This window comes from Paenibacillus sp. L3-i20, assembly GCF_022180385.2.
Lineage (GTDB): Bacteria > Bacillota > Bacilli > Paenibacillales > Paenibacillaceae > Pristimantibacillus.
The window spans coordinates 922,743-1,038,085 of sequence record NZ_BQME02000002.1 but is presented as its reverse complement, the minus strand read 5'-3'; the positions used below and the strand labels follow the sequence as shown (position 1 = coordinate 1,038,085).

116 protein-coding genes, 4 pseudogenes and 1 riboswitch (2 of these 121 cut by a window edge) are annotated in these 115,343 nt (G+C 39.0%); of the genes and pseudogenes, 100 read left to right on the top strand and 20 right to left on the bottom strand.

Annotation, left to right across the window (positions count from 1 at the left end; translation table 11 throughout):
• A protein-coding gene (locus MFF31_RS18170) for a polysaccharide deacetylase family protein (RefSeq protein ID WP_238189782.1) crosses the window boundary here: on the top strand, positions 1 to 1,526 show its 3' portion. Its footprint begins 316 nt before the window's first position; only the last 1,526 of its 1,842 coding nucleotides appear in the window; its start codon lies off the left edge, out of view; its stop codon occupies positions 1,524 to 1,526.
• Between the two features lie 68 nt (positions 1,527 to 1,594).
• On the opposite strand, the gene MFF31_RS18165 is transcribed toward MFF31_RS18170, so the two are convergent.
• Entirely contained in the window at positions 1,595 to 1,741 is a 147-nt protein-coding gene (locus MFF31_RS18165; RefSeq protein ID WP_238189780.1) for a hypothetical protein, read from the bottom strand.
• Between the two features lie 185 nt (positions 1,742 to 1,926).
• Between MFF31_RS18165 and MFF31_RS18160 the strand changes: the two genes are divergently transcribed.
• Both MFF31_RS18160 and MFF31_RS18155 read left to right on the top strand, forming a co-directional pair.
• The gene (locus MFF31_RS18160) at positions 1,927 to 3,108 is read left to right on the top strand and encodes a substrate-binding domain-containing protein (protein WP_238189778.1); all 1,182 of its coding nucleotides are present in this window, start codon (positions 1,927 to 1,929) and stop codon (positions 3,106 to 3,108) included.
• Positions 3,109 to 3,124: 16 nt separating this feature from the next.
• A complete protein-coding gene (locus tag MFF31_RS18155; RefSeq protein ID WP_238189777.1) occupies positions 3,125 to 4,096 on the top strand; it encodes a 2-hydroxyacid dehydrogenase in 972 nt (323 codons plus the stop codon).
• Positions 4,097 to 4,185: 89 nt separating this feature from the next.
• On the opposite strand, the gene MFF31_RS18150 is transcribed toward MFF31_RS18155, so the two are convergent.
• Together MFF31_RS18150 and MFF31_RS18145 are read right to left on the bottom strand one after the other, a co-directional pair.
• Positions 4,186 to 6,231: a molybdopterin oxidoreductase family protein gene (locus MFF31_RS18150; protein WP_238189775.1), complete on the bottom strand. Its 2,046-nt coding sequence runs from the start codon at positions 6,229 to 6,231 to the stop codon at positions 4,186 to 4,188.
• 178 nt (positions 6,232 to 6,409) lie between these two features.
• Positions 6,410 to 7,186 carry a helix-turn-helix transcriptional regulator gene (locus MFF31_RS18145; RefSeq protein WP_238189773.1) on the bottom strand — a complete coding sequence of 259 codons (777 nt, stop codon included), beginning with the start codon at positions 7,184 to 7,186 and terminating at the stop codon, positions 6,410 to 6,412.
• A gap of 105 nt (positions 7,187 to 7,291) precedes the next feature.
• Between MFF31_RS18145 and pyk the strand changes: the two genes are divergently transcribed.
• From pyk to MFF31_RS18130, 3 genes are all read left to right on the top strand, one after another.
• On the top strand, positions 7,292 to 8,710 hold the full coding sequence (gene pyk / locus MFF31_RS18140) for a pyruvate kinase (protein WP_238189772.1): 1,419 nt from the start codon (positions 7,292 to 7,294) through the stop codon (positions 8,708 to 8,710).
• Positions 8,711 to 9,084: 374 nt separating this feature from the next.
• Complete coding sequence (locus MFF31_RS18135; RefSeq protein ID WP_238189770.1) at positions 9,085 to 10,056, top strand: EamA family transporter; 972 nt, start codon at positions 9,085 to 9,087, stop codon at positions 10,054 to 10,056.
• A gap of 431 nt (positions 10,057 to 10,487) precedes the next feature.
• Positions 10,488 to 10,754, top strand: coding sequence for a CD3324 family protein (locus MFF31_RS18130; RefSeq protein ID WP_238189769.1), 267 nt, complete (start codon positions 10,488 to 10,490; stop codon positions 10,752 to 10,754).
• A gap of 98 nt (positions 10,755 to 10,852) precedes the next feature.
• Here the strand turns inward: MFF31_RS18130 and MFF31_RS18125 are convergent, their stop codons facing one another.
• On the bottom strand, positions 10,853 to 11,143 hold the full coding sequence (locus tag MFF31_RS18125; RefSeq protein WP_238189768.1) for a hypothetical protein: 291 nt from the start codon (positions 11,141 to 11,143) through the stop codon (positions 10,853 to 10,855).
• 277 nt (positions 11,144 to 11,420) lie between these two features.
• Here MFF31_RS18125 and MFF31_RS18120 point away from each other — a divergent pair, with 277 nt between their 5' ends.
• The 5 genes from MFF31_RS18120 to MFF31_RS18100 all read left to right on the top strand — a co-directional run bounded on the left by MFF31_RS18120 (position 11,421) and on the right by MFF31_RS18100 (position 17,894).
• On the top strand, positions 11,421 to 11,852 hold the full coding sequence (locus tag MFF31_RS18120) for a MarR family winged helix-turn-helix transcriptional regulator (RefSeq protein ID WP_238189766.1): 432 nt from the start codon (positions 11,421 to 11,423) through the stop codon (positions 11,850 to 11,852).
• A 72-nt stretch (positions 11,853 to 11,924) separates the two neighbouring features.
• A complete protein-coding gene (locus MFF31_RS18115; protein WP_238189764.1) occupies positions 11,925 to 13,517 on the top strand; it encodes an MDR family MFS transporter in 1,593 nt (530 codons plus the stop codon).
• Between the two features lie 212 nt (positions 13,518 to 13,729).
• Positions 13,730 to 14,530 carry a helix-turn-helix domain-containing protein gene (locus MFF31_RS18110; protein ID WP_238189763.1) on the top strand — a complete coding sequence of 267 codons (801 nt, stop codon included), beginning with the start codon at positions 13,730 to 13,732 and terminating at the stop codon, positions 14,528 to 14,530.
• 110 nt (positions 14,531 to 14,640) lie between these two features.
• Entirely contained in the window at positions 14,641 to 16,197 is a 1,557-nt protein-coding gene (locus MFF31_RS18105) for an ABC-F family ATP-binding cassette domain-containing protein (protein ID WP_238189761.1), read from the top strand.
• 137 nt (positions 16,198 to 16,334) lie between these two features.
• Positions 16,335 to 17,894: an IS1182 family transposase gene (locus tag MFF31_RS18100; RefSeq protein WP_238187063.1), complete on the top strand. Its 1,560-nt coding sequence runs from the start codon at positions 16,335 to 16,337 to the stop codon at positions 17,892 to 17,894.
• Between the two features lie 114 nt (positions 17,895 to 18,008).
• On the opposite strand, the gene MFF31_RS18095 is transcribed toward MFF31_RS18100, so the two are convergent.
• On the bottom strand, positions 18,009 to 18,884 hold the full coding sequence (locus tag MFF31_RS18095) for a phosphotransferase (protein WP_238189759.1): 876 nt from the start codon (positions 18,882 to 18,884) through the stop codon (positions 18,009 to 18,011).
• A gap of 385 nt (positions 18,885 to 19,269) precedes the next feature.
• Here MFF31_RS18095 and MFF31_RS18090 point away from each other — a divergent pair, with 385 nt between their 5' ends.
• From MFF31_RS18090 to MFF31_RS17915, 36 genes are all read left to right on the top strand, one after another.
• Positions 19,270 to 19,497: a hypothetical protein gene (locus MFF31_RS18090; protein ID WP_238189757.1), complete on the top strand. Its 228-nt coding sequence runs from the start codon at positions 19,270 to 19,272 to the stop codon at positions 19,495 to 19,497.
• A 135-nt stretch (positions 19,498 to 19,632) separates the two neighbouring features.
• Positions 19,633 to 19,800 carry a hypothetical protein gene (locus MFF31_RS18085; RefSeq protein ID WP_238189756.1) on the top strand — a complete coding sequence of 56 codons (168 nt, stop codon included), beginning with the start codon at positions 19,633 to 19,635 and terminating at the stop codon, positions 19,798 to 19,800.
• 86 nt (positions 19,801 to 19,886) lie between these two features.
• Positions 19,887 to 20,165: a hypothetical protein gene (locus MFF31_RS18080; protein WP_238189754.1), complete on the top strand. Its 279-nt coding sequence runs from the start codon at positions 19,887 to 19,889 to the stop codon at positions 20,163 to 20,165.
• Positions 20,166 to 20,233: 68 nt separating this feature from the next.
• Positions 20,234 to 20,758 carry a hypothetical protein gene (locus MFF31_RS18075; RefSeq protein WP_238189752.1) on the top strand — a complete coding sequence of 175 codons (525 nt, stop codon included), beginning with the start codon at positions 20,234 to 20,236 and terminating at the stop codon, positions 20,756 to 20,758.
• Between the two features lie 214 nt (positions 20,759 to 20,972).
• Complete coding sequence (locus tag MFF31_RS18070; protein WP_238189750.1) at positions 20,973 to 21,563, top strand: hypothetical protein; 591 nt, start codon at positions 20,973 to 20,975, stop codon at positions 21,561 to 21,563.
• A 107-nt stretch (positions 21,564 to 21,670) separates the two neighbouring features.
• Positions 21,671 to 22,213 carry a hypothetical protein gene (locus MFF31_RS18065; RefSeq protein WP_238189748.1) on the top strand — a complete coding sequence of 181 codons (543 nt, stop codon included), beginning with the start codon at positions 21,671 to 21,673 and terminating at the stop codon, positions 22,211 to 22,213.
• Positions 22,214 to 22,299: 86 nt separating this feature from the next.
• Positions 22,300 to 22,869 carry a histidine phosphatase family protein gene (locus MFF31_RS18060; RefSeq protein WP_238192132.1) on the top strand — a complete coding sequence of 190 codons (570 nt, stop codon included), beginning with the start codon at positions 22,300 to 22,302 and terminating at the stop codon, positions 22,867 to 22,869.
• 334 nt (positions 22,870 to 23,203) lie between these two features.
• Positions 23,204 to 23,818, top strand: coding sequence for a lysozyme inhibitor LprI family protein (locus MFF31_RS18055; RefSeq protein WP_238189746.1), 615 nt, complete (start codon positions 23,204 to 23,206; stop codon positions 23,816 to 23,818).
• A gap of 35 nt (positions 23,819 to 23,853) precedes the next feature.
• Complete coding sequence (locus MFF31_RS18050; protein ID WP_238189744.1) at positions 23,854 to 24,192, top strand: cupin domain-containing protein; 339 nt, start codon at positions 23,854 to 23,856, stop codon at positions 24,190 to 24,192.
• A 97-nt stretch (positions 24,193 to 24,289) separates the two neighbouring features.
• Positions 24,290 to 24,697 (top strand): GNAT family N-acetyltransferase, encoded by a 408-nt coding sequence (locus tag MFF31_RS18045; protein ID WP_248565526.1) that lies wholly within the window; start codon positions 24,290 to 24,292, stop codon positions 24,695 to 24,697.
• Between the two features lie 184 nt (positions 24,698 to 24,881).
• Complete coding sequence (locus MFF31_RS18040) at positions 24,882 to 25,442, top strand: GNAT family N-acetyltransferase (protein ID WP_238189741.1); 561 nt, start codon at positions 24,882 to 24,884, stop codon at positions 25,440 to 25,442.
• Between the two features lie 276 nt (positions 25,443 to 25,718).
• Positions 25,719 to 26,216 (top strand): GNAT family N-acetyltransferase, encoded by a 498-nt coding sequence (locus tag MFF31_RS18035; RefSeq protein ID WP_238189739.1) that lies wholly within the window; start codon positions 25,719 to 25,721, stop codon positions 26,214 to 26,216.
• A 225-nt stretch (positions 26,217 to 26,441) separates the two neighbouring features.
• Positions 26,442 to 27,005: a hypothetical protein gene (locus tag MFF31_RS18030; RefSeq protein WP_238189737.1), complete on the top strand. Its 564-nt coding sequence runs from the start codon at positions 26,442 to 26,444 to the stop codon at positions 27,003 to 27,005.
• Between the two features lie 38 nt (positions 27,006 to 27,043).
• Complete coding sequence (locus tag MFF31_RS18025) at positions 27,044 to 27,916, top strand: PhzF family phenazine biosynthesis isomerase (RefSeq protein WP_238189735.1); 873 nt, start codon at positions 27,044 to 27,046, stop codon at positions 27,914 to 27,916.
• A gap of 130 nt (positions 27,917 to 28,046) precedes the next feature.
• Positions 28,047 to 28,490, top strand: a complete 444-nt coding sequence (locus MFF31_RS18020; RefSeq protein ID WP_248565525.1) for a hypothetical protein — start codon at positions 28,047 to 28,049, stop codon at positions 28,488 to 28,490.
• Positions 28,491 to 28,924: 434 nt separating this feature from the next.
• Positions 28,925 to 29,533: an FMN-binding negative transcriptional regulator gene (locus MFF31_RS18015; RefSeq protein ID WP_238189731.1), complete on the top strand. Its 609-nt coding sequence runs from the start codon at positions 28,925 to 28,927 to the stop codon at positions 29,531 to 29,533.
• Between the two features lie 64 nt (positions 29,534 to 29,597).
• Complete coding sequence (locus MFF31_RS18010; RefSeq protein ID WP_238189729.1) at positions 29,598 to 29,954, top strand: avidin-fold protein; 357 nt, start codon at positions 29,598 to 29,600, stop codon at positions 29,952 to 29,954.
• Positions 29,955 to 29,979: 25 nt separating this feature from the next.
• Complete coding sequence (locus MFF31_RS18005; RefSeq protein WP_238189727.1) at positions 29,980 to 30,453, top strand: VOC family protein; 474 nt, start codon at positions 29,980 to 29,982, stop codon at positions 30,451 to 30,453.
• A 76-nt stretch (positions 30,454 to 30,529) separates the two neighbouring features.
• Complete coding sequence (locus tag MFF31_RS18000) at positions 30,530 to 30,919, top strand: cupin (RefSeq protein ID WP_238189724.1); 390 nt, start codon at positions 30,530 to 30,532, stop codon at positions 30,917 to 30,919.
• Between the two features lie 21 nt (positions 30,920 to 30,940).
• Positions 30,941 to 31,462, top strand: a complete 522-nt coding sequence (locus MFF31_RS17995) for an SMI1/KNR4 family protein (RefSeq protein WP_238189722.1) — start codon at positions 30,941 to 30,943, stop codon at positions 31,460 to 31,462.
• A 4-nt stretch (positions 31,463 to 31,466) separates the two neighbouring features.
• The gene (locus tag MFF31_RS17990) at positions 31,467 to 32,000 is read left to right on the top strand and encodes an HXXEE domain-containing protein (RefSeq protein ID WP_238189720.1); all 534 of its coding nucleotides are present in this window, start codon (positions 31,467 to 31,469) and stop codon (positions 31,998 to 32,000) included.
• Positions 32,001 to 32,070: 70 nt separating this feature from the next.
• Complete coding sequence (locus tag MFF31_RS17985) at positions 32,071 to 32,379, top strand: hypothetical protein (RefSeq protein ID WP_238189718.1); 309 nt, start codon at positions 32,071 to 32,073, stop codon at positions 32,377 to 32,379.
• Between the two features lie 15 nt (positions 32,380 to 32,394).
• Positions 32,395 to 32,859, top strand: a complete 465-nt coding sequence (locus tag MFF31_RS17980) for a hypothetical protein (protein WP_238189717.1) — start codon at positions 32,395 to 32,397, stop codon at positions 32,857 to 32,859.
• 71 nt (positions 32,860 to 32,930) lie between these two features.
• Positions 32,931 to 33,464 (top strand): nucleotidyltransferase family protein, encoded by a 534-nt coding sequence (locus MFF31_RS17975; protein WP_248565524.1) that lies wholly within the window; start codon positions 32,931 to 32,933, stop codon positions 33,462 to 33,464.
• Positions 33,465 to 33,592: 128 nt separating this feature from the next.
• The gene (locus MFF31_RS17970; RefSeq protein ID WP_248565523.1) at positions 33,593 to 34,048 is read left to right on the top strand and encodes a hypothetical protein; all 456 of its coding nucleotides are present in this window, start codon (positions 33,593 to 33,595) and stop codon (positions 34,046 to 34,048) included.
• A 77-nt stretch (positions 34,049 to 34,125) separates the two neighbouring features.
• Positions 34,126 to 34,677 carry a YfiT family bacillithiol transferase gene (locus MFF31_RS17965; protein ID WP_238189711.1) on the top strand — a complete coding sequence of 184 codons (552 nt, stop codon included), beginning with the start codon at positions 34,126 to 34,128 and terminating at the stop codon, positions 34,675 to 34,677.
• A 107-nt stretch (positions 34,678 to 34,784) separates the two neighbouring features.
• Positions 34,785 to 35,291 (top strand): GNAT family N-acetyltransferase, encoded by a 507-nt coding sequence (locus MFF31_RS17960; protein WP_238189709.1) that lies wholly within the window; start codon positions 34,785 to 34,787, stop codon positions 35,289 to 35,291.
• A gap of 324 nt (positions 35,292 to 35,615) precedes the next feature.
• Positions 35,616 to 35,984 (top strand): VOC family protein, encoded by a 369-nt coding sequence (locus MFF31_RS17955; RefSeq protein ID WP_248565522.1) that lies wholly within the window; start codon positions 35,616 to 35,618, stop codon positions 35,982 to 35,984.
• A 693-nt stretch (positions 35,985 to 36,677) separates the two neighbouring features.
• A complete protein-coding gene (locus tag MFF31_RS17950; RefSeq protein WP_238189707.1) occupies positions 36,678 to 37,340 on the top strand; it encodes an HAD family hydrolase in 663 nt (220 codons plus the stop codon).
• A gap of 82 nt (positions 37,341 to 37,422) precedes the next feature.
• Positions 37,423 to 38,400 carry a GNAT family N-acetyltransferase gene (locus MFF31_RS17945; RefSeq protein WP_238189706.1) on the top strand — a complete coding sequence of 326 codons (978 nt, stop codon included), beginning with the start codon at positions 37,423 to 37,425 and terminating at the stop codon, positions 38,398 to 38,400.
• Between the two features lie 42 nt (positions 38,401 to 38,442).
• Positions 38,443 to 39,150, top strand: a complete 708-nt coding sequence (locus MFF31_RS17940) for a class I SAM-dependent methyltransferase (RefSeq protein ID WP_238189705.1) — start codon at positions 38,443 to 38,445, stop codon at positions 39,148 to 39,150.
• A 52-nt stretch (positions 39,151 to 39,202) separates the two neighbouring features.
• Positions 39,203 to 39,862, top strand: coding sequence for a DNA alkylation repair protein (locus MFF31_RS17935; RefSeq protein WP_238189704.1), 660 nt, complete (start codon positions 39,203 to 39,205; stop codon positions 39,860 to 39,862).
• 97 nt (positions 39,863 to 39,959) lie between these two features.
• Positions 39,960 to 40,679, top strand: coding sequence for a YebC/PmpR family DNA-binding transcriptional regulator (locus tag MFF31_RS17930; RefSeq protein WP_238192131.1), 720 nt, complete (start codon positions 39,960 to 39,962; stop codon positions 40,677 to 40,679).
• A 161-nt stretch (positions 40,680 to 40,840) separates the two neighbouring features.
• On the top strand, positions 40,841 to 41,779 hold the full coding sequence (locus tag MFF31_RS17925; protein WP_238189703.1) for a helix-turn-helix transcriptional regulator: 939 nt from the start codon (positions 40,841 to 40,843) through the stop codon (positions 41,777 to 41,779).
• A gap of 37 nt (positions 41,780 to 41,816) precedes the next feature.
• Positions 41,817 to 42,704 (top strand): hypothetical protein, encoded by an 888-nt coding sequence (locus tag MFF31_RS17920; RefSeq protein WP_309296687.1) that lies wholly within the window; start codon positions 41,817 to 41,819, stop codon positions 42,702 to 42,704.
• Positions 42,705 to 42,837: 133 nt separating this feature from the next.
• Entirely contained in the window at positions 42,838 to 43,362 is a 525-nt protein-coding gene (locus tag MFF31_RS17915; protein ID WP_238189702.1) for a YfiT family bacillithiol transferase, read from the top strand.
• 143 nt (positions 43,363 to 43,505) lie between these two features.
• On the opposite strand, the gene MFF31_RS17910 is transcribed toward MFF31_RS17915, so the two are convergent.
• Positions 43,506 to 43,865, bottom strand: a complete 360-nt coding sequence (locus MFF31_RS17910; RefSeq protein ID WP_238189701.1) for a c-type cytochrome — start codon at positions 43,863 to 43,865, stop codon at positions 43,506 to 43,508.
• A 332-nt stretch (positions 43,866 to 44,197) separates the two neighbouring features.
• Between MFF31_RS17910 and MFF31_RS17905 the strand changes: the two genes are divergently transcribed.
• From MFF31_RS17905 to thrS, 5 genes are all read left to right on the top strand, one after another.
• Positions 44,198 to 45,343 carry a serine hydrolase domain-containing protein gene (locus tag MFF31_RS17905; protein WP_238189700.1) on the top strand — a complete coding sequence of 382 codons (1,146 nt, stop codon included), beginning with the start codon at positions 44,198 to 44,200 and terminating at the stop codon, positions 45,341 to 45,343.
• Positions 45,344 to 45,580: 237 nt separating this feature from the next.
• Positions 45,581 to 46,024 carry a DUF6376 family protein gene (locus tag MFF31_RS17900; protein WP_238189699.1) on the top strand — a complete coding sequence of 148 codons (444 nt, stop codon included), beginning with the start codon at positions 45,581 to 45,583 and terminating at the stop codon, positions 46,022 to 46,024.
• 81 nt (positions 46,025 to 46,105) lie between these two features.
• A complete protein-coding gene (locus tag MFF31_RS17895) occupies positions 46,106 to 46,393 on the top strand; it encodes a hypothetical protein (RefSeq protein WP_238189697.1) in 288 nt (95 codons plus the stop codon).
• A gap of 66 nt (positions 46,394 to 46,459) precedes the next feature.
• Entirely contained in the window at positions 46,460 to 47,644 is a 1,185-nt protein-coding gene (locus tag MFF31_RS17890) for an MFS transporter (RefSeq protein ID WP_238189696.1), read from the top strand.
• Positions 47,645 to 48,017: 373 nt separating this feature from the next.
• The gene (thrS, locus tag MFF31_RS17885) at positions 48,018 to 49,934 is read left to right on the top strand and encodes a threonine--tRNA ligase (RefSeq protein ID WP_238189694.1); all 1,917 of its coding nucleotides are present in this window, start codon (positions 48,018 to 48,020) and stop codon (positions 49,932 to 49,934) included.
• Positions 49,935 to 49,972: 38 nt separating this feature from the next.
• Here thrS and MFF31_RS17880 read toward each other — a convergent pair whose 3' ends face one another.
• Entirely contained in the window at positions 49,973 to 50,683 is a 711-nt protein-coding gene (locus tag MFF31_RS17880; RefSeq protein WP_238189692.1) for a TioE family transcriptional regulator, read from the bottom strand.
• A 258-nt stretch (positions 50,684 to 50,941) separates the two neighbouring features.
• On the opposite strand from MFF31_RS17880, the gene MFF31_RS17875 reads away from it, so the two are divergent.
• Positions 50,942 to 51,565, top strand: a complete 624-nt coding sequence (locus MFF31_RS17875; protein WP_238189691.1) for an FMN-dependent NADH-azoreductase — start codon at positions 50,942 to 50,944, stop codon at positions 51,563 to 51,565.
• A 116-nt stretch (positions 51,566 to 51,681) separates the two neighbouring features.
• Here the strand turns inward: MFF31_RS17875 and MFF31_RS17870 are convergent, their stop codons facing one another.
• Positions 51,682 to 52,119, bottom strand: coding sequence for a GNAT family N-acetyltransferase (locus MFF31_RS17870; RefSeq protein ID WP_238189690.1), 438 nt, complete (start codon positions 52,117 to 52,119; stop codon positions 51,682 to 51,684).
• Between the two features lie 76 nt (positions 52,120 to 52,195).
• A complete protein-coding gene (locus MFF31_RS17865) occupies positions 52,196 to 52,651 on the bottom strand; it encodes an NUDIX hydrolase (RefSeq protein ID WP_238189688.1) in 456 nt (151 codons plus the stop codon).
• 752 nt (positions 52,652 to 53,403) lie between these two features.
• On the opposite strand from MFF31_RS17865, the gene MFF31_RS17860 reads away from it, so the two are divergent.
• The 28 genes from MFF31_RS17860 (at position 53,404) to MFF31_RS17725 (ending at position 82,143) form a co-directional block, all read left to right on the top strand.
• Positions 53,404 to 54,750 carry a lytic polysaccharide monooxygenase gene (locus MFF31_RS17860; RefSeq protein WP_238189686.1) on the top strand — a complete coding sequence of 449 codons (1,347 nt, stop codon included), beginning with the start codon at positions 53,404 to 53,406 and terminating at the stop codon, positions 54,748 to 54,750.
• Positions 54,751 to 55,331: 581 nt separating this feature from the next.
• Positions 55,332 to 56,219 (top strand): hypothetical protein, encoded by an 888-nt coding sequence (locus MFF31_RS17855; protein WP_238189684.1) that lies wholly within the window; start codon positions 55,332 to 55,334, stop codon positions 56,217 to 56,219.
• Between the two features lie 294 nt (positions 56,220 to 56,513).
• Entirely contained in the window at positions 56,514 to 57,407 is an 894-nt protein-coding gene (locus MFF31_RS17850) for a LysR family transcriptional regulator (protein WP_238189682.1), read from the top strand.
• Between the two features lie 147 nt (positions 57,408 to 57,554).
• Positions 57,555 to 58,373 (top strand): transporter substrate-binding domain-containing protein, encoded by an 819-nt coding sequence (locus MFF31_RS17845; protein ID WP_238189680.1) that lies wholly within the window; start codon positions 57,555 to 57,557, stop codon positions 58,371 to 58,373.
• 50 nt (positions 58,374 to 58,423) lie between these two features.
• Positions 58,424 to 59,209, top strand: a complete 786-nt coding sequence (locus MFF31_RS17840; RefSeq protein ID WP_238189678.1) for an amino acid ABC transporter permease — start codon at positions 58,424 to 58,426, stop codon at positions 59,207 to 59,209.
• Entirely contained in the window at positions 59,206 to 59,916 is a 711-nt protein-coding gene (locus MFF31_RS17835; RefSeq protein ID WP_238189676.1) for an amino acid ABC transporter permease, read from the top strand. Before MFF31_RS17840 ends, MFF31_RS17835 begins: the two co-directional genes overlap by 4 nt.
• The gene (locus MFF31_RS17830; RefSeq protein ID WP_238189674.1) at positions 59,913 to 60,665 is read left to right on the top strand and encodes an amino acid ABC transporter ATP-binding protein; all 753 of its coding nucleotides are present in this window, start codon (positions 59,913 to 59,915) and stop codon (positions 60,663 to 60,665) included. Before MFF31_RS17835 ends, MFF31_RS17830 begins: the two co-directional genes overlap by 4 nt.
• A 19-nt stretch (positions 60,666 to 60,684) precedes the next feature.
• A complete protein-coding gene (locus MFF31_RS17825; protein WP_238189672.1) occupies positions 60,685 to 61,689 on the top strand; it encodes an LLM class flavin-dependent oxidoreductase in 1,005 nt (334 codons plus the stop codon).
• Positions 61,690 to 61,722: 33 nt separating this feature from the next.
• Positions 61,723 to 62,910, top strand: a complete 1,188-nt coding sequence (locus tag MFF31_RS17820; RefSeq protein WP_238189671.1) for an amidohydrolase — start codon at positions 61,723 to 61,725, stop codon at positions 62,908 to 62,910.
• On the top strand, positions 62,907 to 63,413 hold the full coding sequence (locus tag MFF31_RS17815; protein ID WP_238189670.1) for a DinB family protein: 507 nt from the start codon (positions 62,907 to 62,909) through the stop codon (positions 63,411 to 63,413). The genes MFF31_RS17820 and MFF31_RS17815 overlap by 4 nt, the downstream gene beginning before the upstream one ends.
• 23 nt (positions 63,414 to 63,436) lie before the next feature.
• A complete protein-coding gene (locus tag MFF31_RS17810; protein WP_238189669.1) occupies positions 63,437 to 63,976 on the top strand; it encodes a GNAT family N-acetyltransferase in 540 nt (179 codons plus the stop codon).
• A gap of 34 nt (positions 63,977 to 64,010) precedes the next feature.
• The gene (locus MFF31_RS17805) at positions 64,011 to 65,339 is read left to right on the top strand and encodes an LLM class flavin-dependent oxidoreductase (protein WP_238189668.1); all 1,329 of its coding nucleotides are present in this window, start codon (positions 64,011 to 64,013) and stop codon (positions 65,337 to 65,339) included.
• Between the two features lie 254 nt (positions 65,340 to 65,593).
• A complete protein-coding gene (locus MFF31_RS17800) occupies positions 65,594 to 66,604 on the top strand; it encodes an ABC transporter ATP-binding protein (protein WP_238189667.1) in 1,011 nt (336 codons plus the stop codon).
• Positions 66,601 to 67,602, top strand: a complete 1,002-nt coding sequence (locus MFF31_RS17795) for an ABC transporter ATP-binding protein (RefSeq protein WP_238189666.1) — start codon at positions 66,601 to 66,603, stop codon at positions 67,600 to 67,602. The genes MFF31_RS17800 and MFF31_RS17795 overlap by 4 nt, the downstream gene beginning before the upstream one ends.
• A 28-nt stretch (positions 67,603 to 67,630) precedes the next feature.
• Positions 67,631 to 68,581 carry an ABC transporter permease gene (locus MFF31_RS17790; RefSeq protein ID WP_238189665.1) on the top strand — a complete coding sequence of 317 codons (951 nt, stop codon included), beginning with the start codon at positions 67,631 to 67,633 and terminating at the stop codon, positions 68,579 to 68,581.
• A gap of 15 nt (positions 68,582 to 68,596) precedes the next feature.
• A complete protein-coding gene (gene opp4C, locus MFF31_RS17785) occupies positions 68,597 to 69,520 on the top strand; it encodes an oligopeptide ABC transporter permease (protein ID WP_238189664.1) in 924 nt (307 codons plus the stop codon).
• Positions 69,521 to 69,573: 53 nt separating this feature from the next.
• Positions 69,574 to 71,238 carry an ABC transporter substrate-binding protein gene (locus MFF31_RS17780; RefSeq protein WP_238189662.1) on the top strand — a complete coding sequence of 555 codons (1,665 nt, stop codon included), beginning with the start codon at positions 69,574 to 69,576 and terminating at the stop codon, positions 71,236 to 71,238.
• A 62-nt stretch (positions 71,239 to 71,300) separates the two neighbouring features.
• Positions 71,301 to 71,474 (top strand): lysine biosynthesis protein LysW, encoded by a 174-nt coding sequence (locus MFF31_RS17775; protein WP_238189660.1) that lies wholly within the window; start codon positions 71,301 to 71,303, stop codon positions 71,472 to 71,474.
• Between the two features lie 9 nt (positions 71,475 to 71,483).
• Positions 71,484 to 72,380: a RimK family alpha-L-glutamate ligase gene (locus MFF31_RS17770; RefSeq protein WP_238189658.1), complete on the top strand. Its 897-nt coding sequence runs from the start codon at positions 71,484 to 71,486 to the stop codon at positions 72,378 to 72,380.
• A 20-nt stretch (positions 72,381 to 72,400) separates the two neighbouring features.
• Positions 72,401 to 73,060 (top strand): degT/DnrJ/EryC1/StrS aminotransferase, encoded by a 660-nt coding sequence (locus tag MFF31_RS17765; protein WP_238189656.1) that lies wholly within the window; start codon positions 72,401 to 72,403, stop codon positions 73,058 to 73,060.
• Positions 73,060 to 74,382: a DegT/DnrJ/EryC1/StrS aminotransferase family protein gene (locus MFF31_RS17760; RefSeq protein ID WP_238189655.1), complete on the top strand. Its 1,323-nt coding sequence runs from the start codon at positions 73,060 to 73,062 to the stop codon at positions 74,380 to 74,382. The genes MFF31_RS17765 and MFF31_RS17760 overlap by 1 nt, the downstream gene beginning before the upstream one ends.
• A complete protein-coding gene (argC, locus tag MFF31_RS17755) occupies positions 74,379 to 75,428 on the top strand; it encodes an N-acetyl-gamma-glutamyl-phosphate reductase (RefSeq protein WP_238189654.1) in 1,050 nt (349 codons plus the stop codon). Before MFF31_RS17760 ends, argC begins: the two co-directional genes overlap by 4 nt.
• On the top strand, positions 75,428 to 77,275 hold the full coding sequence (locus tag MFF31_RS17750) for a M20/M25/M40 family metallo-hydrolase (RefSeq protein ID WP_238189653.1): 1,848 nt from the start codon (positions 75,428 to 75,430) through the stop codon (positions 77,273 to 77,275). Before argC ends, MFF31_RS17750 begins: the two co-directional genes overlap by 1 nt.
• A complete protein-coding gene (locus tag MFF31_RS17745) occupies positions 77,276 to 78,085 on the top strand; it encodes a 1-deoxy-D-xylulose-5-phosphate synthase N-terminal domain-containing protein (RefSeq protein ID WP_238189652.1) in 810 nt (269 codons plus the stop codon).
• The gene (locus tag MFF31_RS17740; protein ID WP_238189651.1) at positions 78,082 to 79,020 is read left to right on the top strand and encodes a transketolase family protein; all 939 of its coding nucleotides are present in this window, start codon (positions 78,082 to 78,084) and stop codon (positions 79,018 to 79,020) included. The genes MFF31_RS17745 and MFF31_RS17740 overlap by 4 nt, the downstream gene beginning before the upstream one ends.
• On the top strand, positions 79,010 to 80,224 hold the full coding sequence (locus MFF31_RS17735; protein WP_238189650.1) for an MFS transporter: 1,215 nt from the start codon (positions 79,010 to 79,012) through the stop codon (positions 80,222 to 80,224). The genes MFF31_RS17740 and MFF31_RS17735 overlap by 11 nt, the downstream gene beginning before the upstream one ends.
• Positions 80,225 to 80,301: 77 nt before the next feature.
• Positions 80,302 to 81,558 (top strand): ATP-grasp domain-containing protein, encoded by a 1,257-nt coding sequence (locus MFF31_RS17730; protein WP_238189649.1) that lies wholly within the window; start codon positions 80,302 to 80,304, stop codon positions 81,556 to 81,558.
• Positions 81,559 to 81,600: 42 nt separating this feature from the next.
• Positions 81,601 to 82,143 (top strand): flavodoxin family protein, encoded by a 543-nt coding sequence (locus MFF31_RS17725; protein WP_238189647.1) that lies wholly within the window; start codon positions 81,601 to 81,603, stop codon positions 82,141 to 82,143.
• A gap of 264 nt (positions 82,144 to 82,407) precedes the next feature.
• Here MFF31_RS17725 and MFF31_RS17720 read toward each other — a convergent pair whose 3' ends face one another.
• Together MFF31_RS17720 and MFF31_RS17715 are read right to left on the bottom strand one after the other, a co-directional pair.
• Positions 82,408 to 82,812, bottom strand: a complete 405-nt coding sequence (locus MFF31_RS17720) for a DUF4830 domain-containing protein (protein WP_238189645.1) — start codon at positions 82,810 to 82,812, stop codon at positions 82,408 to 82,410.
• 69 nt (positions 82,813 to 82,881) lie between these two features.
• Positions 82,882 to 83,013: pseudogene (locus MFF31_RS17715) on the bottom strand (IS1595 family transposase); the annotation flags it as partial.
• 333 nt (positions 83,014 to 83,346) lie between these two features.
• On the opposite strand from MFF31_RS17715, the pseudogene MFF31_RS17710 reads away from it, so the two are divergent.
• The 4 genes and pseudogenes from MFF31_RS17710 to MFF31_RS17695 form a co-directional block, all read left to right on the top strand.
• Positions 83,347 to 83,787 (top strand): annotated as a pseudogene (locus tag MFF31_RS17710) (radical SAM protein); the annotation flags it as partial.
• A 52-nt stretch (positions 83,788 to 83,839) separates the two neighbouring features.
• Positions 83,840 to 85,081: an MFS transporter gene (locus MFF31_RS17705; RefSeq protein ID WP_375541365.1), complete on the top strand. Its 1,242-nt coding sequence runs from the start codon at positions 83,840 to 83,842 to the stop codon at positions 85,079 to 85,081.
• A gap of 14 nt (positions 85,082 to 85,095) precedes the next feature.
• Positions 85,096 to 86,355, top strand: coding sequence for an ATP-grasp domain-containing protein (locus MFF31_RS17700; protein WP_238189641.1), 1,260 nt, complete (start codon positions 85,096 to 85,098; stop codon positions 86,353 to 86,355).
• A gap of 932 nt (positions 86,356 to 87,287) precedes the next feature.
• Positions 87,288 to 87,425: pseudogene (locus MFF31_RS17695) on the top strand (ATP-binding cassette domain-containing protein); the annotation flags it as partial.
• A gap of 146 nt (positions 87,426 to 87,571) precedes the next feature.
• On the opposite strand, the gene MFF31_RS17690 reads toward MFF31_RS17695, so the two are convergent.
• Entirely contained in the window at positions 87,572 to 87,964 is a 393-nt protein-coding gene (locus tag MFF31_RS17690; RefSeq protein WP_238189639.1) for a MerR family transcriptional regulator, read from the bottom strand.
• Positions 87,965 to 88,232: 268 nt separating this feature from the next.
• On the opposite strand from MFF31_RS17690, the gene MFF31_RS17685 reads away from it, so the two are divergent.
• Positions 88,233 to 88,913 (top strand): type 1 glutamine amidotransferase domain-containing protein, encoded by a 681-nt coding sequence (locus tag MFF31_RS17685; protein ID WP_238189638.1) that lies wholly within the window; start codon positions 88,233 to 88,235, stop codon positions 88,911 to 88,913.
• Positions 88,914 to 89,176: 263 nt separating this feature from the next.
• On the opposite strand, the gene MFF31_RS17680 is transcribed toward MFF31_RS17685, so the two are convergent.
• Both MFF31_RS17680 and MFF31_RS17675 read right to left on the bottom strand, forming a co-directional pair.
• Entirely contained in the window at positions 89,177 to 89,701 is a 525-nt protein-coding gene (locus MFF31_RS17680) for a hypothetical protein (RefSeq protein ID WP_238189637.1), read from the bottom strand.
• Positions 89,702 to 90,121: 420 nt separating this feature from the next.
• Positions 90,122 to 91,057: a tyrosine-type recombinase/integrase gene (locus tag MFF31_RS17675; RefSeq protein ID WP_248565521.1), complete on the bottom strand. Its 936-nt coding sequence runs from the start codon at positions 91,055 to 91,057 to the stop codon at positions 90,122 to 90,124.
• 185 nt (positions 91,058 to 91,242) lie between these two features.
• Here MFF31_RS17675 and MFF31_RS17670 point away from each other — a divergent pair, with 185 nt between their 5' ends.
• Entirely contained in the window at positions 91,243 to 92,397 is a 1,155-nt protein-coding gene (locus MFF31_RS17670) for a benzoate/H(+) symporter BenE family transporter (protein WP_248565520.1), read from the top strand.
• A gap of 61 nt (positions 92,398 to 92,458) precedes the next feature.
• On the opposite strand, the gene pdxR is transcribed toward MFF31_RS17670, so the two are convergent.
• Entirely contained in the window at positions 92,459 to 93,904 is a 1,446-nt protein-coding gene (pdxR, locus tag MFF31_RS17665) for a MocR-like pyridoxine biosynthesis transcription factor PdxR (RefSeq protein ID WP_238189634.1), read from the bottom strand.
• Between the two features lie 542 nt (positions 93,905 to 94,446).
• Between pdxR and solA the strand changes: the two genes are divergently transcribed.
• The 3 genes from solA (at position 94,447) to MFF31_RS17650 (ending at position 97,430) form a co-directional block, all read left to right on the top strand.
• A complete protein-coding gene (gene solA / locus MFF31_RS17660) occupies positions 94,447 to 95,580 on the top strand; it encodes an N-methyl-L-tryptophan oxidase (RefSeq protein ID WP_238189633.1) in 1,134 nt (377 codons plus the stop codon).
• Between the two features lie 142 nt (positions 95,581 to 95,722).
• The gene (locus MFF31_RS17655) at positions 95,723 to 96,328 is read left to right on the top strand and encodes a pentapeptide repeat-containing protein (RefSeq protein ID WP_238189632.1); all 606 of its coding nucleotides are present in this window, start codon (positions 95,723 to 95,725) and stop codon (positions 96,326 to 96,328) included.
• Positions 96,329 to 96,359: 31 nt separating this feature from the next.
• Positions 96,360 to 97,430, top strand: a complete 1,071-nt coding sequence (locus tag MFF31_RS17650; protein WP_238189631.1) for a DUF1835 domain-containing protein — start codon at positions 96,360 to 96,362, stop codon at positions 97,428 to 97,430.
• A gap of 127 nt (positions 97,431 to 97,557) precedes the next feature.
• On the opposite strand, the gene MFF31_RS17645 is transcribed toward MFF31_RS17650, so the two are convergent.
• The 3 genes from MFF31_RS17645 to MFF31_RS17635 all read right to left on the bottom strand — a co-directional run bounded on the left by MFF31_RS17645 (position 97,558) and on the right by MFF31_RS17635 (position 101,894).
• Complete coding sequence (locus MFF31_RS17645; protein ID WP_238189630.1) at positions 97,558 to 98,907, bottom strand: lytic polysaccharide monooxygenase; 1,350 nt, start codon at positions 98,905 to 98,907, stop codon at positions 97,558 to 97,560.
• A 548-nt stretch (positions 98,908 to 99,455) separates the two neighbouring features.
• Complete coding sequence (locus MFF31_RS17640) at positions 99,456 to 101,243, bottom strand: helix-turn-helix transcriptional regulator (protein WP_238189629.1); 1,788 nt, start codon at positions 101,241 to 101,243, stop codon at positions 99,456 to 99,458.
• 63 nt (positions 101,244 to 101,306) lie between these two features.
• Positions 101,307 to 101,894, bottom strand: a complete 588-nt coding sequence (locus MFF31_RS17635; RefSeq protein ID WP_238189628.1) for a sensor domain-containing protein — start codon at positions 101,892 to 101,894, stop codon at positions 101,307 to 101,309.
• 208 nt (positions 101,895 to 102,102) lie between these two features.
• On the opposite strand from MFF31_RS17635, the gene MFF31_RS17630 reads away from it, so the two are divergent.
• Positions 102,103 to 104,088: a serine hydrolase domain-containing protein gene (locus MFF31_RS17630; protein WP_238189627.1), complete on the top strand. Its 1,986-nt coding sequence runs from the start codon at positions 102,103 to 102,105 to the stop codon at positions 104,086 to 104,088.
• Positions 104,089 to 104,290: 202 nt separating this feature from the next.
• On the opposite strand, the gene MFF31_RS17625 is transcribed toward MFF31_RS17630, so the two are convergent.
• Positions 104,291 to 104,632: a hypothetical protein gene (locus MFF31_RS17625; protein WP_238189626.1), complete on the bottom strand. Its 342-nt coding sequence runs from the start codon at positions 104,630 to 104,632 to the stop codon at positions 104,291 to 104,293.
• Positions 104,633 to 104,781: 149 nt separating this feature from the next.
• On the opposite strand from MFF31_RS17625, the gene MFF31_RS17620 reads away from it, so the two are divergent.
• From MFF31_RS17620 to MFF31_RS17600, 5 genes are all read left to right on the top strand, one after another.
• Positions 104,782 to 105,708, top strand: a complete 927-nt coding sequence (locus tag MFF31_RS17620) for a DUF2268 domain-containing putative Zn-dependent protease (protein WP_238189625.1) — start codon at positions 104,782 to 104,784, stop codon at positions 105,706 to 105,708.
• Positions 105,683 to 106,453: a MerR family transcriptional regulator gene (locus MFF31_RS17615; protein WP_238189624.1), complete on the top strand. Its 771-nt coding sequence runs from the start codon at positions 105,683 to 105,685 to the stop codon at positions 106,451 to 106,453. The genes MFF31_RS17620 and MFF31_RS17615 overlap by 26 nt, the downstream gene beginning before the upstream one ends.
• Before the next feature lie 224 nt (positions 106,454 to 106,677).
• The gene (locus MFF31_RS17610; RefSeq protein ID WP_238189623.1) at positions 106,678 to 107,355 is read left to right on the top strand and encodes a DUF6273 domain-containing protein; all 678 of its coding nucleotides are present in this window, start codon (positions 106,678 to 106,680) and stop codon (positions 107,353 to 107,355) included.
• A gap of 131 nt (positions 107,356 to 107,486) precedes the next feature.
• Positions 107,487 to 108,038, top strand: coding sequence for a DinB family protein (locus tag MFF31_RS17605; RefSeq protein WP_238189622.1), 552 nt, complete (start codon positions 107,487 to 107,489; stop codon positions 108,036 to 108,038).
• 97 nt (positions 108,039 to 108,135) lie between these two features.
• Positions 108,136 to 108,639, top strand: coding sequence for a DinB family protein (locus tag MFF31_RS17600; RefSeq protein WP_238189621.1), 504 nt, complete (start codon positions 108,136 to 108,138; stop codon positions 108,637 to 108,639).
• Between the two features lie 102 nt (positions 108,640 to 108,741).
• Here the strand turns inward: MFF31_RS17600 and MFF31_RS17595 are convergent, their stop codons facing one another.
• A complete protein-coding gene (locus MFF31_RS17595) occupies positions 108,742 to 109,158 on the bottom strand; it encodes a hypothetical protein (RefSeq protein ID WP_238189620.1) in 417 nt (138 codons plus the stop codon).
• Positions 109,159 to 109,162: 4 nt separating this feature from the next.
• Positions 109,163 to 109,326: riboswitch (cyclic di-AMP (ydaO/yuaA leader) on the bottom strand.
• Between the two features lie 774 nt (positions 109,327 to 110,100).
• On the opposite strand from MFF31_RS17595, the gene ggt reads away from it, so the two are divergent.
• From ggt to MFF31_RS17575, 4 genes and pseudogenes are all read left to right on the top strand, one after another.
• Positions 110,101 to 111,819: a gamma-glutamyltransferase gene (gene ggt, locus MFF31_RS17590; RefSeq protein WP_238189619.1), complete on the top strand. Its 1,719-nt coding sequence runs from the start codon at positions 110,101 to 110,103 to the stop codon at positions 111,817 to 111,819.
• A gap of 177 nt (positions 111,820 to 111,996) precedes the next feature.
• Positions 111,997 to 114,045 (top strand): methyl-accepting chemotaxis protein, encoded by a 2,049-nt coding sequence (locus tag MFF31_RS17585; RefSeq protein WP_238189618.1) that lies wholly within the window; start codon positions 111,997 to 111,999, stop codon positions 114,043 to 114,045.
• Between the two features lie 264 nt (positions 114,046 to 114,309).
• Positions 114,310 to 114,691, top strand: a pseudogene (locus tag MFF31_RS17580) (transposase); the annotation flags it as partial.
• A 183-nt stretch (positions 114,692 to 114,874) separates the two neighbouring features.
• Positions 114,875 to 115,343: the 5' portion of a GntR family transcriptional regulator gene (locus MFF31_RS17575; RefSeq protein ID WP_238189617.1), read on the top strand. Its footprint extends 158 nt past the window's final position; only the first 469 of its 627 coding nucleotides appear in the window; its start codon is at positions 114,875 to 114,877; its stop codon lies off the right edge, out of view.

Here is a 115,343-nt window from a genome sequence, read left to right as displayed (position 1 = left end):
ATGAAAAGACATTGACCTATATTATGGATGAATATAAGCCCAAAAATATTGTGCTTCATATGAGCTTGCAGGAAATTAGCCACTTCAATGAGAAAGCGACGGATTTCAAACAAACTCTACATGCTAAAGTTTCCGGTGAATCTAAATTGAAATTTTATTTGGACTATTTAAAGTTAAATCCTTCTTATGGTTATTCAAAGCTTGAAGGGTATTTTAAAAGAGCGGCTGATCCGTTTCAATATTCTCAGTTCATTCCTGAAACTGGCGTTTACAACAAAGTAAAACGCGATGCAGAGAAAGTGGATGACTTAGAGGCTTATATGGCGGCCAACAAAACTGCTTTCGCACCGTTTGGCAAGCTTGATGCAGACGCATTGGACAAAAATGTAGAAGCATTAAAGCGAATGAAAGCCTACACTGAGGCTAACGGGGCTACCTTCCGGTTAGTGACAGGAGCGACTTCAGATCAAGAGTTGCTAAGTTATGATATGGAGTCGTTAAAACAATATTGGACTAAACTAGCTGGCGTGACTGACTTCTGGGATTTCTCTGGTTACAGCCCGATTAGCGGTGATCCTCGTTATTTCTATGATACGATGCATTACCGGAACTCAGTAGGGAAGATGATGCTCGGTTATATGTTCCAAGATCCTGCAGTTTATGTACCAAATGGGTTTGGTCATTTAACGACAAGTGAAAATGTAAAGGCACGTGCAGATCAAGTATTTACACGTCCAGCTTCTGCTTCTGCTTCATCAGAAACAAAGGAAATTCCGATTCTTGTCTATCATCACATTGATGATGACCCTTTTGAGCCAAATTCTCTCATAACACCGCCTGCTAAGTTCAAAAGCGATATGGATGCAGTAAAAGCAGCGGGCTTCAATGCAGTGTTGATCAGCGATCTCATTGATTATGTAGATGGGAAGAAGGAACTGCCGGAAAATCCAGTAGCGATTACATTTGATGACGGATACTTAAGCAACTATGAATATGCATTCCCAGTACTCAAGGAGCTGAATATGAATGCAACGATATCGATAATTGGCTGGTCAGTAGGACGCAATGAGCATCGTCTGCCTGGCAAGCAGTTTTATCCTCATTTTACGTGGGAACAGGCTAGAGAGATGGAGAAGGCAGGCGTTATCGATATTCAAAATCACAGCTTTGATATGCACGAGTCATTACCAGACGATCCAACAGTACGCAGCGGAGTGTTGCAGAAGAATGCAGAGTCTAATGGTGATTATGGCAGAGCATTCATATCGGATGTAAATAAGATGGCTGGGCAGATCGAAGAGCAGCTAAGCGGTGACGTAAATATATTCACTTATCCGTTTGGCTATTATTCCCTGCAATCAGAGCAAATGCTTAAAGATTTAGGTTACCGATCAACTTTATCAACGAAGATTGGTATTAGCGTCATTGAAAAAGGTAATCCTGAGAGCTTGTTCGCACTCAAACGAATTAATGGCGGACCAGAAGTACCTAGTGATGTGTTGGTTAAACGACTGCAAGGCAAATAACAATACATTTAAAGGCTATCAACAACCCTAATTGAAAGGGGAGGTTGATAGCCTTTTTTGTGATTCAGTTAGCCGGTAGAAGGGCTATTCGGAATGTTGCCTTTTTGATTTTTATGATTGGATGTGGATGCAGCGACATTATTTTCAGCAATTTTGTCATTTGCTCGGTAGGCAAAGTTTTTGCCTGCTGGTGTTCCATGCTTGTGACGTCCCATGTCTTACCTCCATTCAATAATGGTCGTTCGATTTTGAAGCAAGTTTAGTTTCTCCTTTTGGGGAAGGGTTTATGGTGGGAAAGTAAACCACTGTTAGGCTGCGGTACTACACTAAAATGGTACTATTAAAATTCGATTATTTTCCTTAGTATGGAAATTAATGAGTAAGTGGAGGTTGTTACATAATGAAAAGTAATGTTTGGGGACGTATCATACTTGGCGTTGTTTCAATACTTTTGCTGAGTTTTTTCGGATTTTTTGCTATGTTAATCACTTCACTTAATGGTGCAGATTCATTTTATACTTGGTTAGTTATGTGGGTGTTTATTGGCATAATGGTCGTACTCGTAATTGGACTAGGCGGATGGTTTAATAAAAGGAATTATTGGTGTGGAGTAGGGGCTTTAATGCTTATTTTGCTTATTGTTATTAGCGGCTATGAAATCAATCAGGCTTATCAAGAGAGATTTACAAGGATTGGTGAGGCTGAAGTAAGGTTGTATGAATATGAGCCATTTATTGAAGGTTCCAAAGCAGTGAAGTTGAATGAACCTTCTACTTTTTCAATTAAGGACGATTTGCCCATTTTGGATGGTGCGACTGCATTGTATCCATTGTATGCTGCATTTGTTCAGGCCGTATACCCAGAGAAGGAATATAGTACATACAGCAGCATGAGTGAAGTGATGGTAACAAAAACGATTCAAGCTTATGAAAATCTTATGACTGGTAAAGCGGACATTATCTTTGCTGCAGCTCCATCAGAGCATCAGTTAGCCAGAGCTAAAAGCATGGGAATAGAACTCAAGCTTACTCCGATTGGCAGCGAGGCGTTCGTCTTCTTCGTTCAGGCGAAAAATCCAGTGCAAGGTGTAACGAAGGAGCAACTGACAGACATTTATTCTGGAGAAATAACGAATTGGTTGCAGCTTGGCGGTGATGATGCAAACATTAGAGCGTTCCAAAGACCAGAAGGAAGCGGCAGTCAATCTGCTCTACAGCGGCTTATGGAGCACAAAACGTTAATGTCACCCCCAAAAGAGGATGTAGCAGGTGCGATGGGAGGCATAATAGAACAAACATCAGATTATCGCAATTATCCAAACGCAATCGGATATTCATTTCTCTTTTATTCCACGCAGATGGTTAAGAACGGTAAGATTCGATTGTTAGAAATTGATGGGGTTGCACCAAATAGGGACAATATCTCGAATGAGAGTTATCCGCTTTCCAGCCCTTTTTATGCAGTGACGGCAGGTACGGACAATCCGAATGTCGAACCTTTTATTGAATGGATAATTTCGAAGCAGGGACAGGAGCTTGTTGAAAAAACCGGCTACACGCCATTATCCATACCTAACAACTAGATGAGGTGTCTTTCACTTGAAACCACATGTTTTCATTGACCGGACAATTCCAGATGAAGTTAAGACTTATTTAATCGAACATTGCACGTTAGATCTTTGGGAAGAGGAAGATACGATTCCTAGAGACCAATTGTACAAACGATTAAATACTGCTGATGGTTACATAACATCTGGACGCAGAATTGACGCTGCACTGCTAGCGGAAGCTCCGAAGCTTAAAGGTGTTAGTACAATTACAGTAGGTTATAATCACTTCGACATTGAGGCGATGAAGGAGCGAGGCGTATTAGGTACTCACACACCTGAGGTGCTCGATGAAACAGTTGCAGACCTTGTTTTTTCGCTTATGCTTGGAAGTGCAAGACGTGTAGCTGAACTTGATCAGTATATAAGAGCTGGACAATGGAAACGCAGTGATGGAGAAAACTTGTATGGTGTCGATGTACATCATGCAAAGCTCGGAATAATCGGTATGGGTAGAATTGGTGAATCTGTTGCACGTCGTGCAATATTCGGATTTGAAATGGAAGTCCAATATCACAATCGTTCACGTAAAATAGAAGCAGAACAAAAATATGGTGTTACCTATGCTGAACTTGATGAGTTACTGGCACATAACGATTTTGTCGTCATGCTAACCCCTTTAACAGATGCAACAAAAGGAATGATAGGGAAACGAGAACTCGGATTAATGAAGTCGTCAGCTATTTTTATTAACGTTTCACGTGGTGCTACTATTGACGAAGCTGCATTAATCGATGCACTTCGAGAAGGGTCCATTGGAGGAGCTGGACTCGATGTGTTCCTACAAGAGCCACTACCTAAAGATCATCCATTGCTTGCTCTGCCCAATGTGCTTCTTCTCCCGCATATCGGGTCTGCAACTGTAAAAACTCGTGATGAGATGGCAATGGTAGCTGCTCGTAATTTAGTTGCAGTACTACAAGGTAAACAGCCACGATATCTTGTCCCTGAATTTGCAATATAATAACGAGAGCCACATAAGAAGATAAGCTTCTTATGTGGCTCTTTTACTTTGCAAGTCGTTAATATCAATCGCACCGAATGTGCTTTTTATCAACTACCTTTAAGTACCTCAACACGATTAGAGAAGAAGGTAGCTCCTCCCCCCATATCAGCAAGTCTCTGAGGGGTCAATGCATTAACGGGGTTCCTTACGCCTTCTTGATCGTCCCACCATAAACCTTGTGTAGCAAGAACGCCAGGTAATACATCACTGCCGAGCTTAAGAGTAAGCTCAGCTTCTCCACGATCATTCCGAACACGCACAAGCTCTCCATCAGTAAGATTTAAATCTATAGCATCTAGCTCATTCATATGCAGGATTGGTCCTTTTTCTAGCTTCTGCAGACGTGCCTGATTAGCGAACGTTGAGTTAATAAAACTATGATTTGGTCCTGTCATAAGTAAAAACGGATAAGTAAGCGGCTCCTGCAGCGGCGTATATTTGGGAACAGGAGGCAAGCCAGCTTTGCTCATTGAATCTGAATAAAGCTCTATTTTCCCACTAGGAGTTGGAATTCGCTCCATGATGGGGGGCAGGTTTCCACCGCCAGCTTTCATATATTTATTTTCTTTTAACGCATCGTAAGTAATACCTTCAAGTAGTGGATTATTGACGGAGTCGAGTGCTACTCCGATCATTTCTTCTTCTGTTAGATCAAACAACTCTTTTTCAAAGCCCATGCGGAGAGCAAGTTCTTTAAATAAGGTGAAATTAGATTTACATTCACCAACAGTTTCTATAATAGGTTCGTTCAACTGCATATAAAGATGCCAGTAAGAGGAGTACAAATCAATATTTTCAAAATGTGACGTAGCAGGGAGCACAATATCCGAATATTTGCATGTATCCGTTAAGAAAAGATCATGAGTCACCGTAAACAAGTCTTCTCGTAATAATCCTGCGCGTACTTTTTGTTGATCGGGCGCAACGATAGCAGGATTACTGTTATAAACGAACAACATACGCACGGATGGGGTCAAATCCATTAATGCATCGCCGAGTTGGTTCATATTGATCGTTCGAACGTCTGGATCAGGCAATAAGTCTTTACGTTCAAGTGCAGCGTTGTTCAGCCTTGAATACCAGCTATTTCCCTTCATCGCACCGCCGCCTTGAACGGCCCATTGCCCAGTTAATGCAGGAAGACATGAAATTGTACGAATGATCATACCGCCATTGTCGTGATGCTGAAGGCCATTGCCAATTCGAATAAAGGAAGGGGTGGTTGTTCCATAAAGTTTACCCAGCTCTTCTATTTGTTCCACCGAAACACCGGTTATTTCAGAGACGATGGATGGCGGATAATGAGCTGCTTGTTCCTTAAGCTCCTCATAACCAACGGTATAGTTGCGAATAAATTGCTCGTCCACATAATTGTCACGTATTACGATATGCATAATACCAAGCGCAAGTGCAGCATCACTGCCAGGTCTTAGATGAATAAATTCATCTGCCCAAGCGGAGGTGCGATTGCGATGTACATCTATATGAATTATTTTTGCACCGTTTCTGCGTGCTTCTGTTGCGAGCATCGTCTGATGCATATTTGTAGATACTAGATTACAACCCCAGATTAAAAATAATTTTGTATGAACAGTATCCTCTGGATCAATGCCTACTGATCCACCCATCGTGTAGCTGTAACCCTTTGATCCAGCTGCATTACATATTGTACGATCAAGCTGACTTGCGCCAAGCCGATGGAAGAAACGTCGATCCATGCCTTCCGCATTCAATACGCCCATATTACCGTAGAAGCTATAGGGAAGAATGGAAGCAGCTCCATGTTCGACGATAAGACTCTTCATCTTTGACGTAATTTCTTCGTACGCTTCTACCCAGCTAATTCTCTCGAATGCCAAAGTTCCTTTGGGCCCATTACGTCGCATCGGATAGAGAAGACGATCTGGATGATAGATCCGCTCAGGTAAATGTCTTACTTTATTACAAATAGCACCTTTTGTAATGGGATGATCGGAATCTCCAGTAATCGTCTTAATTTTACCTTCGGAAATCGTAACATGAAGACCACAAGTGTCAGGACAGTCGAACGGACAAACTGAGCGAACGACCCCATCGGTTTCAAAAGTATTCATATTTCACTCACTCCATTTTGTATGTTTCGAAGATGCGAAAATGTATTGCAATTACGTTTATATTATTATAAAAGAATGTGTGAAAATCGAGATTACATACAATAATGGCTACAAAATGAACGCTGGTTGCAGATAACAAATGTGGTCTTGCTTTTACGAATGATCAGGTTAAGCTTTCTTACCCCTGCAGCTTTAAATAATGTGTTGGTGAAAGTCCGATGCTTCGTTTAAACACGCGTTGAAAATAAGATACATCCGAGTATCCGAGATATTCTGAAATTTCTGTAATGGTCAACAATGAATCCTTTAACAAATAGGTAGCAGTGCGCATCCGTGTAGCATGTACATAGTCACTAATTGTTTGTCCGGTTACTCTGCGAAATAGTGCAGCAGCATGGTTGGGAGTTCTGCCGATGCAGGCACCTAGCTGTTCCTTCGTTATTTTGCCACGATAAAATTCTTGAATATAGGCTTTCATCTTCTCCGTATGTTGCAAGGTGATTGTTGCTTCATCACCACGATCGATTTCTCGACTCCATAGGGATAATGCATCAAGGACTAAAGAAATAGCTCGAATCGAACAATAGGATATAGACTCTTGCCATTCTTTCCATACTACTCGCAGTCGTTCCAGTATGAGTTCAAAGCAACCAACTCTGGAGCACACGAATATTGGTTTTTGCAAAACGGATAACGTTTGTATTGCTTCTTCGTTAAGTGCTAGTTGAATCACAAACTTTTCGTGGAAAACAGTTGGCACACTTTTGCCATAGAAATGTACGCCGGGTTGAATGAGTAGAAAATCTCCACGTTCCAATATCGTTTTTTCCCCATTAATCCAATAAATACATTTGCCATAGGTAACAATAACTAGCCAAGCGTTTGGAGAGGGGTCATCGTGTTCCTCGAACCAACTCATTCCATGGTCAAGTCGCAGCCCTTTAATCGACAGCATTCTACACCTCATCTTACTATAGTACTTTTATCTTACTATAGTACGTGTACGATGTCTTTCTTTTCAACTACAATGAACACAGTTAAATGATGGAGGGATTACGAAATGAGCTTAACAAAAATCGTTTGTACAATGGGACCATCGAGCAATTCGATCTCAATTCTAAAAGAAATGATGAACGCGGGCATGAATGTGGCTCGTTTGAATATGGCACACGGAGAGCTGTCGGATCATAGCGGTCGCATTAGCTTAATTAGACAAGCAGCAGCAGAAGCTTCGGCTGTCGTTGCTGTTATGATGGACATTAAAGGTCCAGAAATAAGAATCGGTACTTTGCAAGAGAGCAGCTATGAATTGCAAACAGGTGGCATGCTCACCCTTACGACAAGAATAATTGAAGGTAATGGACAATGTGTATCGGTTAGTTACGATGAGTTGCCTCAGGTTGTAACGACAGGCAGTCATATATTGATTGATGATGGTTTGATTGAGCTCATTGTTGATTCTATTGAGGATACTGAAATTCACTGCAAAATAATGAATGGTGGACTATTGAAGCCACGTAAGGGCGTTAATCTACCAAGTATTCGTACAACTTTGCCTGGTGTCACAGAAAAGGATATTCGTCATATTGCATTTGGCGTTCAAGAAGGCGTCGATATGATTGCAGTTTCATTCGTTCGTAAGGCTGAAGATATTCTTCACGTTCGTCAATTGCTGGAGCAAGCAAATGCAGGTCATGTGCAAATTATTTCTAAAATAGAAAATGAAGAAGGCGTCGAAAACTTAGACTCCATTATTGAAGTTTCGGATGGAATTATGGTTGCTCGCGGAGATCTCGGCGTTGAAATTCCAGCTGAAGATGTACCAATGATCCAGCGCAAGATGATCCAAAAGTGTAACATGGCAGGTAAACCAGTCATTGTTGCTACACAGATGCTCGACTCCATGCAGGTTAATCCTAGACCTACACGCGCTGAAGTAAGTGATGTAGCGAATGCTGTTCTTCAAGGAGCAGATGCTATTATGCTTTCAGGTGAAACAGCAGCAGGGAAGTATCCTTTAGAATCCGTTAAAATGATGGAGATGATCGCAAGTCGTGCTGAATCAACAATTGATTACGCAGATCGATACCAATCGATGATGACCGTTCAATCATCTTCTGTTACAGAAGTAATTAGCCAAGCTGTTGTAAGTTCATCTTTGCAGTTGGATGCGAAGGCTATCTTGACACCTACTGAAAGTGGATTCTCTGCACGTATGGTTTCTAAATACCATCCTAAAGCACCGATCATTGCTATTACAGCGCATGATCATGTTCTTAAGCGCCTAACTCTTGTTCGTGGAGTAATTCCAATCAAAGGCGAGTCCACATCCACAACTGACGAGATGTTTAAATCGGCTATCCGTAATGGCAGTAGAACAAAACTTCTTCAATCAGGTGACTTCGTAATCATTTCTGCTGGCGTTCCTAGTGGTAAAGCTGGCGCTACGAACTTGATCCGTATACATCAAATGGAATAGATTAGGCGTTACTTTTAGCATTGCAAAAAACTGTTGACAGAACCGGCTTCAAGGTGCAACAATAGACTCTGGTCATCACGTTGTCGACACCTATGAATTCGTATAACCTCACATAACGGCCTTGGGCACAGGGTGGGGGTATCTACGGGAAGCCTTACTTCCTTGCTACGAATGGTAAGTCTTATTCTCAGAATAAGACTCTACTATCCGTAGCTTTTTTGCGTTGACACGTCAATAATGGCCCAAAAAAAGAATAGAAAAAGGTTGGCAACGCAAATTTTTGGCAAGTGCTTACGAAGAAAGGTTGCTTCGCAAACTTTAAGCACATGCTATGCAACAGGTTTGCATTGCAAGCTCTGGAGGAGGAAACAAAAATGAAGTATTTTTTGGCCGTGTTTGCTGCGGCGGCGAGCTATGGTATTTTATCAACGTTTGTTGTGCTTGCATACGCTGAAGGTTACACATTAGGCGAAGTGGTAGGAACTCAAATGTTTGTTGGATTTGTTTTAACTTGGCTGCTTGCAACATTTATGGATCTTAAGAAGAAAAAGAAGGCTCAGCTTGGAGCTATGACATCCAGTAAGTCAAAGCCAACTGCCCCAAATAAGATAAGTACCTTTACTTGGAAAAAGAGATTGATGCTAATGGCCGCGGGTATTCCGATTGGCTTAACAGGACTGCTTTATTATCAATCATTGAAGTACATTCCTGCATCAGTTGCCATATTATTGTTATTCCAATTCACTTGGATTAGTGTTCTAATACAATCAATTAGACTACGGAAACGTCCGGATCGAACCATTTACCTTACACTTGTCATTTTATTTGGCGGAACGATACTTGCAGGCGGATTGATTGAAAACGGCGCTGACAATTTCCATATATTAGGGGTTGTGTTTGGACTGTTAGCTGCTGTTAGTTATTCTTTGACCATGTTATTCACTGGTAAAGTTGTACCAGACGAAGAACCAGTAACACGGACTAAATGGATGTTGACAGGCGGACTAACGCTAGTATTCATTTTGTTCCCGCCGGAATTTTTGTGGAACGGGGAAATATTTAGCAATCTGATTTTGTTTGGTGCACTTCTAGGATTTTTTGGCGCATTTATTCCGCCATTATTGTTCGCATACGGAGTGCCGCATATCGGAGAAGGTATGGCAGGTATTCTCGGAGCAGCAGAGCTTCCGGTTGCAGTTATGTTATCATCATTAGTCCTGCATGAAGAAGTTTCCTTGCTTCAATGGGTAGGTGTAGTTGTCGTCATCGTAGGAGTTGTATATCCAGAATTAATAAAGCTTAGGAAAAAGAACAACCCAGCACTTTCACCAAGTAATTTGTCTTAAACAAACCTTAACCTAATCCGTAACACAAGCAATTCTGGAATGGGTTTTGGTAAAGTTTAGTTTATAGCTGTTCTTTCGCTAGCGCGTTTCCATCGTATGGAAGTATACTGATGAAGTCGGGCCGACGAATTATGGATGAAAGGAGCTGATCAATTTGATTCAAATCCTAGAGGTGGTCTCCGTTTAATCGGAGACCCCTAAACCGAAGAGGCCTAAGGGCCTCTTCTTACTTTTCAATTGAAACTAATTTTTTGGAAAAAGATTGTTAACGGATACAATATTCATTATAATGGAAAATGAGCTTCATAAGAAGCAGGGGATCACCCCACAAAATTCGAGGAAGAAAGGGAGGCGGCTATACATGAATAATTTTTCTATGAAAGATCAATCACAAGCCAAACGTTTAAACATATTTGAGGAGGAACTAAATCGTGAACTACAAAAATGGAAGAGACGTGCTTCCCCATAGCCTGCTATTAGAGTTACAAAAATATATTCAGGGCGACCTAATCTACATCCCTAAACCATCCAACCAGCGTGCAAGCTGGGGTGAAGTCAGCGGAACTCGGAAGCTGCTGGCAGATCGAAACAAAGAGATTTTCCAATGTTATACGAACGGTGCGTCAGTAGCTGAATTGGAGCGGAAATATCATCTTTCGAGCGAAAGCATTCGGAAGATTATTGTGAAGGCTCGCTAACGATGAGACGTTTTATAAGTAAACAAAAAGAAGAACCTCCATGTGCCACAGTGCATTGGGCAGAGGTTCTTCTTTTTTTGTGCTATTTGAAGGGTTAATTAATGCACACTGGAGACAGGAAGCGGCACTGTCGTTCTTGGATATTTATAATCATCCCGGAAGCATTGTGTATCTGTGTCATAAGCGGACTGTGAGAGACGATGGGACACCTCAAATACTGGTAGGTTCGGATTCACATGCAAGGCAGATCCAAAGAAAGAACAACCTTCAAAGTTAAAGTCCAGCGTAGTAATAATGATAACACAATTTGTGAAACAGCAGTTTTTAAAGCTAAATCCGTCAAAAGCAATTGTTTCGTTGTTAAAATTTTCATTCATAATCAATTTCATTTACGACACTCCTCTGTAGTATATAGGCGACATAGTAATAATCCTAACAGAGGGTGGTTAAAATGTTTGTCACAACGTGCATCGGATGCTGAATAGTTATCGACAGTTATTCTGACCAAATTGACGAAGGGTGTCATCATAATCGACACTATGTTCTGTTCATATTTCCATCCGTTGGATGGGGAGCTATAAGACCGCTTGACAGTGGACTTTGATTTCATTATTATTTATATAGTTTAAATATATAGTTGTAAAGCAATTGTGAGGAGGTACATTTATGACAACACTTAATAGTCGGTTTCAAAAATCAATCATACTGCTTAACCGAATAATTGCTTCAGAAATTATGAAGCAAATGAACTCACAAATTACGGGTACTCAAATGTTTATGCTTTATTACATTCGAGAAAGCAATCGATGCAGAATAACTGAGTTAGCGGAAAAAATGGATGTAAAACCTAGCGCTGTGACTGTTATGATTGATCGACTGGTAAAGTCTAATTATGTAAGAAGAGTTGATGATACTGTTGACCGCAGAGTTATTTGGGTTGAGGTGACGGTTTCTGGTCACGAAATTTTGAAAAAAGCTCAAATTATTCGTGAAGATATTGTTGGCACTTATATGAGCAAATTAAGTGATGATGAGGGGCGAATAGCAACGGAAATTTTGGAGAAGATGGTAGTTATCGCACAACAGAGCTCCTCCTAAGTTGTTTCTTCGGATTTGTTAAGAAGCTAATGCAAGATTAAGTGTAGTTTTTATTAAAGGAGCGGAACATAGGTGGAACATTTATCACATAAAAGAAAGCTCACGATTATGGCAGCCATTATTATGGCTATGTTTTTCTCTGCAATAAACCAAACGATCGTAAGTACAGCAATGCCGCGTATTATTGCTGAGCTTAACGGGATGGAGTACTACAGCTGGGTCATTACGATTTACATGCTGACATCGACACTTGCGACTGTGCTCGTAGGGAAGTTGTCCGATATTTATGGACGAAAGCCCTTTTTGTTAATAGGTATCGTTATTTTCATGATTGGTGCATTCTTGACAGGCTTTTCTAGAGACATTATCGAGTTGATCATTTATCGTGGTGTTCAAGGATTAGGGGCAGGTATTATAATGTCTACAGTGTTCACTGCTGTTGGAGATTTGTTTTCGCCGCGTGAACGAGGCAAATGGACTGGAGTTATGATGGGCGTATTCGGCTTCTCAAGCATATTGGGTCCAGCGCTTGGCGGTTGGCTTGTAGATAATTTCGCGTGGAAGTGGCTGTTCTGGGTATTCTTGCCGCTCGGATTTGTAGCATTTTTTATGATTCTCACGTTATTTCCTAAGGTTGAACGTAAACCGAAAGAAAGAATTGATTACGAGGGTTCATTTTTCTTAAGTATCGTCATCATTACACTTCTACTTGGATTCTCATGGGCTGGCACGAAGTACGAGTGGGGTTCATTTGAAATCATTGGATTGTTTGTTGCAGCGTTTGTATCAGCAGTTATTTTTGTGCTTGTGGAAAGAAAGGCTAAAAATCCAGTTCTTCCACTTTCATTATTCAAAAATGATATCGTATCTATCTCGAATGCAATTGGATTTCTAATGAATGCTGGTATGATGGGTGCGTTGATCTATCTTCCGTTTTACGTTCAAGGTGTTGAAGGCATATCCGCAACTTATTCTGGATACGTCACGATGCCGATGTCTATTGCTATGGTCATTACGAGTACAATAATCGGTAGACAAATTACGAAAACAGGTAAGTACAAACGTTATGCAATAATGGGCTTGCCCATCATGATTGCAGGCATGCTGATTATGGCCTTTATGAATAGCGTTTGGCTTGCTGTCATTGCAATGATCGTATTTGGTCTTGGTCTTGGTGTAGGTATGCCAGTATTCTCCCTAACTGTACAAAATGCTGTTAAACCTACGGAACTTGGAGTAGCAACGGCTTCTTCACAATTGTTCCGTAATCTTGGCGGTACGATCGGTATTGCAATAATGGGGACTCTAATGCAATCTTCTTTAGTTAAAAATATGGAGAAGCTCGCTGCGTCTGGTGAAGGGTTCAATTTTGATAATGTAGATCCGGAATTAGCAAAACAGCTGACAGCATTCCATGATCCACAAATTTTGCTTAATCAGCCTAAGCTAGAGGAAATAAAGAGTTCAATGCCTGCTGATGTTCAGCCATTAATTACGAACCTGATTGATACACTGCGTGAGGCACTCAGCTCATCGCTGACAACCGTTTTCCTAGCAGGTACAGCACTTGTAGTTATCGCGTTTGTATTGTCATTATTTTTGAGAGAGATTCCACTACGCACTTCTAATGAAGTGAAAGAAACCGAAACTATAGCGGAATCATAATTGGGGAGAGGGAAGACCATGATGAGTGAACTCGTCATGGTCTTTTTTGGTTACAAAAAAACGTATGTGCGAAAGAGGCTTAACAAGAGATTATAAACTGAATTTTATTTAAAACAGAACACTTGATCGTAATGGATGAAGATGGTAAAGTGAATGAAGTAAATAAGTAAACCTTTCATACAGTAAAAACTGATAAAAGGGCGGTGTAAGACGTGACCGAGATAAGATCGGAAATAGATGAAGTAATATCCTATATTCAGCAGAATATCTATGATCCACTTCCATTAGCACGCTTAGCAAGTCATGTCGCTTATAGTCCTTATCACTTTATACGTTTGTTTAAGGAACAAATGGGGATTTCACCACTATATTACGTCTCATCGATGCGTCTCGAGCGAGCCAAAAATTTATTATTACGAACGAACCTTAGTGTTCGAGATATAGGTCTAGAAGTAGGACAGCAAAGTTTGGGCACTTTCACTACACGATTCACAGAGCGGGTTGGCATGACACCTGCACATTTTCGCAATTCGGTTGAGCAAGCACAAACGCATTTGCTTTCATTGAAGCAACTAGATAATTGGCAGACATCTAGTTTTTCATTTCCTGAAAATCATACATTATACGGTACAATTAGTTCAGAACATTGTTTTGAAGGAGTAATATTGATTGGTTTATTTGCAAAGCCAATTCCTGAAGGTTTTCCGATGTATGGAACTTTAGTTTCATCGTTCGGGGAGTTCGAGCTTCCAAATGTAAAGCCAGGTATTTATTACTTAATGGCAACAACGATTTCATGGGGCGCAGGGGCAATTGATATGCTGTTACCACAAACAACATTAAGAACCCGCTCTAGGCAAGCCATTATTGTACAGTCCGATGAGAAAATTCCCCATCAAGAAGTAACGCTTCATCGCCCTAGGCTGGATGATCCACCTATACTTATATCGTTACCAGTATTAATGACGCATTTTCTTGGAAGAGTAAAGAATAAAGAAAGTTATCGAATTTAGGGTGATTTACAGTATTTTTTCGCTATTTCCGCTAATTTCGTGTTGAGTTGAACTAGTCAAAACGCTTATAATATAGCGAGTATCAACTCTAACAGAAAAGGTGTCTATAAATGAGCATATTAAATGTAGAACGATTAAGTCACGGCTTTGGAGATCGTGCCATCTTCAACGACGTATCATTCCGCTTGCTGAAAGGTGAGCACATCGGGTTAATTGGTGCAAACGGTGAAGGTAAATCTACCTTCATGAACATTATTACAGGAAAATTACAACCGGATGACGGCAAAGTTGAATGGTCCAAACGTATGCGCGTTGGTTATTTGGATCAACATGCAGTATTAAGCAAAGGAATGACTATTCGCGACGTTCTGAAGGGTGCTTTCCAATACTTGTTCGATATGGAGCAAGAGATGAATGACATGTACGGACGTATGGGCGAGGTTTCTCCAGAAGAGCTGGAAAAAATGCTCGAAGATGTAGGTACCATACAAGACACGCTGACAAATCAAGATTTCTATTTGATCGATGCTAAGATCGAGGAAACAGCACGTGGACTAGGACTAACAGATGTTGGGCTAGATAAAGACGTTAACGATTTAAGTGGTGGACAACGTACAAAAGTACTTCTTGCAAAACTTCTTCTAGAAAAACCAGATATTCTTTTACTGGATGAGCCTACGAACTATTTGGACGAAGTCCATATTGAATGGCTCAGACGTTATTTGCAAGAGTATGAAAATGCATTTATTCTTATTTCACATGATATTCCGTTCCTAAACAGTGTCATTAACTTGATCTATCATATGGAAAATCAAGAATTATCCCGTTATGTTGGCGATTATACGCATTTCCAACAAGTACATGAGATGAAGAAACAACAGCTCGAATCAGCATTTAAACGTCAGCAGCAAGAAATTTCAGACTTGAAGGATTTTGTTGCTCGCAACAAAGCAAGTGTTGCAACTCGTAACATGGCGATGTCACGTCAGAAGAAGCTCGACAAGATGGATGTTATTGAGCTAGCTAAGGAAAAGCCGAAGCCACAGTTCAACTTCAAAGAGGGCAGAACGGCTGGACGAGTTATTTTCGAAGCAAAAAATCTTGTAATCGGTTATGGAGAGCCATTATCTAGAGCGCTTGACCTCAAGATGGAACGTGGACAAAAGATCGCTCTTGTTGGTGCTAATGGTATCGGTAAAACGACATTGCTACGCAGTATCTTAGGAGAAATTCAAGCTGTATCCGGTACTGTTGAGCGCGGAGAGAACCTTGAAATAGGATACTTTGAACAAGAATCAAAGGAAGCTAACAACAAGACATGTATCGAAGATGTATGGGGAGAATTCCCATCATTTAATCAGTTTGAAGTTCGTGCTGCATTAGCAAAATGTGGTTTGACGACGAAGCATATTGAGAGCAAGATTACGGTATTAAGTGGTGGGGAAAAGGCGAAAGTTCGCCTTTGTAAACTGATTAACCGTGAAACAAATCTTCTCGTGCTCGATGAGCCTACAAACCATTTGGATGTAGATGCGAAGGACGAGCTAAAACGTGCACTTAAGGCGTTCAAAGGCAGCATCTTGCTCATTTCTCACGAACCGGAATTTTATCGTGATGTTGTGACGGAAACTTGGAATTGTGAATCTTGGACGACAAAAGTATTCTAATATAGATTGATTGGGGCTGTCCCAAAAGGTCATAAAGTGACCTGAGGGACAGCTTTTTTTGTTCTGAATAAACAAAAAGAAATCGCTTTTTGGTAAAATGGAGGTACCACCCAACCATTCCAAAAGGAGCGATTTCTTTGTACATTCAATATACCATGGACCAACTTACCCTGCCAATGGATTTGGAGGATGACATTCCTCAAAATCACCTCGTGCGTATTGTAAATGCCGCTGTGAACCGACTTAGCGACAGGATCTTTGCCTCCGCATACCCTGGTGGCGGCCGAGATAGCTACCACCCCAAAATGCTCACCAAAGTTATTGTTTATGCCTACACCCAGCGGATCTACTCGTCTCGACAAATCGCTAAAGCGGTCCGTGAAAACGTCATGTTTATGTGGATTGCAGGCAGACAACAGCCGGACTTTCGCACCATCAACCGTTTCCGTTCTGAACGTATGAAGACGGTGCTCGAGACCGTCTTCACCGCCGTTCTACAATTTCTGGCTGAGGAGAAATACGTGCGGCTTGAACATTACTTTGTCGACGGAACCAAGATTGAAGCTAACGCCAATCGCTATACGTTTGTCTGGGGCAAAGCGGTGGTGAAACAGAAGGCGAGGCTGCAGGAGAAAGTCCAGACTTTGTTCGCTACCATTGAAGAATCTGAGCGTCAGGAAGAGCAAGAACATCACGGATGGGATCTTCCTGAACTCGGCGAGTCCACACAGATCACCAGCGAAAAGCTGGAAGAGGCTGTAAAGCAGCTAGAGGAGCAACTACAAGAGAAACCTAAGGACAAGCCATTGAAAAAAACAGTTCGGGCAATCCGCAAAGACCTCCTCCCCCGCTTGCAAAAATACGAAGTACAGCAGGAGATTCTCGGAGATCGTAATAGCTTCAGCAAGACCGATACCGACGCTACTTTCATGCGAATGAAAGAAGATCACATGCGTAATGGCCAGCTCAAACCTGGCTACAATGTACAGATCGGAACGGAAAACCAGTTCATTATCGGCTACAGTTTGCACCAGCGCCCGACAGACACACGTTGCCTCAAGCCCCACTTAGAGAAGGTAAAAGCAACTCTGGGAAATATACCGAAAACAGTTATCGCGGACGCAGGATACGGCGGGGAAGAAAATTACGCTTACTTGGAAAACGAACAACTAGAAACAGTGGTGAAGTACAGCACATACCACAAGGAAAAATCGAAGAAGTGGAAGCAAGATATCAGTAAGTTGGATAACTGGCAGTATGACGAAGCCGAAGACATATGGACGTGCGCTGCTGGGCGTAACCTACTATTTCGCTATGAAAGTAAGGAAACGACAGAAAGCGGATATGAGTTACGGAAGCGCCACTACCGAAGCGAAAACTGCGAAGGCTGTCCGCTCAAAGAGGCTTGTACAAAAGCCAAAGGAAACCGAGAAATCAGCGTGAGCCTGAAGTATCTGCGTTACAAGAAACAAATACGCGAGAAACTCAAGAGCGAGGAAGGGTATGCGCTGTCGGTTCGAAGAATGATCGAACCGGAAAGCGTATTTGGACAACTGAAAAACAACCGGGGATTCCGGCGTTTTCTGCTTCGAGGCCTGCCGAAAGTAAGCCTTGAGGTCGGGTGGCTTTCGCTCGCCCACAATCTGCTCAAGAAGGCGGCAATAGACCAAAAGCCAGAAATGGCGGTGCAGGGATAACCTCCCTAGCACCGCCATTTCCTTATTTTCTCCCATTTTTCATCATGCGAGCTGTTTCATGAAGTAAGTATTTATACTTTTGAGACAGCTCCTTTTTTATATTTAACCAGTTTATTAACTAAAGTAGTGAGGATGAGATAACCATCGCTTAAGATCATAAGATGGCCCCTTTATTTCAAGTAAACAAAATAAGAAACGATACAACTCTCGAATCTGGGATAATTCAGGGAATGACAATACTTTTGTATATCCTTTTCTAAAGGCACGAGCACCATTTTCATCTAAGGAACATTCAATCGCAACAAGGTCCATTTCACGGGGCCCCAATACATACGCTTCGGTATCTACAATTGCATTTACTCGGTTATTATTAAATAGAAACTGTCGTGGATCCATATCTAACATAATATATGAAGCAAACTTAGGTATCGGCATCTTTAAAGCAGCAGTGCAATAAACGTCTACTTGATTAGTAATGACAGGATTTGAGGAGTAATAACGGGATGTTAACACTTTAATAGCTTCAATAAGCTTCTCAGGAAATTGCTCTAATGGATATCGCATATCCCCATAAGGACAACCGCATTCATACAACTTATACGAGTGAATTTCAGCCATAGTTTTCCCAAAGTCCTCCATCGTGCCAGTTGACTTATTTAAAAATTTGGATTTCTCACCATTCATTTTTTCAACTACAATAACTTGTCTCCCATCAATCATTTCCTTTTGGAGAACACGGGGGAATGATATGTTTTTAGTTATTTGTTCTAAAAGGATATTAATATTTTCAATACGATATGTTTGGCTTAAGTCTATTCCGAACAAATTTCTACATGCCCATAAAAATGGAGCATCTATTGTGTCATCTACGCCAGAGGACCTAACTACATATTCATTAGATTCCGTCTTCACTAACCACACATCACTTGCATTTCCGTTTAATGAGGTCTGCAAGACGATCTCTTCAGAAAATAAGGACTGTAAGTTCAAATTAAAATCATCCTTTTTAGTTTTATTATTAAACTCAAGCGCAGCTAGTCTACCAGGATAAATCTAATAATCAAATCTACAAGCGTAAAGTTTGATAGTTAGTCAACTTTATATATATTTCCAACAAAAGTAAAGGATGTTTCTAAAAGATTTGCAGATTAACTGTAATAGTAGCGGTGTGGGGAGGAATCAACATTTTTGTTGATTCCTCCTTTTTTATATCCAAAATCTGATAACAATAATATAATGAAGATTGGGCAATTGTGGAATTAATTGGAGCGTTAACATCGTACATATAAATGTATGTATTAACGTAGCATGAAACTGAAATTTATTATCTATGTACTACTGCTGTTCTGATTTTATAAAGAATGGAGATGAGTTTATGAATTCACCAATTTGGTTAGCGTTCATAACGCTCGGTAGTTTCATCTTATATTTAATTATTAAAACAGCAATTAATCATTCTGAGATTTCAAATACAGAAAAAGAGGTTAAAGCTCTGCAAACACAACTTAATAGACAACATCAAGAGATGTTAGAGCAGGTGGAATTACTAAGAAAAACGATTACTGAAGAAAGAAACTGGAGCAAAGGAAATAAAATTGATTAACAGTTTTCGCAAACTCGTGACTTCAGTCATGAGTAAGAAAACTTCGGATCAAATGTGGTGACCGCCATCCTAGTAGGAAAACATATGATATGAATGATGTATTAACAATTTTCAAATATGGAGGAGACATTCATTATGACATATTCTATACGAATAATGCTCATTGGAATCTCTATTATGTTGGTGGGTTTATATATTCAAAACGAACAAGGGATAGAATTATACGGTGGTGAGTTTTTTGTATTCATTGCTGGGTTTATTTTAGTTATTGTAGGTGCATGTAAAGGGTACTTGGACAAATAAATTGCTAAGGAGACTCAACTATCAAGAGTTTGCGAACATCGGTGATGTAAGAAATCTGAAAATAATAATTTGGAGGGAATGAAAGCATGCAAAGGAGAACTGTGGGCGTCATTTTAATTAGCATTTCAGCATTTGTATATGGAATAAGATATTTATCGGCCGCTATTTTTGGTTCAAATGTTACCTCTTGGAACAACGATTTGTTTAACTCAATGTTAGATTATGTAGGTAATGGTCCAATTTTCGTAAGTTGGATAGCATTAATTTTCGGAATTATTTATTTAATAAGTGCTGAGTTTGATTCATTGATTAAGAAGAGTGCTAAAAATATAAAAGATAGTTGGGATGCTTACGATAAAAGTTAGAGGAAATATATTATTAATTCCTAGTTTTGAACGTAGGGACAACATGATAAGCATAAGGAGAATGGGCAGTGTCAAAAACTAAGGTGAGTTCAATCAGATTAAATTGTTTTGAGAAAGTAGCTATTTGGATAATTAGTACGTGCTTATTTGCACTGTATTACATCATTATTAATCAATCAACTTCAGTACTCAAAGATTTTATCGATTTATTTGTCCAAGTTAATATTACGGGAGCACTTGCTATTACAGCTCTTGTGGCAAGTATGGGAACATTTAGATGGGATCACTATAGAAAAGCATTAATAGAAGAAAATATTGAACAAGAGGATAGAAAAAACTACATATTAAAAAATGCTAAAAACCCATTGTACATAATTTTATTTATTATTAGTTTCTTTATTTTACTTAGTATTTTGACCTTATTGGCAGGTAACTTATTAGAAGCTAGTGATATCAGCTTTTTACAATATTCGGTTGATATCAAAAATGTGATGAGATATATATGTATGGTCTTAATCGGACTAAATCTATGCCTATCTATTCTATTAATTATTTATTCATTGAGATATATGAAAGAGCTTCTCTATCGATAATCAAATCAGAGAGTAGAGGTTAGGGCGAATATTAGCGATAATAATAAGATTAAATTGACAAATATGCACGTGCTTATTAATTATACAAATAATAAATCAATTTTTAGTATCAGGATACAACTACGGATAACTCGAGAAAATATGTATCAATTAGATGAACTTCTAGTAGAATGGCCAAATAAAAACGGAATGATATATTCAAAGGAGCGTTGAAATGAAAAAAATATTGATTGTAGTTTTGGCTGTTTTTTTATCAGCATGTAGTAGTACAACAAAAGAGACATTTGCAAAAGAAGAAAGTTTCAAAGAAGGAATTTTTCAAAAGAATGACTTAGCTTTTTATGATCTAAGCAATAACATTAAGATTAACTTTGGAATGAAAAAAACTGATGTTGAAAAATTAATTGGACAACCAACAAAAACGTTAGATTATATTAGGTTATTTGAATACTCAGGAATAAGTGTTCACTACAGAGATGATAAAGTGAGTGGATTAATCCTGAATAGTGAATATGATAATTTTGATAAATTCATAACACCAAGGGGTATTAAGATGGGAGATAATCTCGACATAATAATAAGTAAATATGGTAATAGTTTCATAAAAAAAGAGAAATATAATATCATTACTTTAACTTATTTTTTTGAAAAGGTTAAAGGGGAGTTTAAAACAATCACTTCCTTTAAAGAAGCTAGAGATACAAAGAATGCATACTCACTATCAATGGTTATCTTAAAGGATATTGGATTGTCCTATTTAATGATTGCTGATCATTTATATTCAACTAATCCGACGGGGAAGTAGAATCGATTTACTTTGTGCTCTCTCAACAAATACAACTCAGATATTGGAAACCTTATTCAGTAAAAGATGGATCTTGATATTTTGAAGTCCGGAAGGGTGAGTACTGATTGTGGAAAAGTAGGAAGTTACTAGTTGGCATAAGTACGATTGTATTAGTCGTTATCGTTGTACTTTATAATCTAAACACCACTAAACCACTATACGGTAATGATGACGAATCTATTATAAAGGTCATTGGATCAATTAAGGGTTATGAAAATAAGAAAGTTGAGCTTATAGATATTAAAGAAACGATCAATTCGAAAGTGGTTGGATTCTTGGCTAATAACAGTCCTGCGATTATTCAATTTACTAAAAACGAAAAAGGGAATTTTAAATGGTCAACAATCGAAGTCAGAGATAATACCTCATTTACTATGTTCCTGCCCAATAATAGAGATAATCAAAAATTCCAAATGATGATTGTAACTAACAATGAAAATGATATCGCAAAGTTCCAAGTTAATGTAAATGGTAAGCTAATTGAGCAAACACTCACTATTAATCAAGCAAGTGTTACATGGATTGATCTTCCACAGTCTAATGATAAATCATATGAATTTAGACATTATAAATATTACGACATTGATGGAAAAGAATTAATGAAATAATCAAAACAAAAATCAATATCCGTACTGTACTCGTATCTAGAACTTTTAGTTTAATCAAATTATTTATTTTTGATACAAGGAGGACTATTATGACAACTATTTATATGGTTAGGCATGCTGAATCTCCATACAACGAGGGCACTGAAAGGACAAGGGGATTAACAATTGAGGGAAAGAAAAAAGCTTTAGAAATAACTGGATTACTTGAAAATGAAGGTGTAAATGTTATCGTATCCAGTCCATATACACGTGCGATTCTAACTATAGAAGAACTAGCTCAAAAGTTAAAGTTGAATATCGATATCTATGAGGATTTAAGGGAAAAGCGCTTTGCAGGTGATGATTATTCAATACGAGATGAAGAATTTATGCCTTTTCTAAAACAAAGCTTCCTCGATTTCAGTTATTTTCTTCCGGGTGGAGAATCAAACGCAGCTTGTCAGAATAGAGCGGTAGCTGTGTTGAAAGCAATTATGGAACTATATAAAGGAAAGAAAATCGCTATTGGAACACATGGAAATGTGATGACTTTGATGATGAATTATTTTGATGCAAGTTATGGATATGATTTTTTAACACAAACAAAAAAACCTGATATTTATAAACTTGAGTTCGAAGATTTGAAATTAATAAAAGTGACACGACTATCTATGTGAACTTAAGAGCTTATTGGATTTGCAATTGCAAATGATGAAGGTCAATATAAGCTTAAATTTAAGATTAGTAAACTAGATGACTTCAATTAATTGTCGGAATTTTTCATGAACTATGTTAATTTTGAATAAAGATATGGGAAAGATTTTATCTGAAAAAAAGAGGTTCGGTTAATCATTAGGAAATAAATGATTCTAATTTATAAAAGTAGTCTATATTTATAAGAAATTGGTTTGTAAGAACTGAACTCAAACAAGAGGATGATAAGGAAAAAGAGTTTACGGGAGCAATAACACCATTTCTACCAAAATCGATCTATTGTGGAGGATGTTACATATGAAGCTAAAACTAATTTTACTATCCGTATTAATAGGATCTCTTACTGCGTGTAGCGCAGGAGTTAATAAACCAGAGAGTACTTTTGTAGATACTAATACTATGACTCAAGAAGAATCAATACAAGCTAGTTCCACACCCGCTGTTCCATCTGAAAATGATGTTACAGAAAAAAGTGGCTCGTATGACGTTTCGCAAAGTTATATTGAACTTGTGCAATCAAATCCAATAGATAAAGATTACGAAAAAGAATTTGATGATCTCAATAACTCTTCTGAGTTTTCAACTCAAGGACTAATTCAATTAGAAACGAAGTATATAGAAATTTGGGATAAAGAACTAAATGAAATTTACAAAAAGCTTATCGCGAAACTAGACGACAAGCCCAAAAAATTACTTATTGAAGCGCAAAAAGGTTGGTTGCAGAACCATATCAAGGAAACTGAATTTGTAGTAAGTACGTTTCAAGTAGAAAATTCGTTTAACATCGGTTCTCAGGGATTAGTTAATATTCAAGTAATCCACAAAAACAGGCTGAAAGATAGAACATTACAATTATTTGAATATTATTATATGCTCGAAGGAACTGACGGATTTATCTATAAGAGCAAGTAGATTCAAACAATGTATACGATAGAAGGTGCTTTCATATGAAGATTAATAAAGATACAGCAGCTCATTACGTCTGGGGTAGTAACTGCGATGGATGGCGACTTATGAATCACCAAAACTTAAGCATTATACACGAAAGAATGCCTGCGGGAACAAAGGAAGTAAAGCATTATCATAATCGCTCAACACAGTTTTTCTATATCCTTATTGGACAAGTAATCTTAGACTTGAACGGTGAGCTACACGAGTTGAACCAATTTGAAGGTATTGAAATACCACCACAAACACCGCATCAAATTCTCAATAAATCTGATGGATCTATTGAGTTTTTAGTAATATCGCAACCGACGACTACAGGGGATCGAATATTACTTTGAATTATGTCTATAGAGGTGTGAAAAATGAAACAAATAATTATAACTTTTCTTGTGATTCTTATAATGACTGTTCTCAGTGCCTGTACTAATTAAATTTATGGATATTGATGTATGTGAAAATCTGAAAGAAGCCAAAGACATTATTACATTTCATCTTAATGATACCGGCTGTAGGTACGGATTATTTAGTAAAGAGAACAATGAACTAGTTGGAACATGCGGATTTCATTGTTGGTTTAATGATTCTGAAGGTTCAAGAGCAGAAATAGGTTTTGATTTGTCTCCTGATTTCTGGGGCAAGGGGTTAATGCAAGAAGCTTTACAAAAGATACTTAATGTAGGATTTGAAATTATGGAACTTGATTATATAGAAGCTACAACTGAACATGAGAATAGTCGATCACAAAAATTGTTGGAGAAAATGGGTTTTAATAGGGAACCTTATTTAAAAGATAATTTATTGTATTTTATACTCAAGCGTCAGGAGCCACTTGAAGTAACATAATTGGGAGGTGTGTCTGATTATAGTCATTTGTTCATTAATTATTATAGTTTTTTGTATCATTACGATAGAAGTACAGTTCAAACGTAAACTCGAAAATGATCGACAATTATTAGAAAAGCTCGATATCCTAATTGATGAAGTGAAGAAAACAAGAAATTAATAGTATGTTCACGAGGTGTATAAGATGGATATAAAGATATTAACCGATTTCTCAATTGATGATTTTCTTAAGATAGGTGATTTTGGATATACATCAACACATAAATACGAAGTGAAAAAAGATGAATCTTTACAATCCTGTACTATGCAATTGAATCTTATGGAACTAAACGAACCATTTGTAAAACAAGAAACGAACAGTGATGATGATCTAAATCATTACATGAAAATTATTAAAATGAACTATTCGTTAGGAGTTTACATAGAGGATAAGTTACTAGCAATTGCAATCGTAGAACCACAGACTTGGAATAATACATTATTAATATGGCATTTTCAAGTTCATAATAATTATAAAAGAAGAGGTTATGGGAAGTTACTCATTGATAAAGTGATTGATCTTGCAACACAAAATAAATGTAGAGCCGTAACACTAGAAACTCAAAATACGAACGTACCGGCCATTCATTTTTACAAAAGCTGCGGCTTTACAATTGAAGGAATTGATTTATCGCTTTATGACATCGAGGATATCACTTGCGAGGAAGTTGCGTTGTATATGAGAAAGAAAATGAAATGCGATTAATATTTAATGTCATTAACTATAAGCGAAATACATTGTGCTGAAGTAGGGGGATCTAGTTGACCAGAAGGAAGCTGTTTCAAATTACTATTTTATTAGAACTTGTATGCTTTGTAGTAACGTTTGGCTTGATATTCCTAATTGGTAAATATGATTGGCTATACTGTTTAATTTTCTCCTTTCTTCTAAGTGTGGTTTTTGGTATATCGATGTATTTCTACCTCCGAAGAGCATTTAATCTTGAACGGAAATGAAGCTGACCTTTAAAGGAGTGAGTGTATGTGTGGATTATCGCATAGAGCTCTTGCTAATCGTGACTTGGAAACGATATGTACTTTTCCACTAAATGCTCAAGAACTATTCGCTTTTGGTCCTAAATTTGTATTTCCATTAACTCCGGAGCAAATTCAATTAAGATTAGAGAAACGATTTAGTCCTACTGTAATCGTAAAGGACAATGACAAACCGATAGCATATGCAAATCTTTATGATATTAACAAAATTGAATTAAGCTGCTATTTAGGAAATGTTATTTTATCAAGTCCATATCGAGGGCAAGGTATTTCCCAATATTTATTGAAGATTATGATGGCTAAAGCGCTCGAAGAACATAAACTCAAAAAGATGAAATTATTTTGCCATAACACAAACACAAAGGCTCTCATCTTCTACAGTAAAAATGAGTTTATTCCTTGTGGAAGCAAACTCATGATCAATCAAGAAGGTCAAAAAATTGTATCGATCGAAATGGAAAGAGAACTATCGATATTGCAATAATGTTATTCGCCACCACAGTTAAAGCAATAATGTTGTATAAACAATCAGCCATACAAAGACTTCTGTCTTTGATATGGTTGATATTTTTTTTGAGATAAGAAGAACTTTTTATGCTAAAAAAGCGTCTGGTATAGGTATACATAAATAGGAATTTAATATAGTATTTCGATTGAAAAGTCCGAACAACATCTGATAATCAATTAACATGAATAAAGGGGGCCGCAGATGAAACGGATCATTATAATATTAGCATTAATAGTAGTACTTACAGCATGTGGTGAACAAAAAACCAGGAATTCGGAAATTGCTGTTCCACTTCCAACGGAATTAGTAAGCACTGTGACAGTAACTCCAACGGAAACACTTAACATAGAAAGTGCAAGCCCAATTGCTACAGAAAATACTGAGACTGCATCTCCAACACCTACTCCAATGGAGTCAACAATTCCAGAATCACCAACATACATTGATGAAGCTAACTATGAAGGAGATGAATTAGAAGTTATTAAAGTAATAAATTTACGGGTCAAATATATATGGGAAGAAAATGAGTCCGATTACATGAAATTATTATATAAAGATAGTATGGTAAGTAATTTTCCTTCTGACAAAATTGTGGGGATTAGCTTGAGAGATACCATTTCGATTACTGAACAAAAGTATGTATACCAAGCAGTTGTGCAAGTTATGCAAAAAAGATTAGATAGCACAGCTGAGCAAATTTCAGTTTATGTATTATTGAAAACAAAAGAAGAAAATGCTAGTTGGACCATTCAAGATATTGATTAGTGAGAATTGAGTTTGTCACATGTCGAGGGGGACTAGAGTTGCTTAATACACAGGTGTATCATTACGATGCATTCACAAAAACACCAAATATGGGAAATCCCGCGGGAGTTGTCATAAACGCAGATCATTTGGATAATGAGAACATGCTGGAAATTGCAAAAAAAGTTGGATTTAATGAGACTGTGTTTGTATTAGGGTCGGATAAAGCAGATTTGAAATTAAAGTTTTTCACACCTGGTCATGAGATCAACTTGTGTGGACATGCGACAATGGCATCACTGTATTGTTTGAAGAGCAGAGGATTAATTAAATCTGATTTTATTACTATTGAAACAAATATCGGATTGCTACCAATCGAATTTTTACATAATAATGGAATAACAATGAAGATGAAACAAGGTAATCCACAGTTCGTTTCTTTTGAAGGAGATACTGAAAAGCTACTTCATTCTATTGGCCTAGCTTCTTACGAATATGATGCTAATTATCCTATCGTATATGGGAGCACAGGAACATGGACATTATTAATTCCTATCAAAGATCTTAACAGCTTTTCAAAAATGAAGCCCATAAATTCATTGTTTCCCGATATTCTCATTGAAAATCCAAAAGCATCCCTACACCCGTTTTGTTTACAAACGTACGATAAAGATGCATTTATGCATGCTAGGCATTTCTCTTCACCTTATTCTGGAACGATTGAAGATTCTATTACCGGAACTGCGTCTGGGGTAATGGGTGCCTACTATTTAACTTATATGAAGCCTGAACTACAGTCGATATCTTTTACTGTTGAGCAAGGACAAGAAATGAATAGAGATGGAAGAGTTAATGTTGAAGTAAATAAAATAAATGATTCGATTATGGATGTTTATATCTCTGGAACTGCCGTTTATGTTGGAGAACTGTGAAAAAAATCAAAAACGAATCTTTATCGAAAGAGTAACTGTCTTTATCTAGGTCCATCTCTTCATATTATGTTGGCAAACTGTCAGTAATTGCGAACAGTTTTTCTTTTACTACGATTAGCTATGTTTTCATATGCGTAATTTGTATGATTCTAATCAAGAAAGAACAGAAATAAATCATAATACTTTAAGCTTAAATGAAAAGAACAAACGGATGATTCCTTTAAAAGTGAGGGAGAAATTTATGAATGCTTTCGAATACTCTGGTAAATATGTCAAGATTAGCACATTAGATGATTATTGGATTATAGGAAAAATATTAGAGGTTGAAGCGAATGAAATTGAACATACTCAAGATGTTAAAATCAGTCTGTTACACGCACATAAACAAAGTTTGTTCAACCAAGAATTTATTTCCTTAACACTTGATCGAATTGTAGAAATAGAGGAGTTGGATCCTCTATTTCTACAAGATTTGAAGCTAACAATAAACTATGTACCAAACCTACAAGATATTTATGATTCAATCTATAGGGAGAAATTGCCCAATAAAATTCATTTCGGGAAAATTGAATGAAATCCAATATAACGCCTCCTTTATCTGAAGCTGTGAAAGAAAGCGAGGAAGCATAACTTTGATACTATACATTTCATTATCAATAGGCTTTCTTTTCTCTTTAATTTCAGTCATAAACAATATTTATGGAGAGTATTTGGATCATTTACTAAAAACAATCTTTGCATATTGCATTTTATTTTCTGTGGCAACTATTAATAGTAGTATTAAAAGCAACGCAATAATTGTACTCGTATTAATTGCTCTGGTCGTATTACTAACCTACCAATTTAGAAGTAAAGAAACGATGTAATAATAGATATAGATCCTCTTTAATACAGTAGTGATGCTAATTAATTTGCACAGTATAAAAGATTGCAATCTTAGTGGGGTTAGCAGAACGAGAACACTCGACTACACTCCTTTTGTGAAATATGTTAGGAGGTAACAAAGACATGTATATTCCGAAACACTTCCGTATAGATGACAGTGAGAAAATTTACGACTTTATCGAAAGTAACAGCTTTGGCATTATATTTTCCAATCATAATCAAAGACCAGAGGCATCCCATTTACCCTTTATAGTAGAAAGAGGAGAAGGATATTTATATGGTCATTTCGCCAGACCAAATACCCAGTGGAAAGATATCGGGCAGCAAGAAGTACTAATCGTTTTTTCTGGACCTCATATCTATATCTCGTCTTCTTTGTACGAAACCAACTTATCGGTGCCAACGTGGAATTATGTAGCGGTACATGTTTATGGAAGGGTTGAAATAATAGAAGATTTGCAGGAAGGAATTAAGTCATTAGAGAAACTAGTAACCAAATATGAGGGGTCAACTAGCCCCTATTCAATTAATGAAACAAATAGGCAATTTGTAGAAGGATTATCTAAAGGTATCGTTATGTTCAAAATGAAAATCGAAAGAATGGAAGGCAAGTGGAAACTTAGTCAAAACCACTCTAAAGAGAGACAATTTAATGTCATTAAATATCTTGAACAATCTACAAGTGAAGATGCACAACAAATAGCGGATCTTATGAAACAAAATAATCAATAATGTGTTTTTTAGTTACTTGAATTACCCTTCAACACCCATATTATTAGTAGGGAGCATTGATAACATGAAACCAATTAACTATGATGGAAGAAGATTCAAAACAATAAACAACACGGATAATGGCGAAGTAAATGAAGAGACTACCTTTTACTATTTCCAGAAGGACGACGTTGTTTGGGCTCATTATTACGGTGGTGGAATAGTTAAAGGACAATTGATTGCTAGCATCAATGAATTGGGATGTTTAGAAATGAGCTATCATCATATTAATGAAAATAATGAAATGATGACTGGTATGTGTACATCTAAACCTGAGTTATTAGAAGATGGCAGATTGCGATTACACGAAGAATGGGAATGGACATGTAGAGATTATTCTAAAGGCAAATCAATTATTGAAGAAATATTATTGTTCGATTAATAGTAATAGAAGAGGTTGTGAAGCGATGATTGAAGGTTTATATGAAGCTCATTTACCAGTTAGCGATTTAGAGAACTCGATTGCGTTTTATTCCAGATTAGGGTTGAAACTAGCATGGAGGAGCAATGATACCGTTTTTTTCTGGATCGAAGAGGGGAAAAGTTGGCTCGGATTATGGGAAGGAGAAAGTTACAAAACGGAATATCATCCTTCACTAAGACATATTGCTTTTAGAGTATCCTATGAAAATCTTAAAAATAGCATTGCATGGTTGCAGTCGATTGGTGTAGAGCCAGTTCCTTTTGGTACAAGGAAAAGCATACAACCATTTATACGTCCAAATCAGGGAAATGCTTCTGTGTACTTTGAAGATCCGGATGGCAATAGTTTAGAATTAATGTGCTTTATTGAAGTTCCTCACGAATTAAAAGAAGATACCGAAAAAAGATCATTTGCAGAATGGGAAGTTATAACAACTAGAAATAAGAACCTACCTTAATCAATTAATTAGGGTAGTTTTTTTACACATAGGGTGATCAACGACTTGGAAAATATAATGATGAAGGGATCATAATATGAAAATTTACGATTTTGGCAAAGAATCTGGCCAGAACATTATAAGTTACAAGAGCAGCGGAGCAGATTACACGAAAATTGTAAAACATAATAAGCAAATTCAGATAGGCTGTATTTATATTGGGCAAGAAGGAATAGTAGGTTTACATAAAGCTCCAGTTAATCAATTGATGCTTGTCGTTAGTGGACAAGGCTGGGTGAGTGGTGAAGAAGGGATTAGATATAAAATCATGCCAGGGCAAGCAGCTTTTTGGCAGCGTGGAGAATGTCATGAGTCTGGATCTCATACGGGGATGACAGTCATAGTTATTGAGAGTGAAGATTTAGAGCCTACTATGAAGGAAATTGATTGGGATAAGAGTGTGGCGAATGAAAAGCAACCTTTTTAATGGAGATTGGAGGTTCTAACTATGGTAGAGAGAGCAGAATTGCTTTGGCAAGCTATAATCGAAAAAGGAAGTAAGACAACGAAGAATTTCGAGCAATCACTGAATTTACAACTTGGTGCTACTGAAGAAGACTTCCAGCTACTTGAACATACTCTTGGAGTCACACTGCCTGAAGAAATGAAAAGTTTTTACAGATTACATAACGGTCAAATTTGGACAATAGGGGTTAGCTCTTTTGTGAGAAACTTAACTCTCTCTCCTATTTCTCAGATCATAGATAACTGGACATTTTTGCAAGAAGAGTTTGATCCAGACGACATGGAGCTTGAAGTTGAAAAAGAAATTAAGCCAGTACTCTGGAATTCGAAATGGATTCCAATAGCTGATAACGGTGGCGGAGACTATCTCTGTCTGGATACTGATCCTTCTGAAGAAGGGATTAGTGGACAAGTTTTATATTTTTGGCATGATTGGGGAAATCGTTCCATCAAGGGGAAGAGTTTATTTAATTTCATAGAAAAATGTCTGATAGAAGGGGATTGATATATTGTCTATTAATGATTCTTTCATCACAATACAGTCCTTAATGTGGTTATTTCTAGCTACTTTCATGATCCATGATTTTGAAGAAATAATAGTTGTAGAATCCTGGATGAAAAAAAACTATCCTAAGATCAGAAATGTAGTTCCACGCCCACTAGCTAATCGATTAAAAGATATGTCCACCATTAAATCATCACAATTCACCGTTGCAGTCCTTCTCGAATTTATAATATTTATTCCCATTACTTATTTGGCTGTAGAACATCAAAATTATTTATTGTTTGTAGGCTTTAATGCTATCCTTTTACTTCATGTATTTATGCATCTCGGTCAATCCATTTATCTCAAAATGTACACTCCAGGTGTTATTACTGGTATTGTCATCACACTTCCATATACAATTTATTTATTTTATAGAATGGTGCAAGAAAACCTCCTAACGCTGAAACAAATTATTTTATACGCGCCTTCAGGGTTATTGTTACTTCCTATAATACTTGTAGGGCATAGGATTGGTAAAATAGTTATTCGTGATTAGAATGGGATATTAGTAGCAAGGTACCACTTAATAAGTTAAGTAGTCTATCAAGTTATTGGAGGCAGTGGATGTGGGATACGTATTTCTGTTCATTTTGATTGTAGTCATTAATATCATTTTAATATCCTTACTTAATTTTCCGATAGTTATCCTCTTAAATATTTCCCTAATAATAACTATTCTCTTGGCGATTCATGGTAAAATCAGAAAAAAAGGAGATACAAATCAAAAAAAAATCAAAAAGAAACGCAATCATTGGCAAAGTGATGAGGAACATATCGAACAATTAGAAATAGCAAAAAAAGATTTTGCTGAAACCGATTTACCTCATAACAAGGAAGTATTAATCGAGAAAAACAATGAAAATAATGACAGATAGAGGACTGAAGTTTCAATGACACAAACAAACGTTGCTTACAAAATCAAACGACCTTTTGGATCTACAATTGTTATTTTATCTTTATTAACTATGATTAGTTCACAGGTATACTTATTGTACAGATTGAATGATGTCTCATTGTTCAGGTTAATTATGTCGCTAGTGATAGTGCTCTTATTATTAGTTTTGTTGATTGTACCAGTGAAAACACTTCTGATGAAACCAAAGGTAATTCAATTTAATGACGAATCGATAACGATTTATAACCGAGAAGTTCAAGCAACAGACATTGATAAAATAATGATTGATGGTTATTTTTTTCAGTCGGTAGGAATTAAGCTCCAGCATAAAAAAATCGTATCCATATATCTTGCATTTAGCTTCAAAGAAGATGATGAAACAGGTATAAATGAGCTAAAAGAATGGTCACGCCGAAATAATGTTCAGGTTAAAAATGGGAGATTCCCAAGAACGATCTAGTAGTAGAAAGAGAATAGGTACATAAGAAATGGGTGAGTGAAAAGGTGCTAGAACATAAATTAATCTCAATTATGAAAACATACAATAACCTTAATAGAGATCTAACTCTTGTCCAAGCGTTGAATCTTCCTCACTGGTGTATAGCAGCAGGTTATGTAAGAAATTATGTATGGAATTACTTACATGGTTTCAATAAGCCGTCATCTTTAAACGATGTCGATATTTTGTATTACGATCCAAGTGATACTCGTGAGCAAACGGAGAAGAACCTAGAAAGCATATTGCAAAATGAAGTACGTGACTATAACTGGTCAATAAAAAACCAAGCGAGAATGCATGAAAGAAACAATGAGCAGACTTATTTGTCCGTAGCCGACGCAATGAAAAGATGGCCGGAAACAGCTACTGCAACAGCGATTACAATAGGAAAATCTAATAAGCTCGAAGTGATCGCACCTCACGGATTAAATGACTTGTTTGATTTAGTTGTACGACAAAGTCCGTATTTCAAAGATACCGACTGTTTTCACAATAGAGTGCAAAGTAAACAGTGGCTTGAAACATGGCCTAATCTCAAACTTATTGTAGAAGAAACACAGCACTAAACAACAAATATTGGTTAGTATATTATTTGATTTAAACAAGAGGGGGGAAGTGTATTGTGCGAAAAAGGTTGCTGATCACTTCGATCCTTTTAGTAATCCTGATTATCGGACTATTCATTTAGAGCAGAATGCCGAAGCATATCAAGGTTGATATACAGGTGGTTGAATTTCATCGTGGTAGCACAACTCTACAAAATACTGAACCTATGACCATTCGAATTGATGGATATGTTGCAAAAAAACGCAATAACACGAGGGAGTTTGTTGGGAATGTTCACTTACCGGATGAGCTACTTCCAATTCCAAAAGATAGAAGAACGGTAGATATCTCGTTTGATCAACATGATGCTGGATCATTAATCTACAGTTATGTCGAAGATGGTTACACAAAAACGTTTATGTATGGAACTATGTTTGCAAACGATGATTTTTCGAAAATAGCAATTATGAATACCTCTACTCAAAAACAAGGGGATTTAGTCACCCCATTGATGTTATCTGGACCAGCGACAAATCAAGAGGAAGCATTGTCAATATCAGAAGAACTGATGAAAGACTATTTGAATAGTTTCCCACCGAAATAAAGTCTAATCTAAATAGAATTTTGATAGCTGATAGCTTATAATTTGTAGTTTTTATAGTTGAGCAGAGGAGCGAATAAATGGATTATTTACGTTACCCCATTGGTCAATTTGAATCATTCATTATTAACTCTCATGAGGATCGCAATTCTGTTATTCAACAAATACCAAAAATCGTACAAACAGTGCGAAGTATAACCTGTCATTTGCAGCCTGAACAACTTAGCGTACCATACCGACAAGGCGGATGGACGATAAAGCAAATTATTCATCACTTAGCTGACAATGATATAAACGCGTTTTTAAGGTTTAAGAAGGCATTAACTGAAGATGAACCATTAGCGAGTTCTTACCGTGAGGACTTATGGGCACAATTAAGTGACTATAATGATGCTCCAATTGAATGTTCATTACTACTTTTGGAATCCCTCCATATTCGATTTTTGTATCTCCTTTCCAGTTTAGAATCTGAACAATTTAACAGAAAGTTAAAAACTCAGGTACTAGGAATCATTACATTAGATGTAGCTCTTCAACGATTTATATGGCATAATCATCATCATATTGCTCAAATAAAATCACTTATCGATCGCATGGAGTGGGATTACTGTCATAATCAAAGTACCATTTAAACCAGATTATATGATAGCGAACTTGTCTGAACTCAAGATCAGATAGTAAGTAGTTACTCTCTTCCATCGAATAATATATTTCTAACATACAATAAGGAGAGATCATGATGACAGATTCTTTAGAAATAGAACAACTACATACAATATCAGAAAATCTTGGTGAACTTAGCGAACTATTAATTCAGGTTGTAGAAGGTGGAGCATCAATCGGATTTCTACCGCCATTGCAAGCTTCAGCTGCACATACATATTGGGAAAATGTACTGGACCCCGATGTCATCCTTCTTGTAGCAAAAATAGACGGTCAGCTTGTAGGCAGTGTTCAACTGCATCTATGTTCAAAACAAAATGGTAGCCACCGCGCCGAAATTGCTAAACTCATGACTCATCCGAATCATCGCCGTAAAGGTATAGGGCAAATACTCATGAAAGCAGCAGAAGAGAGGGCTATTAACGAAGATAGGACGTTATTAGTTTTGGATACGAGGGAAGGCGACCCATCCAATATCCTTTATACTTCACAAGGGTACATACAAGCGGGTAGAATTCCTGACTTTGCGATTTCTGCAAATGGCGAACTGGACGCTACTATTCTGTATTACAAAAAAGTCTGAGTTTACAAGTCAAAAAAGTTTCTTTGAAAGGATGCTCTTAATGGTAATTTTAATTTTAATAGTAATTATAATCGGGTTGTCAGGAATTATCGGGAATCAATATTCGAGCCTTAGAAGGGCAGAACAGATGCAACGATCGCTTGATGATATAAACCAAAAACTTAGAGAAATAAGTAACAATTCAAAATTATAGATATTTGCGTCTATGAAGAGACAACAGAACAGCCAGTAAGTTAGCCGTAAATGTTGGTAAATCAATTTCTATTTTGAGGAGTGAGTAATGTGAGCAGCTTATTTCAAAGAATTGATTGTAATTTCATACCTGTGTCTAACTTGGAGGAATCTACACGCTGGTACGTAGATGTATTTGGATGTGTATTTGTTTGGAAAGAAGAGAGCGGATACGCAGCGTTAAATGTCTCTGTTGCAATAAAGGAAGGAAAATCAGCAAATATTGAACTCGGTCATGCAATGATAACATTGGTTGAGTCCGAGCAGTTCTCGCCACTTACCTTCTATAAAAATGGTGAGCTTCACCCCTATATGAACTTCTATACAAAAGATATTGAACATGTACACCAATTACTTACCGAAAGAGGAGTCGAAGTAGAGCCAATTAGCGATGAAGGCAATTTGAAGTATTTCAATTTCATTGAATTGAATGGCCATCACATGGGAGTTTGTAGCTTTTGATAGTATGGTAGTTCATATATCTAGTTTTATCGTTTGTTTCTGGCGAAGCATCTCAGCTTCCTTTTAAACATCATACTTATGATTTGAAAAGCGAGCTCTGTCCTATGGTTCTGGATAGGGCTCTTTGTCGTACGCACAGCAGAAAACAAGGTTGTGCATTCATTAGATCTACTCAATAACAGTAATATTATGGTAAGATTATCTATACTTCACATCTGAACATCTGTTTGGGGGTTAATTATGAAACTTGCGAACAGAATCATAACAATCGTAGTTGCAGCGTTCGCTACTGCATTCATCAGTTCTTTCATCATCACATTGATCATTTTTGGACCTTCTATGGAAGTATTAGCGATCGTTTTTTAGTAGATTTGATCTTTGTTTTATTTCTGGGATCGCCTATTGCTTTAGGTATAAATCAGCTTTTTCGTCAAAGTACATTCAAAAATATAGCGTTTAAGTTACTTCTTCACATCGTGGCTGCCGTCGCTGTAGTCTCCCTTTTTCTTTTAGTAATTGGTGAGAAACAAGAAATATTTAGTGATGAATCATTTGCTTTTTATATTGCAGCGATAGTAAATTCAGTCGTCTATTTATTCATTTTATCATTATTAAAATTAACTGGATCAACAAGTTTGTAACTAAGCAATTTTTGTGCAGGCCAAAATATATTTAACGAAAGAGTGGATTTTGATGAGTCATTATAAGGCTATTATTTTCGATTTAGATAACACCATTCTTGATCGAACGCAAACTTTTTTGACCTTTTCTCGATCATTCATTAACAATTATTTCGAAAATCATGATCAACATGATAACTTGCTTAAGCGACTCATCGAACTTGATCAAGATGGCTATAAGGACAAGAAGGTGTTATTTGATGAACTTCTAGCCGAATTACCATGGGAAATTAAGCCTGATCATTCTGAGCTTATGAATTATTATGACATTCATTATGTAAAAAGTGCAGTCCTAATGGATCAAGCAATAGAAGTAATCCAAGCACTACGCAGTAAATACAAAATTGGCATGATAACTAACGGAAGGACGATGATCCAGTACGGCAAGATCGATTTTTTGAAAATAAGAAATCATTTCGATGCGATTATAGTTTCTGAGGAAGCCGGCATCAAAAAACCGCATGTTGATATTTTTGAGCTGGCAGCGGCGAGACTCGGAATTCCGCTGGATCAATGCATGTATATCGGTGATCATCCCCTTAATGATATTGTAGGAGCTGCAAAAGCGGGCATGGATACCATTTGGTTTCAGGTGAATCAACCATGGAGTGATAGTATTACAGTAATACCAAAGCAAACAATAACTCATTTAAACGAATTGCTAGATTACCTCTAAGACCTTCCCTAATATGCATTTCAATTCTACTCGTATAAATCTAATTAATCTGTCCATTAACTATTTTAGGAGGTTATTGCTTATGATCAGATTATGTCAATCATCAGAAGCAGCTATCATTTCTGACATTATTAACGATGCAGCTACTGCATACAAAGGGGTAATACCTGAAGATCGTTATCATGAACCTTATATGAGTCTTAATGAAGTAGAGTCTGAAATAAATGATGGAGTCGTTTTTTGGGGTTATTTGGATGAAAAAGAGCAATTAATCGGTATTATGGGTTTACAGGATAAGGGTGACGTCAGTTTAATTCGCCATGCATATGTAAAAACATCGCATAGAAGCAAAGGGATTGGTGGAACTTTAATCGAGCATCTTTTGCAGCAAACGACCAAGCCCATTTTAATAGGAACTTGGGCAGCTGCAAGCTGGGCCATTCGGTTTTATAATCGATATGGGTTCAGGCTAGTATCTAAAGAAGAGAAGGAACATTTACTCCGTATATATTGGAATGTTCCCACTCGACAAATAGAAGAATCTGTTGTATTAAGTAATGCTGAAGAGGATAAGAGACTTATATTAAATTCAATTAACGCACTTCCAGTCGTTGAGAAGGCTACCATTGCAGATGCAGGCGAAATATTAGCTCTACAAAAACTTGCATATATAAGCGAAGCAGAAATATACAACGACTATACCATTGAACCGCTTGTCCAAACGCTAGAAGATTTGCAAAAGCAGTTTGAAGATCACATCTTTCTTAAAGCTGTAATAGATGGTACAATCATCGGTTCCGTCAGAGCAAAATTAACAGAACGATCTTGTATTATCGGCAAATTGATCGTACATCCGAGTTATCAAGGAAGAGGCATTGGCAAACAGTTGATGACAGACATCGAAGCATCCTTTAAAAATTGCTTGAAGTACGAACTATTTACTGGCAGTAAAAGTAATAAAAATCTTCAGCTTTATGAGAGGCTCGGATACATTACTACGGGTGAAAAACCAATCCATGAACATCTAAGCATCGTATATTTAGAAAAAATAAATTGTTAACCCTTAACGAATCTAACGAAAGTCGTAATAGGAGGGACAACGATGAATCGAATCAATTATAGTAGAGATGAAGAGAAAACGTATCATAACAACTGTTATACGAACAATACCTTATTTGCACCTGGTTCATGGCTGCATCAACCAGTGCAAACCGTTAGCGACCTTCTTCCAAAGCTGCAGTTGTCAGATTATCCTCAAGCATTGGATTTAGGCTGTGGCGTAGGGCGTAATACGATTCCAATTGCACAATATTTAAAGCCAAAGTTAGGTAAAGTCATCGGTGTTGATTTATTAGAATCAGCAATTAGTAGACTTCATGAATACAGCAACCAATATAGTGTCCGAGAATGTATAGAAGGAATCCAATCGGATATCGAATCATATTCTATTGGCAAATATAAATTTGATTTTATTGTAGCTGTATCTGCTCTAGAACATTTAAGTTCAGAACGAGCATTAGAGCTAAAGTTGCAAGAAATGGCGGCTGGTACAAAAGTTAATGGCATTAATTGCATCATCTTAAATTCGAATATTCTTGAAGTAGTAGCGGGTACTACTGATCAATTAAGTCCTATGTTCGAACTGAATTTCCCCACTGAACGAATGTTAGCCATTCTTGAGCATCATTACAGTGGATGGGAAATACTGCGTAAGCAAATAAAATCTCTTACATTTGATATCGAGCGTCAGAACATTCCAGTCACACTAACTTCTGATTGCATCACTTATGTCGTAAGAAGACTCCAATAGATCGTTGGAATGCTAATAGAAAACGCTATGAAGCTTTAGCTGGAGGTTAAGTATGAGTATCGAGATAATGATTGAGAAGTATCGCTCAAGTGGAAATGCGACTAACGCAGTGAAGATGGACAGCTATATGAAAAATCAATTTACTCATCTTGGCATTAAGGCACCAGAGCGAAGAGAGATTATGAAGACATTTTTGAAACAATATACGCTCCAAAAGGAATGGATTCCTCTGCTGTGGCAGATGCCAGAACGTGAGCTGCAATCTGTTGCAGTGGACATGCTCGATCTGATTAAAAAGAATTTAACGCCAGAAGATTTACCGATGATTGAGCAGTTAATTATACAAAAATCATGGTGGGATACGATTGATGCCATCGCAGTAATTGTTGGATATTTATTTAAAGATTACTCTGATGCTCGTAAGGAATATATAGAGAAATGGATACAATCCGACAATATGTGGTTAAATCGAACTGCAATTCTTCATCAACTACATTATAAAAAACAGACGGATGAGGTTCTGTTATATGACTGTGTGCGTCGACATGCGCATTCGAAACAATTTTTCCATCAAAAAGCGATTGGTTGGGCGTTACGCACTTATGGTGGCCACAACCCGTCATCCGTACTTGCTTTCGTAGAAACAAATGAACTAAAGCCTTTAAGTAAAAGAGAAGCGCTTAGGAAAATACTAGCTCACAAAAAAGACTAGATGAGCACATTTCAGTAATCAAGAAACCTGTCCAAACAGACAAAAAATCGTTATAATGGATAGTGAATAAATGAATGAAGAAGAAAGTGGGATCAGCATGGGTCGTAAATGGAATAATATTAAAGATAAGAAGGCATCTAAAGATGCCAATACAAGTAGAGTTTATGCTAAATTCGGAGTAGAAATTTATGTTGCGGCCAAAAAGGGCGAACCCGATCCAGAATCCAACCGTGCATTGAAGGTTGTACTTGAGCGTGCTAAAACGTATAACGTACCTAGAGCAATCATCGATCGCGCGCTTGATAAAGCAAAAGGCAGCGGTGATGATAATTACCAAGAGCTTCGTTATGAAGGTTTTGGACCCAATGGTTCTATGATTATTGTTGATACGCTTACTAATAACGTAAACCGTACAGCACCAGAAGTCCGCTCAGCATTCAACAAAAATGGCGGCAGCATGGGCGTATCCGGCTCCGTTGCTTATATGTTTGAATCTACTGCTGTATTTGGCTTGACCGGTAAAACAGTAGATGAAGTAATGGAAATTATGATTGAAGCTGATGTGGATGTACGTGATATTCTTGAAGAAGATGAAGCGGTAATCGTCTATGCTGCACCAGATCAATTCCATGCTGTGCAGGAAGCATTCAAGAAGGTTGGCGTTGACCAGTTTACTGTAGCTGAGTTAACGATGTTAGCACAGAACTACATTTCAATGCCAGCGGATGGACAAGTTCAATTCGACAAACTAATTGATGCACTAGAAGATCTTGAAGATGTTCAACAAGTATTCCATAATGTAGAGTTGGAAGATTAATCCATCTTGTTCTAGCCTTTGTAAAGCCGCGATAACATATCGCGGCTTTTTTCCTACCATCGTAAGCGATTTGCGATTTTATTAGCTAAGACTAATAAATAGTGACATATAAGCTGTCATCAATACGATGCTATACTTTGTTTGTGGAGGAGGGGATTCTGGTGAAAAGATCAGACAGACTCATGGCGATTATAATAGCTCTGCAGCAACGATCGGAAACTGCTCAATCATTGGCAACCAAGTTTGAAGTATCCAAACGAACAATACTGCGAGATATGCAAGCACTCTCTGAGATAGGTATCCCGCTTTATGCTTCTACTGGTCCGTCTGGTGGGTTTAAGATGATGGATGGTTACCAATTACCACCATTACAATTCGACGCCCAAGAAGCACTGACCATCCTGTTCGCTCTAAATGCCTTAACGAAGCTAAAGGACACGCCTTTCAAGCAAGCACGTTGGACCGTAATGGACAAGATAAGAGCCACACTTCCGACCAGTCTTATCGAAAAGGTTGAGCCGATGTTAGAACGACTAGACATGGATGTGCCCATTCGAACTCAAGAAACCCCACTACTGGAAGAGCTTCTCTCGTATTTATCAGACTCATCGTGGATTCATGTCAATTATCGGTCAGAGCGCAATCAAAGATGGTTGCAGCTGCACCCAGAGCGAGTCTACACGGCATATGGTTTCTGGTATTGTGAAGCCTACTCCATTCAACATGAAGAGAGGCGGACTTTCCGAATTGATCGCTTTTTTGATATTAAGAAGGCGGATAATGGACAAGTAACTAAACCAAATTGTGATATGCCATTAGCAGGTGAGAGGAAAGTAACCGAAACAATTTTTATACACGCTAAGCTGTCTTATCGAGGAGCGCTTATTGCGGAACAAGATCCTGACATCGGTCAGTACGTTAGGCATGTTGATGAGAATGAATGGCAGCTTTCATTTAATTGTCCAATTTCTGAATGGAAGTGGGCAATTTCATTTTTCTACAAATTAGGTCTTGACGCAGAGGTTATTGAGCCACTTTCACTCAAGGACGAGTTGTTTGAGTTAGCCTCACAGATTTGTAATCGCTACAGGTCTGTTTAACATGTTTTCGAACCAAATAAAACTTAGGAGGATGAGTATGATGGAGTCAATTACAATTTTGGAGCGTGCACGTCAATTTATTTATAACAATGCAAGATTAATTGATCGGCAACGGTTCAGCTATTTTTTTGAAGATGGGTCGCAAGATGCAGTATTAAAAGCACTTCAAGCTTATCAAAATGCGGATGGAGGATTCGGAAATGGGCTTGAACCGGATATACGTTGCCCACACAGTCAGCCAGTCCCTACCGAAGTCGCTTTACATACGATGGATGCAATAGGTGCAATTGATACTAAAATAATGGACGGAATTTTTCGGTATCTAGAGCATATCACGCTAAAAGAAGGTGGGCTGCCTCTAGCATTCCGAAACTTACTAGACTTTCCACATGCACCATGGTGGAATATTGAGTCCGATGACATTGCCTCACTTAATCCGACAGGAAATATTGTAGCACTTTTATTGAAACTAAAAGTAGGTCCTGATTTGCTTAAAGAGGCATGGTTTTCACGAAATGCAGAATATGTTTGGCAATCAATAGAGCATAGGGAGCCTACTGAATATCACGATGTTGTACAATGGATTTCCTTTTTGGAACAAGCCCCGGATCAAGCTCGAGCAATCCCTGTTAAGAAACGGCTAGATGAGTGGCTGGCGAAACCAGGTGTTATTGAACGTGATCCATATGCTGAAGGATATGTACAAAAAGTACTGGATTATGTTTCAAGTCCAACTAGTTATGCTAGAAAATTCGTTACTGATGAGGAAATTGAGTTGCACTTGGATGCACTAATTGAGCAACAGCAGGAAGACGGTGGATGGCTTATTAGTTTTCCAGAAACAAGTTCTATAGCGGGTCTGGAATGGCGTGGTTCATTAACAGTGGATCGGCTTGTTACACTCAGAGCATTTGGCAGAATATAATCAAATGAAATCGCATTATTCAAATCATACAAACCTTTGGTAATTTCCTGTATTCGCAAGTGACTGCGAGCATGTTAATATTAATCATCACAAGGGAATAGAAATTACTAGTCTAATAAAAAGGGGTGTTTGAATGGATATTCGATTTCCAATTGGGACATTTGATTATAATAGTGTAATCGACTTAGAGCAACGGAAACTGTGGATTGATCAAATTGCTGAGTTACCGACGAAATTAATTGAGGCTGTAGTCGGTTTAACGGAAGAACAATTACGTACACCTTATCGAGAAGGTGGATGGAATATTAAACAAGTCATTCATCATATTGCTGATAGCCATATGAACAGCTATATTCGCTTCAAGCTTGCCCTAACTGAACAAAACCCAACAATTAGACCATATTTTGAGGATCGTTGGGCAGAACTTTCAGATACCTTTGATGAGCCTATTGAAACGTCATTGAAGTTATTAGAAGTATTGCACCGTAGATGGGTCACTTTACTTACAACTATGACGGATGAGCAATTTGAGCGCACTTTTTTCCACCCCGAGTCTAAGGAAATCATCTCCTTGAACACAAATTTAGGCGTTTATTGCTGGCATGGAAGACATCATCTCGCTCATATTACATCTTTAAGGGAACGACTGGGGTGGTAGTAACTGCAACCTCAAAGCTGTTTATAAGCAAAAAATGAGACTGTCATCGCCTGTGGAAGATACCCTTGTTGCATCAATCATTTTAGGTATCGATCACTATTGAGACAGTCTCATTTCGTTTGTAATCTATGTTAATGCCAAGTTTATTTAAAATCTGCAAGCCAATTCGTAAGATTAATTATCTCTTCATCTTCTATACGTCCTTTGAAGCTAGGCATTCCTCCGCCTCCAGCAACGATCTTTTTATAAATTTCCTCACGACTCATCTCGTTACCTACCTGTTTAAGCGCGGGACCCATGGAGCCTTGATATTGATCACCGTGACAAGACATACAGTTGCTTTTGTATACCGATTCCGCACTAGCAATGTCTACAGTCGTAATTGGAATCGATGTCCTTGATGGTTCAACGGCTTCCTCTTTGGGCGGCAGTTGAAATAACAAAAGATAAATCGCCAAAAGTCCAGCTGAGCCTGCAATTGCCGCCATCACCCACTTTGACATATCAAAACCCCTTTTTTGAAAATAATGAAAGAATAAATTCCTACTTTATAGTCATTATTATACCGTTCAAATAGCAAAATCTAGATGACTCGTTAGAGCTATTGAAATGGCAGCTTTGTTATCAATGTGTGACTGAAATAGCAATATACAAAATAAATAGTTAATGCCATTAACAAAAAAACTGTAAAGCAATTAGATTGCAAGCATGTAATCAAATGATAGTTATCATCGATTTGTGATACTAAGTAAGAGACAATTGTAATTCGTATAGACTGAAATATATACCATCAATTACAATATATTTCTAATGAGATGAAGGGTAGGGGAATTGGATGAACGAAGTGATTACGAATTGGCGAATCATTGAAGGACCTCTAGATGCTGCACCTGAAGATGTGGGGATGGATTCTACACAACTTAATAAGCTAGATAAACATTTTGAAAATTTATTTATACAAGAGCAAATTCAAGGCGCTGGATATCTCGTATCAAGACATGGCAAAATTGTAGCAGCAAGGACGATGGGCACGCTAAATGGTGTAAAGAACGAAGGTGAACTTCAGCCTGATTCGATTCGCAAACTTTCATCCATTACAAAAATGTTCACCGCTATTTCCATCGTCAAACTAATTGAAGACGGCAAATTATTTATTGATCAGCCTGTTGCAACAATTATTAAAGAATTCGATAACCCAACCCACCAAACTATTAGCATTTTTCATGTTTTAACTCATACATCTGGCATTATGCCCGTATCTGGTTATTACAATGAGCCCTATCCTCGTGAATGGTGGGGTGCTCGCGGGACTGACGGTTGGATACGTAAAATATTACAAGGTACGCTCATCTGTCAGCCGGGCGAAGCTTATAACTATTCAACTGTTGGATTCGCAATACTTGGAGAAATTATTAGTCGAATATCCGGGATGTCATATGAGGATTTCGTAACAGAACATATCATAAACCCGCTTCATTTGGAGCGCACTTTCTTCAATGTACCAGAGTATCTGCATTCTGAAGTTCTAACAGTAGATCAATACGATATCGATTCATTAAGCAGAACATATCCAGAGGGTGAAGAGCGGCCACCGAAGTCAGATAGCGGTCTCTATTCAACGATGTATGATCTTTGGAAAGTTGGTCAAATGCTACTGAATGGGGGCGTACTCGAAGGACAGCGTGTATTAGGTAGAAAGTCTGTCGAGTTACTTACGAAACGCCATTTGTTCAACGTTCCAGCCTATCACTGGGGTGGTAAAATCAAAGACAAAGGGCACGCTTTAGGTATAGATTTATCGATTGACCATTTATCCTTTGAATCTATTGGAACATACCAGATGGAAGGAGCAGGGCGTTCTGGTATTTTCGTTGATCCAGTCGAAGATATGGTCGTCATCATGTTCGTACCTTCCATCTATTCATGGGTTCCGCTTTCTATTCTAGGTACGAAACAAATTATTTGGTCGAGTTTAAAGTAGTTAATAACGTTAATTAGTTTGTCCTAACTACCCCCGCGCTACTGAGGCTCGGGGTATTTCATTTCGGCTAATTTCTTCCGATTGAAACCGTGCACGTGTCGAGATATAATGTAATGATGGAAAAAGTACAGATGAAACCAGTGTTTGACGTTTCCGTATAGTATAAAATGGGTATATCAATAAGACGTACCTAGAACATACCATCAGAAATGACAATATAAAGGGGCTGGATTCGAAATGAAAACAAAGGGTTTAACGATACTAATGGCTATGGCGCTGTTTATTTTGCCAGGTTGCGGATTATTTGAAAGTGTCGAACAAACCGTTAATTTCACAACTGAGACAACTAACTATATGCAAACAGTTACTGATTTCGGACAAGAGATGACTGGGTTGGCAGAAAAGGCATTAACAGACATTGATGCTCGTACTGATTTGACACAAAAGTTAACTGACTTGAAAGAACAAGTTGTAAATTATGAAGGTATCACAGTACCTGATTACGCAACTCAAATACATCAATCTATCGTGCAGTATAACGAGACACTGCAAGGAGGCATTGATAAAGCTTTAACAAATATTGAACAAGGAAGAGCCGCTTTTGAATCAACAGGCATTCCAGAATCTTTAAATAAGATCAACGAGTTGTTAGCTCAGATCAATCAGTTAGCGCCACAATAATCCGACATATGCCGTTAATCGAGTAAATGGAGCGATGCGTTCGCTCCTTTTTTTCATGAGTAGAGAAAGAGAGGTTTGTGAATGAAATGGATCGCTATACAGTCCTATTACAAAGTTGAAAGAGTATTATCTGGCATAGAAATGAAGACAATCAAAGAGGATCGTTCCATGTATCTTTATGTGAACAAAATTGTAACTGCGCATCGAGAATTTGCAATAGAGGACATTCATGATCTTTCCTTCCGGCGAATGGGGGGAGATGAGGGGTTGCTTTATTTACATACGCAACAAGGCGTATTCTCATATAACGTTCATGGTGATCCACAAGCTTTTATAGCAATGTATAAGGAACTAACTTTATCATCATAGCATCCAAACACAAAAGTGTAGGATATACATCAAGAGTTTTCAGAACTCAAGGAGAGTGCAACAGGTTTGTTATCGCAAGGAAATACATCACAATTATCTAATCCATATCGTTTAATTACACTACTGCTTGTCGTTGTAGTTGCGGGTTTAAGTCAGGGGCTTCTACTACCACTACTGTCCATTATGCTAGAACAAAAAGGGGTTTCATCGGATCTAAATGGCATTAACTCAGCTGCAATGTACATCGGCATATTTTGTACGATGTTTTTTATTGAGAGGCCAGTCAGACGATTTGGTTACAAAAAGGTTATTGTCGTAGGTATTGCACTAGTAACGACGTCTAACTTACTTTTTCCGGTTACAGATTCGCTAACCATTTGGTTTATTTTACGGTTGCTAGTTGGTGTAGGAGATAGTGCGCTGCATTATTCAACTCAACTTTGGATCGTTAGTTCAAGTCCTGCCAATAAAAGGGGTAGGTTTATATCGCTTTATGGAATGTCGTATGGCTTAGGATTTAGTTTAGGACCGCTCGGAATCAACCTATTACAATTCGGCAAAGCAGTTCCATTCCTAGTTTCTGGAACATTTTTCATTACAGTGTTATTACTTGTACTACGGATGAAAAATGAGCTGCCTGAAGCGCCTAAATTGAGTGAAGCTACAGGGAATCGATTTGTCAAGACATATCGAATAGCATGGTTTGTTCTCATACCAGGTTTCCTATTTGGATTGATGGAAGCTTCCATGAACAGTAACTTCCCATTATATGGCATGCGAATTGATTTGGGACAACAATGGATTTCATTACTGCTCGTTTCATTTGGTATTGGCAGCTTAATTCTGCAATTACCACTCGGTATTTGGAGTGACAAAATCGGTCGAAAACCTATTTTGATAGCATGCGGAATTGTTGGATCAATTACATTTAGTTTGATTCCTGTAGCACACGACAACATCCCGCTTCTATTTGTATTGTTTATTATTTCTGGAGGAGTAGTTGGTTCGTTCTATTCATTAGGACTAGCCTACGCAGCTGATGTTTTACCGCGCTCTATATTGCCTGCTGCTAATATACTCACATCGATTCACTTTAGTATAGGTAGTATCTTGGGTCCTACACTTGGTGGATTTGGTATCAAATATATAGCTCCATACAGTATTTTTCTATTTTTGGGATCGGCATTTCTCGTCTTTGCTTTACTTGGATTTGCCTTTAAACCGAAAATGAAATCTGAATTAACTGCATAAAACGGGCTTGACATATCATTCCAATGGCTTATATAATTCACATCAAGCAATACTAACTAAGGCGAAGATCAAAGACAAGACTCCAACATTCAACCTGCACAGAGAGAGGGGCGATTGCTGCAAGCTCCTTCAGCGATGAAGTTGAAGTTACCCCTTTGTAGCTGTGACGTGGAATCGGTTTGCTCTATGCAAACTTTAGTAATCGTCACCGATTGATCCCCGTTACAGGATGCCAATGAGGGTCTTGATTTATTATGAGACCAGAATTAGGGTGGAACCACGAGTATACAAGCACTCGTCCCTTTGCGGGATGCGTGCTTTTTTTGTGCGCATTTCCCTAGACTTGATCTCAAAAATCAGGAAGGTGAAGGAAATGGTTATTAGAGTTACATTACCAGATGGCGCAGTAAAAGAGGTTGAAGCAGGCATTACAATTGAAGAACTGGCAGGGGCAATGTCTACTAATCTTAGGAAAAACACTATCGCCGGTAAGCTGAACGGAACAGTAGTAGACAGCAATACACCCATCCTTGCTCATTCAACATTAGAAATGATAACAATCGATAGTGGGGATGGATTAGAGGTGTACCGCCATAGTACAGCACATCTGTTGGTGCAGGCACTTAAACGTATTTATGGCAATAATGTTGTGAAGCTCGGAATCGGGCCTGTCATTACAGACGGCTTTTATTACGACATTGATATTGAGCAGCCGTTGACACAAGGCGATCTAACAAAGATTGAGAAAGAAATGTTGGTTATAGTTAAGGAGAACTTGCCGATTCGTCGGCGTGAAGTTAACAGAGAAGAGGCACTTGCGTTGTTTGGGATAAGCGGAGAACATTTGAAGGTGGAGCTAATTGAAAACCTGCCGATGGATGCCATTATCTCAATTTACGAACAAGGTGAGTTTTCGGACCTTTGCAGAGGTCCACATCTTCCTTCAACTGGGCGAATAAAAGCATTTAAACTACTTAGTACAGCAGGAGCTTACTGGAGAGGTGACTCCAATAACAAAATGCTTCAGCGCATTTATGGAACAGCATTTCCGAAGCAAGCACAATTGGATGAACATCTATTCCTTCTTGAAGAGGCTAAGAAACGTGATCATCGAAAGTTAGGCAAAGAGCTGCAGCTGTTTATGTTCTCAGAGGAAGCTCCAGGGATGCCGTTTTATTTGCATAATGGGATGGTGCTTCGCAACCAGCTTGAAAGTTTCTCAAGACAATTTCAACAGCGAAATAGTTATTCGGAAGTACGGACACCTCTAATGATGAATCAACGCATGTGGGAACAGTCCGGTCACTGGGAGCACTACAAAGATAATATGTACTTCACAGATGTTGATGATACAAAGTATGCGCTTAAACCGATGAACTGTCCTGGCCATATGATTATTTATAAAAATCAGCTTCACTCTTATAAGGAACTACCGATTCGTCTTGCAGAATTTGGACAGGTTCATCGACATGAAGCTTCAGGAGCACTTAATGGGATGTCTCGTGTACGGACATTTTGTCAAGATGATGCACATATCTTTGTCCGCCCGGATCAGATTGAAAGTGAAATAAGCTCCGTGATTTCTCAAATAAGCGATATGTACAAGGTGTTTGGCTTCAGTTACACGATTGAGCTGTCTACAAGACCAGATGATTATATGGGATCAGAACAACTATGGGGCGAAGCTGAGTCAGCTTTGCAACGTGTTTTAGAAAGTTTAGCAATTCCGTATCGAATTAATGAAGGCGATGGAGCTTTTTATGGACCAAAAATTGACTTTCACATTCAAGACGCACTTAAACGGAGCTGGCAATGTGGGACGATACAACTCGACTTTCAAATGCCAGAAAAGTTCGAGCTTTCATATATTGGTGAGGACAATCAAAGGCATAGGCCGGTCGTCATTCATCGTGCAGTTTATGGCTCCATGGAGAGGTTTATAGGAATATTGACGGAGCACTATAGCGGTCATTTCCCACTATGGCTATCACCACTTCAAGTGAAAATATTACCTGTGTCAGATATTGATTTAAGCTATGCATTAGAAGTGAAACAATCGCTTAGCGAGCACGGAATAAGGGTAGAGGTGGACGCTCGTTACGAGAAACTAGGATTTAAGATTCGTGAAGCACAGCTTACGAAAGTTCCATATATGATCGTTTTAGGCGAAAACGAGAGGACGAATGAGCTGATCTCCGTGCGTAAGCGTGGTGAAGGTGACATTGGTTCGAGAACTGTAGAATCGTTTATTGAGCAATTGCTTGAGGAGATTCAGCAAAAAAATAGCTAACGGATTAAACGCAACATGAGGCTGACTCCTGTGCAGCCTCATGTTTTAATAAGACCAACAGCTTTACATAACTCCACTAATTGATGAGCACCATAAAACTGTTCGCGATTGCGCTCATGAATGCTAGCTAGAGCTTGTACAGTTACTTCCTTTGCTTTATCCAAGTTTTGATGCTCCAAAGCATGTACAATTTCTTTCATGTTTTCTAAGAAATAAACGGTTCTTCGCAAAGTGTTAATGAGTAGAATTTGTCTGACATGAGTTGGAGTAAACACTCTGTATCCGTTGTCCGGATCACGCAGAGGAGTAAGAAGGCCTTCTTTCTCCCAATGACGAATTGCTGACGTTTGAACTTTAGTAAAAGCGGCAACTTCACCAATAGACATATGAGTTTTAGTTTTTTTATGAACTGTGAGCTGCAATGTCGGTTGTTGGAGTAATGATAACGTTTGATCAGCAACCGTTTTCTCTTGCTCAAGAAGTGCTTGTTGTTTCTTCACTAACCAAAAAGCCGCATCCATATCAGACTTTTGAACATAACGGAGTACTTCACACGTAATGCCAATTCCGTAACCAGATGCCATTTTGCGAAGACAGCGGAAGTAAGCAACATGTATTTCTGTATATAGCCGGTACCCATTGGCAGCCCGTTCAGGAATAGGAATGACACCCCACGACTCATAGTGACGCAGAGCACTTGTACTAATACCAAGCTCACGAGCGATCTCAATTGGTTTGTAATAACGCATAAATGATCCACCTCCATTGAAAGTAGATTCCTAATATACTAAATAAAATTAATGTAAGCAATGTTAGTTATTAAATCACCTTAAAATATTCCACTTGAATTTTCTAATAAATATCCCTATAATGTGCTTTAGACAGTTGCATATTTTTTTGGGGATTATTGTGCTTTCAACAGGCACATTAAAACGTAATTTACAATCCATCCCAATATCGCAACCGAATGCAACATACAAAAGAGGAATTAAGGGAGAGATTAATGCATGGCTAACGTACTGTTTATTAAAGTAAATGATCGTCCCGCTGATCAAGCGGTAAGTGTACAAATGTATGAAAAATTTCTAAATACGTATAAGGAAACTCATGAATCAGATTCCATCACTGAACTTGACCTATTCAATGTTGAGCTTCCTTACTACGGAAATGATACGATAACTGGTCTATTTAAATTAGCTCAAGGTTTCCCATTGACAGAAGTAGAGCAGAAGGCAGCAGATATTGCTAATCGTTATATGGATCAATTTCAAGCAGCAGATAAAGTTGTTATTGCGTTCCCACTTTGGAACTTCGCTGCTCCTGCACCACTGACAACTTATTTATCTTACATTGCACAGGCTGGCAAAGCGTTTAAATACACTGCGGAAGGTCCAGTAGGTCTTTTAGGCGACAAAAAAGTAGTATTGCTAAATGCACGTGGCGGAGTATACTCCGTGGAGCCAATGTCTGCATTTGAATCAGCAATTAGACCAATAAAAGCAGCACTTGGCCTATTTGGAATCAATGCTGAAGAGGTTGTTATTGAAGGTCATAATCAATTTAAAGACCAATCCGGTGATATTATTGCAAAAGGATTAGCAGAAACTGCTGCAATCGCTACTAATTTTTAATTGAAGCTTGAAAGAGATGACTTTTGTGTCATCTCTTTTTTATATTGAAGTGATCTACTAATCATTAACGATGAACAGATCACTTCATTTCATTTATCAAACACATTAAATAATTATCACAACGGTAAACTCATCGTTATATTTCTTTTTGAAAAACCTAATTTTTCGTAGAGTTGGATAGCTTGGTTTTCTACAAAAACAGCTAGACGAACTTCCAAATATCCTTCTATTTTCAACTGCTCAATGGCATGATTCATCAACTTTCTAGATATTCCCTTTCCCCTAAACTCTTCAATAACATAAAGCTCATAAATAAATCCAATTACGTTATCGGTAAATTGGTCTGTACTTGCTCCTATTAGAACCCATCCCAATAATTTTGAATCTTCTGTTGCAATTAAATAGTTGCAGCCCTTTTCTAGTAGCGGTTCAACAAGTTGTTTCATTTTCTCCTCAGTAGGTTTTACTCTGCCCATTGTTCCTTCAAACATAGCTTGTGGAGATAGCGCTAATAATACCTTAAGCTCCAATAGGTTCGGTATTCTGATTTCCATGTTATGATAACCGTCCTCTCATGAAGTTAAATGTGCTTGTTTCAACATTGCGTCAAATTTATATATGTAAGTAATGTTATACTCTCAATTGTACATTATAGATTTGAAGAGGAAGAAAAACTTCATTGGATAAATTGTTTATTATTTCTTTTAGTGCTTGGTGATCTCTAAACTCAGTTTCATCAAGGTTCAAAAGCTCTGATAAAGTGAACCATTTACCTTCAATTATTCCTTCTTCAAGCATCAAAGTACCACCTGTAATTTGGGCAATGAAATGGAATAAAATTATATGGTTGCCTAAGCTGCTAATAAAATTGTATACACCAGTAGTACTTGTAAGCTTAACGTCATATCCCGTTTCTTCTTTAACTTCTCTGCTAGCAGCTGCTTGAATATCTTCTCCAATTTCAATTCGCCCCGAAGGGAAATTCCATTTATGATGTGCCACTACCTTTTCTTCTTTAATCATCAACACTTTATCATCTTTCATTATTGATACACTAACTACGAGTACAATTCCATTTTGCAACATGTAATCCTCCTTAGTTATACAAAAACAATTACTGTAACCAATAATAGATCATATGTTCTTATTTTTCAAGCATAATTGGCAATGAAGGAGATCTTTTCTAACTACTATATGTAAACGGCTCGATCTATACCAGATACGCCCCCAGTAACGATTGCTGTTTTCATACAATTACCTCCCAAAATGCGAATTGAGAAAATGGTTCAAGCATATTCACTGAGTTATATCTAAATTTTTACATATTAACACAGTCTGTCAAAGGTGCATTGATGTCGGAATAATGTCGGAACAGCTACAAAGTTGTGACTAGTTCTTTTGGTGCAAAGTGACAAAAAACTTATGTAGTTAATCGCATTAATGAATGAAGGAATAAGTCATATAGTGCTTTCGTATGTCATTTTTTCCTGATCCATGACGTATTGCTTACTTTTTAATTTTTTTTATTCGATCTAAAGGAGGAGCATCTTTTTTGAAAACAGTGCCAAGAAGTTTATTGCTCATTTTTCCAATTATGGATAAGATATTAATGCAAATGTATTTCATATATTTGTTTTTGTAACCGCTTTCTAAAAGTGGAGTGTTCGTTCGCTTTTCGAAAGCGGAACAGCATGATTTCCATACGACCTTTCATGAGGAAGGAGGAAACAATTACATACATAACAATAGGTAATAGACGTTTAATATAAACGTCGAAAAGGTAGAACGATAGAAAGAGGTTAACCACATTAATTAAACCGAAAATGGAGGAATGAATAATGTCGACAGTACGTTTTTCCCAACCGGGACGTGCCAAAATGCTCATAGCGGGCAGCGTAATACTAGCACTAGTAGTTTCTATGTTTTTTATCGTTTCACAAAAAGCTTCTGCTCACGGATTTGTTAACAATCCATCAAGCCGCGGAGCTCTCTGTGAAAGCGGAGTTAATCTTAACTGCGGATCGATCCAATATGAACCGTATAGTTTAGAAGGCTTAAAGGGCTTTCCGAATGCTGGACCTCCAGATGGAAAAATTGCTAGTGCAAATGTTGGACAATTTTCAATTATGGATCAACAATCAGCTACACGATGGTCTAAAGTAAACATCAGTGCAGGTACAAACACGTTTAACTGGAATATTAAAGTTCCGCATGCAACAGCTAGCTGGAAATACTATATTACGAAACAAAACTGGGATCCGAATGCACCACTTTCGCGTGCATCATTTGATCTTACTCCATTCTGTAACGTAGCGTACTCAGGTACGCCGGGCACTTCATATTCAGATACATGTAACGTGCCGAGCCGTACAGGATACCAAATTATTCTTGCAGTTTGGGAAGTATCCAATACGCTTAATGCATTCTATAATGTAATCGATGTTAACTTTGGCGGAACTGTAGACAATGTTGCTCCAACTGCTCCTGCTAGTCTAGCAGCTTCCGGCATTTCGGCAACAGGTGCATCCCTTGCTTGGAACGCATCAACAGATAATGTTGGTGTGACTGGCTACAGAATCTTTAACGGCGCAACTCAAATCGGCTCAACAACAGGAGCAACTTCGTTTAATTTAAGCGGTCTGACAGCAAATACTGCTTATTCCATTTCAGTAAAAGCAGTTGATCAAGCAGGCAACGTTTCTTCATCAAGTAATATAGCAAACTTTACTACCCTTAACTCAAGCGGACCAGATGTTATTGCCCCAACTGCGCCGACGACTCTTCACGTAATGGGAACTTCTACAGCTACGACAGTGCCTTTAATGTGGAGTGCTTCGACAGATAATATTGGAGTAACAGGATACCGTATTTTCCGTGGCACTACGTTAGTAGCAACTGTTTCAGGAACAACTCTTCAATATTCAGTAACGGGTCTTACTGCAAATACTGCTTATGCTTTCTCCGTAAGAGCAATTGATGCAGCAGGTAATGTATCTGGTTCAAGCAATGTCCTTAACGTTACGACTCCATCTGCTTCAACAACATATCCGGCTTGGAGCGCATCTGTTGCGTATACAACTGGAAATAAAGTAACTTATAACGGCGTAAACTATGAAGCAAAATGGTGGACGCAAGGTGAAACACCAGGTACAGCAAATGCAACGGTTTGGAAAGTAATTCCTTAGATTCTTCACAAATTGAATGCCACTAGTCGAGCAATCCTACGGGAGCAGCTCGCTTAGTGGCTTTTTTCATTTATACATAAGTTATTCGCATAAAAATACAAATATTGACTGTATCGGAATCGAAGATTAAACTATTTTTAGAGGTGAAGAGGGATGAAAAGTAAAATGATATGCCCTAATTGTCAGAAAAAGCTTTCAATGAAACGTATTTACTTCACTCTGAAGGGTTATTATTCATGTAATCATTGTGAGGCAAAGAGTGTTGCAACTATAAAAAGTCGTATTTTGACATCAATCTTAATCATACTGCCTCCAGCTGCTAATGCAATATTAATAATGTTTGATTTTTTAGGGTTATTCCTATCAACAGAGGGGATCATTATTGTTAGTTGCTATTACGCTTTAAGTATTTTTTTCCTCCCTTGGTTTATATCTTTAAAGAGCACTAATAAATCTTGAATATAGAGTCTCTTGAACAACAGAAGTTTTCCCTCCTTTTAATTACATATTGATCGTAAAAACTCTTGTCACAATGGTGCAAGAACATATATATAAGAGTATAGCTTTAGGAGGATAAACAAGTGCACATTAAACGCCTTACACTACTAGCAATGATCATCGTTTTGTCCACTTCATTAATCAGCTGTAAAGATGCTACTACGCAGAACACAAAAGAGATCTCAGAGGTCAAGGAAGCTACCACTATTACAGATGAAAAACCAAAAGGTAAAGCAATTATTGCAGAGCAACGCCATGATTCAAATACAACAAACGATGATGCTCCAATATTGACTAATGCGAAGAAAAAAAAGCTAAATGAAGAAATAGTGAGAATAAAGGAAAGTCTTAAGTTTGGACAATACACACAATATCTAAGTCCAACAAGTGAACAAAAACATATCATTACTAGAACGGAAGGTATGTTTCATGATCCTGCTTCTTTAAAAAATAAAATAAGTGATATAAATCTACCAACACAAATCATGGAGGGTTCATTTGATTCCGCATTTCTATTCATAAAAGACTTTGAAAAAGATATTAGCAAAAATATAGAGGTCGGCAAAGTATATAGCCTAGACCACATTAAGACAAAAGATATTGCTTCACTTCATTTATATTACCTTAATAAAGAAGGAATAGGTCTGCAATTGATGATCCATCCTGTGCCACCAGATGAGGATGGAATTAAATTACTGCGCGGTTCAGAATTAGCTACACTCGAGGAACAACGGTACAATGATCAAACATACTATGTGAGGTATTTTGAAGAGATTGGAGTATTTACAGCAAGTTTTATTATTTCAATTGATGGAATCTATTACATTATAGAAACGGCAGAAATCGAAAAAGTTGACGGCAATAGTGAAAATCCTTATATCGTTATTTCCAAAATAAACGAAAAAGATAAACTATTTAAATTAACGGAAACGTTGCCGCTTGACCAAATTATTTCTGAAATAGGACTATAAATCGTTTAAGGAGGGAGCGCTCAGACGCTCCTTTTCCATTTCCATTTATTATTCTAGTATGCCAATGAACAGATCCCAGTAGCAGATGATTTTACAATTGGGTTTTAATTAGGAAATCGCCCATTGACAGATTTTAACTGGTAATGGTAACATGATCAAATAAATACAAGTAAAGTAGTAGGAATTGTTGGTAATTAAATAAAATCGTCTACCAGACAACTGGAGACTTCTCATTCATTGTTTTTTGAATGCAGAAGTCTCCTTTTTGCTTTCTAAACGATAAGGGGGATTACGATGAATTTAGAAAACATCGAGGCATTCGTATATATTATCCATTACGGCAGCTTCAACAAAGCAGCAGAAGTGTTGTATTTGTCCCAGCCGTCTGTTACAGCTAGAATTCAATCGCTGGAGCGAGAGCTTAATTGCAAGCTCTTTAACCGCCTTGGCAAAGGGGTTCAGATTACGGAAGAGGGGAAACGATTTCTACCCTATGCACAACAAATGCTCATGACTTATCAAAAGGGCAAGCTTCACATCAATCAGAAAAAATCTCTGCCTGATGAGTTGCGTATCGGCGGGACTGTTTCGGTTTCAAACTATACACTACCAGATATACTGCCGCAGTTGAAACAAAAGTTTCCAAATACTCACTTTAAACTTATAACAGGTACTACGGACGAAATTTTAAATAAAGTTGTAAATAAAGAGGTTGATATTGGATTTGTCCGAAATGTTAATCATCCAAATTTGCAATCCATTGCCTTTTACGAAGATCCAATTCAGCTCTACGTATATGAAGGACATCCTTTTCTTGCACAAAGTCATGTAACGATTGAGGAGATAGCAGCATGGCCGCTTGTTTTCTTTGAGTGCGGCGCATTAGATTGGCTTCGAGTTCATCGCATATTCGGAAACTTGGATCAACAGCCTAATATACAATTTTTAACGGATAACTCGGAAACAGCCAAAAAGTTAGTTATTCAGAAGGTTGGCATCAGCTTTCTTCCTAGCTTAAGTGTTAAAGAGGAGACTCAAGCGGGGAAGCTTATACCGATCCATTTGTCCGAAGCAGCTGGTATAGCTTTAAAAACAAATATCGTTTCTTGTCACGGTAAACATCTCTTAGTTGTTGATTCCATTCTAGATATGGGTAAAGAACTTACTTTCCGCAAAGCAGTCATATAGAAAAAAGACATCGTCGTATAGAAACTCCCTATTATCGGATGGATTGACCGCATTCTTAACCGAATGCTAAAGTTATCACGACAATAATTCTTACTTATCACGTAGGAATTATAAGAATAAAAACATAGAAAACGGGAGTGAGCAAAAATGAAAAAAACGACACTACTTGCATTATCGTTAATACTGGCGGTAATTATTGCAGGCTGCGGTAACAACGGGGGAGCAAAACCAGCAAGCGGCGGTAAATCAGACGGAGAAACAAAAAAGATCATCGTCGGGACAGGAAATGATTTTACTCAAGTTGCTTTTCTTGACGATAAAGGGCACTTAACTGGTTACGATGTTGAGCTGGTCCGTGAGATCGACAAACGTCTTACACAATATGAATTCGAATTTCAAACATTGGACTTCTCCAACATTCTTTTAAGTCTTGAATCGAAAAAGATCGATCTAGCAGCTCATCTATTCGAAAAAAATCCTGAACGAGAGCTAAAGTTTTCTTTTAACAAAGAACCTTATGCTTACTGGCGCAACAAAATAATCGTCGCTGCAGATAACAACGAGTCGATCCAATCTCTGGATGATTTGAAAGGAAAAAAAGTGCTTATTGGTCCAACAAGCGCTCAAGCTACTCTTCTCGAAAATTATAATAAGGCGAACAATAATGCTATTGAAATTGTGTACCAGCAAAATGATGCAAACGATGAAGTGCTTCAAATCACATCCGGACGTGCATATGCGACTCTTGGAGCAGATTTCCTTCTAGCCGTCACAGATCCTCAAGGTAAGCTCAAAACAGTAGGCAAACCACTTAATGAAGGAAATATTTTGTATGTATTCCGCAAAGATGATCCAGAATCTCAAAAGTTATCAGATGCTGTAGACCAAGCGATTAAAGAACTAAAAGCAGATGGAACTATCAAAAAACTGAGCACGGAATGGCTTGGAAGTGACTTTTCGAAATAAATATGGCGACTTGATTAGTCGAGAATCTGCCAAAGGAGTGAGAATTAAAGATGGGTCAACAACAGTTTGACATCGCCTATGTATTCGAGTATGTCCTTAAACTGCTTCCTTCCTTAAAGATGACGCTACTCATATTAGGCAGTTCCATCTTACTCGGTGTACTCATTGGGTTTGTTGTCGCACTGCCGCAGCTCTATCGGATTCCGTTCCTTCGGCGAGTCTCGCAAGTTTATGTGTCCTTTTTTAGAGGAACGCCTATACTCATACAATTATTTCTTTTTTACTACGGAGTACCTGAAGTGTTGAAGCTCATTGCCATTGATACTTCCAAAGCACCTGCATTGTTGTTTGTTATTCTAACCTACTCCTTGCACAGCGGCGCATACATTGCAGAATTGATCAGAGGTGCTGTTTCTGCGGTAGATCGTGGGCAAGTAGAAGCTGCATATGCAGTAGGAATGAATGGCTTTCAAGCATTTAGTCGTATCGTGCTTCCACAAGCGCTGGCGATTTCTATTCCAATATTCGCCAATGTGGTCATTGGCAGTCTGAAAGATACTTCACTTGCTTTTACACTCGGAATAATGGAAATGTCGGGAAAAGCAAAAACAATTGCCGCTTTATCGCATCGATTCGTCGAAGTTTATCTTTCACTTGCCATCATCTATTTCGTAGTTAGCTTTATATTGGCAAAGTTATTTATCCGTTTGGAAAAGAGTCTTCTTCGTCATGAATCAGGAGCAGACGTAGCCAAAGTTAAACTGCAGCTTAATCGGAAAATTTTCCGCAAGCTTACGACTTCAGCGAACATCCGCAGCAAGGAGGCCAACTTATGAGACTAGATCCTTCGTTCATATGGACTGCGCTGAAGGAGTTGCTTTCTGTTATCCCAACGACATTGTACATTACATCGATATCCATGGTTTGTGGGCTTGCGATTGGAACGATCATTGCTCTCATTAGAATATACAAAATACCAGTGCTCCGACAGATTGCCACTGCATATGTCAACTTTATCCGGGGAACCCCAATGCTTACTCATTTGCTGCTTATTTATTTCGGACTAATGTTTATCGTTGATAGCTTATCTGTTAAATTTGGCTGGTCATTTAATTCAGTATCGATTCCAATGATCGGATTTGCATATATTTCATTTTCGATAACTGCTGGGGCATATTTGTCAGAGGTTGTGCGAGCAGGATTATTGGCTGTTAATAAAGGACAGCTCGAAGCTGCCTATTCCATAGGTATGACTACCACCCAAGCGATGGGCAGAATCGTGTTTCCTCAAGCATTTGCCATCATTTTGCCCAATCTATCTAACAGTACAATCAGTATGCTTCATGGTTCTACATTGGTGTTCACCGTTTCAGTTGTCGATATAACTGCCAAATCACAAATCATTGCTTCTTCAAACTGGAAGTTCCTTGAAGCCTATATCGCAGCAGCGATTATTTATTGGGGATTAACCATTTTGATTGAAAGAGTAACTGCAGTCATTGAGAAACGAATTAATATTTACAATCGAGGTGGCGTGACATGATCAAGCTGTCGCAAGTCAAAAAGAGCTATGGGCGTCATGAAGTGTTGAAAGGAATTGACCTCACCGTCGAGAAGGGAGAGGTTGTTGCTATATTAGGTCCAAGTGGCTCGGGTAAGACAACTTTACTGCGCTGTATCAATTATTTAGAGCGGCCAAGCGAAGGTGAAATTACGATTGATGAATTATCCGTCAACTTTAAACGCCTCAAAAAATCAGATGTTCATTCGTTACGCAAAAAAACTGCGATGGTGTTCCAACATTATAACTTGTTCCGTCATAAGACGGCATTAGAAAACGTGATGGAAGGACTTGTCATTGTGCAAAAGGTGCCTAAGGAGCAAGCAAAATTACGAAGCATCGAGCTGCTAGAAAAGGTAGGACTTGGTAACAAGCTGGACGCATATCCTAGCCAGCTGTCCGGCGGTCAACAACAGAGAGTAGGCATCGCCCGGGCACTTGCCCTTAATCCTAAAGTCATTTTGTTCGATGAACCAACCTCATCACTTGATCCCGAGTTAGTGGGAGAAGTGTTGTCAGTCATTCGCAAAATAGCGAAGGAAGGAATTACGATGATTATCGTTACCCACGAGATGAGCTTCGCCCAAGATGTAGCTGGTCATGTCATTTTTATGGATGATGGGGTCATCGTAGAAAGCGGCAAGCCGAACGAAATTTTCAACTCACCAAAGGAAGAGAGAACGAAGCAATTTCTGAAACGGTTTACGCCAGATGGCGTTTATTCGATCTAATCATTAGGAGCGGATAACTATGACACTAAAGTTCGGCATTTTGGATCAGAGCATCGTATTTCCTGGTCATTCACCCGCAGCAGCACTTGCAAATACAATTAAGCTAGCACAGCTTGCAGAGTTACTTGGATATGAACGATTTTGGGTTTCGGAGCATCATGACTCAGGTCATCTTGCCGGATCATCCCCAGAAGTTCTTATTGCTTATCTACTTGCGCGCACAAAAAAGATTCGAATAGGCTCTGGCGGTGTAATGCTCCAACATTATTCCCCTTACAAAGTAGCGGAAAATTTCAATGTACTGGCTTCGCTGGCACCCGGCCGAGTTGAACTAGGGATCGGCCGTGCACCTGGCGGCCTGCCTTTATCAACTAAAGCTCTACAGCCGGTAGAAACCGCGAAGCTAGAAGATAAGCTGACAGAGGTTGAGCTTTTCCTTAGAGGACCAGCAGGCGAAGGGCATCCACACGCTGGGCTCAAAGCAAGTCCGATTCCAGAACAACCTGCCGACATCTATTTATTAGGCACAAGTGTTGCAAGTGCAAAGCTTGCAGCTGAAAGAGGCGTTCCTTATGTGTTTGCGTTATTCATCAATAATGATCCAGTAGCAGCGCTTCAAGCGTTCGATACTTATCGTGCGGACTTTAACAGGGAGAATGGTGGTGAGCCGCGAACTATTCTTGCGTTATCGGTTATTGCAGCAGATACAGAAGAAGAGGCGATCGCTTTAGCTGGCGAACTTAAAAGTGTGAGAGTTACGCTTGCCAGCGGCAAAACGGTGAATGTCGGTACTGTCGAGCAGGCGGAGGAATTTGCAAGGCAAGCGGGTGAAACCTACACAGCTGAAGTTCGTGATGCTGACATAACAAAAGGCACGAAGGAAACTACTCGTACGAGAATATTGGAGTACAAAGAAAAATTTGGCGTAGATGAATTTATCTTCACGACAGTAGTGAGTGATTTCGATAAACGTGTACGCTCATTTACTCTTTTGAAGGAAGCTTTCGAGGAGCTTGCTGTCTAAACCAATAAAGTTCGAACAAAAGTAGGAGGAACTATGACTTTAGTTAAAGAGGAAACATTCCAGCAACAATTGGTTGCTATACGCAGACATTTGCATACACATCCAGAGTTGTCTTATGAGGAAGTAGAAACAACAGCATCCATTCGAACTTGGCTAACCGATGCCGAAATTCGCATTGCTAATTACCCGCTTCGCACTGGAGTTGTTGCTGAAGTCGGCGGAATTAATGGTGGCCCGGTTATAGCGATTCGTGCGGATATTGATGCTCTTCCCATTCATGAAGAAACGGGCTTACCATTTGCATCTCGGTTTCCAGGTAAGATGCACGCCTGCGGACATGATTTTCACACCGCAGCTATACTTGGTACGGCTTTTTTATTGAAGGAAAAGGAGAAGGAACTGCTCGGAACGGTAAGATTTATATTCCAGCCCGCTGAGGAAAAAGCAAAGGGAGCACTGCAAATCATCGCTAGTGGAGCGCTCGAAGATGTGGAAGCTATCTTTGGTATGCATAACAAACCAGATTTGCCCGTTGGAACAGTAGGGATTAAAAGTGGTGCAATTATGGCAGCAGCGGATGGCTTTATAGTAGAGGTAGAAGGTCGTGGCAGTCATGCTGCTGTACCCGAAGCAGGTATTGATCCCATCGTCATTTCCGCTCATATTGTAACAGCTCTACAATCTATCGTTAGCCGCAACGTTAGCGCGCTAGAAAGTGCAGTTGTCAGTGTAACTAGATTAAATAGCGGAACAGCTTGGAATGTCATACCTGAGAAAGCTTTGTTCGACGGAACATTACGCACGTTTGATGAAAGAGTACGTAGTAGAGTTCGCCAAAGATTCGAAAAAATCGTCCATAGTGTTGCAGATGCTTTCGAAGCGAAAGCAAAGGTAAGCTGGATTGAAGGACCACATCCAGTTGTTAATGATAGTGAATGGGCTGCTCTTGCTTCACGAACAGCAGAGTCAGTCGGACTAAGAGTTATTGAACCTTTGCCATCACCGGCAGGTGAAGATTTCGCATTTTATTTAAAGAAAACACCAGGTTTATTCGTATTTTTCGGTACAGAAGGAACAAAGGAATGGCATCATCCCGCGTTTGATGTAGATGAGCGGGCTTTGTCGCTCAGTGCCTCATTCTTCGCAGCTTTAGCTTTAGATGCATTAAAACGATTGATTAGCAAGTCCCAACCAATTGCAAAGGCAGGGGATGAACAATGAGTCAATTACCAGTCAGCATAGAGTTATATGTGTATACAACTCAGCAATTGTCACAAGCCATCGAAAATTTAACGGATGTTGAGCTAAAGTGGAAAGCAGCGCCAAACGAATGGAGTGTTACAGAAGTACTTGCTCATCTCGTAGATCATAGCATCATCGTATCGTTCCGAATTAAAGAAATATTGTCTGGGTCGGGGGTGCGTCTTCCTGCATTTAAACAGGATGAATGGGTGACAAGTCAGAAATCGAATGAAGGCAACGCGGAAGATTTGCTTACTACTTTTGAAGCGCTCATTCATTATAATAGTCAACTATTTGGTCGATTGTCTCCAGATGACTGGGAGAAATCATCCATCAATGCCAATGGAGATGTGGTCACACTTTCAGCTTTAATCCATGCTTTCATCGCCCATTTACAAGTTCATTTATTACAAATCGCAAAAATTAGAAACGGAGTAAGCGGATCTTCACATTCGAGTTGTACCTTTAAAGCAACATCCTAATCACTTTAAAGGAAGGGGCGTTAATGATGGCGGGTATCGCAATCAAAGTTCGTGATGCAGAAGAGACAGATCTCGAGCAGATAAAAGATGTACTTCTTAATGCTTATGCCCAATATGAGTTTCTGTATCCGAAGGAAAAGTGGGAGCAATACAAAGATAACATTGAAGCCTCAGTTACTAATCCTAAAGTAAAAGCTCGGATCATTGCTGAGCTTAATGGTGAAATTGTTGGAAGCGTCTTTCTTTATGATTCGTCCGAAGCTGCCTATGGCGTTTCGGAATTAAATATTAACACTCCAATTATGCGTCTTCTCGGAGTTAAGCAAAATGTTCGAGGGCTTGGAGTAGCAACGGAGTTAATCCGCGCAAGTGCCACTTGGTCACTTGATTGGGGATCTGACACACTCCATCTCCATACTACCGATGTTATGGCTTCTGCTATTAAGCTTTATGAGCGATTAGGGTTCGAACGAGCACAAGACAAGGATCTAATCAAGGAAGATGCAGTAGTTTTTAGCTATCGATTACTTTTAAAAAAGACTACATTATTGCATGCGACGTAATCTTTGATGAAAATGTCACTGGAGGAGGTTAACGATGAGTAAACGAAAACAGGTCAAGTTTGGCGTTTTGATTCATGGTGTAGGAGGAAATGTAACGGCATGGCGGCATCCAGAGGTTCCAGTTGATGCGAGTGTCAGCTTACCCTTTTATAAGGAGCAAGCTTTGACGGCAGAAAAAGGGAAATTCGATCTTGTTTTTATTGCCGACGGATTATTTATCAATGAAAAGTCAATTCCGCATTTCTTGAACCGATTCGAGCCCATTACGATATTGTCCGCTCTTGCGGCTGTCACAACAAACATCGGTCTCGTCGGTACGTTGTCTAGCTCCTATAGCGAGCCGTTCACCGTTGCCAGACAATTCGGATCAATTGACAATATTAGCGGAGGACGTGCAGGTTGGAACGTCGTTACATCACCACTTGAAGGATCAGCCAAAAACTTTAGCAAATCTGAGCATCCAACTCATGACGAGCGCTACAAAATTGCGGAAGAACATCTTGATGTTGTGCGCGGTCTTTGGGATTCATGGGAAGATGATGCCTTTGTTCGTAACAAAGAAACGGGTGTGTTTTTTGACCCGAATAAATTACATCGCATTAATCATAAGGGCAAATACTTCTCAGTAGAAGGGCCGCTTAACATCGCTCGCTCAAAACAAGGTCAGCCGGTTGTGTTTCAAGCTGGCTCTTCTGAAAGCGGACGAAACCTTGCCGCAAGAAGTGCTGACGCTGTGTTCACAGGACACGAAAATATCGAAGAAGCAAAGCTCTTCTACAAGGATGTCAAATATCGTGCTGCAGCATTAGGACGATCACGAGATGATATCGTCATTCTCCCTGGTATAAGTCCGATCATCGGAAAAACGCAAGAAGAAGCAGATGCCAAATTTGCAGAGCTTACAAAGCTGATCAGCATCGATATTGCGCTGCAATATCTTGGCCGTTTTTTTGATCACCATGACTTCACACAATACCCGCTTGATGAGCCGTTCCCCGAACTTGGCGATATTGGAAGCAACAGTTTCCGTGGAAATACGGACAAAATTAAGAAGACGGCTAAGGAACAAAATCTTACATTGCGCCAAGTGGCGCTTCATTCTGCCGCACCAAAAAGTCAATTCATCGGTACACCTGAACGTATCGCTAATCTTATTGAGCAGTGGCATGAGGAAGAAGCGGCTGATGGATTTATAATCCATGCACCACTTCCGAGCGCACTTAACGATTTTGTTGAGCTAGTTGTGCCAATTCTACAGGAACGCGGCATTTATCGATCAGAATACGAATCGGATACACTTCGTGGTAATTTAGGACTGCCAGTACCAGCAAACCGATTTACAGCTGTTAATCAGCACAGTTAACGAATAAGTAACTTCAAGTACCTTCTAAAGTCGCTGCTCCTATATCTATCCATTGGAGGATATAAGAAATGCGGCTTTTCTATCATATGGATCAGATATAGCCCAATTTATCTATTATCAAATAGATTTAATCTATTATTCAAATGTCAAAGAGTCATGTATGCTGAAATTAGTTAAATCTTATTAAACAGGTAGGAATTATGAGGGTTTATCATTTTATGAATTACACCCCAATTGAAAGTAGGTGAGGGAGAATGGGGCAACTACTCGAAGTAGATCATGTCCAAATAGCCTTTCGTACTGAAAATGGAGAACTCATTTCCGTTGATGAGGTTAGCTTTGAAGTCGGTGAAGGAGAAACGATTGCGATTGTAGGTGAATCCGGCTGCGGGAAAAGTGTAACTTCTCTATCCATCATGGGTTTGCTAGGAGCCAGCGGTTCCCTCACTCGGGGAGAAATACGTTTTAACGGCTCCACGCTTACGACTAGCTCTGATGAACAACTTCGCAGACTGCGAGGCAGCGAAATCTCGATGATATTTCAAGAGCCGATGACGTCACTCAATCCTGTTATTCCAATCGGCGAGCAGATAGAAGAGTCCGTTCGTCTCCATCTAAACAAATCGCGCAAAGAAGCGAAACCGATTGCTATAGACATGCTGAAAAAGGTAGGCATTCCAAGACCAGAAGCCATTGCAAAGGAATATGCTCATGCATTATCTGGCGGCATGCGCCAACGAGTTATGATCGCTATGGCATTGGCATGTACACCTAAACTGCTAATTGCCGATGAGCCGACAACTGCGTTAGATGTGACGATCCAAGCCCAAATCTTGCAATTGATGAAGCAGCTTCAAGAAGAGAGTGGTGCTGCCATCTTACTAGTTACTCATGATCTTGGTGTAGTCGCAGAAATGGCAGATCAAGTTATCGTCATGTATGCAGGGCAAGTTGTAGAAAGGGCTAATGTTTACGATCTTTTCCGAGCACCAAAACATCCCTATACGCAAGGCTTAATGAGATCAATCCCTCGACTTGATCAGTATAGCAGTGAAAGATTACATGCTATTCCGGGGGCAGTACCATCCATGCAGCAAATGCCCGCTGGATGCCGATTTCACCCACGCTGCTCCTATGCGACAGAACGTTGCAAGCAAGACCAGCCTAAGCTTATATCTGCTGGTGGTGAACATCAGGTGCGTTGCTGGCTTCCTGAAGTATCCGAATCAGCAATTCAAGAACAAGCGCTGGAGGCAATTGTATGACGGTGCTTGAATTAATAGATAAACGATTCACGAAGCAGCCACTTTTACAAGTTGAAGGATTAAAAACATATTACCCCATTCAAAGAGGTGTTTTTTCAAAAGCTGCAGGATTCATCAGGGCAGTTGATGATGTAAATCTCCAATTGTATGAAGGTGAAACTGTCGGTCTAGTAGGTGAATCCGGATGCGGCAAGTCGACTCTTGGTCGTTCCATCGTAAGATTGGAAGAGTCAAACTCTGGTCGTATCTTGTTCCAGAATCAAGACATCACACACTATTCACAGAGACAATTAAAGGCTGTTCGCACACAAATCCAAATGATCTTTCAGGACCCATATGCGTCATTAAACCCCAAAATAAGAATATACGATGCTCTTGCAGAACCGCTGCTCGTTCATAACCTTGTGAAACGAAGTGAAGTACAAAAAGAGGTCGAGCAATTACTTCATTTAGTCGGCCTGCCCCGCACAGCACGTGATCGATATCCACATGAATTTTCAGGTGGGCAACGTCAACGAATCGGTATCGCCAGAGCTATATCATTTCGACCGAAACTAATCGTATGCGATGAACCAGTTTCTGCACTCGACGTGTCCATTCAAGCACAAATTCTCAATTTACTTCAAGATTTGCAGGAAGAACTAAAGCTTACGTATCTATTCATCGCTCATGGCATTGGAGCAGTGAAGCAAATCAGTACTCGAATAGCCGTTATGTATTTAGGTAAAATTGTGGAGCTTGCTCCCACTGAAGAATTGTTCCGCAGGCCGAAGCATCCTTATACGAAACTATTATTACAAGCCTATCCACAACCTGACCCCACACTTCGCAAGTTAAAGAAGCTTGTAATCCAAGGCGATGTCCCTAGTCCAGCTAATCCGCCGCATGGCTGTCGGTTCCACACACGTTGTCCTTATGTTCAGGAACGATGTCAAAAGGAAGAACCTGTCTTAACAACAAACCAGCATGGAGTAGCTTGTCATTATCCACTGACATAAATCTCTTAATAGAAAGGAAGTGGCTTCGATGGGCAATTACATTATACGAAGATTGCTCATTGCCTTTCCTGTCTTTTTGGGCATAACGATACTAAGCTTTCTCATCATGAATATGGCTCCTGGTAATCCAGTAGATATGCTGATCAATCCAAATATCCCAAAAGAAATGTTAGAACTGAAGCGGGAAATGCTTGGTCTAAATGATCCGTTATATGTGCAATATGCCAAATGGCTAGGAGGCATCATAAGAGGGGATCTTGGTTATTCATTCAGCAGCTTCGCACCAGTATCACAATTAATTAGTGAACGCATTGGTCCTACATTACTACTAGCTTCCTCGTCATTATTCGTTGGCATAATAATTGCGATTCCAATCGGAGTAATTAGTGCCGTTAAACAAAATTCGAAGCTGGATTATATGTTGACAGGCTTATCCTTTCTCGGGACTTCAATTCCACCATTTTTTTTGGGACTCGGCTTAATTTACATCGTAGCCATTGGTCTGAAGTGGCTTCCAACTGGTGGGATGTCAACGCTAGGAGGTAGTGGAGGCTCACTGGATATCATTGTCCATATGATTCTCCCAGTCACTGTACTCGGGATCACTATTGCGGGGAAAAAAGTGCGTTATGTGCGAGCCAGTATGCTGGATGTACTTGAGCAAGATTATTTACGTACAGCAAGAGCGAAGGGACTTTCTGAGTTTGTCGTAACGAACAAGCATGCGCTTCGAAATGCATTAATACCCATTATTACTGTTATCGGTGCAGAAATTCCATTGTTGCTTGGCGGCAGTATCATTATTGAGCAGGTGTTTCAATGGCCTGGTATTGGACAATTAACGATGGAAGCTATATTAGCTAGAGATTACCCAATATTAATGGGGTTAAATTTAGTAGCTGCATGCGTCGTTCTATCTACGAATTTATTTTCTGATATTTTATATGCAATGGCCGATCCACGTATCAAATATGGCTGATGAAGGGGCAAGATCATGTCTTCTACAGAGGTTCAATGGAAGAGGAACCAGTTCGTCCCTGAAAATAGAACAGAAGAGGGGCGAGCGTCTAACGAAATCGAGAGTTATGTGAGACAAATTAGACGTAAATTTTTCAAACATAAGCTTGCTGTATGGGGGCTCGTGACGACTTTACTGCTGCTTATTATCGGACTCTTTGCCCCGTGGCTTGTACCATATAGTCCAAATGAAGTGACAAATGCCTTCGGCGCACCACCTTCTTTTGCACATTGGCTAGGTACAGATCAAGTAGGACGGGACGTATTAAGTCGGTTGATTTACGGGACGAGAGTTTCCTTGTTCATTGGATTTACGACTGTCGCAATATATGTGACATTTGGTACATTCGTCGGAATGCTAGCTGGTTATTATGGCAAATGGATCGATATGATTCTGATGCGTCTGACTGATATATTCCTTAGCTTTCCGTATATGATGGTCGTTCTGGTCATTATCAGTATGCTTGGCGCTAACGTCAGTACAATTATGATCGTACTCGCTCTATTCAAATGGCCGACGATTGCGATGTTAGTGAGAGGTAGTCTTCTATCTTTGAAGAGCCTAGATTATGTCCGAGCTGGTATTGCACTTGGGTACAGTACCCCGCGCATTCTGTTACGCCACATATTGCCGAATGCATTAGGTCCTATCATCGTAAACGCAACTTTTGGCATTGCCGGTACCATTCTTAGTGAAGCAGGTCTTAGTTTCTTGGGTATGGGAGTTAAATCTCCACAAGCGAGCTTAGGAAACATGCTGCATGATGCTCAATCACTTACTGTACTGACGGAGCAGCAATGGTTATGGATGCCTGCGGGTCTTATTATTCTTTTAACTGTTCTTGCAATCAACTTTGTTGGAGATGGGCTTCGAGATGCTTTAAATACGAGGCAATCTTAATAAGCCGTTATTTGCTTTTACTTATAGAGAGATGAACTAAGGGAGAGAAACCAATGAAGAATCATATTAGGTTTAAAGCAATTATTTTATCTACGATCGTACTATTACTTCTATCTGCATGCAGTAAAGAGAGCGGTACAAATACGCCAGCAGCAAGTAATGTAGCATCGGAGTCTCCTTCTCCAATTGTTACAAACAGCAAAAATTCTGCCCAAAAAACGCTAACAATCGGGATCGTTAACGCTCCAGTTACTTTAAATCAAATTAATACCCAAGGCAGCTCCGCTTCACTTGCACCAATTAATCTTCTAAATGATTCTCTGCTAGATGTAACGGATACGGCGCAGTTTATACCAAAGCTCGCTGATTCTATTGAAACCAAAGATAAACAAACGTACACAATCAAGCTAAAAGCAGGGGCGAAATGGAACGACGGAACTCCTTTTACGACGGCTGATGTTGCGTTCACTTTAAAGGTTGCACTTCACTCCAAAGTGGAGACTTCATTCCAGCTTAACTTTATTGAGGGAGTGAATGACTTTGGCAAACTTGATGAAGGAGTAACGGAAGTTAAAGGGCTCACTATTATTGATCCAACTACCTTTGAGATCAAGACCAAATCACCAATTGATCCGCTCATCTTTAATGAACGATTTGGCGTGAGAGTTAACTTCTTACCCGAACATATTTTGAAAGATGCTAACATCGAACAGCTTTCTACCAATCCTTACTTTCAGAAACCTGCTGTAACCATAGGTGCTTATAAATATGCGAACTATGAGCAAGGACAGTTTGTCGAGGTAACAAAAAATGAAAATTATTATCTCGTTGTACCGAAAATTGACACGATATTTATTAAAGTTTTACCTGCAGCTAATCTAGTAGCACAACTGCAAACGGGTGAAGTTCAATTAAATTCGTTGCCGGTTGGACTTGTACCGATTACAGATTACGACAAAGTAAACGGATTTGACAATGTAACGGTAACGTCAGCGACAGCATCTGAACCAGCCGAGCTGTTTTTCAACATTGAAAAGCTGCCTGACAATCGGGTTCGTCAAGCAATCGCATATGCATTAAATCGTCAGCTTATTGTGGATCAGTTATTAAAGGGACAGGCTGAAATTATTGACGGTGGTGTACCAAGCTCTCATCCATACTTTAACAAAGATATTAAACCATATGAATACAACCCAGAAAAAGCGAAGGAACTGCTTAAGGAAGCCGGCTGGGACAGTAATCGCAAACTAACCTTTATTATTCCAGTAGGCAATAAGGTACGCGAGCAAGCAGCTGACATTTTGGTGCAAAACCTTGAATCAGTAGGGATCAAAATCGATGTTCAGAAGTTCGATTTCCCAACGCTGATCGATAAAGTCGAGAAGGGCGAACATGATATTACCATCTTCACAAGAGATTACTATATTGAGCCAAGCCTCTATTTTACAACTTACAAAAGTGATGATCCTGAAAGTGTCATTAGGTACAAAAACCCGCTGGTCGATGAGCTCATCAAAAAAGGTGAAGTAGAAATCGATGAGGCTAAGCGACACATCATCTACAACCAATTGCAACAAATTTTACATGATGAAGTTCCGACGTTAGCCGTATATTCAGAGAAACGTTTGCAAGTTGTTTCGAAGAATGTACTAGTTGGTAAGCCGCTTAATATCGGAACATTTAACAACGTCAATCAATGGGATGTAGTCGTTAAGTAAGTTATAAGGGAGATTCTCCATTATAATAAATCGTTTGACCAAATTTCAGGAGGTGTAAGGATATGTCGGATTTAAGTTGCCTTGTATGCAAGTCAGACATTGAAGTGGAAGAGAAAGTGACTACAGGTGAAATTGTAGAATGCGACTCTTGCGGGCAAGAACATGAAGTTCAAGTTGAATCCAATCTTGTCACAATAGCTCTAGCTCCGGAGATAGAAGAAACTTGGGGAGAGTAGGTAGCGAATATGGATAGGAATAGCTCTATCTTATTGTGTGTCACGAAGCTGCGAGAAGAAGAACAACGTATTGTTGAACAGCTGGGCGAACTCGGGATACGTGTACAAGTAAATCTCGATTCAATGGATTTGCCGCTTGGCGTATCTGATGCTGAGTCCCAGGGACTTGCACTTATTCGATGCCTTTCTCAAAAAAATGCGCTTAATCGATCACATCTGTTAGAGCTGGCAGGGCTTGAAACGTTAAATAGCACCAAAGCGATTACAATTTGTACGAACAAAATCCATCAAGCGATCGTATTTGAAAAACATGGTGTTCCTCAGCCCAAATTTAAAATTGCCTTCACCCCCGCAAAGCTATTTGATGCTTTGCGGGCATTCGGAGACATCTGCGTCATTAAACCTGCGACATCATCATGGGGTAGAGGCATCGCTAGAATAACAGGCAAAGAATGTTTGGATGGTTGGATCGCCGCAAGAGAATCCGTAGATCCTTCTCATCAATCATTTCCTGTTCTGGTACAGGAATATGTGGAGAAAGGCGACTATGACATTCGAGTTGTCATCGTAGGCAACAAACCAATTGTCGCATTCCGCCGAGTTTCTGCGGACAACTGGAAAACAAACACGCATCTAGGTGCAGAAATCGAGCCAATCGCAATTAATGAAGAAATTGCTACGATTAGCAGACGGTTAGTGGATGTATTAGGCGAAGGCATTTATGGAGCAGACTTATTTTTTGACTATAAGCAGTTGCGTTATGTTGTTTGCGAAGTGAATCAAAATCCTGAGTTTGCGAAGTCATGGAAAATTCATGGCGTCGATGTAGCTCAGCACATCGCACACTATGTAAAAGATACGTTGGATCAACGCAACAGGGTAAATGTTACGGTTAAATCACAGTAAACAGGGAGGTAAATAAAGAAATGGGTGACACATTAACAATACCTAAAGCAGCAATTCAGAAGGAAAACTACTTTTCACTATCGTTTGTATTGTCGAGAGTTCTAAATTCAGGTGTCATCATGAGTATTGAAAAAAACGATCATGAGTTAAAAGGACTGGAAAAAAGTATTGCCAAACTTACAAAAACAAAATACGTATCCTTGTTCAATAGTTATACAGGTGCAATTCATGGTGCATTATGGGGACAAGATATTGGATACGACTCCACTACACGACTTGAGCATCCTACCGATCAACAGAAGAAATTTCTCCAATGGTTAGGTGTATCGCTCGTAGCAGATCCGCAAGTTGAACAAGCTTTTGTTACGATTGCTATCGATGGGGAGAATCTTAACCGAATTGATCAGCTTATTGCTAGTGCAACGGGTCTTGCACCTGTAATTGTGTTGGATTTCACTAGTTTAGGATTTGGTCCAGTTGCTGCAATTGCCGCCAATGATGAAACAATATGGAAAAGGGCTGAGCGGTTAAAAATATTCGGTGCCTTCGATCTACAAACAATGTGGACACAAGAAGAAAGTGAATTTGAGCTGCAGCCAGCAGCTCAGTTCAATTATCGATTGAGCCCGCTTGTTGCAGCATGTGTGAAGATCGCTCTCTTAAGGAGGAATTCAGCCTAATGAAAACGGACTTTATTCGTAAGCCGCTTCATTTGCCGTCAGAAGATTGGATACAGGATCAACTAGCTTTTCAAGGCGGACCTTCGGTTATACCTGAAGATGTGAGGAAAACAAACTTTCCAATTATAACGAAAGAAGACGTTATTCAGATGTTCGTCTCCATTCAGCAAAATGGCGAAGACGTTGTAGAGGAGTTTAAAGAAGCTTATCGCAATTATGTCGGCGCTAATTATGCGATAGCTACAGCAAGCGGAACATCTAGCCTTCATCTTGCTTTAGTTGGCGTTGGCGTGCAGCCGGGGGATGAAGTCATCGTTCCTGCCTTTACGTTTATTGCAACAGCTCAAGCTGTAGTTGCGGCAAAAGCTATTCCGATATTTGTAGATATCGATCCCATCACATATTGCCTTGATCCAGCTAAAGCTGAACTAGCGATTACGAGTAAAACAAAAGCAATTATGCCTGTCCATGTACATGGATTGCCAGCAGATTTGTCCGCGTTAAGACAGCTAACAGACAAGTATTCGCTCCGCCTAGTAGAAGATGCTTCTCATGCTCATTCCGCTTCTATTCATGGCAAGTTAGCAGGTTCGATAGGTGATGGCGCAGGTCAAAGCTTGATGGCTGACAAAAACTTCCCTGTTGGTGGGGAAGGCGGCATTGCCTTCTTCAAAGAGAAGGAAGATTATAATCGTGCATTGGCATTCCTTGATTCATCTGGTATCGACTACAGCATGTCATGGATCGCTGCTGCCTTCGGCCTGAGTCAATTGGATCGTTTGCCGTATTATGATGCGATTCGCGCTCGCAATGCTGCGTATTTAACAAACGCGCTGTCAGAAACCAAATTGTTCAGTGGACCATATGTGCCTGAAGGCTACAAGCATAGCTACAATATGTATCGTGTGAAGCTGCATCCTGAGCGGCATGGACTACAGGATTTGGAGGACTTCCGAATAAAAGATGCTGTCCAGCAGCTTATTAACTCGGAAGGAGTGTATGCGCGCGAGTGGCAAAATGTGCCGATTCCTGGTCATCTTCCATTCCAAAACCGCAAAGGGTTCGGCAAAGGATATCCTTTCACTTTATCCGATCGTACAGATTTTGGTTACGACGTTGCCTTATTCCCTGAAACGCTAAAAATGCTCCGCAACAGTTTAACGATATGCAGAGAACTTAGAACACCTATCGAATTCGAGAGAATTCAAGCTTATGCTTTAGCATTTAAAAAGATCGATGCGAACCCGCATATTATTCGTGAACTCGTAGAACGAGGCGGTGATTTAAAAGCACCCTATGAAAGAGATGCTAGATTAGGATGAGCGGAGGCGACAATCTGAGACGAGTAGCCATATTAGGCGGTAGCGGGTTCACTGGCGCTGAATTGTATCGGTTGCTTAGCAGGCATTCCCATTTTGAAGTTGATTTTGTTTCATCTGAATCAAAAGCGGGTTTACCAGTAGATAAATACTACATCGGTTCCATTCACAAAAAAAAACCAAGCTCTTTAAAGTTTAGCAAAATAGCGTCATTAGAAGGACATTACGATGCGATCTTCTCATGTTTGCCTACTGGCGCTTTGCCTAAAATTATCGGGCAAGTTGCTACGCATACAGACTATATTTTCAATGTTAGCGGAGATTATCGCATTTCTGATCCTGATCTATTGCAGCAACATTATCCTGAGACGCTAAATAACCCATTCGAAGAAGGATGGCACTACTTCATCCCTGAGTTCAGCAGCATCAACCGCTCGGTGAAGGTCGTTAACCTGCCTGGATGTATGGCTGTGGCGACACTTTATACGCTATATCCTCTAGTAGCGCACCAGTTAATTGAGGATCGTGTCATTACAGATGCGAAAACAGGTTCAAGCGGCGGCGGGAAGTCGACGACGGAACATCATGCTGAACGAGCCAACAACTTTAGAGCGTTTAAAGTTCATGGTCATCGTCATAAGCCGGAGGTCGAACATGCGCTGAACTATCATTTGGATCGTACAGTGGATCTGCAATTTTCAGTTTATAGTCTCGATCTTCCCCGCGGCATAATGGCAACTTCCTATTCATTGTTAAAAGAGGGTGTAACCGCAGTCGATGTGAAAAAAGCGTTCTATAGCACTTATTCCTCCAAGCCGTTTTTACATTATTTTAATTCAGGAAATGTCTCACCTATGATCAAAACAGTTGTTGGGACAAACGTTGCAGAGGTTGGCGCTTATGTGGATGGACGGAATTGTGTATCTATTGCAACAATCGATAATTTGATCAAAGGAGCGGCAGGGCAAGCGCTGCAAGCTGCTAATCTCTATTTCGACTTCCCGGAAGAGACGGCATTGTTATTTGATAGGGAAGGAGCATGGCCTTAATGAGCAGCGGCAGTTTGTATGTGATCAAGCTCGGCAGCAGTACGATAGTTAACCACCCTAACATTTTTGAAGAGATCAATCGTATCGTGAAACGTGGGAATCAGCTGTTGCTTGTTGCAGGCGGAGCGGAAGCGATTAAGAGAAAATATGAAGCCATCGAACGCCCTATGCCATTTCTCACATTGCCGTCAGGCGATGAAGTGCGCTACTGCTCACCTGAGGAAATGCCTATAATACGAGCGGCTTATCATGAAAATATTGTTTCTATCGTAAGAGAACAACTCAATGGATTTGGTCTATCACTCTTCGCTCAGCTTGGTGGCGATCAAGGGATTGTCTACGGACAAAAGGCGAAGCCGATAAAAGCAGTCAAGGATGGGAAAACAGTGATCGTCCGCGACTCGTTGTTCGGTCAATTCGTTGGCAGTCATATCTCATTTCTAAAAGCTGCATTAGCTGAATTCGATGTTGTTTGTTTGACACCACCAATATGGGAACCCGAGCTTGCCAACTATATTAACATTGATGCGGATGTATTAGCAGCTCATCTTGCTGTTGACCTAGAAGCCCATCATTTGCGATTTGTAACAGGGACAGCAGGGTTGTTGACAGACATCGATGATGCGTCATCTACCATTCCTGATGTCTACACAACCGATGAGTTGCCATCAGTTAAAGGAAGGATGAAACAGAAGGTGCGTGCTGCACAGCTCGCTATTCAGCAAGGCATTTGCGATGTTGCAATAACTGGTCCACACACAATTGAAAATGGCGGCAAAACATGGTTTTGGAACATAGGGCACAATCTTGGCGCATTCGATTTGCTCAATAAAGTTGTGCGTATCCCTTCGGTTTCACAAGATGAGCATGAACTGGCGCATTATTTAGTTAATACCATTATTGATCCATCTGTATCTGGTCATGTAGACGAAGTCGGCAACGTTGTTTTCCGAAAAGGTAGTGGACCAAACACGCTGCTGCTCTTAGGACATATCGATACCGTTCCGCATGTGTGGCAAGTAGGTACAGACGCAAATGGTTTAACTGGCAGAGGAGTTGTAGATGCAAAAGGCTGCTTTGTAAATTTCGTTCATATGCTGCAAGATGTTGATGTGCCAGAGCAAGGAACGTTACTTGTCATTGGAGCTGTTGAAGAAGAAATATCAACGTCCAAAGGCGCTTTTTATATCCGAGATCATTACAAGGCAGATGCAGTCATTATCGGTGAACCAAGCGGAGAGGACAGCTTAACACTTGGTTATTATGGATTGTTTAAGTTGCAGATTACAATTCATCGTGCTCAGGAACATACAGCGGCCAAAGACAGCATAAGTGCCATTGACGAACTGTATAACGTGGTATCAGATATACGTACACGAGTGCGCGATGTCGATCCTCAGTCGCTGTCTTCACTTATCGATATTTCACATCGTAATGAGCAGGGCTACTTGACCGCCATAGGCATATTAAACTTTAGAATCTCACCGCAAGCAGGCAATGATTATAAAGATAAAATTGACCTCACTTTTGGCGAGGGGATATCGATTGAGGTATTACGGTCGACGCCGGGTTATGCTAATTCTCGTTCTGATACACTGGTCAAAGCATTTGTACGCGGTTTCGCAAGCCAAGGAAAATCAATCCATTATCTCAAAAAACGTGGAACAAGCGATATGAACACACTGGCAACAACATGGTCTAACGTTCCAATGGTTGCTTATGGACCAGGGGATGCAAGCTTAGACCATACGAATGATGAATATTTGCACAATGAAGAGGTGCAATCCGCAAGAACAATATTGAAAGAGGCTGTAACCGAGTGGTTTCAGCTCCGAACGGAGGTTTAAATGGAGCAAACCCTTCCTGCTCAAATCGAGCACAACGAAGAAATTTCCTTTCTCATCGAAAGGGCTAAAGAAGCGAGAAAATTGATCATCGATATGGCAGCAGCACCTACCGGCTGTCATATCGGCGGAAGTTTGTCAGCGATTGATTTGCTTATCGGAGCCTATGCAAAATATAGCAATGACCCCAGCTCGTTAATCATTCTTAGCAAGGGGCACGCCGCTGCCGGCCTGTATGCTGCACTTCATGTGTACGGCATTATAGTGGAGAATCCTGCTGACAGTTATGGCGCAAATGGCTCCTTGTTCACAGGGCATCCAAATCATAAGCTTCCGGGCATTCCTTTTGCAACGGGAAGTTTAGGACATGGCATTCCATATGCCGCAGGCTGGGCATTAGCACAGAAGTTAAAAGGAACTGGCGGAGTATCGATCGTAATTGGCGGAGATGGTGAATTACAGGAAGGACTTTGCTGGGAAACCGCTCAAATTGTTCAAGCACAATCCATTACTAATTTCGTCTATATCATCGATTGCAATGGCGGGCAAAATGATGGCTACGTTCAAGACATTTCGCCAATCCGCAATTTGCGGCAACGATTTGAATCATTTGGATTTGTTGTTCGAGAAATTGATGGACATCATTTCGAAGAGATTATTGACGCCATCGTTCCAGCTACTGAAGCTCCAGTAGCTATTCTTGCGAACACGATCAAAGGGAAAGGTGTAGCTGCCATTGAAGGTCATCCGGGAGCACATTATGTAAAAATTCCTACGAAGGTCGCTACGAAATGGAAGGTGAGTCTCGTATGACAACAAAGTCAGGAAGAGATTCCTATAAGGATGAACTAGCTAAGCTTGCTTCGGACAATGAACAAATTATATGTATCGAGGCAGATTTAGGCGGCAAAGATCATCCATTTCAGTTGCAGCATCCCGATCGTTTTTTCAACTTGGGGATTGCTGAACTTGCTGGCATTGATGTCGCTGCGGGGTTGGCGGAAGCCGGATATGTCCCGTTTTTTTCTACCTTTGCTTCCTTTGCGGCACTGCGAGCTGCCGAAAGCATTAAACTTACGATGGGCTACATGGGCAAAAATGTGAAGGTCGTTGCCGCATATGGCGGTGTATCCGGCGGCTGGTTCGGCACAACTCATCATGCGCTTGAAGATATCGCTGTCGTGCAATCTTTTCAAAATATTAGAATCGCATGTCCACACGGTGAAGAGGAAACTAGGAAAGTTATTCAAGAAGCTGCGATTTCGGATGAGCCTTACTATATTAGACTATCTAGAAACGATGCTTTTGAAAGCTTGTTCCGTCAGGATGATACTCCTTGTAGTGACATTATTGTAGATGGAAATAAGCGAGCAGATTCTTTTCGGTTATGTGTTATTTCCGTTGGCGAGCAGGCGACGGAGTTATGCAAGCAGATCATTCAATGGGACGATTCTATTGTCCATGTACATGTTGTTTATGTCGATACCGCTAGTTTGAAATCGTATGTTGAGCAACTACGGACGTTAACAGACCGCTTTCTAGTTGTAGAGGAGCATCGTGCTACAGGTGGCACAGCATCCTATTTGGCACTTTTGTTGCCAGATAAGCAGGTTTATGCTCATCATTGCGGCGAGCATTGGCCGATCTATGGCGGTACGCATAAGGATGTGCTGTCCTATCTAGGATTTGGACTTGAACCATTGCAGCAACAAATAAGAGATATTGTAGGTGGTACGGATGTTTTTTAGCGTACTGAAGCCAAGAGGATTTCGGAATTATTTTATCTCGGATATCGTTTCCGGCTTTGGAGTCGGGATGAGTACCATTGGAGCCAACTGGTATTTGATGGATCAGACAGGCTCGATAACCGCAGTTGGACTGATGCTTTCATTAAATGTAATAGCCGGTTTCCTAATATCCGCATTTGCAGGGACGATTATCGATAAATGGAACAGAAAAACGATCATTTTGTGGGCACATTGGACACGTGCTATAGCATTGCTCCTTATTATGGGTGGCTTCTTATTAACGGGCTTTAAGGTCGAATATTTGTATACATTCGCCATCATCAACGGAATGGGATGGACATTGTACATGTCGGCTTCACGAAGTTTAGTGCAAGAAATTTTACCGGAGAAGGATCTTATCCATGGCAACTCATTGATAGAGATCAGCTTGCAAGTTGGGATGTTTATGGCTGGAGCCTTGTCAGGCATCCTGTATAAATATGTGGGGTTCGAGATCATTTTGCTTCTTAATGCACTTGCCTTTATTGCTGGCAGCTTCTTCTTGAGTCGAATTGATCATACACCTCTGCCTGTTGAAAACAGCGAAGAATCATTCGTCGAAACGTTCAAAAATGGGATACGTTATTTGGCGGAAAGGCCTTACTTATTTCTGTTGGGTGTCGTGTCTATCATTCCGCTCGTTTCCACAATGGTTTTTAACGTTGTACTTCCTGGTTATGTTAGTGACACGGTTAAAGGAGATTCCGTTGTATTCGGGTTATCCGATATGTTCTATGGCATAGGCGGACTGTTATCAGGATTTATTGCAGCACCGTTAGCGAGGAAGTTTTCACACAATGGAACGATATTATTGTTTTTCATAGTAGCTGTTCTGAATTTGCTAGCAGTGGCGTTTAACTCTCTTATACTCATTTTGTATTTCGGCAGTGTGCTGATCGGACTAACTAACTCATCGTTACGGATTTTAATGACAACAACACTTATGGAAACTGTCTCAAAATCATACATGGGGCGAGCGACTTCGGTATGGATGGCCATCTCGTTGCTTCTTCAAACCGTTTCCGCAACTGGGCTAGGCATCGTCATCGATCGATATTCTCCAGGAGTAGGTTTCATTTGTATGAGTGGGCTCATGTTTATTGGTTTAGCATTGTTCATCGCAATGAGCAGCAAAGCACCGCAGAAAGCAACAGTTGAAGCTTAATGATATTTATAAAAACAAGGCGCAGCCCAGTAGTAGATGATACTTCTACTGATACTGCGCCTAAAGGAGGATTAAAAATGTCATCGATCAAAATAGTAGCTTTTGTTGAACCAAGTTTTTATGGGGTTAGTTTCGCTAGAGTTGCTTATGAACAGGGGCATAAAGTAATATCCATCGTCTCATCAGTGGATAATCCTCAAAAATACGGCTACGAGGGAATCTATCACGACTTAATCGTAGCCGATATTCGAGATGAAGAGTCGATATACCAAGCTATACTTCAGTCACCTTATGCGAACAAATTGGATGCGCTTATTCCTGCGACGGATTATGCGTCGCATCTAACGGCCAAAGTAGCGGAGCGACTTGGACTTAGAGGAGTGCCTTACGAGGCTGCGCTGCGATCAAGAAACAAAGATTTAGCGCGGCAAGCCTATGCGGAGCACAATGTTCCAAGCGCAAAGTTCAAGAAGGTGAAAACGTTTGAAGAAGCACTGGCAGCAGCTGATGAAATTAGTTATCCAGTCGTATTAAAACCAACCAATGCAGCAAGCAGCCAAAATGTTTATTTTATAAACAATGCAACTGAACTGCATAAAGCGATCAATATCATCGTAGAGTTCAAAGTATCTTATATGGATTTCACAATACGCGATGAATATCTCATTGAGGAGTATTTAGAGGGCCCAGAATTCAGCATCGAGTTATTTGTGAGAGAAGGGGAGGCGATTTTTTCAACAGTTACAGAAAAGATTACTTCGCCATTGCCTTATTTCGTGGAAATTGCTCATACGTTGCCTTCACCTACCTACCAGGATCAAGAGAAGGAAATCGTTCATACTGCACTTGAAGCACTAAAGGCAATTGGACTTACGAATGGCCCAAGTCATGTGGAAGTGAAACTTACAAAATCGGGAGCTCGCATCATAGAGATCAATGGAAGACCGGGCGGCGACAATATTTCATCGGATTTATTAGTGCAAGCTTTTGGCATAGATATATTTGAAGCGACCGTTAACTACTATTTGGACACACCAATTGATATTGAAAAAAAATATCATCGAGGAGCAGCGATTGTATATGTAACGGCTGACCGTGATGGAGTTTTTGAAGAGATTGAAGGACTTGAAACATTGAATCAGCATGAAAAAATAGTTCGTTCACACTTCTCCGTAAAGCGTGGCGATACAGTTACGATACCTAAAAGCTCGGATGACCGGTTAGGGTACATCATAACAGTCGGCGATACGCCTCTTGAAGCCAAACAACTAGCTTTTAAGCTTGTAGATGGTTTAACAGTGAAATACAAAAAGCAACAAATTGAAATTGGTTAAACACAATTTGCATTTTTTAGACAGAGGAGTTGTTCATCTCAAATGGGAATAGCAGTAATCTATGGAAGCTCACGCAGAAATGGTAACTCAGAGCAATTAGCAGATCGATTAGTAGAAGGGTTAGAAACCGATCGGATTTACTTATCCGACTATAACATTGAGCCGCATAAGGATTATCGCCATTCTGAAAAGGAGCCTTATCCGGATGATGACTATCATCGTGTAATTGAACGTGTACTAGCGCAAGATATTCTTGTTTTCACAACTCCGATCTATTGGTATGGTGCATCAGGGCTAACGAAGACGTTCATTGATCGCTGGTCACAGTCACTTAGAGAAAATAAGCCGGTTTTTCTAGAGAAACTGTCAACAAAAACAGCTTGGGTTATCGGCGTTGGGGATGATGAACCACACTTAAAAGGGATTCCACTTGTTCAGCAATTTCAATATATTTTTGAGTATACGGGAACGAAGTTTGCAGGATATATTCTTGGTAAAGCAAATAAACCCGGTGATATTTTGCTGGATACAGTGGCATTGGCTACAGTCGAGGAAATAAGGAAACAGTGGCGCTTAGAACGATAGAAATCGGAAAGAACCCTTCGGCAGTTGGGTTCTTTTTTGTCGTTAAATTGGTCAGAGAGAATTCACATTGTTATAAATATTAACCTTCATTGAGGTGACAACACGACTGAAACTTATATTTTGATACATAACTATAATTATGTTAACTAATTATCGATTGCTCAATAATTAATATAAGCTGTACCTCCAGCATAACCACGTTAAGCAATTTTGGATAAGAAAAGAGCCGGATTTTATCTCGTTAGCGTAATAAAGGAGAACACGTTATTTAATTATTATTCCTTCGTTGATTAACTTTTCTTTATCCTTCAAAGAGAAATCTCCAGGCTCCCAAGTCTCTAAATGACCGTTTCCTCCAATAATATCTTCATTAACTAGATAAATGGAAGCATATATTTTCTTTCCTGTTTTTTGTTTTTCCTTAAGCAAGTAGGTTGTAATATAAATTTCATTATACGGCTTCAAATCAACACCTGCGTTTGTTGCAGGTAGAAAGTTTTTTGTATCTTGTGTTCTTTCGCTAATTTTTTCCTCAATATGCCAACCAAACGACTTAAGGTATTCAATATGTTTAACATTATTCTGCTCAGTTGTTTCTTTACTGCAACCAATCAGGAACACAATACTAAAGAGTGCATATAAAACAATAATTTTCTTAATCGAAATCAACCCCCATCATTTTCCATTTAAACATGAAACGGAAAGAGCCACATGAAGGTTGCAGTGTTTCAACTATTTGTCCAAGTAACGAAACCATGTCAGGTAATTCAGCAAATACTTTGTTGCAACACCATTATAGCGATGCATTCATTTCTTTAAGCGAGCATGCTAGCTATTTACTTTTTGGATATGATATACACCTTTATCCCGTTGATGTGTTCGCAACCTAAAGAGCATCTAGTCAGCATTAAATCCTCTCGAAACTCTCCTTTACGTAGATTATTTTCTTCGTAGACGCAAATTTTAATAAATGGTTTTTCTTGTTCTATAGATTGCACTTTTTCGATTTTGTAATCTTGCTCTTATATTCCCAAATCCGTACAAATGATGAATATTGGGTTTATACTAGTTTTCATTGGAGGTGATTTCATGCGAAAACAAAATAAATCATGTAGAACTACCAATTATTTGAATAATGCAAGAGGAGTGACAAGGTGAATACAGAGTTGTTATATAAATATCCTAAAAAGCTAATGAATAAAGCTTGTTCGCAGGGACATGAAGTTGCTGCAACAGCTGGGAACCAAAGTTAGGGTAAGCATGACAGTAGAGACCGATAGGGAAGATATTCGCAAGCATTTTTCGCCCTACGCTCCCCCAATTTCAGCAAGACTTAAAACAATCCAACTGCTAGCTGAATTCGGTATTCCAACACAGATTGCCATCGCACCCGTATTACCAAGTAGCGAGCGATTTACAGAAACATTGCGACCCTTGGTTACCCGAGTATGTATTGACGATTATTTTATGGGGGACGGCAGCGGTGGTAAACGAACACACAAGATGGGCTTACAAGCGTTGTATAGAAACCTGAAAATGGAAGACTGGTATCATCCCTCTGCCTATCAAATGGTTTATACACGAATGCAACAGTATTTTTCGGAAGATGAGCTCTTTATTAGCCAGAAGGGTTTCAAACCCTAGCTTTATATCGCAAACTTGGAAATTTATAAATATAAATTAATGGAGCTGTATGATGAAAAATAAAAATATTAATTTTTATAAGCTTTGGCTAGGACAGTCTATAAGTTTGTTAGGTACCCAGTTTACAGTAGTAGCTTTGCCACTTTTTGCATTAGAAGTACTACAAACAAGTGAGGCGAGTGCTGCCTTACTTCGTGGGATTGTATTCATACCCTACCTCATTTTTGGATTACTAGCCGGTGCTTTGATAGACATCCTTCATAGAAAAAAGGTTTTACTAATTAGTAGCATATGTCAATGCACTTTATTATTAGTAATATTCATATTGGCTGTAACAAATAATATAACGTTCCCTTCGTTGATATTTCTCATGTTTTTAAATGGCTTTTTCACAACGTTTTACAACATTGCAATTCCTTCTTTTTTACCAGAAATAGTAAAAGATAAAGACAACTTAAAAAAAGGTAATGCTGGGCTAGCCCTTTCGGAGTCTCTTGCTATGGTAATTGGTCCTATGCTAGCAGGAATCGTTATTATTCTAGTTGGATTAACAGGCTCATTCGCTGTTAACGCAGTAACTTATTTCGTTTGTTTTGTGTGTATATTATTTATTTCAAGGTTTAAACCGCATACAGAGGGGTCTTTAAAAAATGTAAATATAAAATCCATATATAAAAACATATATGAAGGTCTGAACTATTTTAAAAGGCATCCTGTATTGGAGCCGATTGTAAGTTGCGGCGCTGTTTACGGTTTTTTTAAATACATACTATATAGCATTTTAGTCATATTCCTTTATAAGGTAATGGGTCTATCTGAACTTGAAATAGGCTTTGTTGTAGGTTCGGCAGCGGTTGGATTTTTAATAGGAAATTCGATTCTTATAAAAAAGAGTAAACAAATTAATCATACAAAAATGCTTATTTATAGCGCTACTGTATCCGTTATGGGTCTGTCCTTTATACCCATAATGGGATATTTGGGAACCGTTTACGGTATTGTGGCTGTAAGTATCATACATGGAATGGGAGAAGGTGTATTTGCCCCTTACGCCGCAACCATACGACAACTTGTCACACCAAGTCACATGTTGGGCAGAGTAAACGCTGTACAGCGTACCCTTAATTGGGGAGCTTGGGCATTAGGAAGTTTTGCTAGTGCATTTTTAGTTTCTATATTTGGACTTCAAACTACGTTATTTATAGGAGGCTTCGGAACAACATTGTGTTTAATCGTTTTGTTAAGGCGAGGCATATTAAAAGGAAGCAACATTGAATATACGAGTTCAATTTAGAGGAGATGATTAGGATGTATAAGGTATTAAAAGGAACTGACATAGAACATACACCACACGTTTTATTTATAGGAGGATGGACAAAACCTTTACAAGATGCTTTAGATCGGGGATATACTGTATCTTATATAGGGTTTTTCGCGAAACACATTTATTTCGATGGAACTATATTAGAGGAGTGTTTCTATAAAAAAGAAATAGACACCACAAACATACCCGTGTGTGTATACTATGCTGAACAATTGTACAAAGAGAAACCGTTTGATGTGGTTGTATCTTTCAACGAAGTAGCCTTAGATACGGCTAGCATAATTGCAAAGATTTTTAATGTTAAAGGAGTTTCTTACAACGCTAATATGATTACCCGCAATAAAGACATGATGCGTGAAATTGTAGCAGGCAAAGACTTTTCGATAGATTCGATCGTTTGCAAAAATAGTAAAGACATTGATGATTTCTTGAACAAAAAAGATAGTATTATAATAAAACCCCCGATTGGCGCAGGTGGGAAAGGAGTATCTAAGTTAGACAGGGGAGATGACGTAGAAGCATTTATTAAAAACAACAGAATTCAACTACCTATTTTGGTAGAAGAGTATGTTGAAGGTGACGTCGTTTATACGGTCGAAGCTGTTTCTTATAACAAAAACCATTCAATACTAGCTATATCAGCTGAAATAGTTAAAGAAGATACGTTTATAATAAACCATACGATTATGCCGGCTCCTTTAGATGAATCTCAACAAAAATTAATCATTGAGAAAGTTATGTTATTTTTGGATGACATGCAATTGGAAGAAGGCATTACACATACAGAGATAAAGCTAAACAAACAAAATAAGCCAATAATTATTGAGTCTCAAGTAAGGATAGGAGGAGGTAACATATGGAAAATGGTAGAACTAACAACCGGTATATCTCAATTTGGATACTTTTATGATGCGTTAGCTACTGGGACTATCGATGAATTCAGATGTGTACCTTCAAAATGTCATGCTATGTCTCTAAGCTTGATTCCAAAACCAGGTTGCTTAAAAGAAATCAAGTATAAAGGCTTAGCTGACATATCCGAAGTCGTATTAATTGATCTATTAGTAAAAGAGGGCGACACAATACCAATTATCGTAGACGGTACTGGGCGCAAAGGATACATATTATTTACGGCTAATGATATAAATCATATGTACGAAGTTGCAGATAAAATATGTGATAATATAACGTTTGTTTATGAGGATTTGACAGAATGGAAACCTTCTTTTAGAAAAATTATTTAAAGGAATGTGGTACATGACTGGTCTATGCCAAGAAAAAGGACATATTTTGGTATAAAGTCAACTTAATAACCCATAAGCGATTAATGCAGCCAACCTTTATTGATGTGACAAACACGGCTGAGATTTCGAATTATTAAACATAACTTTAATTATGTAAACTTAATTTTTGATTGCCCTATAATTAATAGAAGAGATGTTGTGAAATAGGTAAATGAATGATGCGAATTGCTTAATAATGTTCACTTTATGTAGATAGTCTTCAGCTCATTCAAAAATTTCATTCGTAAGTGCCAGAAAAATATGTCGATATACTCATGAGTTTTGAGTTATAATACACTAAATTACATATAAGGAGCTACTATGAAAAACCTACGTATTCTTTCAATTCTATTTTTTATAATGGGCTCATCAATAATAATTAGAAGTATTGTGCTTGAGCTTGGATTTTCTAATTCACTATTGGCAATTCCATTTGGTTATTTAGGCTTCTTATTCGCATATAGGGCTAAGAGTAACATTTTATGTGCTCTAAATCTATTCATAATAGTCGGTTATTTTACAATTCTGATAGCTTTTATATAAACGTTTGCCTATTCGTATAAAACATTTTAATTCATAACGTAATTATAATTATGTTAACAAGAATCGATTGTCTGTTAAATTACACTGTGTTCATTCAAAAACTTCCTTAAACGATTTTGGAAAAGTGACCCTAAGCGGGTCATTTTGTTTTTTTAATGGGTTTTCTGTTTCAGTCATACTGAAAGAATTGTAAGCAAAAACTTTCTGAATTGCGCCTTCGAAAAATTGGAATTATATTTCAGAGTGCAAACTTAATTCCATACTTGAAAGTACACGAACAATTGATGTTAGTAGCCCATTTATCTGGAATAGAAAAGACTAAAACGACCAACTGAGCAGCAGAATTATTCAATAAGATGGGATTATCTCATCGACTACACGCATATCCAGATAAGCTTTCAGGTGGGGAGAGGCAGCGAGTCCCAATCGCTAGGGCACTAATGAATGGTCCAGCTGTCCTTTTCGCAGATGAACCAACTGCAAGTTAAGATGCGTCACGAGGGTTAGATGAGTAAAATCGCTAAGCAAATAAAAGATCAGCCTCCAAATTCACGTTAAGCGTGTTTTGGAGGCTTTTTAATTTGAGTCATGAAAAGCCTAGTATCTCCTTCAAGACTAATGTTAACTTTCATTATTAAAACTTCATTCTTTCTATCCTTCTCTCAATGGCATCATAATATTTTATTTTCCGTTCTAACCGTTTTAAATGTTTTTGCTTCTCCGCAATTTCTAATTCTACGTTCTTCTTGTGATCTTGAATTAGTTCTTTTCTTTCTTGAACAGTATCATTGCCTTCCCTAAATAAACGAACGTATCTTTTAATGTTGGCGATAGACATATCTGTCGAACGAAGCGCTCTAATAAACTGAATCCAATCCAAATCTGTTTCATTATATAGTCTTATTCCATTTTTATCTCTTTGAATTAAAGGTAACAAACCTTCTTTTTCATAATAACGGAGCTTGGATGAGGGAATATCTGTTAAAGCGGATACTTCATTAATAGAATAAAGCTTTATTTTAACCAACTCCTAAAATTTAACTATTATTTACACTTGCGTTAAAGTGTACTTTAACGTATAGAATGAAATTGTTCAAGTTTATCGACAAATAAATTTTAAGGAGAGAAAGATTGCATATTAATAAATATTGCTAAATCGGTATAGAATTAGCGCAAGGTAATTGAAATAAGAGTTATGATCGAGGGAGAATGCGTAGTTTACAAAGAATAAATTAACCCTCTTAATAAAATAATTTTAGTTGGAACATCATATTAAAATAATGGAGGAATTCAAAATGGCTAAAGTATTAGCAGTATTATCAAGTGGATTTAAAGATGTAGAAAACAATTATGAAACTGGTTGGTGGGGTGAAGAATTATTTGCACCGATGGAGCAATTGGAGAAGGCGGGTCATCAAGTAGATGTAGCTTCACCTTTAGGTGGTAAATCTGAAATCGACAAAAATAGTATTAGTAAAGAGTTTGACCCTGAAGGTAAATATAAAGAATTGTATGAATCGGGAAGAGTGGATAATACAAAAATTCTTTCTGAAGTGAATCCAAACGAATACGAAGCAATTTTGGTCGTTGGTGGTCATGGTGCTATGTACGACCTAGCTAAAAATGAAGAACTTCATACTATTATTAATACTATTTATGACAATGGGGACATTGTTGCTGCCGTTTGTCATGGACCTGCTCCTTTAATTTGGACAAAACGCCCTGATGGTAAAAGTATCATTGCTGGTTTGAAAGTAACAGGCTTTCCAGAGGCTCACGAACCAGCAGGACTTTCTGACATTTTACCATTTAGTCTAGAAGGTGAAATGAAAATGATAGCAGAGTATACGTTAGAAGAAAAAGTGGTATGGGGCAATGATCAATTAGTAACTGGACGCGATCCATTTTCATCTGAAGCATTGGGTGAGGAATTGGTAAAAGCGCTTGAAAAAAGAAATCAATTAGAAAAAGCATAAACTAAAGTCGAAAGAATGTTTTGATGAATATTATTATCAAAGCTAAGAAGTGAAACAAGAATACGAAAACCCCCAATTTCTCAATAATAGTATTGAGAAATTGAGGGTTTTAATATGTCATTTTCTTAACGTTGTAAAACCGTATTTTTTGTTGATAACCCTATGAGGATTTCCCTTATTATAATGAACAAGTAATTATAGTTATGAAAACTAATTGAATATAGGTTACTTTATTAAAAATACGTAATCTATATTATATAAAGTTAGTCAGAGAGAGAAGCGTATAAGACGTTGTCTTCACTGTCAAATATAACAACCTCCGAAGAACTCATATGTCCATCGATTTTTTCCACGTATGGAATAATTGCACCTTTTCCAATCATCTTTTTTCGAACTTTAATTCCATCTTCGAATGTTACTTCTACTGAGGAAGCGGACTTTAATATAACTTCATCATTTATTAAAACTGTAACAAAAGGGTATGAAGTGGCTGATCCCGATAAAAGAACAGGGAACGTATTCTGAGAATCCCCAATCGCTATTAATTTTTGATCCTGAATAACACCTTCATCATCTTTATAAAGCAAATGATATCCAGTTGCCATTTCGTCAATAAATAGAATAACCGCTATTTCACCTATCATTTCAACAGCAACTTCATTTATGGCTTGTTCAACTATATAATTATTAACTTCTTGTTTTGTTAAAGGAAGTGGCCGAGTGCTCGAACAACCAATTGTGATAATCGCTAGCACTAGAATAATTGTCATCGTATGAATTGTTCTCATTGTTTAACCTCCGCTTTCTTAATTAGTACTATCGAATCTTTACTCTATTATATAAGTACCGCTCATTCCATGGAGGTCTCTTTCATAGTGGTGGCTAGTCAATTCACAAGTAACTTTTCAGATAGCGACAGCAGATCGTGGATAAGAGTTTGCTTGTTATGCCGCTTTGGAGGTGACCCACAAGATCTAACGAATGTTGTCTTGATAAGCTCTAGAAAATTGAATAAGAAGAGTCGCAATGAAAGAACATAATAATGTTTATGTAAACTTATATATTAGATTGAAAGCAGAATCTTGAACAATTCACTATATAGATTACGTAATTATTATTATGTAAACATAATTTGTTGATTTTTATAATTTACCAATCACTCTTTCCTTCCATTTGAATAATTCCCACAAAAAAAGGTTAAAAAAATGCTATTGCACTTTTTTAACCTTTTCGAAAGAGGGCAGTGCTGGCCGTACCTTACTCATTGCTCGTTGCTTCGTCTCATCTAATACATGCGTATAAATCTGCGTCGTAGATATGTCTTCATGACCAAGCAACTCCTGAACAGCCCTTAAATCAACGCCATTACGCAGCAAGTCCGTTGCAAATGAATGGCGCAATTTATGCGACGATAACTGAATCCCCTTGAGCTGAGGATTCTCCTTAATAAGCGTCTCAAACGTTTTCTCCGTTATATTCTGAACCATTCGTTTACTGATACGACGGCCAAATTGTGAGACGAATAGGGCATGTTCATCCTTTTTATTACGTGGTTCAATCCGCTCAGCTTGATAAACAGCCAACAACTCAATAATTTCGGAGGGAAGAGGGATGTAGCGCCATTTATCACCTTTTCCACGAACCCCGATTGTAGACCCACTCACATCCATGACGTTTAATTTCACAATTTCACTGACACGTAGCCCAGCATACGCCATAAGTGCAACGATAGTAACATCACGAATCTGATATTTTCCAGTTACAAGTTGTGTACAGGAGTCTAGTAAATCCTTTTCCAAATACGTTGGTTTTTTATTTTTGTCTACTTTTGCCTTTTCGATATCCATAGCAGGGTTGGAGGTAGCAACATTAAATTTAATCATTACTTTATAAAACAACCGGATTGCCGATTGACATCTATTCCGATATCGAGCGCCCGCTCCTGATTCACGCACTTTCGTTAAATGACTCATTACATCCAAATTCGTTACCTCAGTAATTTCTTTCCCATAAAGATTATTCAAAAAATGTTTAAGATCGTGAAGATAGGCATTTTGGGTATCCTTGGAATATTCCCTGTCTTTCATATAAATTGTAAACAATTGTTTCTCTTTTTCGTATTGATCTTGCACATTAGTCACCATCTCACGTCCATTTCTGCGCTTACAATTGAAGTTGCATTAAATATAGATTTAATGCAATTATATCATAGTTTTGGATGGCATTCATTCTTTAAAATTGGATGGTTAAATCACTGTGAAATTGCTATAACATTATGGGAATAATAACGTTAATGACACGGGTTGATTTCGCCCCTGAAAGGACAGCAATGGGTATAAAAAACATAACAGCAGGGATGATGTCAGCCTTACTAGCCTGTACAGGCGGAGCAATATTAGTTGTACAAGCAGCAGAAATGGCCGGGTTACCCCGAGCCGAACTTATTTCATGGTTTGCAGCGGTTTATATTATTGGGGGAGCACTTAATTTATTTTTGGCACTTCGATATAAAATGCCATTCGCTGGAGCCCACTCCATAACTGCAGTAGCTTTTATAGGAACGATTGCTGCAAACTTCACTTTTTCCGAATTAGCCGGTGGCTTCGTAATGTCTGGAGTTATTATACTGATAGCGGGGTATACCGGATTATTTGCCAAAGCATTGAATTGGGTGCCAAAGTCGATAATAGATGCACTACTGACAGGATTACTTGTTCCTTATGTACTTAACATCGCTCCGTCAATTGCCCACATGCCAATTTCGGGACTTATGGCGTTAGCAGGGTTTTTCTTAGTACCAAAGATAACTAAGATTTTGCCACCTGCAATGTGGGCTCTCATTCTTGGTCTATCTGGATTGTTTATAGAATACGACTTTCCACAAATGGTAAGCTCGGCGGTTATGTTACCCGTTCCAGTCCTACCTGATTTTTCATTATCAGCACTTTTTTCGATCGCAATCCCGCTTTCACTACTTGTCATGAGCAATGATTTGGCTGTTGGACTTGCTGCACTAAAAAGTAATGAATATGATCCTCCGGTGAACCAGACAATGATAGCTTCTGGTGTAGCAAATGTGATTGTAGGATTTTTTGGGGGTCATGCAGCGAACGTCGGAGGAATGATGAGCGCACTTTGCAGCAGTAAAGATGCAGGTCTCAAAGAAAAACGGTATTGGGCTGCAATTGTTTCAAGCGTCTTCGTTATTTGTTTTGGATTGTTAGCATGGAAGGTCATTGCCCTCATTCAAATGATGCCTTCACATTTTGTAGCCTTAATAACAGGATTTTCTTTGCTCGGTATTTTTATTAACAGCGCTAAATCTACTTTTTCTCTGAAAAGCTGGAACGTACCTGCTATATTGACCTTTGCCGTTGCCGTAATGAATATAGAATTGCTTGGTATATCTGCTCCGGTCTGGGCATTGCTCATTGGTGTTGCTGCTAACAACTTTCGAGGTAAGAAGAGACAATTGAAGGAATAGAACAAAAATAAGGACACCCTATTACGTAGAAATACGTTAAAGGGTGTCCTTTTTGCATAAATTATAACGATAGGTTTACTATCTCCCGCAGTGCCTTAGCGAACTTATCAATACCTGGGCCAATCTCATTTACTTTTGGTCTTGCAAACGTAAATCGAACGAACCCAGAATCCGAACCATACACACTGCCTGGTACAAATATGGCACCTTGTTTAATAGCTGATTCAAACAACTTATTATCATTAACTTCAGGAATAAGCTTGCACCACAAATGTAGCCCACCATCGGGGACATTAAACTGTACCAAACCGGGTAGTTCTTTCTGCAACGCTTCGATCATGATGTCTCGTCTAAAACGTAAATTCATTCTTAATCGCTCTAAGTGAGGTTCAAATCGTTCTGACTCCAAAAACAAAGCCGCTACTTGTTGGGGAATAACACTTAATCCAAAATCCATCTGTTGCCTCGCATCTGTCAATCTTTCTACGATAGTATGAGGTGCTACCATCCATCCGATACGAAGTCCGGAAGCAGCGATTTTGGAAAATGAACCAACGTAAAGAGTTGAACCCATGCGGTCCATCGATTTGAATGGGAGGGGTGCTATTCCATCATAAGATGTTAAGCTGAACGGATCATCCTCTACAATAGGAAGTCCTAATTCGCTTGTTATATCTAGCAATTGGCTACGACGTTGGTCATCAAGCACAGTTCCTGTCGGGTTATGATAGGTTGGATTCAAAAATACCATCTTTATTCGGTGCTTCTTATACAACGTACGAATATCTTCCGGATTTATTCCATGCTTATCAACAGCAAGTCGGAATAATCTCAGACCAGCAGATTGGAACATTGGTAATGAATAACAATAGGAAGGATCTTCAATTGCGACTGCATCACCCGGCGACAAAAGACATTTTGTAATTAAAAACATCGATTGCTGTGAGCCAGAAGTAATAAGGATCGATGATTCGGACGTCCGAATACCTCTATATTTCTCTAGATAGGTCACTAGCGCTTCTCTAAGCGGTTTATATCCTTGCGGATTATCATATCCCAAATATCCTGAAAATTGATTTTCTTGCATCAGTGCCGTAATCTCTTGAGAGGGCGATAGCTCAGCAGAAAGCTCACCACTCGCAAAATCAATTAATTCCTCCTGGACGCTAAGCATTTCTCGTATTTTTCGCAGAAAAGGGACATTAGGAAGGAAGCTCCCGCTGTCTGCATAACTTCCCCAATCGGGTGGTTGCTTTGGATTTGCTCCCCACTTCGTTAAGCTGACGCTTGTCCCGCTACCGGTTCGACTATCGATCATTCCTGTAGATCTGAGTTCAGCATAAGCTTGAACAATTGTACTTCGGTTAACGCCTAGTTGCTCGGCTAATTTTCTCTCTGCAGGTAGCATACTGCCTGGAGGATATTCACCCTGAGATATTTTTAGTTGCAAATGTTCTGAGATTTGTTCATATATAGGCGTCTTGGAAAGACGGTCCGGTTTCCACATCGTTTCAACTCCCCAAACTCAAAAGCTTATAAGCATTTACTCCTATCATAACATTGATTAAGCACTGAATGTGTCAAGACTGTGCGAATTGGATGGGAAGAAGAGCAAATTAGCAAATGGATGGTCATATATTAAGTGAAATTGGATGGTTCCCACTTAAGTAAAGTTGTTTAACATAAAGACAAGGAAAACAATATCGTAACAATTAAAGGAGTGATGATCTAATGGTTTATATGATCATTTTGTCAATAACGATGGTCGGCGGAGGTATTCTGGTGAAAATCGGAATTGACCATATGGCTAAGTATGATAATAACTAAAATCAAAGCCAATGCTTATTTTCATGTTTATTGAAATAACTACTCCAAGGGAAGCTGAGTATGATCAGCTTCTTTTTTTGCGTGAAAAACAGCATTGACTAAACTATTGACATTAAAGCAGCTCGCAATTAAGCTATGGACTAATTAGTAAATTTTACTATTTTTTTTGCGTAGACATATTAATATGCTCTACGAATCGCTTAAGCTTAGGAGGGTGTATGGATGAATTATGACATTATTATTGCAGGCGCAGGTTCGATGGGAATGAGCGCAGGATATTACTTAGCGAAACAAGGTGTAAAAACGCTGCTAATTGATGCTTTCGATCCGCCACACTCATCAGGAAGCCATCATGGAGATACACGTCTTATGCGGCATGTTTATGCTGGAAATCACACCTATACGAAAATGGCCATTCGAGCTGACCAGTTGTGGAGAGATCTAGAGGAAGTAAGTGGTACTCCTTTGCTTATTCGTTCAGGTGTACTTAATATGGGGGCAACTGGTTCCCAAGTCCTTAAAGAAAAGCTCGATCATGCGAATAGTCATCATATACGAGTCGAAATTTTGAATGCAAACGAAATTCAGCGTCGATGGAACGGAATACATGTCCCTGATCATTATGCTGGATTATACGAACCGGAGGCAGGCTTTTTGTTTAGTGAAAAGGTTGTCCAAACATATCGAGATCAAGCATTGCTCCACGGTGCTTCTTTACTTACGAATACAACTATTACAAACATTGAGTCAGATAACAACCATGTAACTGTAACTACGAATCAAGGATCATTCAGAGCTGCAAAACTCATAATGAGTATGGGAGCTTGGTTCGATACTGCATCACATTTCATTAAGCTTCCTATTAGACCGCTCCGCAAAGCAGTAGCGTGGTTTGAAGCGGAAGAATCCTTATTTGACTACAAACAGTTCCCTGGATTCACAATTGGAGATGGTGAAAAAGGCTTTTACGGTTTTCCTAGCTTTAATGGCTCAGGTGTCAAAATCGGCAGACACGATGCGGGACAACTCTGGAGTCCTGATCATCGATTTGAGCCATACGGACATTACCCCGCTGACGAACTTGATCTTCGAGCAGCTTTGGAATCATTTTTCCCACGGGCAGCAGGCAAGGTTCTTAAAGGAGCCGTGTGTAAATACGAAATGACACCAGACGAAGATTTTATCATCGACCGCCATCCGCTCCATTCCAATATAGTAATTGCCGGCGGCTTCTCTGGACATGGATTTAAGTTTGCTAGCGTCGTAGGCGAGATATTGACGGACCTCATTATAAAAGGGAAATCAGAGCATGATACTACTCCATTTGCAATTTCTCGATTTGCAGATTCTTATTGATTAAGCTGCTGTACAGTGTGAGAGTTGTAAATTAAAAATATTACCCTTGACATTTAGTTATCGTTAAACGGTGCTTGACTCCTATATGCTATATTAAAATGATAATACTATAAGAAAAAAAGAAGGATAGTGGAGGCAACTTATGTTTCAGCACAGCAATCAAAATTATTCGGAAATTGACTTTGGCACTCAAGATTTAAGATTCGGTGAACTAGTGAGATGCACATTTAATCGTTGTACATTTTCTCACGGTTCATTAGAGGAAATATCGTCCAAAGAGTGTCGCTTTATTGAATGTGATTTTCGTGGGGCATTGTTAAATGGCTCTATTCATAAGGAATCAGCGTTTGAGAATTGCAACTTTAACGGAGCTAATCTTTTTGTTTCAAAATTTGAATCCTGCAAAATGACAGGGTCGGATTTCACTTCTTCGTCGATGGATGGAATCACAATTATACAAGGAGACTGGTCGTATACGAATTTGAGAAATACACGATTAGTGAAGCAGGATTTACGAGGAATTAAGTTTTTTGAAGCAGATTTGTCTGGAGCTAATTTAGAAAAGGCTGATTTGCGAGATTCTGATCTGACCAGGGCCATACTTTCAAAAGCCAAGCTGCAAGGAGCTGATATAAGAGGGGCCAAAATGGAAGGGGTCGATTTCAAAACGTTCACTATTACAGGTCTGAGGATGGATAAAGAGCAATCTGTATTGTTTTCACTTTCTCATGGGGCTAAAGTGAATTGATAACGGTTGTTATGAAGAAGGAGAGACGTAATTGAAAGACATACTAGCAATCAAAAAGGCTGTCGATGGTTTAAGTAACGAGGAAATGAAGTCATATTTGAGTTTTGTTTTATCCGGTATTACGCAATTGAAGGAGCTTGATGAACCGCAACAAAAGCAAGTTACCGATTTGATTGAGCTTTACGACGAATTGATGGGAATTCAAGAAAAAAGAGCATTTTGGACCCCAGTACCCGACTGTACGCACGTACACATTGTTATCGGTCATTCTTTTGCAGGTAGTATGAAGCAAGCGCTAAAGCAATTGGATTGGGCGCATTATCATAAAGTAATTATATTTGAAGAAAATTATTCGATTGGCCCCCTAATTGATGTGGACTTACCAAAGGGTAGAAAGGCCCGTAGCGACTGGTTTCGCAATAATATTGTAGATGCTTTTACAGCGTATACTGAAATAGAAGAAGAGTACATTGAGCTTGTGAAAAAGATTGCGAGCATTCCCGAAGGGGCAAAAGTAATTATATGGGCCAGCAGTAACGTATGCGAGCAGGCAGGTATGCGTCATGCATTAAACCTACTTCGTAACAAGCGTAATAAAATTGCCATATACGATGCTTGTAATATTTGCGAAAAGCTGAGTAACGGATCGAATGCCAAAGTTGACTATTTACATTCGGGTGAAATCTCTTCTACTAACCTTCAGGAAGCACTTCTTCGAATGGACGACAGCTCTGAGCTGGGTAGCGCCGACATTACGCAATTGGTGCAACAATGGCAATCAATCACTAAACAAAAAGAAATGTTGCGAATATGGAAGGAAGGCGCAGTAATTGGGGTGTCAGCTGATTATTATGACCAATATTTACTGGAGAAGTTAGACCATCTTAAGACTCCAGCTGGTGAAAATGGATTCTTAAGAGCAACCCGATTAATCGGTGAGGCTATTGCTTATTGCGACCAGTATATTGGTGATTCTTATTTTGAGTACCGACTTAGAGAGCTGATTTATGATGGTGTTCTTGAAATTAGTGGACTTCCTGCAGCAATGAGATTTTACAGCATAAGACGTAAATTGCCTAGGAATAATGATTTCATCAAATGAACGTCTGAATTGAAAAAATACGATATAGAGAAAAAGACGACTACCCCATTATTTTCAGGGATGAGAGTCGTCTTTTTTTGTATTCTCGTTTATTATTATTTACTTAAAGATTTCTAGCACTTAAAGATTATGGTATAACTTTCCAAACAGTAGCAGTTGAAGTGCCTGGTGTTTCGTTAAGCGTCCACCATTTTGCTTCATAGTTGACGTTGTTGTGTGTAACTTTATTTCCTGCTACATAAGTGGTTGTTGCGCTCCAAGCAGGATAACCGACAGGTGCTGCAGGTGTTGTCACGTTAAGGACATTGCTTGCTGCTGATACATTGCCTGCATGATCAAGTGCCTTTACTGTGAAGGAGTACGCAGTATTTGCCGTTAAATTCGTAACCGTATATTGTAAAGAAGTTGCTGGTACTGTTGCAACATACGTACTGCCACGGAATATTTGATACTCCTTGACCCCTACGTTATCAGTTGATGCATTCCACATTAGAGGTACAGATGTCGAGGTTGCTGTGCCCATAACATGGAGGCTGGAAGGTGCAGAAGGCGGTAAAGTATCTGGTCCAGTTACTGGAAGAGTAGTGAATGTAACAGTATTGCTCGCATTTGAAACATTACCTGCTGCATCGAACGCTTTAACCGTAAGGTTGTACGTTGTGTTAGCCGTTAGATTAGTAAGATTAGCTGAAGTTGCACCGTTTGTTGTTGCGATTTGGTTAGTGCCATTAAAGACTCGGTATCCAGAAACACCTACGTTATCGGTAGAAGCACCCCAAGAGATAGTGGCCGTTGTCGTGCCGATATTGGATGATGCAGCACTTGATGGAGTTGAAGGAGCGACAGTATCTGAGTTATTACCACCGCTAAAATTAACATCAATGACATTGTAGAACGCATTATTTGTATCGTAGATTTCCCATACTGCTAAAATTACTTGGTATCCTGTTCGGCTGGGAATATTGCAAGTGTCGGAATAAGATCCGCCAGGCTGAGCCCCGCCGGAGGATACACTACAAAACGGAGTTAGATCGAAGGAAGCACGAGATAGTGGAGCATTAGGGTCCCAGTTCTGCTTTGTCATATAGTATTTCCAACTAGTCGTTGCGTGAGGAACTTTAATAGACCAGTTGAAGGTGTATGATCCAGCGCTTATGTTCACTTTTGACCAACGAGTAGATGTTTGTTGATCAAGCTGTGTGAACCAAGTGTTAGCACTTGCAATTTTCCCATCTGGAGGACCGGCTGCTGGGAAGCCTTTTGGTCCTTCTAAGCTGTACGGCTCATATATGATTTGACCACAATTCTGATTTTGCCCACTGGCACATAATGCCGCTCGGCTATTCGTAACGTTTCCATGGGCGGAAGCTTTTTTAACGAACACTGTACTTGAAATACCGAACACAAGTGAAAACATGATGCTAAATACAATGAATAGCTTAAACTGCTTTGAAGAAGACAAACGTAAAGTAGACATTAATAATCCCTCCATCGTCATTTTTTTGCAATCAGTTGTTTCAAACCCGTAAATCGAACTGACATACCGATTCAAGCAAAACGATGCAAATGTAATGAATATTAGGCGAAGATAACCACCACCCTTCAAAGATGTTATGGTTGTTGCTTCACTCGGAAGAAGTTTTTTTCTACAACAAGAATATAGCAATCGCTTTCATGAATTGAAATAGGTAAAATGTTACATTTAATCGCACACCATACATATGCATCGAGATAATCAGATTAATCAATAAATAACACCGTATTCTACAGTGAATAGGGCTTAATAGCTAGTTATTAAAAATTTATGTTGCATATACATGGTTACAGGTGCTAACACTTTTGTGCGTGACGAGAAAAAATATGAGGTTCTGAATTGTTTTAGTACTAAAGCATCTAATTGGGGAATCGAGATGTATCCCACTAACTTTGATTGTCATCCAATCTCTAATCAGAATATAAAAAAAGATGATTCCTTTTACATACAGGAACCATCCCTTGAAAACTGCTTACATCATTCAAATAAAACTATAGAAGACCCGCGTCCAATGCTTTTTGCACTGCATCTTCTCGGTTACGCACACCTAGCTTCATGTAAGCGGTTGAAGCGTAGTTTCGTACAGTACCATCAGATAAATATAATTTAGAAGCAATCGTTTTGTAACGAAGACCTTTGGACACCATTTGCAAAATTTCTAACTCGCGTGGACTCAAATCAAATGCTGTATTCGTTTTGATCTCGACCGATTCTTTTTCTGCTTCAAGTTGTTCAAACAGTTTATGGGAGATATCTTGATCGATCAGAGTGCCTCCACGATAAACAATGCGAATGTTCTCTGCAAGCAATCGAGGCTCTATCGATTTAAGCAAGTATCCATCGGCTCCACTACGCAGAACTTCAAGGACCTGTTCAGTATCTTGAAATGTAGAAAGAATGAGAATAAACGTATTTGGCCACTTCTGTTTAATTATCTTTGATGCTGAAATACCGTCCATGTTGGGCATGTCCAAATCCATCAGCACTAATTGCGGGCTAAGCTGCTCGCAAAGCTCAATTGCCTGCTGACCATCCTCAGCCAAACCTACTACATGTAAATCCTTGTGTACCTCCAAAATATTATGTAAACTTTCGCGTATAAATGGCTGATCGTCGACAACGAGCAAGCGAATGACTTCATCAGGCAGGTCGATTTGTCTCGGCAGCGTACAAACAATGACGGTTCCTTGGCCTAGCTCGGTAAATACAGATACTTGTCCTTGTAAATTCTTAGCACGTTCTTTCATCGCGTTAAGACCAAAGCCTTCTTGTTGGATAGCCATTCCGCTGCCATTATCCTGTACTTCCAATCTGATCTGTCGCTCCTCAAAATGTAGAGTAACGACTACTTTGGTAGACTGTCCATGACGAACTGCATTTGTTAACGATTCTTGCAAACAACGGTAGAATGTTAGTTTAGCGCCCTTAGGTAGCAGATATTGTTCTCCCAATACTCTAATACGAACGTTCACTTTTGTATGATTTTGAAAATCTTGAGCAAGTTGCTGTAGCGATTCTAGCAGCGAAAGCTTCTCGAGCGGGGATTCCATCTGATGCAAATAGCCCCTTGTTTCTTCTAAATTTTTACGTGCTAAGTTTAGCAGCGGGTCTAGCTTTTGTTCTCCTGATTCTGTTGAAAGCTCTGGCCGGAGCGTTTCTATTCCCATAATGATCGAAGTATAGGAGAAGCCTATCGTATCATGAAGATCTTTTGCAAGACGACTACGTTCTTCAGCTAATGTAATACGCTCAATTTGAGTTAAATACTGTTCCAAGACGGTATTCTGTTCTCGAATGATTTCACTTTGACGATGGTTCACCACAAGCAGATGAAAGGCAAACCCGAACGCATAAGCTATTCCAATATGAATGATTACAATCAATATGTCACTTTGATCAGAGATCACATGGATGAGCAGGGGGATACAAATAATTGTAATTGGTCCTGACCAACGATAGTACTTAGCTACACTATTAGCAGCAATCAAAAAGGTGGTAACTAAAAAAGAAAGGTAAGCTTCTGGAATTAATGATGTTAAGTATAGGCTTAATCCGCCAGTTATGAATACTTCAGAGATCAGATAGTATTTATAGTTAAGCTGTAAACACAACCATGGAACAGAAAAAGCGATAAGCTGCCATAATAACAACCCCCATGTTGGCATAGGTATTTGATCATGTGACTGAAACATCGTGAATATGAGCGATACACCAAAAATAAGACGAATGACAAGCATCGCCCATTCATACCAGAACCATTGTTTTACCATTTCAAACAAGTTAATCATCCCCTAATAACACTTCGGTTTCTCTTCGTTTCTTTACTAGTATAGAATAGATTGCTATTTACTCAAATTTTTTATTATTAGACGAGTGTATATACCCATTATTCTAACAAGGTAATTGCTTAACCAGTAACAGGGGATCGTAATAAGCGTTCCTATTGTTGTAAGCAGAAGAGATTCTTTCAATGTATCGATGAGCCCCCCAAAGAAGTAGATATCACATACATAGAATAGAATCGGGGCTAAAATGAATACTAGTGGTGTCACGGACAGAACAACAGCGAATATAAGAGCGACGGAACCTATAACGAATTTGAGCATTAACCAAAAGATAACTTGCCAATTGCGGTGATCAAGAAGTTCTTCTCTCGCTTGTTTCCAAAAGGAAGCGTCAACGATTGTTTTACTCCTGTAAGGTAATGTTGTGATGTCGGAATAAATCTTTGTTTGAACACGTTCATATTGGACAAAAGTAGAAGTAGTTCGCAATACGAAAGTAAGTAAAGGAATGCCTATCAATGTAAAAGATAGACTTAGGCCTAATGCAATGCCTACTAAATAGAAACAGAAATAAAACAACCCCGTTGCAAAAGTGAATAGCAGGAAATAGATATTTTGGATGAATCGTAGAAGCGTTTGTTTCATGAATGACTTATCGTCCTTTCAAACAGGAATAGCCCCATCTTATTACCCTCATAGTCATGAATACTAGTGTAAAAATGTCATATGACACTTTGGAATGGCTCGAAATAGTGATGACGAAATGCAACTTGTCCGTATGACAAGTCCTTTGCCATACTTGGTTCAGCCAGTTGTTATGAGGGCAAATAAAACATACAAGGAGAAATCACACATGAAGAAAACGATTCGTACGACCTGTCTAGCTGTTCTACTTTTATCTACTATGTTAGTTACCGCCTGTACCACAAGTAGCGGTGTACCACCCGTACCAATTGCAACTGAAAAGACCAGCTTTGAGGGACCGCGAGATGCTAAGGAAGTAGAGGCGTTTGCAGATAGCGTCTTTGCGGACAAGATGAAGAAGTTTAATACAGTGGGTTCTAACTTTGTGGTCGTTACGGATGGGAAAGTTGTACTGAATAAAGGTTACGGTTATGCCGACAAAGACAAGAAGATCCCAGTTGATAAAGATACTGTTTTTCAAATTGGATCTGTTACTAAGTCATTCACAGCATTGGCTGCTATGCAGTTAGCCGATAAGGGGAAGATTGATTTAAATCAAGATATAGAGCAGTATTTAGGAGGAATGAAGGTTCCTAATACATCGGGGAAAAAGCTGACGATGTTCGACCTGCTTACCTATACGAGTGGAGTAGATTTGCCGGATATCGTCACAGATTTGTCTACTGATTATGTAGGTAAAGACATTCCAATGAAGGAGTATCTTGCTTCACACATGCCAACTGTTGTTAGGCCTCCTGGAGAAGCGTACACCTACGACAATTTTGGCTTCTTGCTAGCAGGATATGCAGTAGAGAACGTAATGGGTGTGCCGTATTCACAATATATGGAGAACAATATATTCAAACCATTAGATATGGCATCGACAAGTGTTCGCTTTACCCCTGAATTATTGGGCAGAATGGCTTCACACTATGGACCAAAAGGCGAGTTGCTACCTTTAGAAGGATTTGCTCCAACGGAATGGCCTCAGGGTAGTATGGTCTCAACAGCAGATGATATGGCCAAGTACCTAATTATGCATTTGGGTAAAGGAAAGTATGATGGTAAAGAAATCGCGAGCCAAAAGAGTATCGAGCAGATGCAAACCTATCAAGTATTTGCCGATCCAACGATTCCAATAACTACAATTGGATTTGAAGGATACTTCAAAGAGAAGATGAATGATCAGCATGTGATTTTAAAAGGAGGTAACGTTCCAGGTCATTCCTCCCTGGTTGCGATCCTGCCAGAGAAGAATACAGCATTTTATATGTCCTATAGTAACGACTCTATGATGAGTCTTGACGTATACGAGGCATTTATGAATCATTATTATCCGAAAAAAGTTGAAGCTCCAAAGCCTACCTACTTGACTATCACTCAGGATCAAGCCAAAGACTATGTTGGATTATACCAAAACACGCGTCTTACTGCGGTAAAGTCTCAAGTATCCTATTCGGATGGGAAATTAGTTTTGGAGACAGGAACTACAGGCAAGCATACGTTAAAAATGATCCACCCTTTATTGTTTGAAGATGAATCCGGAAATAAATTGACGTTTAATAAAAATAAAGAGGGTCGTATTGCGTATTTATACTACATGCATCCAGCAATTGATCTCGTCGCTTATGCGCAAAAGATTAATATCACTTCACCATTTACTGACGTGCCTAAGGATAGTAAATATAAATCATTTATTAATAATCTTCATGCTCTGAAAGTAATGAGCGGAAAATCAGCTAATCTCTTTGATCCAGAAGGAACAATGACGCAGGGAGAGTTTTCAGATGTACTGCTCCGCGCACATGGGTGGCTAAACATGCCTTATGCGGTGGAGATGAATAAGAAGGGGATGAAGGTCGGACTGCCTGCCTACGAGTCGGATTCTCCTATCACTAGACAAATGGCAGCGGTGATGATTCAGAATCTGAAGCAAGCAGCGCCTGGAACTGACGTTAAATTGATTGGTGAAACGGATGTTTGGGCAGTTGAAGCTATTAAGGCTCTTGTCTCCCAAGGTATTATAGATCCGGATACGAAGATCAATGCAGATGCTACCATAGACTTCCGTTCCAAAGAGCTCTTGAAGCGTCAAGAAGCAAGTGCCTTATTGGATCAAGCATTTGGTTACTACTCGTTGCCGATAAGTCGCTAATTCAATTAATTAACAGAATAGTTAACATTATTATCGAACAATTAGCTAAACAAAGTTTATAATAAAAACAAAAAAAGGTACCCTTTAACTGCACTCTTTAAAAGAGTGTTTACGTTAAGGGTACCTTTTTGAATACTATCGTTAGTAGTAGTAGTAAACGAGGCGGGTTAGGTAGTTGCTGCTATCGTCTGATGGGACAATACTAGTATTGTTGTAAAGAAGCAAAGTCCAAAACGCCAAGTGCATTAAAATTGGCTTCGACAACATAATTTCCTGGATTCAAATAACCAACGCTTAATTGATGAAAACTATATGTGTTTTGATTCAAATTAATGTATGTTCTATATACTTCGGTTAATTGATTACTAGCGTTTTTGGAGTAAATAACGATACTGACGGAATCATTCGCATAACTCCAAAGATCAACGTGCAAATGATAATGGCCATAGGTGCTTACTGAAACGTTACTCGTTTCCACATTTGCGGATACACTTGAACTCATAGCAAAAAACACAATGAATAAGATTAATAAACTTTTTTTCATACGATTCACCCCCTTTCTTACTAACCATTCATTGTATGGAGGAAGCGGGTAGATCATTCATTATTTATTAATCGAAAATAAACTCCTTGACTGTAACGTTAGGTAATACTTGATACTATAATCAAGCTTAACTAAAGGAGAGATTTATAATGAAAATTACTGCGTTACGTTCCGACAATATTTATGGAAAGATAATGAAGGCTGAACCAGAAGAGAAATTGGAGTTATATCGTCAAGAAATGCTAGCTCCGTTTATGGGAAAATGGGAAATACAACAAATACCTTTTAAATCTAGTGAGCAAAATGGATTTGATGTCATGATGTTGAATAACTTTATGAATATTTCTCCAACAGACATCACTCCTGAGATTGAAGAGGATTTAGCTGCTATTTCGTCCGAACTGTTTTGGCAAGAGTGTCATGAAGCAGTTACATCTAGTTTTTCATCCTTTCTGAATAGTGGGATTGAACTTCCGGTTTCCGAGTATCTTTATACCGTTTTGTTAGGTGATGTTAATAGCCCTGGGTTAACTATGAATGAAGGTATTTGTGGGGATGGTGGTATTCCGGGGTATATCATTGCCAACCTCACTCCAAATGAATATACATTACCGCGGATAAAATCGGTATTAGCACATGAATGTAATCACAACGTCAGATATCAATTTATTAAATGGAATAGTAGTATTAATTTGGGAGAAATGATTGTTAGTGAGGGATTAGCAGAAAGCTTTGCTACTTCGATGTATGGTGAACAATTGTTAGGTCCGTGGGTAGCCAAAACTAGCATGGAGACATTACATTCTCACATTAAGCCACTGATGAAAGACAAGCTGGATGTTACGGGATTTGAACAAATTAATCCGTATCTATATGGTGATGAAATTGCGAAAATGCAAAATCTTACTCCTGTTGGTATGCCTTATAGTGCTGGCTATGCTTGTGGTTACTACTTAATTCAATACTATTTAAAGAAGACAGGAAAAAGTATTACGGAGGCAACAATAACTCCAGCAAGTACAATTCTTGCTGAAACAAAGGACTTTTGGGATGAAAAAACAATTATTCACCGTTAAAGATATGATGCAAATTACAGGCATAACAAAACGAGCACTACATTATTATGATAAAACTGAATTATTGAAGCCGAGTAAAATCGCTCCTAATGGATATCGATTTTATGATCAAGAGGCATTAGCAAATCTACAAACGATTTTATTGTTTAAAGAAATGAATTTTTCATTAGTAGAAATTTCTCGAATAATGACGTTTTCAAAAGAAGAACAAAAAGAAATTTTAATAGAACATCGTTTTACACTTGTACAAAAAAGGCAAAAACTTGAGACGATCATAAATCAATTAGATGAATACGTAAAAGGGACTGATCTCTATCATCTCAATTTGTTTCAAGACTCTCCAATACATACTATCCAAGAGCAATATGAATTAGAAGCGAAATTAATCTATGGTGATACGGAGAAATTTCGTGAATATGAACAAAATGCAAAAAAATTGTCTGAGACAGGGACAGAAAGAGCTAATGAGCAATTTTCGGAAAACATGGAGCGGGTGTTTCGTGAGTTGGCAAAACATAAAGAAAAGAGTCCAGATTCTGCTGAGGTTCAGAAGTTAATAAGCATTTGGAGCAGCAACCTTGAACAATTTATGGTTTGTGATGCACAAATTTTAATCTGTATAGCAGAAGTCTATACGACTGATAGTCGTTACATTAATTATTTTAAACAATTTGGCGGAGAAGATTATTTGGAATTTTTAAATAAATCGATTGTTTATTATGTTAGGAATAAAGAAAATGACTGAGTAAAGGAGCGGGATAGATGCGAATTTTCCATACTATCCTTCCGAAGTAAAATTCAACTATACCAACAACAATTTGATGATATCCAAACCCTAGAGCATAACATTAAAGTACATTGATAATCTTTTCATCTTAATATTGGGAAATGTGAAGGGAGAAATCGACTTTATCTTAGCACTTGCATAAATGTTATACAATTAATATAGAAATGAAAGGGGAGAATTTATTGAAAATTGATCATTTTGCTTCAACGCTGTATCGGAGCGCAAAGGTCGGAGAAATCATTACGTTCGGCACTTATCCGCAAATGGAGGACGGTGCGGACAGAACGCCGATAAAGTGGCGGGTGCTACATAATTCAGGTGTAGAGCTGTTCCTTTTAAGCGAGTACATGCTAGACTGCAAGAGATATCATGAAGAATATATTGATACTACATGGAGTGACTCTGATTTGCGAAAATGGCTGAACGATGAGTTTTATAATGTAGCCTTCAATGACTCAGAAAAGGGATTCATCAAGACTACACATTGCACTGACAATGGAGAGGGTAGCACAGACACGGAGGACAACGTTTTTTTGCTCAGTACTACGGAGGCGAAGCAACTTACCCATAAACTTGGTGAAGATACTTTAAGTGCAAATCGTCGTGCAATAGGAACATCATTTTCCAAAATAAAGAAGAATGATGGATGTTACTTGTATGTATATGACAAAAAAGTAAATGATAATTATATAAACGAAAATAGTAAGGTATTGGGCTGCTCATGGTGGTGGCTGAGAACCCAACTTGGTCGTTCTTCACGTGCATTTTTTGTAGGTCCTCGTAATAGCATTCGCAGTTATGGACGAGTTAACTTAGCTTGTTACGGCGTACGTCCCGCTATGAAAATTAATCTCCATTGATAAAGCGGATAGTTTTAAGGATGTGTAAACCAATAATACAATCATTCATAACGATGAGAAATGCAAAAAAAATATGAAGATCATCACTATAACCCTGACATACAGTTGTCAGGGTTTCCTTTGTATGATGTATGTATAGGTATTCTACATTTTCTCTGGAGGTGATTATAATAACAAATCATTGTATTAGATTTTACGACTATCATGCATGGGCTAACAAAATAATCTTTAATCGATTAAAGGAGCTTCCGCAACACGTTTATAAACAGGAAGTTCAAAGTGTGTTCCCATCGGTGTCGAAGATCATGGCACATATATACAGGGTTGATTGTGGTTGGCTAGAAATATTGATGGGTAAAAGTATGGACGAAGCCATGGAAGCAACTGTTACAATCGAGACAGATGCGGAAAACAGAAGCCTTGAGGAGCTGGAAATTATGTATGACGATTTGTCTGTGAGATTCAGAACATGCATTAGGGAGCATGTTGATCTTGAGCAAAGAGTTGTATTAGATAATCCTTACGCTGGAATTTTGAATACCAAATATTCAGAATTTATTATTCAAGTTGTAAACCATGGCACATATCATCGAGGTAATCTGTCAGCAATACTACGTCAACTGGGTTATTCCTCTGTTATGACGGAATATGGACTTTTTATGTATCAGGAACACTTGAATTGATTTATCGGGAGAATAGGCTGGAGGCACCCCTAAAAAATAATTATATGAAACAATGATATAATGGAGTTATTCTTTTATAAAAAGGAGCTGTTAAATAATGTTTAAACATATTGAAGATTTTGTTGCAAATTGGCAGCATGAAACTGCTGCAACGTTACGGACACTTGAGATGCTCACTGATGAGTCTCTTGGCCAACAAATAACGGACGACCATCGAACGCTTGGACGCCTTGCATGGCATCTTGTTCAGACGTTGCATGAAATGCCTTCGCGGACTGGATTGATTTTCGAAGGACCGGGGGAAGATACACCGATGCCAGCTTCCGCAGTTAGCATTGCAATGCAATATAAACAGACCTCTCAAGCGCTCCTTGATGCTGTACAGTCTAATTGGAAGGATGAGAATCTGCTCGTCATGAGCGATATGTATGGCGATCAATGGCCGAATGGCTTGATGCTGGATATTATCATAAGGCATGAGATACATCATCGCGGTCAAATGACGGTACTGATGCGTCAGGCAGGACTTCATGCACCGGAACTTTACGGTCCGACAAAAGAGCAATGGGCCGAGTTTGGTGCACCAGCTCCAGTAATATAGAATAAGACAATAATCCCGCTTTAGACATGTGTCTGAAGCGGGATTATTAAGTCTTTTATAGTTGATGTCGGGGAACTGAGAAATATTCGCTGGAGGTATAGTCTAAAATAAACTAATATAGTTTATTGCATTTTCAAGTAATATTTCTCTTTTTTCTGAGTGAATGCGTTTCTGCTTCGTCATCCATGATGACTGCATTAATGCTGAACAGAACAATTGGTTATGAAAGCTGTTTTCGCATAATTGATGGGTGAACCAGCATACATCATGAGGCTCATTGGAATTTATAATTTTTTGAAAGCAGTAAGCCCATGTCACCCAATCAGCTGGCTTTTCTTGTGCTTCAAGAATGAGCATGCTTGTCAACGGACCAATACTGGTCATTAAAAACAAATTAACTTCATAGCGAATATTGCCATTTCCCTTTAGCGGAACAATAAAAAGTTCCATGTTTCTAACTCTCACCATTAATAATTGAATTTCAGGCACAGATAGAGGTTTGATCATTTGTAAGGACATATTATAATTCTCTCCTTTTTCGCTTACGAAGTTAGCTGCCGGATTCGGACAAGAGAGCCGCCCTACCAGATAATTAATCCCCTGGATTCACCCCATGAACATGATCACGCTTATGTTCGAGTTGGTTCCTCCGTTGCTTCCATTTGAAGCATTCAGCGATTGTTGTTAGCCAATGTTGGCTTGTCATTTATCATATGCTGTTCCCGTCTATTTGTAAAATATTGAGAAACTCGATAAGCACTTCATTCTGTCAAAAAAGACACTGGTAGCGAAAATTAAACAAAAAAACGATTGATTACACGTGTTTGCTCTCTCATTCTTGCAAAAGAACCTGTCATCCTTAACCTTTTACGTTCGAATCGAACAGTTACAATTGAAAGTACGTCAGTTGGAATCGAAAGTAATTAATAGCTTTATCTTTGTTCGTTAGCTTTTGAGCTAATCACAAATCCCTCCGAAACCTGCTGCTATATACATATTTTCACTATCCGAAATTTGTATTATCTTTTTTTCGTGTTTTCTTGTAGGATTATAGTACCAATTTATTTAGACGAAGGAGGTATTCATTAAAGATATCCATGTAAATTATAGATAAATAATAAAATTTTTAAATATATTTAAAAATTAATCCTAGTAACCGATATAGTAATAGTGACAATAATAGACATCTGTAATTATCTGTTGAATCGATAGTCTTATATAAATGATCCATTCGCAGGGTGTCTATTAATAAAATAAATGTTTGATAGGCTATTTTTGCTATTTGCATGATCATATGATCATAGACTAATAGAAAAGTGGTTAAAAAGTTGTGTGTATCTGCGTACTTTTTACCATGTACTAATGAATGCTGGTTGTCCCATTGAAAGGAGTGGTTAACAGAGGGACGAGTTCTACAAGGTTAAGAACTAACATCATGTATACATACTTAGGAGGAAAAACATGCGTACTAAAATGAAAAAATTGTCAGTATTGGTGCTGACAACAGCAATGTGCTTTTCAATTTATGGAGCTTCTGCTGGTGCAGCTAATCGTCCTACAACGATGGCGCCGAACGGAATCGTTACAACACCTCATTACTTAGCTTCAGCTGCAGCGCTTGAAGTGCTTGAAGAGGGTGGAAATGCGGTAGATGCAGCGATTGCTGCACAAGCTACACTTGCGGTTGTATATCCGCAATACACAGGTATTGGTGGAGATGCATTCTGGCTTGTATACAACGCGAAGTCGAAAGAGCTTAAAGCGCTCAATGCAAGCGGTCGTTCTGGTGAGAAAACGACAATTGACTTTTACAAAAATAAAGGCTTTGATAAAATTCCTTCCCGTGGCTATTTGGCAGCTAACACAGTTCCAGGGGCAGTATCTGGTTGGGGCGAAGCTTACAAATATGCAGAAAAAACGATGAAATTATCCATGGACTGGGATGACTTGTTGGAACGCGCAATCCATTATGCGGAAAAAGGTTACCCAGTAACTCCTAACCAAGAAAGATGGACAAACTCTGCTATCGATAAAACAGATAAAGAGTTGAAAGACTTGGGACGTTTTGAAACGTTCAGCAAAGTTTTCTTGAAGCCAGACGGCAAGCCTTACAAAACAGGCGAAATGATGGTACAAAAAGATTTGGCTAAAACGTTGAAGCTTATTGCTAAAAACGGTGCTACTGAATTTTACAAAGGTGAAACGGGTAAATTGATCGCTGCTGACATTCAAGCTAACGGCGGTTCCTTGACTCAAAAAGATTTCATCGATCACAAAGCAGATTGGGTTAAACCAATTTCTGTAGACTATCGTGGATATCAAGCTTACAACGTTCCACCGAACTCTCAAGGTATGGCTTCCTTGTCTATCTTGAACATTTTGAACAACTTTGATTTGAAGAAAATGGGCGATGGCACTGCTGACTACTACCATGTAATGGTTGAAGCTACGAAACAAGCTTTTGCTGATCGTGACAAATATTTGACTGACCCAGCTTTCAATAAAATTCCAGTAGATGAGTTGTTGTCTAAAGAGCACGGCAAGAAACTTGCTGCACGCATCGATATGAACAAAGCTCAAGAAAACGTAAAACCTCTTGATCCTAAAGGTGATACTGTTTGGCTAGGTATCGTTGATAAAGACGGCAATGCTGTATCCGTTATCCAAAGTCATTACTTTGACTGGGGTGCAGGTGTAGTTGCGAAAGACACAGGCGTTCTATTGCAAAACCGTGGTAGCTTCTTCTCCTTGGATAAGAATCACGTAAACGACTTGGAGCCTAAGAAACGTACGTTCCATACGCTTAACCCTGCAATGTTGTTGAAAGATGGCAAGCCGTATATGCTTTACGGTACACAAGGTGGCGAAGGTCAACCTCAAACACAAGCATCATTGGTTACACGTTTTGTTGACTTTGGTTTGACAGTACAAGATGCAATCGAAGCTCCAAGATGGTTGCATGGCCGTAACTGGGGTGAGTCTGTTAACGGACTAAGAATGGAAGGTCGTATTCCTCAATCCGTTATGGACGAACTTATCCGCCGTGGTCATCCTGTGAAAAAGATTGACGACTACACAGACCAAGTTGGTCAATCCGGTATGGTTGTAATCGATCCGAAAACGAACGTTAAATTTGCTGGTGCTGATCCACGTGGTGAAGGTGCGGCATTAGGTTATTAATCTTTATAAGACATAATTAATTCCATGTAGGTACGAAGAGGTTGTCAAGAGGGGTAATTGTGGTTGATTGCCTCGACGACCTCTTCACCATGCTCAAATTCGACTCACGTATCATGGGAATATATCAATAGTTGCTTTAGCGTACTATATCTGTTCACAAAATGGAGGTATGAGGTAATGAAAAAACATGTCAAACTAAAAGAGAAGGATGCTCCCAAATTAGCTTTAGTGGGCAAGGTATTTAAGGGTAAGCTTAAAAATCGACTAATAGCTTGGTTTCTTGTCGTTTCCCTAATTCCCCTCGTCCTCACCTCGATATTCGTTTATAGTACAGCATCATCTAAATTAATTGAGAAACAAAGTGATGCTTATGCTTCGCTTGTAAAAAGTAGAGCTGAAATGATGGATCAGTATTTTAAAGAACGTATGAGTGAAATGCAGATACTCGCGACTACGTCTGATATTCGTACAGATGATACAACTGCTAAGAAGACATTTATCCAAAGTTTAAAAAAGAATGCCCCGCATTATGACGGTAACACGTTTATCGGTATGGATGGCATTGTGAAAGCAGACACATTCGAAAAGAGTGTCGGCATTGACTTAGGTATGCGACCTTTCTTTAAAAACGCAATGCAAGGAAAAGAAACATACACAGACGTTATTTTAGCGAAGACGACAGGTCAACGCTCGATCATTGTAGCTGTACCCGTAAAGCAAGCGGATGGAAAAGTGACGGGTGCATTAACTGGACTTGTCAATTTCGAAAAGTTCACAAACGATATTTTTAAAAGCTTGTACATCGATAATGGGGTAGGGTATCCGATCGTAGTAGACAATCAAGGAAAGATTCAACTTCACAAAAATAAAGAATTAATCGGAAAGACCGCTGAAGAAGCGAAATTGTCGTCAGGATTAGTTAATATTTTGGGTCAAAAAAAGTCTGAAGCAACGTCTTTTGTCTACTCGGATGCTGGGGAAAAATATACGGTTGCGTATGCTCCAGTTCCAACCGCAGGATATAACATTTATATGCACATTCCAGAAAATTCGATTACAGCAGCAGTTTCTTCTATTAAATGGTCAGTGTCCATAATCGTAGTTGCCGTATGTTTGATTGTCATCATTCTTGCCTACTTTATCGCACAGCAGATTACGCGTCCGATCGTTGCGGTTGCGGAAGCTGCGGAACGTGTATCTAATGGCGATCTGAATCAAGAGGAGCTCATTGTAAAATCAAATGATGAAGTTGGCAAACTGACTGGTGCAGTAAATACGATGATTCGTACGTTGCGTCAATTTATTCAACAAGTTAATCATACAGCTCAAAATGTAGCGACATCCGCAGAGGAACTATCTGCTAATGCGGAGCATACGAGCAAGGCGACAGAACATATTGCTATGTCGATTCAAGAAGTAGCAGATGGTTCTGAGCAACAAGTTCATAACGTGGAGGAAAGTGTGCGTTCAATCAATCAAGTTGCCGAAGGGGTTCAGCAAATATCAAACAACGCCCAGAGTGTTGCGCATTCTGCCCTAAACGCTTCGGAAAGTGCAGATATGGGTAATCGCAAACTGCAATCGGTCATGCAACAAATGCAATCGATTCAGAATACCGTTAATACGATCAATGGTACCGTGAAGCAGCTCGGACAACGCTCGGCTGCCATCGACAATATCGTACAGGTCATCTCTGGCATTGCTGCACAAACGAACTTACTCGCACTCAACGCTGCAATCGAGGCGGCACGTGCCGGTGAGCATGGACGAGGCTTTGCAGTCGTAGCAGGTGAGGTGCGCAAGTTATCCGAGCAATCGACTCAATCAACGGAGGAGATCGCTAAACTACTCGCTTCCATTCAAAGTGAGACAGCAATAGCGATTGATTCAATAGAAGAAGGCACACGTGAAGTTGCGATTGGTATGGATGTCGTAAATCAAGCGGGCGCAGCGTTTACTGAGATACTAGATTCTGTTCAGCAAGTAGCTGCACAAATTCAAGAGGTAACGACTTATTCGATCGAGATGAACAGCAACACTGAACACGCTGTTGAGCAGGTCAATGTTATTACTGAAATCGCAGGACGTTCAGCAGAAGGTACACAAAATGTATCTGCTGCGACGGAGGAGCAATTGGCGGCAATGGAACAGGTTAGTGCTTCTGCAACGTCACTAGCACAGATGGCAGAAGATTTACAATCTTACTTGCGTCAATATAAAGTGTAATAGGTGGGGGCGATTAGCCCCTTTTTACGTTATGGGAGTAACTATAATAGGAGGCCATGCTGACCGAAGGTCGATGTGGTCCTCTTTTGTTTGGTTGATACAAAGATCATCTTAAAAGCAACCGTGATACAACTAGACAATCCTACTGGAATTAAAGATGATACAAACATGTTTATACAGACATCAACATTAAATGAGGGTTGCCGAAGTTCGGAGAGCGTAAAATATCTTGTGTAAATAGAAAATATCAAAAAGGTCTTCCCTATGAATCGTTTTACATCAGATTTGGTCCAAGCTCTAGTCACAAAACAGGATGTCACTGAAGTTTTTCGCTCACACCTCGAACGGGCTACGAATCATTTGTTAGAAACGGAATTAACAGCAGTTTAAGCCACACACAGTAGCACCGTACAAGCGTTCCAATGATACGCTAGAGTCTTTTATTATTCACTTGTTTCAAAAAGGCGTCACGTTGACGGAAATCGCTGACCTTATTGAGAAGATGTATGGTCATCACTACACACCACAGAAGGTCTCCAATATGACGAAAGTGATGGTGGAACACGTAGATGCCTTCACTAAACGGCCGTTAGCTAGGCGTTATGTGTGCGTCTGCATCGACGCTACCTACCGGTTTCTAAAGAAGCTGTCTTCTATAAGAAAAGGTTATTTTCATTTACACATAATTCTTGACGCTCCCAGTAATTAAATTCTTAGTACTCTTATGCGATAGATATAAAGTGTGCATAATCCATATTGTATTTACTTCAAGTTGTGAAAACAGTATGATGAATTTAAAATGTATAAGATTGGGGAGCAAATCAACAACATGCAAGATAAAGAAATTTCGGGTTATAAATCGATAGCACTTGATATTGCACAAAGGATTGTAAGTGGGGAAATGGCTGTTAACAGTACAATTTCTGGCCGATCACTGCTTGCAGGACAGTACCATGTTTCTCCAGAAACGATTCGCAAAGCCATTGGACTGCTAAAAGAAGAAAGTATTGTATCCGTTTCACAAGGCAAAGAAGTTGTCATCTTATCTCGACACAATGCTTACGAGTATATAACGAAAAATAACTATTTAAAATCAGTCTATTCACTTAGACAAGATCTACAACTGTTACTGAAAGAAAAACAGTCGATAGATCAGAAACTTCAAACTTTATTAACAGAGCTAATTGAGGCATCAGATAGGCTGCAAAACCTTAAGCCATACAATCCAGCCGAACTAAAAATTGCTTCTCATTCACATGTCGTCGGACAAACGATTGGTAACCTACAGTTTTGGCAGA

Bases quoted from the DNA above. Each gene is read 5' to 3' on its own strand.
- MFF31_RS18165 (WP_238189780.1), bottom strand. From the start codon at position 1,741: ATGGGACGTCACAAGCATGGAACACCAGCAGGCAAAAACTTTGCCTAC.
- MFF31_RS18160 (WP_238189778.1), top strand. From the start codon at position 1,927: ATGAAAAGTAATGTTTGGGGACGTATCATACTTGGCGTTGTTTCAATA.
- MFF31_RS18150 (WP_238189775.1), bottom strand. From the start codon at position 6,231: ATGAATACTTTTGAAACCGATGGGGTCGTTCGCTCAGTTTGTCCGTTC.
- MFF31_RS18145 (WP_238189773.1), bottom strand. From the start codon at position 7,186: ATGCTGTCGATTAAAGGGCTGCGACTTGACCATGGAATGAGTTGGTTC.
- pyk (WP_238189772.1), top strand. From the start codon at position 7,292: ATGAGCTTAACAAAAATCGTTTGTACAATGGGACCATCGAGCAATTCG.
- MFF31_RS18135 (WP_238189770.1), top strand. From the start codon at position 9,085: ATGAAGTATTTTTTGGCCGTGTTTGCTGCGGCGGCGAGCTATGGTATT.
- MFF31_RS18125 (WP_238189768.1), bottom strand. From the start codon at position 11,143: ATGAAATTGATTATGAATGAAAATTTTAACAACGAAACAATTGCTTTT.
- MFF31_RS18120 (WP_238189766.1), top strand. From the start codon at position 11,421: ATGACAACACTTAATAGTCGGTTTCAAAAATCAATCATACTGCTTAAC.
- MFF31_RS18105 (WP_238189761.1), top strand. From the start codon at position 14,641: ATGAGCATATTAAATGTAGAACGATTAAGTCACGGCTTTGGAGATCGT.
- MFF31_RS18090 (WP_238189757.1), top strand. From the start codon at position 19,270: ATGAATTCACCAATTTGGTTAGCGTTCATAACGCTCGGTAGTTTCATC.
- MFF31_RS18085 (WP_238189756.1), top strand. From the start codon at position 19,633: ATGACATATTCTATACGAATAATGCTCATTGGAATCTCTATTATGTTG.
- MFF31_RS18080 (WP_238189754.1), top strand. From the start codon at position 19,887: ATGCAAAGGAGAACTGTGGGCGTCATTTTAATTAGCATTTCAGCATTT.
- MFF31_RS18070 (WP_238189750.1), top strand. From the start codon at position 20,973: ATGAAAAAAATATTGATTGTAGTTTTGGCTGTTTTTTTATCAGCATGT.
- MFF31_RS18055 (WP_238189746.1), top strand. From the start codon at position 23,204: ATGAAGCTAAAACTAATTTTACTATCCGTATTAATAGGATCTCTTACT.
- MFF31_RS18050 (WP_238189744.1), top strand. From the start codon at position 23,854: ATGAAGATTAATAAAGATACAGCAGCTCATTACGTCTGGGGTAGTAAC.
- MFF31_RS18045 (WP_248565526.1), top strand. From the start codon at position 24,290: ATGGATATTGATGTATGTGAAAATCTGAAAGAAGCCAAAGACATTATT.
- MFF31_RS18040 (WP_238189741.1), top strand. From the start codon at position 24,882: ATGGATATAAAGATATTAACCGATTTCTCAATTGATGATTTTCTTAAG.
- MFF31_RS18035 (WP_238189739.1), top strand. From the start codon at position 25,719: ATGTGTGGATTATCGCATAGAGCTCTTGCTAATCGTGACTTGGAAACG.
- MFF31_RS18030 (WP_238189737.1), top strand. From the start codon at position 26,442: ATGAAACGGATCATTATAATATTAGCATTAATAGTAGTACTTACAGCA.
- MFF31_RS18020 (WP_248565525.1), top strand. From the start codon at position 28,047: ATGCGTAATTTGTATGATTCTAATCAAGAAAGAACAGAAATAAATCAT.
- MFF31_RS18015 (WP_238189731.1), top strand. From the start codon at position 28,925: ATGTATATTCCGAAACACTTCCGTATAGATGACAGTGAGAAAATTTAC.
- MFF31_RS18010 (WP_238189729.1), top strand. From the start codon at position 29,598: ATGAAACCAATTAACTATGATGGAAGAAGATTCAAAACAATAAACAAC.
- MFF31_RS18005 (WP_238189727.1), top strand. From the start codon at position 29,980: ATGATTGAAGGTTTATATGAAGCTCATTTACCAGTTAGCGATTTAGAG.
- MFF31_RS18000 (WP_238189724.1), top strand. From the start codon at position 30,530: ATGAAAATTTACGATTTTGGCAAAGAATCTGGCCAGAACATTATAAGT.
- MFF31_RS17995 (WP_238189722.1), top strand. From the start codon at position 30,941: ATGGTAGAGAGAGCAGAATTGCTTTGGCAAGCTATAATCGAAAAAGGA.
- MFF31_RS17980 (WP_238189717.1), top strand. From the start codon at position 32,395: ATGACACAAACAAACGTTGCTTACAAAATCAAACGACCTTTTGGATCT.
- MFF31_RS17975 (WP_248565524.1), top strand. From the start codon at position 32,931: ATGAAAACATACAATAACCTTAATAGAGATCTAACTCTTGTCCAAGCG.
- MFF31_RS17970 (WP_248565523.1), top strand. From the start codon at position 33,593: ATGCCGAAGCATATCAAGGTTGATATACAGGTGGTTGAATTTCATCGT.
- MFF31_RS17965 (WP_238189711.1), top strand. From the start codon at position 34,126: ATGGATTATTTACGTTACCCCATTGGTCAATTTGAATCATTCATTATT.
- MFF31_RS17960 (WP_238189709.1), top strand. From the start codon at position 34,785: ATGACAGATTCTTTAGAAATAGAACAACTACATACAATATCAGAAAAT.
- MFF31_RS17950 (WP_238189707.1), top strand. From the start codon at position 36,678: ATGAGTCATTATAAGGCTATTATTTTCGATTTAGATAACACCATTCTT.
- MFF31_RS17945 (WP_238189706.1), top strand. From the start codon at position 37,423: ATGATCAGATTATGTCAATCATCAGAAGCAGCTATCATTTCTGACATT.
- MFF31_RS17940 (WP_238189705.1), top strand. From the start codon at position 38,443: ATGAATCGAATCAATTATAGTAGAGATGAAGAGAAAACGTATCATAAC.
- MFF31_RS17935 (WP_238189704.1), top strand. From the start codon at position 39,203: ATGAGTATCGAGATAATGATTGAGAAGTATCGCTCAAGTGGAAATGCG.
- MFF31_RS17930 (WP_238192131.1), top strand. From the start codon at position 39,960: ATGGGTCGTAAATGGAATAATATTAAAGATAAGAAGGCATCTAAAGAT.
- MFF31_RS17920 (WP_309296687.1), top strand. From the start codon at position 41,817: ATGATGGAGTCAATTACAATTTTGGAGCGTGCACGTCAATTTATTTAT.
- MFF31_RS17915 (WP_238189702.1), top strand. From the start codon at position 42,838: ATGGATATTCGATTTCCAATTGGGACATTTGATTATAATAGTGTAATC.
- MFF31_RS17910 (WP_238189701.1), bottom strand. From the start codon at position 43,865: ATGTCAAAGTGGGTGATGGCGGCAATTGCAGGCTCAGCTGGACTTTTG.
- MFF31_RS17905 (WP_238189700.1), top strand. From the start codon at position 44,198: ATGAACGAAGTGATTACGAATTGGCGAATCATTGAAGGACCTCTAGAT.
- MFF31_RS17900 (WP_238189699.1), top strand. From the start codon at position 45,581: ATGAAAACAAAGGGTTTAACGATACTAATGGCTATGGCGCTGTTTATT.
- MFF31_RS17895 (WP_238189697.1), top strand. From the start codon at position 46,106: ATGAAATGGATCGCTATACAGTCCTATTACAAAGTTGAAAGAGTATTA.
- thrS (WP_238189694.1), top strand. From the start codon at position 48,018: ATGGTTATTAGAGTTACATTACCAGATGGCGCAGTAAAAGAGGTTGAA.
- MFF31_RS17880 (WP_238189692.1), bottom strand. From the start codon at position 50,683: ATGCGTTATTACAAACCAATTGAGATCGCTCGTGAGCTTGGTATTAGT.
- MFF31_RS17875 (WP_238189691.1), top strand. From the start codon at position 50,942: ATGGCTAACGTACTGTTTATTAAAGTAAATGATCGTCCCGCTGATCAA.
- MFF31_RS17870 (WP_238189690.1), bottom strand. From the start codon at position 52,119: ATGGAAATCAGAATACCGAACCTATTGGAGCTTAAGGTATTATTAGCG.
- MFF31_RS17865 (WP_238189688.1), bottom strand. From the start codon at position 52,651: ATGTTGCAAAATGGAATTGTACTCGTAGTTAGTGTATCAATAATGAAA.
- MFF31_RS17860 (WP_238189686.1), top strand. From the start codon at position 53,404: ATGTCGACAGTACGTTTTTCCCAACCGGGACGTGCCAAAATGCTCATA.
- MFF31_RS17850 (WP_238189682.1), top strand. From the start codon at position 56,514: ATGAATTTAGAAAACATCGAGGCATTCGTATATATTATCCATTACGGC.
- MFF31_RS17845 (WP_238189680.1), top strand. From the start codon at position 57,555: ATGAAAAAAACGACACTACTTGCATTATCGTTAATACTGGCGGTAATT.
- MFF31_RS17840 (WP_238189678.1), top strand. From the start codon at position 58,424: ATGGGTCAACAACAGTTTGACATCGCCTATGTATTCGAGTATGTCCTT.
- MFF31_RS17835 (WP_238189676.1), top strand. From the start codon at position 59,206: ATGAGACTAGATCCTTCGTTCATATGGACTGCGCTGAAGGAGTTGCTT.
- MFF31_RS17830 (WP_238189674.1), top strand. From the start codon at position 59,913: ATGATCAAGCTGTCGCAAGTCAAAAAGAGCTATGGGCGTCATGAAGTG.
- MFF31_RS17825 (WP_238189672.1), top strand. From the start codon at position 60,685: ATGACACTAAAGTTCGGCATTTTGGATCAGAGCATCGTATTTCCTGGT.
- MFF31_RS17820 (WP_238189671.1), top strand. From the start codon at position 61,723: ATGACTTTAGTTAAAGAGGAAACATTCCAGCAACAATTGGTTGCTATA.
- MFF31_RS17815 (WP_238189670.1), top strand. From the start codon at position 62,907: ATGAGTCAATTACCAGTCAGCATAGAGTTATATGTGTATACAACTCAG.
- MFF31_RS17810 (WP_238189669.1), top strand. From the start codon at position 63,437: ATGATGGCGGGTATCGCAATCAAAGTTCGTGATGCAGAAGAGACAGAT.
- MFF31_RS17805 (WP_238189668.1), top strand. From the start codon at position 64,011: ATGAGTAAACGAAAACAGGTCAAGTTTGGCGTTTTGATTCATGGTGTA.
- MFF31_RS17800 (WP_238189667.1), top strand. From the start codon at position 65,594: ATGGGGCAACTACTCGAAGTAGATCATGTCCAAATAGCCTTTCGTACT.
- MFF31_RS17795 (WP_238189666.1), top strand. From the start codon at position 66,601: ATGACGGTGCTTGAATTAATAGATAAACGATTCACGAAGCAGCCACTT.
- MFF31_RS17790 (WP_238189665.1), top strand. From the start codon at position 67,631: ATGGGCAATTACATTATACGAAGATTGCTCATTGCCTTTCCTGTCTTT.
- opp4C (WP_238189664.1), top strand. From the start codon at position 68,597: ATGTCTTCTACAGAGGTTCAATGGAAGAGGAACCAGTTCGTCCCTGAA.
- MFF31_RS17780 (WP_238189662.1), top strand. From the start codon at position 69,574: ATGAAGAATCATATTAGGTTTAAAGCAATTATTTTATCTACGATCGTA.
- MFF31_RS17775 (WP_238189660.1), top strand. From the start codon at position 71,301: ATGTCGGATTTAAGTTGCCTTGTATGCAAGTCAGACATTGAAGTGGAA.
- MFF31_RS17770 (WP_238189658.1), top strand. From the start codon at position 71,484: ATGGATAGGAATAGCTCTATCTTATTGTGTGTCACGAAGCTGCGAGAA.
- MFF31_RS17765 (WP_238189656.1), top strand. From the start codon at position 72,401: ATGGGTGACACATTAACAATACCTAAAGCAGCAATTCAGAAGGAAAAC.
- MFF31_RS17760 (WP_238189655.1), top strand. From the start codon at position 73,060: ATGAAAACGGACTTTATTCGTAAGCCGCTTCATTTGCCGTCAGAAGAT.
- argC (WP_238189654.1), top strand. From the start codon at position 74,379: ATGAGCGGAGGCGACAATCTGAGACGAGTAGCCATATTAGGCGGTAGC.
- MFF31_RS17750 (WP_238189653.1), top strand. From the start codon at position 75,428: ATGAGCAGCGGCAGTTTGTATGTGATCAAGCTCGGCAGCAGTACGATA.
- MFF31_RS17745 (WP_238189652.1), top strand. From the start codon at position 77,276: ATGGAGCAAACCCTTCCTGCTCAAATCGAGCACAACGAAGAAATTTCC.
- MFF31_RS17740 (WP_238189651.1), top strand. From the start codon at position 78,082: ATGACAACAAAGTCAGGAAGAGATTCCTATAAGGATGAACTAGCTAAG.
- MFF31_RS17735 (WP_238189650.1), top strand. From the start codon at position 79,010: ATGTTTTTTAGCGTACTGAAGCCAAGAGGATTTCGGAATTATTTTATC.
- MFF31_RS17730 (WP_238189649.1), top strand. From the start codon at position 80,302: ATGTCATCGATCAAAATAGTAGCTTTTGTTGAACCAAGTTTTTATGGG.
- MFF31_RS17725 (WP_238189647.1), top strand. From the start codon at position 81,601: ATGGGAATAGCAGTAATCTATGGAAGCTCACGCAGAAATGGTAACTCA.
- MFF31_RS17705 (WP_375541365.1), top strand. From the start codon at position 83,840: ATGAAAAATAAAAATATTAATTTTTATAAGCTTTGGCTAGGACAGTCT.
- MFF31_RS17700 (WP_238189641.1), top strand. From the start codon at position 85,096: ATGTATAAGGTATTAAAAGGAACTGACATAGAACATACACCACACGTT.
- MFF31_RS17685 (WP_238189638.1), top strand. From the start codon at position 88,233: ATGGCTAAAGTATTAGCAGTATTATCAAGTGGATTTAAAGATGTAGAA.
- MFF31_RS17680 (WP_238189637.1), bottom strand. From the start codon at position 89,701: ATGAGAACAATTCATACGATGACAATTATTCTAGTGCTAGCGATTATC.
- MFF31_RS17675 (WP_248565521.1), bottom strand. From the start codon at position 91,057: ATGGTGACTAATGTGCAAGATCAATACGAAAAAGAGAAACAATTGTTT.
- MFF31_RS17670 (WP_248565520.1), top strand. From the start codon at position 91,243: ATGGGTATAAAAAACATAACAGCAGGGATGATGTCAGCCTTACTAGCC.
- pdxR (WP_238189634.1), bottom strand. From the start codon at position 93,904: ATGTGGAAACCGGACCGTCTTTCCAAGACGCCTATATATGAACAAATC.
- solA (WP_238189633.1), top strand. From the start codon at position 94,447: ATGAATTATGACATTATTATTGCAGGCGCAGGTTCGATGGGAATGAGC.
- MFF31_RS17655 (WP_238189632.1), top strand. From the start codon at position 95,723: ATGTTTCAGCACAGCAATCAAAATTATTCGGAAATTGACTTTGGCACT.
- MFF31_RS17645 (WP_238189630.1), bottom strand. From the start codon at position 98,907: ATGTCTACTTTACGTTTGTCTTCTTCAAAGCAGTTTAAGCTATTCATT.
- MFF31_RS17635 (WP_238189628.1), bottom strand. From the start codon at position 101,894: ATGAAACAAACGCTTCTACGATTCATCCAAAATATCTATTTCCTGCTA.
- MFF31_RS17630 (WP_238189627.1), top strand. From the start codon at position 102,103: ATGAAGAAAACGATTCGTACGACCTGTCTAGCTGTTCTACTTTTATCT.
- MFF31_RS17625 (WP_238189626.1), bottom strand. From the start codon at position 104,632: ATGAAAAAAAGTTTATTAATCTTATTCATTGTGTTTTTTGCTATGAGT.
- MFF31_RS17620 (WP_238189625.1), top strand. From the start codon at position 104,782: ATGAAAATTACTGCGTTACGTTCCGACAATATTTATGGAAAGATAATG.
- MFF31_RS17615 (WP_238189624.1), top strand. From the start codon at position 105,683: ATGAAAAAACAATTATTCACCGTTAAAGATATGATGCAAATTACAGGC.
- MFF31_RS17605 (WP_238189622.1), top strand. From the start codon at position 107,487: ATGTATAGGTATTCTACATTTTCTCTGGAGGTGATTATAATAACAAAT.
- MFF31_RS17600 (WP_238189621.1), top strand. From the start codon at position 108,136: ATGTTTAAACATATTGAAGATTTTGTTGCAAATTGGCAGCATGAAACT.
- MFF31_RS17595 (WP_238189620.1), bottom strand. From the start codon at position 109,158: ATGTCCTTACAAATGATCAAACCTCTATCTGTGCCTGAAATTCAATTA.
- ggt (WP_238189619.1), top strand. From the start codon at position 110,101: ATGCGTACTAAAATGAAAAAATTGTCAGTATTGGTGCTGACAACAGCA.
- MFF31_RS17585 (WP_238189618.1), top strand. From the start codon at position 111,997: ATGAAAAAACATGTCAAACTAAAAGAGAAGGATGCTCCCAAATTAGCT.